The organism is Streptomyces sp. NPDC088706, assembly GCF_044752765.1.
In the GTDB taxonomy this organism is placed as follows: Bacteria; Actinomycetota; Actinomycetes; order Streptomycetales; family Streptomycetaceae; genus Streptomyces.
This window is the reverse complement of record NZ_JBIVLW010000005.1, coordinates 169,295-282,812: the sequence shown is the minus strand read 5'-3', so window position 1 is coordinate 282,812 and position 113,518 is coordinate 169,295. Positions and strand designations below refer to the sequence as shown.

Below are 113,518 nucleotides of genomic sequence, written 5' to 3'. Positions count from 1 at the left end.
GTCATCGACTCCGGCCTCGTCAAGGGGAGGGTCCTGTACGGGGACCCGTTCGCCGTGGTCGCCCGCTGGCGCGCGATCGCCGGGGCCAAGGGGCTCTCCCTCCGGCAGACGGTCATCGAGACGACCACCCGGCAGTCGTTCATCGGCTCCCCGCGGACCGTCGCGGCGGAGCTCACCGCGTTCGTCGACGAGCGGGCGGCCGACGGCTTCATCCTCGTGCCGCACCTCACCCCCGGTGGGCTGGACGACTTCGTCGACCGGGTCGTCCCGCTCCTCCAGGAGAGCGGAGCATTCCGCTCCGAGTACTCCGGCTCCACGCTGCGGTCGCACCTCGGCCTGGCGGAGCCGGTGTGGAAAGGTTGATCGCATGAGCACGGACGCACAGCAGCACCAGCAGGCCGGCGGGCCGGACGCCGCACAGGACTGGCAGCGGTGGCACGAGGAGCGCGTCCTCGCGGTCGCGGCCCCCTACGGCCCCCTCTCCCTGACCGGAACCCATTGGCTCTCCGACCACCCGGACGGGCGAATTCCGGCCGTCCCGGGGCAGTGGCGCGAGGACGGCGACGAGGTGGTGCTGACCGCCACCGCCGAGGACGGCATCGTTTTCGACGGCAAGCCGCTGACCGGCGAGGTCCGGCTCACCGCGGACCGCGGCCCCGTCGACGACTCCCGGGTGGCGCGGGGCGAGCGGCGGCTGGTGGTGCTCCGGCGCGAAGGGCTCTGGGCGGTACGGGACTTCGACCCGGCCTCACCCTCGCGGCACGCCTTCTCGACCATCGACGCGACCCCGTACGACCCGGACTGGGCGCTGCCGGGGACCTTCCGCCCGTACGCCGAGGAGCGGGCGGTGCGGGTCGCCAACGCGGACGGGGTCGAGCGGGGTCTCGGGCTCGGCGGGGAGATCGCCTTCACGGTGGCCGGGGACGAGCACACGCTCCAGGCGGCGGTCGAGCCGGACGGCTCGCTGTGGGCCGTCTTCGCCGACGCCACCAGCCAGAACGGCAGCTACCGCTTCCGCTTCCTGCGCCCCGGTCCGCCCGCCGCCGACGGCAGGGTGAACGTCGACTTCAACCGCGCGCTGCTGCCGCCGTGCGCCTTCGCCGATCATTTCATCTGCCCCTTCCCGCCCCCGGGCAACACCCTCACCGTGCCGGTCCCGGCGGGGGAGCGGAACCGCCTGGACGCCTGAACCGCCCGGTCCTCCCGGCCCCCGGCGGCGCGACGGCTGCCGGGGGCCGCGGGGTGTGTGGTGCGCCGGTGGCCGAAAGGCATGCTTGCGCCGGTTGTCAGGACCCCTCGATACTCCCGTCAGCGATTGTCAGGGGCACGGCAACTTCGGAATCCGGCCAGGCCCCCGACTGCGCCTCACGGGCCCGCCACCCCACAGGAGGGCCCCCGATTCCCCTCGGAGGAACCCGACGTGAGGATCAAGCGCACCAACCCCCGCCGCACCTACGCGAGACGTGTCCGTACCACGGCCGTCCTCGCCGGACTCGCCGCCGTCGCGGCGTTCACCGTTCCCACCGCCAGTGCCGAACCCACCGGTACGTTCAGCGCCACCCAGCTGACCTCCGCGAGCGACGCCGTGCTCGGCGCCGACATCGCGGGCACCGCCTGGAACATCGACGCGAAGACCAACCGCCTCCTGGTCACCGTGGACAGCACGGTGACCCAGGCGGAGATCGCCCGGATCAAGAAGGCGGCCGGCGGCAACGCCTCCGCCCTCAAGATCGAGCGCACCCCCGGGAAGTTCACCAAGCTGATCTCCGGCGGCGACGCCATCTACTCCAGCACCGGACGGTGCTCGCTGGGCTTCAACGTCCGCAGCGGCTCCACCTACTACTTCCTGACCGCCGGCCACTGCACCGACGGCGCGACCACCTGGTGGGCCAACTCCGCCCGCACCACGGTGCTCGGCACGACCTCCGGCTCCAGCTTCCCGAACAACGACTACGGCATCGTGCGCTACACGAACAACAGCATCCCCAAGGACGGCACGGTCGGCGGCCAGGACATCACCAGCGCCGCCAACGCCACCGTCGGGCTGGCCGTCACCCGCCGCGGCTCCACCACCGGCACCCGCAGCGGCTCGGTCACCGGCCTCAACGCCACCGTCAACTACGGCGGCGGCGACGTCGTGTACGGCATGATCCGCACCAACGTCTGCGCCGAGCCGGGCGACTCGGGCGGCCCGCTCTACTCCGGCACCCGGGCGATCGGTCTCACCTCCGGCGGCAGCGGCAACTGCTCCTCCGGCGGTACGACCTTCTTCCAGCCGGTCGTCGAGGCCCTGAACGCGTACGGCGTCAGCGTCTACTGACCGGCGCACCGAGGCGTCCGGCCGGTGTACCGGGTCCCGTGACCGGCGTACCGGCCCACGCCCGGAGCTGCCCGTACATACCAGCCCCCGTCCGGAATCCCGGACGGGGGCTCCCGCACGCCCCCCGGCTCTTGAGAGGATGTCGCCACGACCGGTCGCACGCGAAGCGCCGACACCAGGGGGTCCCAGGTCCGTGAATCGCATCGGAATCACCGGTCACCGCGCCATCCCCGCCGGGGCGAAGGCCCATGTGCTCGCCGGACTGCGCGCGGCCCTGTGCGGACTCGACGGCGCCACGGAGGCGCTCTCCAGCCTGGCGGTCGGCGCGGACCAGCTCTTCGCCGACCTCGCCCTCACCTGCGGTGCCAAGCTGACGGTGGTGATCCCCAGCGGCGACTACGAGGCCTGCTTCGAGAGCGCCGCCGACCTGGCCCGCTACCGGCTGCTCAGGTCCCGGGCCGCCCAGGAGATCCGGCTGGACTTCCCGCACTCCACCGACGAGGCGTACTACGCGGCGGGCGCCTACATCGCCGACCACTGCGACCGGCTGCTGGCCGTCTGGGACGGCCGCCCGGCCCGGGGCCTCGGCGGCACGGGCGACATCGTGACGTACGCCCGTGCGCGGGGCCGGCCCGTCACCGTCATCTGGCGGGACGGCGTGGAGCGGGGCTGACCCCGGGGCGCCGCCCCGAAGGCGAAGCCGGTTCAGGTGCGGTGCCGCACCAGCCAGTCGGTGTGCTCGGGCGAGACGATCCGCTCGGTCTCGAAGACCGCCACCGGCCACTGCCGCTCGGTGAGCGTGGTCTCCATGGCGGCCTGCATCGACTCCAGGTCGTCCTCCACCAGGGAGTGCGCGGAGATCAGCGGGTGGTGGCGGCGCCGCTCGTGCCAGGCCAGACAGGCCGCGCCGGCCGCGGAGAGCACCCCGGTCAGCCCGAGCGAGCGCCCCACCCCGAAGGCCTGCAGCACGCTCAGCGCCAGCGCCGGCAGGGTCAGCGCGACGATCGCCCCGGACCAGACGAGCGCGCCGCGCCGGGAGACCAGCCGCCGTCTGCGGTACCACCGCCGCTGCTCGATCAGCCGGTCCCGTACATAGGTCTCCTTGCGTACGGTGAAGGCCTTGTCCCGTAACGCGCGCATGGATTCCGTGATGACCGCGCCGTCCTTCTCCGCCATCACCTCCCGCGGATCGGCCCACCCTACCTTCCTCAGCTCCTGGAGCCCCTCCTCCAGCCGGCTGGCGAACAGCGCCTCGGGGTGCGCGGCCGCACTCTCGAAGGGTGAACCGTGCACCGCGTAGCGCCAGCAGAGGGACTTGATGAACTCCGCGGCTGAGCGGTTGAGCTGCCAGTGCGACTTCGCCTTGCGGCGGGAGCCGAGGTAGGTCGTGAACAGGACACCCAGGTACGACAACACGGCCGCACCGTAGAGGAGCTGGACGGCTGGGGTCTCCTCGGCGTGCCACGGGAGCGCCGCGGGCACCGTGCCCGCCACGAGCAGCGCCAGCTGGACGCGGGTGGTGTTCACGGCCTCGCGCTGGCGGGCCACCGCGATGGTGTCCGTGCGGTGGAAGAGTGCGGGCAGGTCCTCGTTCCTGAAGACCATGGATCTCAGCGGTTCAGGCAGCGCCGTCATGGTCACCCCCGTCTGCGGTTGTCGGTGAGACCCGGCCGTCACCCGGCCGCCCCGCCCCGTCCGGGGCCACGAGAGTAGGTCCGGGGCCGGGGCGCGGCAAGGGCGCGACCGGCTCGCGGGGGGCCTGCGGGGCGGACTTCGGCCACTTGGGGCGAAGGCCCTCGTGCGAAGCGGGACGTATGAGAGAGTTTCTCAACTGTATGCACCGGTAGGTGAGTTGCCGCACTTCTCGACGGGGCGGGGTCAGCTCTCGGCGGGGGGAGGGGCCATCGAACGGGACGGCACGGGCGAGGCGGACGGCGTGCCGCTCCAGGACAGCCAGCGCAGGGTGCGCCGCAGTCCGCTGCTCTTCACCGCCCCACTGGTGCTGCTGGCGGTGCTGATCCTCGTCCTGCTCTGGGAGGCCGTCCGGGCCAATGTGTCCCCCGGCGCCCGGGACGTCTGGCCGTGGCGCCTGCAGCTGCTGGACGTGGAGGCGCTCGGCAGCCTGCTGGCCGTCGCGGTCGGCGCCGTGCTGGCGAGGGCGCAGTACGCCCGTACGGTCCGCCCCTATCTGGGGTGGCGTGGCTCCTGGGCCCCGGGGTTCCTCGAAGGGGACACGCCCGCGTGGCGGGTGGGTGTGCTGAACGGCGGTCAGCACATCGCGGTGGTCGAGAGCTGGGACTTCCGGGTGGTGCACCGCGGTGACCCCGACGCCGGGGCCGCGCCCTGGACCGGCATGTCCGACGCCGTGGCCACGCTCACGGCGCACGGGCTGCGGGCCGGGCAGGACTTCCAGCTCATCGCCTTCGAGCGGGGGTTTCCGCTGGTGGGAACCGCGGGTTACGAGACCGTCCTGGCGGGGGCGTTCTCGCGCCGGTTCGTCAAGGAGGTCGACGCCCTGCACGTACGGGCGCGGGTCACCGACGTGGTGGGCGACAGCCACGAACGGGTCCTGGACCTCGTCCGCGGGGCGCGGGCGGGACTGCCCGCCCCGCCGGACGGTCCGCCCACGCCGCCGGACGGTCCGGGCGGGCGGGGCGCGGCCGGGATCCCGCTCACTCGGCCGGGTGAATGAAGGCGCGGTCCCGATCGGTGAAACGGAGTGTGACGGCTCGTTCGTCGGCGTGTGGAAGGGGCGGCCTGGGAGTAAAGTCTGCCTTTCCGGACTCTGCACATATGCAGAAACCGGCAGCATTTCAATGTCCGGAAATAGACCATCAAGGATCCCCGAGGACGGCCGTGAAGACCTACGGAACCACCCCCGCCTTCGCCCACGCGAAGCCCCGCACCACCCTCGCCGCGACCGAAGCCCGCAGCGCCGACGCGACCAGGAAGATCGACCGTGTATTCGGTGCGTCAACCGGCCGCTCCATCCGGACTTCCACCTTCAGTTCGGCCCTCTGATCCACGCCTTCAGGATGGCTAGAATGACGGAATGACAGGACCCCTGGTCCCCTTCCGCGAATTCGTCCTCAAGGTGCACAGCAGGTGCGACCTGGCCTGTGACCATTGTTATGTCTACGAACACGCGGATCAGAGCTGGCGGACCCGCCCCAGGACCATCTCCGACGAGGCCGTTTCCTGGACCGCCCGACGCGTGGCCGAGCATGCCACCACGCATGCGCTTCCCTCCGTCGCAGTGATCCTGCACGGCGGGGAACCGCTCCTGGCCGGCCCCGCGCGTCTGCGACGGGTCTGCGAGGAGCTCGGCTCGGCGCTGCACGGCATCGCTGAGCTGGACCTCAGGATCCACACCAACGGAGTCCAGCTCAGCCCCCGTTACCTGGACCTCTTCGCCGAGTTCGGCGTCAAGGTCGGTATCTCGCTGGACGGCGACCGCGAGGCCAACGACCGGCACCGCCGCTTCGCCGACGGGCGCACCAGCCATCCCCTCGTGCTGCGGGCCGTGGAGCTGCTGCGCCAGGAGCGCTACCGCCATCTCGACCTCGGTCTGCTCTGTACGGTCGACATCCGCAACGACCCGGTCGCGGTGTACGAGGCCCTCGCCGAACTCGCCCCGCCGATGGTCGACTTCCTGCTGCCGCACGCCACCTGGGACGAGCCGCCCCCGCGGCCGGACGGCTCCCCGACGGCGTACGCCGACTGGCTGCTCACGATCTTCGACCGCTGGACGGAACAGGGCCGGCCGGTTCCGGTGCGGCTCTTCTCCTCGGTGCTCTCCAGCCTCAGCGGCGGCCCCAGCCTCACCGAGTCGCTCGGCCTGGCCCCCACCGACCTCGTCGTGATCGAGACCGACGGGCAACTGGAACAGGTCGACTCGCTCAAGAGCGCCTACGAGGGTGCCGCGGCCACCGGATTCGACGTCTTCACCCACAGCTTCGACGAGGTCGCCGCCCACCCCGGGGTCCGCGCGCGCCAGCTGGGCCTGGCGGGCGTCAGCGAGACCTGCCGCCGGTGCCCCGTCGTTCGTTCGTGCGGTGGCGGGCTGTACACCCACCGCTACCGTTCCGCCGACGGCTTCGACAACCCTTCGGTCTACTGTGCGGATCTGGCCGCTCTGGTGCGGGGCATCGAGGACCGTACGGCCGCGGCCACCGAGTCCGGCACCGTCCGGGAGCCGGCCGAGCTCGTCGCGGCGCAGCAGGACCTGACGCGCACCCTGCTCGTCCACCTCCACGACGCACTCGACGGCCGCGGCGGCGATCTCTGGGACCAGGCCTGGCACCTGGCCGCGGAGGTGGAGCGGAGCGCCGAGGGCGCGGCGGCGCTCGACGCGGTGCTCTCCCACCCCTATACGCGTACCTGGCTGCTCGACGCGCTGCGCGCGGTGCGGACGGGGGGCCCGGCCCGGGCGGATCTCCCGGCTGAGCGGCTGGCCGTGTCGGTGGCCGCCGCGGTCGTACGGGGCGGACTCGACCTGGCCGTCCCGGTGGCCCACCGGGACGGCGCCCTGTTCCTGCCGGGGCTCGGTGCCGTACGGGCCGGTGGCCCGGGCGAGCGGGGCGCGGCCGTGGTGCGGGCCACCGGAGAGGGGTTCCTGGTCCACCTGGAGCAGGCCGGCCCCGCCGCGGAGCTGCGCGTCGAGCCCGGTGCGGAGGACGGCCCGCACTGGCGGCCGGTGCGTACGCTGCGCTCCGGCCCGGCGCCCGCGTTCGCCCTGGACGACCTCGATCCGTACCGCCACTGCTTCGACACCCCCCCGGCCGAGCGGCTCGACCGGGCGGAGGCCGACGCCTGGGGGGACCGGATCGGTGCGGCCTGGGCCCTGCTCGACGACACCGTGCCGGGCCAGTGCGCCGAGGCGGCGTCGACGCTGACCACGCTGACCCCGCTCCTGCGCGCTCCGTCCGCGCCGGGTCGCCACGGCTACGGCGGGCTCGGGCTCACGGTCACGGGGGACGCGAAGGAGCTGGCGCTCGGGCTGCTGAGCGGCTTCCGCCGGGCGAAGTTCCGGGCGCTGACCGAAGTGACGGATCTTTACGCCTCGGACGGTTCCTGGGAACATCGAACGCCCTGGCAGGACGAGCCCGTTCCGTTCTCCCGTTTGCTGGCCGAGACATTCGAACGGGTGGGACTCGGTCTTTTCGAGCCGCGCTTCCTCGAAGGCGTACCCGAAGTCCTCGACATGATCGAGACGGCGGCCGAGCCGACCATCGACGGGAAGCAACTGATCGCGGCCCTCCGCAAAGAGGCCGGTGGCACACAGGGGGACATCCGGGAGGAATGGTGGCAAGGTCATTCCGATCATGCGGGTCATGCGTCGAACATCCTGACGGTTGACCGGAAAGCGAGGTTCAATGACCGAACGGCAGGGGGGTAAGCGCAGCCCGCTCCGGAATGATGAATTCGCTCGCATTCCCTTCCTCATCCTCGGGTGCGAGTGCTCACACAGGACGGGGGTCGTGTGCACGCATCGACGCAGCAGCGAGCGGCGGACCATCGGCCGTACTTCTTTCTGAGTTACGCCCACACGCCGGGGCACGGCAGCGGAACGGACCCCGATATGTGGGTCGAACGCCTTTTCCGCGACCTGTGCGGCCATGTGCTGGCCATGACCGACCTTCCCGCCGGCGCGTCCCCCGGCTTCATGGACCGGGAGATACGCTCCGGCGAAGGCTGGTCGGAACGGCTCGGCGAGGTTCTCGCCACCTGCCGGGTCTTCGTCCCGCTGTTCTCCCCCCGCTACTTCGCCAGTGAGATGTGCGGCAAGGAGTGGCACGCCTTCGAACAGCGGGCCATCCACCACCGGGCCCGCTCCAACCAGCCCGCCGAAGCGATCGTCCCGGCCCTCTGGGTCCCGGTACCACTGAGCCAACTCCCGGGCTCTGCCGAGCGGTTACAGTTCAACCACCGCGACTTCGGGGAGCGGTACGTCACCGACGGCCTCTACGGCCTGATCAAGCTGAGACTCTTCGCCCAGGAATACGAACGGGCCGTCTACGAACTGGCCAAACGCATCGTCAGCGTCGCCGACACGGTCCGTATCGACACCGGCAGGCCCGTCGACTACCGCCTCGCACCCAGCGCCTTCGGCTCCCCGAGCAGCGGCGTCGGCGCCCCCCGGCCGATGCAGATCACCATCGCCGCGCCCACCCGTCACGACCTGCCCGAAGGGCGCAACAGCGACTACTACGGCGACCACCCGCAGGACTGGAACCCCTACCATCCGGCCGCCGCCCGCCCCCTGGCCTATGTCGCCGAGGAGCTGGTGCGCTCACTCAACTACCAGGCCCGCATCACCTCGTTCGACGAGGAATCGGGCAGGCCCGAGGGCAAGGCGCCGCCCAGCACCCCCGAGATCCTCCTCGTCGACCGCTGGGCCCTCCAGGACGAGGACCGCCGGCGCAGGCTCGCCGCCTTCGACGCGGAGGACCGGCCCTGGGTGACCATGGTCGTGCCGTGGAGCCGCGAGGACCACCAGAGCCGGGCGGCGGAGGCCGAACTGACCGAGAAACTCGAAGCGACCATGCCGGCCAAGATGCGCCACGGACGGACCTTCTGCCGCGCCGCGGCCCGAGGGGTGCCGACGATGGAGGCGTTCGGCCAGATCCTGCCCCAGGTCGTCGAAGTGGCCGCCCAGCAGTACCTGAAGCACGCGAAGGCCTACCCGCCGGTCACCGGCCGAGGACACGGCGAACGGACCCGGCTGACGGGCCCCATGGGCGACACCGGCTACACACCCGACCCGCACGACCCTGCGACGGAAGCGGAGGACCTATGAGTGCCGGTCGTGACGGGCGCATCGTCACTTTCTACTCGTACAAGGGCGGCACGGGACGCACCATGGCCCTGGCCAACACCGCCTGGATCCTCGCCGCCAACGGCAAACGGGTGCTGGCCGTCGACTGGGACCTGGAGGCCCCCGGACTCCACCGGTTCTTCCACCCCTTCCTCGAACCCGCCACCCTCGGCGCCACCACCGGTGTGATCGACCTGATCACCGAGTACGCCTGGGCCGCGACCAGCCCCGCCCAGCGCGCGGCGGACTGGCACCGCGACTACGCCCGCATCCAGCCGCACGCCGTCTCCCTGACCCCGGAGTCGCTCGGCTGGGAGTTCCCGCGGGGCGGCACCCTCGACTTCGTCTCCGCCGGACGGCAGAACCGCGAGTACTCCGCGACCGTCTCCACCTTCGACTGGGACAACTTCTACGACCGGCTCGGCGGCGGGCACTTCTTCGACGCGCTGCGCGAGGACATGAAGGCCAACTACGACTACGTCCTCATCGACAGCCGGACCGGCCTCAGCGACATCGCCGACATCTGCACCGTCCACCTCCCCGACGTCCTCGTCGACTGCTTCACCCTCAGCGACCAGTCCATCGACGGCGCCGCCGCCGTGGCCCGCCAGATCGCCGAGCGCTACACCGGCCGCCCCATCTCCATCTTCCCCGTACCCATGCGGATCGACGAGGGCGAGAAGGAGAAGGCGGACGCCGGACGCGCGGTGGCCCGGCTCAAGTTCGACCGGCTGCCCCGCGACCTGTCCGGCGACGAACTCACCGCCTACTGGGGCGCGGTGGAGATCCCCTACCGCCCCTACTACGCCTACGAGGAGACGCTCGCCACCTTCGGTGACGAGGCCGGGCTCACCAACTCCCTGCTCTCCGCCTTCGAGCGGCTCACCGCGGTCATCACCGGTCAGGAGATCACCTCGATGCCGCCGGTCGGCGAGGAGGTACGCCTGCGGATCCGCGACGCCTTCACCCGGCGCCGGCCGAGCCTGCCCGCCGACCTCTTCCTCAGCTATGTGGCGGAGAACCGGATGTGGGCCGACTGGATCGAATCGGTCCTCACCCGGGCCGGGTTCCGCGTCGTCCCGCGCGACGTCTCCGCCGAACGGCCCGAACAGGAGGCGTCGGCGATCACCCCGGAGACCGCCGCCCGCACCGTGGTGCTGCTCTCCAGCGCCTACCTCAAGTCGCAGCGCGCGGTGGAGGTGTGGGAACGGGCGGTCGCCGAGGACCCCGGCGGCGGCCGCCGCCAGCTGCTGGCGCTGCGGATCGGGGACGTACGCCTGACCGCCCCGTACATCGACCGCAACCCGGTCGACCTGTTCCGGCTCGACGAGGTGCACGCCACCTCCGCCCTGATGCGGGCCCTGGACCGGCCGGTACAGGTGACCGACGGGGTCTCTCCCGGGCCCCGCTTCCCCGGCGCGGTGCCCAAGATCTGGAACGCCCCGCCCCGCAACCCCGGCTTCACCGGCCGCTCCCTCGTGCTGGAGCGGATGCGCGACCAGCTCGGCGGCGGGATGGCCGTCGTCCTGCCGCAGCCCCAGACCCTGTACGGACTCGGCGGCGTCGGCAAGACCCAGGTCGCCCTGGAGTACGTACACCGCTTCATGGCCGACTACGACCTGGTCTGGTGGATATCCTCCGAGCAGACCGACGACGTGGTCGCCTCGCTCGCCGAGCTCGCCGTCCGGCTCGGCGCCCAGGGCGGCGACGACATGGCGGCCGCCTCCCAGGAGGCCGTCGACCTGCTCCGGCGCGGCGTCCCCTCGGACCGCTGGCTGCTGGTCTTCGACAACGCCGACGACCCCGAACAGCTGCGCCGCTACTTCCCGCAGGGCGGCTCCGGCCACATCCTGGTGACCTCCCGCAACCAGAGCTGGTCCCAGCACGGGGACGCGCTGCCCGTCGACGTCTTCCTGCGGGAGGAGTCCATCGAGCACCTCCAGCGCCGGGCCCCGGGACTCGGCATCGACGACGCGAACCAGGTGGCCACCGCCGTGGGTGACCTGCCGCTCGCCGTCGAACAGGCGGCGGCCTGGATCGCGGAGACCGCCACCCCCATCGACACCTATCTCGAACAGCTCTCCCGGCAGGCACCCCAGGTGCTCGCCCTCAACCAGCCCCCGGGATACCCGCAGCCGGTCGCCGCCACCTGGAACATCTCCATCGCCCGGCTCAAGGAGCGCTCGCCCGCGGCCGTGCGGCTGCTCCAGCTCTGCGCCTTCTTCGCCCCGGAGCCGATCTCCGCCGACCTCCTCTACAGCAAGGAGATGATCGAGGCGCTGAAGCCGTACGACTCCTCACTCCAGGAGAAGCTGGTGCTGGGCCGGGTCATCCGCGAGATCGGCCGGTTCGCCCTCGCCAAGGTCGACCAGGTCTCCAACTCCATCCAGGTGCACCGCCTCGTCCAGGCCGTGATCAAGGCACAGCTCAGCGAGCAGGAGCAGCGCGAGGCCCGGCACGTGGTCCACCGGGTGCTGGCCGGAGCCCGGCCCGACGGCGACGAGCCGATCGACAACCCGGAGACCTGGCCGCGCTTCGCCACGATCTGGCCGCACCTCGGCCCGTCCGAGGCGCGCCACTGCAAGGAGCCCGAGGTCCGCAGGCTCCTGATCGACCGGGTGCGCTACCTGTGGAAGCGCGGGGACGTCAGGACCGCGGCGAGCCTCGGGGAGGAGCTGCGGGAGGTCTGGCTGGAGAAGCTGGGCGAGCGGGACCTGCAGTACCTCTACCTCTGCTTCCACCTCTCCAACATCCTGCGCACCCGCGGGCGGTACGTGGAGGCCAAGGAGCTCGACGAGCTGACCCTCCAGCGGCAGCGGGAGGTGCTCGGCCCCGAGCACCCGCACACGTACATGACCACCAGCAGCCTGGCCATCGACCTCGGCCTGCTCGGCGACTACGGCACGGCGATCGAGATGGCGACCGAGGCCCACGAGGGCTTCAGCCAGATCTTCCACGACTCCCACCCCAGGACCCTGGCCGCCGCCAACAACCTGGCGCTGAACCTGCGCAGCGTCGGCCAGTACGCGCGGGCCCGCGAGATCGACCAGGACGTCTACGACCTGCGCTCCCAGGTGCTCGGCGCGGAACACCCCAGCAGCCTGTCCTCCGCCATGAACCTCGCCCGCGATCTGCGCGAGGTCGGGCGGTACGAGGACTCCGTGGGGCTGCTCAGCCGCGCCTACGAGAGCTTCAAGCGGACCATGGGCCGCTCCTTCCCCGCCACGCTCAGCGCGGCGAAGAGCCTCGCGGTGTCGCTGCGCCGGGCCGGGCGGCTGGAGGACGCCCGCAGGCTGACGGTGGCGACCCGCGCCCGGTACCGGGCGAAGTACACCACCGCCAACCCCGATTCGCTGGCCTGCGACCTCAACCTGGCCGCGGACCTGTACGCGGCGGGCGAGACCGTCGAGGCGAGGAACACGGCGCAGGAGGTCGTGGACCAGTACCGGAAGGTGCCGGGGGAGAAGCACCCGTACACCCTGGCGGCACAGAACAACCTCGCCATCTACCTCTCCGCGACCGGGGAGCCGGAAGAGGCGGAGAGGCTGCTCAAGATGGTGGTCGCCTCGATGCGCGAGGCCTTCGGCCGCGAGCACCCGAACACCCTCTTCTGCGTGATGAACCTGGCCAACGCCACGGCGGACCGGGGCGAGCTGGACATCGTGCTGGAGACCGAGCAGCGGCTCACCGCCCAACTGCGCGACGCGCTCGGCGCCCATCACCCGGAGACACTGGCCATGACCTCGAACATGGCGCTCACGCTGGAGGCGATGGGGCGCGAGGACGAGGCCGTGCAGCTGCGGGAGGAGGTCGTCGTGGAGCTGTCCCGGCAGCTCGGCGACGACCATCCGCTGACCCGGACAGCTCGGAGCGAGAAGCGGTTCCGGCGTGAGCTGGAGCCGATGTCGGTCTGACGGAGCCGGGCCCGCCGTGGCGGGCCCGGCGTGGTTCCTTCCCGGGGACCGGCTCGCTCAGCTGCCGGGCACGGTGGCCGCCGTGGCGGGCCGGTCCGGTTCCTCGCGGTCGTCCAGCAGCCAGCTGAGGATGTCGGGGAGCACGGACAGCGCGTCGAAGTGCGCCGCCGCCGGTTCCAGTACGACGGTGGCGCCCGGGATCTGACCGGCCAGCCAGCGGGAGTGGCCGACCGGGGTGAACACGTCCTTCACCCCGTGCCAGAGCATCACCTGGCCGGTGATCCGGGCCGGTTCGAAGCCCCAGGGGGTGCAGAACGCGATGGCGTCGTCGATCCAGCCGTAGGCCGACGTACGTAACCCCTCGCGGTAGTTGCGCAGCAGCATGCGCCGGATTCCCGCGTCGTTGACCACCACCCGGTCGGAGTCGGTCAGCTCCCGGCGCAGATCGTCCAGGAGCCGGGCCGGGTCCTGCCGGATCTGCGCCGAGCGGGTGATGAAGGACTCCGCCAGACCGTCCGGGTCGGCGGTCGCCGTCGAGTACGCGAGTACGTTGGACGCGGCCATCCCCTCGAACCAGTCGAGCCCGGCCGCGTCCCGGGGCGCGAGCCCGACCAGGGCGGCGGTCCGGGTGACCCGCTCGGGCATCAGCGCCGCACACGCCAGCGCGTGCGGGGCCCCGCCGGAGCGGCCCACGACGGCGAACCGCTCCAGGTCCAGCGAGTCGGCGATCGCCGAGACGTCCGCCACGACATCGGCGACCCGGCGGCCCTCGTGCCGGTCGCTACCGCCGTACCCCGGGCGGTCGTAGGCGATCAGCTGCGTATGACGCTGATAGAGGACCATGCCACGGGGAGCGGGCCCGAGCCGGCTGCCAGGCGTCCCGTGCAGCAGGAAGACCGGTCTGCCCCGTGGATCACCCAGCCGCTCCACCATCAGATGCCGCCCGTCCGCCGCGCGCACCCGACTGCGCACCCGCGCCTCCTCAGCTCGGTTCACCCCCGGCCCGGCCCGGGCACGGTGCGCCCGGCGTGTGCTGCCGTCTCGATGATGACCCATCAGGGGCGGTACGGGGACTCTTCGGCGGCAGCAACTGTGAAGGTCCCGGGGGCATCGACGGGGCGTGACCCAGGGTAAGTGAACACGGCGCGGGTGAACCGTCGGTGTCGTGTGCACGTCTGGAAGCCGACCTTGTGTGCGTTTCACGGCCTCGGAATAGTGAGCGCCCCATCCTCCGTGTACGGGCACCCCACTTGCTCCGTGCACGGCCCCACAGGAGGTCGAAGTTGCAGCATCGACGCATTTCCAGGAAGCGCGCGACGGTGGCCGGATCGGCCGTGGTCGCCCTGGTCGTAGCGGGATTCACGGTCCAGACCGCGAACGCCAGCGATGAGATACCGCAGCCCACGGTCAAGACGCTCAGCGCGGACGCGGCCGGAAAGCTGGCCACCACGCTCGACCGGGACCTGGGCGCGGACGCGGCCGGCTCGTACTACGACACGAGGACGAAGGCCCTCGTCGTCAACGTCGTCGACGAGAGCGCCGCCGAGCAGGTCCGCCGGACGGGCGGCAAGGCCAGAGTCGTGGAGCACTCCCTCGCCGAGCTGAAGTCGGCCCGGCAGACCCTCACCGACAAGGCGACGATCCCGGGCACCTCCTGGGCCGTCGACCCGGTGAGCAACAAGGTCCTCGTCACCGCCGACAGCACGGTCGACGGCGCGGCCTGGAAGAAGCTCTCGGCCGTGGTCGAGGGTCTCGGCGGCAAGGCCGAACTGAACAAGACGTCGGGCGAGTTCAAGCCGCTGATCGCGGGCGGCGACGCGATCTGGGGCTCCGGCTCCCGCTGCTCGCTCGGCTTCAACGTGGTCAAGGACGGTGAGCCGTACTTCCTGACCGCCGGCCACTGCACCGCGTCGGTCACCAGCTGGTCCGACACCCAGGGCGGCGCGGAGATCGGGGCCAACGAGGGCTCCAGCTTCCCCGAGAACGACTACGGCCTGGTCAAGTACACCTCGGACACCGCGCACCCGAGCGAGGTCAACCTGTACAACGGCTCCACCCAGGCGATCACCCAGGCGGGCGACGCGACGGTCGGCCAGGCGGTCACCCGCAGCGGCTCCACCACCCAGCTGCACGACGGTGAGGTCACCGCGCTGAACGCCACGGTCAACTACGGCAACGGCGACATCGTCAACGGCCTCATCCAGACGACGGTCTGCGCCGAACCGGGCGACAGCGGCGGCGCCCTCTTCGCGGGCGACACCGCACTCGGCCTGACCTCGGGCGGCAGCGGCGACTGCTCCTCGGGTGGCACGACCTTCTTCCAGCCGGTCACCGAGGCGCTCGCCGCCTACGGGGCCGAGATCGGCTGACCCTCGGGTCCGCGTCGCGGTAGTGCGGTGAGGAGAGGCCCCCGGTCCGCCGGGGGCCTCTTCCGTGGCCGGGTCAGGCGGCCCGGGCGAGACCGCCGGAGCCGGTCCTGCCCGGGAAGCCGAACGGGTTGTCGGGGGAGCCGCTGCAGTGGTCCGTCGTCCGGTCGAAGCCGTACGCGGACCAGGCACCCTGGTGAGAGGGAGGGCGGGGAAGCGGGCCCGGCCTCAGGCCGCCGTCGACCCGCCGGTGCCCGGTGCCGGGGTGGCGGGGGTGTCCGCCGGGCCGGTCTCCGGTCGGTGCCGCATCGACAGCAGCAGGGTCAGGGCCGTGCCCACGACCGCCCAGGCGGAGAGCACCAGCAGCGGGCCGGTGGTCGCGTTGCCCCGGAAGTAGGCGATCGAGCGGGCCGCCCAGGTGCCCGCGCCCGGGGGGAGGGCCGGGCCGATCGCCCGCCAGAAGTCCGGGAGCATCGGGAGCGGGAAGGCGCCGCCCGCGCTCGGGTTGCCCGCGATGACGACGATCAGGACCGCCAGGCCGATACCGACGATGCCGGTGAGGGCCTGCAGGGCGAGCGTGATCATGCCGACCGCGAAGACGACCAGGGCGCCCAGGCCGGACAGTGCCCAGAAACTGCCCGGCAGCGCGTCGAGGACCGGGCCGACGATGATCGCGCCGCCGATGCCGCCGACGATCGAGTAGAGGGCCATGCTGCCGGCCCGGATCGCCGCGCGCTGCCGGTTGGCGGGCTTGGCGCCGGCGCTGATCGCCAGGATCGAGGCGCAGAGGTAACCGCCCACGCACCAGCCGACGACCAGGTAGAAGGACGAGAGCCCGTTGAAGTCCTCGCCGGAGGCCGGGGCGACGTCCACGGTCCGCACGCTGCGCTGCTGGGAGGCGTCGGCCTCGGTGAGGGTCCGCTCCAGGGCGGTGACCAGGGCGGTTCCACCGCCGGAAGCGACCAGCAGGGTGTCGGTCCGGCCCTGGGGCGAGACGATCAGGGCGCCGTCGATGTCGCGGTTCATGATCTGCCGGCGCGCCTCGGCCTCGCTGCTCACCGCACGGGGGTCCAGCGGTCCGCCGGGAAGTCCGTCGAGCTGGGTGACGAGCTGCTGGGACGCCTGCTGCGGGGCCACCACCCCGAAGGCGACATCCGTCGGCTTCGGGTGGTGCAGTGCCCCGACGTAGGACGCGATGAACAGCAGTTGCAGTCCGAGTACGCCGATGACGAGCAGGGCGGCCCGTGGAGTGACGGCGTTCTTCACCTCGTCGACGAAGGTCATGCCCCTACCGTCCGGGCGGGACGGTGTTCGCGCAGGCGGGGCGGGGCCGAACGGCTTAGGGGGAGTCCGGCGGATCGGGGCCGGACACCCCCTGGGGCGCGCACGCGGCCTACGTGGCGCTCCGCACACTGGATATCGTACGAGTGTTCGAAGATTGGTCTATGGTGGAGAACGGGGGTGGTGAGTGACGGAACGGTCGGAACGGTTCAGGAGGTGCGGATGTCCGGTTTCACGCATCTCCATACCGTCTCGGGGTTCTCCCTGCGGTACGGGGCCTCGCACCCCGAGCGGCTCGCCGAGCGTGCCGCCGGGCGGGGGATGGGCGCCCTCGCGCTGACCGACCGCGACACCCTCGCGGGGGCGGTCCGCTTCGCCAAGGCGTGCCAGGAGGAGGCGGTCGAGGTCCGGCCCCTCTTCGGGGTGGACCTCGCGGTCGCCTCGTACGCGCAGGAGGCGAGCCGGGCCGCACGCCCGCGCACTCCCGCACGCGGTGGCGCCTTCGTCGATGAATCCGCACCCCGGGTCACCTTCCTCGCCCGGGACGGCGCACGTGGCTGGGCCGAGCTGTGCCGGCTCGTCACCGCCGCCCATGCGCGTGGCGCCGAGGGCGGTGTCGTGGCCGCCGGTGCTTCCGGATCGCCCGGTGGGTCCCGGCCGTTCGACGGGTCGGGGCCGCTCGACGTCACCGGGCCGTTCGACGGGTCGGGGCCGCTCGACGTCACCGGGCCGTTCGACGGGTCCGGGCCGCCCGGCGTCACCGGGCCGCCCCTGGTCGGCCGGGCCGCGCTGCCCGCCGACGGGCTGACCGTGCTGCTCGGGCCCGCCTCCGAGGTGGGCCGGGCGCTCGCCGCGGGCCGCCCCGACCGGGCTGCGGCCCTGCTCGCACCCTGGCGGGAGATGTACGGCGACGACCTGCGCCTCGAAGCCGTCCACCACGGCCGCGCGGGCACCGGGCCCGGATCGCTGCGGCTGGCCGCCCGTACCCTCGGCTTCGCCGCCGACCAGGGCGTACGGGCCGTGCTGACCAACGCCGTCCGGTACGCCGACCCGGGGCAGGGCCCCATCGCCGACGTCCTCGACTCCGCCCGCAGGCTCGTCCCCGTCGACCCGCGCCGCTCGCCCCTGGACAGCGGTGAGCGCTGGCTCAAGGACGAGGGCGCGATGCGGGAGACCGCCGAGCGGGTCGCCTCCGCCGCCGGTCTCGGGCAGGGCGCGGCGGCCCGGCTGCTGGCCGAGACCCGGCGGACCGCCGACGCCTGCCGGGTCGACCCCGCCACCGACCTCGGTCTCGGCGGCATCCACTTCCCCGAGCCGCACCTGGTCGGCGCCGGCCGGCGTACCGCCCAGCGGGTGCTCGCCTCCCGGGCCGCCGCCGGGATGGTGCTGCGCGGCCACGACCGCGACCGCGTTCACTGGGAGCGGATGCACGAGGAGCTGGACATCATCGCCCACCACGGCTTCGCCTCGTACTTCCTGACGGTCGCTCAGGTCGTCGACGACGTGAGGGAGATGGGTATCCGGGTCACCGCGCGCGGCTCCGGCGCGGGCTCCCTGGTCAACCATCTCCTCGGCATCGCGCACGCCGACCCGGTCGAGCACGGACTGCTCATGGAGCGCTTCCTGTCCAAGCGCCGCTTCGTCCTGCCCGACATCGACATCGACGTCGAATCGGCCCGCCGGCTCGACGTCTACCGCCGGATCATCGAACGCTTCGGACCCGAACGCGTCGCCACCGTCGCCATGCCCGAGACCTACCGGGTGCGCCACGCCATCCGGGACGTCGGGGCCGCGCTCTCCATGGACCCGGCCGAGACCGACCGGCTCGCCAAGGCGTTCCCGCACATCCGGGCCCGCGACGCCCGCGCCGCGATGGAGGAGTTGCCCGAGCTGAAGGAGGTCGCGCGCAACCAGGACAAGTACGGGCGGCTCTGGGAGCTGGTGGAAGGGCTGGACGCGCTGCCGCGCGGGGTCGCCATGCACCCGTGCGGGGTGCTGCTCTCGGACGTCGGGCTGCTGCACCGTACGCCGATGATGCCCACCAGCGGCGAGGGCTTCCCGATGGCGCAGTTCGACAAGGAGGACGTGGAGGACCTCGGGCTGCTCAAGCTCGATGTGCTGGGCGTACGGATGCAGTCGGCGATGGCGCACGCCGTCGCCGAGGTGAAACGCGCCTCGGGCGCGGACGTGGACCTGGACGCCGTACCGCCGGGCGACCCGGAGACGTACCGGATGATCCGCACCGCCGAGACGCTGGGCTGCTTCCAGATCGAGTCGCCCGGCCAGCGGGACCTGGTCGGCAGGCTCCAGCCCGCCACCTTCCACGACCTGGTCGTCGACATCTCGCTGTTCCGCCCCGGCCCGGTCGCCGCCGACATGGTGCGGCCGTTCATCGAGGCCAGGCACGGCCGCGCGCCGGTCCGCTACCCCCACCCCGACCTGGAAGGACCGCTGCGCGGCACCTACGGCGTGGTCGTCTTCCACGAGCAGATCATCGAGATCGTCGCCATCATGACCGGCTGCGGCCGGGGTGAGGCCGACCGGGTGCGGCGTGGGCTCTCCCACCCCGAGTCGAAGGGGCTGATCAAGGTCTGGTTCGCACGGCACGCGGCGGCCCGAGGGTACGACGGCGAGGTGATCGCCCGGACCTGGAAGATCATCGAGGCGTTCGGCAGCTACGGCTTCTGCAAGGCGCACGCCGTCGCGTTCGCCGTCCCGACGTACCAGTCGGCCTGGCTCAAGGCGCACCACCCGGCCGCCTTCTACGCCGGTCTGCTCACGCACGACCCCGGCATGTACCCGAAGCGGCTGCTGCTCGCGGACGCCCGACGGCGCGGGGTGCCGGTGCTGCCGCTCGATGTGAACCGGTCGGCGGTCGCCCATCGAATCGAACTGGTGTCTGATGAAGGGGAGCGGAAAGAGGTGTGGGGGCTGCGTCTCGCACTCTCGGACGTCCACGGCATCAGCGAGGCGGAGGCCGCCCGGATCGAGGAGGGTCAGCCCTACACCTCGCTGCTGGACTTCTGGCAGCGCGCCCGTCCGGGCCGCCCGGTCGCCGAACGCCTCGCGCAGGTCGGCGCGTTGGACGCCTTCGGCGCCAACCGCCGCGACCTGCTGCTGCACCTCTCCGAGCTCCACCGCGCCCACCGGAGCTCCGGCTCCGGCGCCCGGGGAGCCCAGCTCCCGCTGGGGGACGGGCACCGCACGGGCTCCGTCGGACTGCCCGACCTCAACGAGGCGGAGCGGCTGAGCGCCGAGCTCGGGGTGCTGAGCATGGACGTCTCCCGCCATCTGATGGGGGACCACCACGCTTTCCTGGAGGAGCTGGGCGTGGTCTCCGCCAAGCGGCTGCGCGAGGCCCGGCACGGCGAGACCGTGCTGGTCGCCGGGGCCAAGGTGGCCACCCAGACGCCCCCGATCCGCTCCGGCCGCCGGGTCATCTTCACCACCCTGGACGACGGCAGCGGCCTGGCCGACCTGGCGTTCTTCGAGGACAGTCAAGCCGCCTGCTCGCACACCGTCTTCCACTCCTGGCTGCTGCTGGTGCGCGGAGTGGTGCAGCGGCGCGGCGCGCGCAGCCTGAGCGTGGTGGGCGCGGCCGCCTGGAACCTCGCCGAACTGGCCGAACTGCGCCGCACCGGAGGGCTCGACGCGGTGGCGGCCCGGCTGGCGGAGGGGACACCGGAGAAGGGCGACGAGGAGAAGGAGCCGGGGCCCGGACGTCGTATACGGATGGAGACCGGTTTTGAGATGAACCCCTGGGCCGACCTTCAGCCACCCGGCGAAGGGGCACCCACCGGAAGGAAGTTGTGGCACCACTCACCGGGGAGCGCGGGATGACGGAAGACCCGGCAATCCTGTACCTGCGGTTCCGCAGGACCGGCGGCGGGCCCCCCGACAGCGCCGGCTACACCGGGCTGCTCGCCCTGCTCGACGCGTTCACCCCGGTCGTCGAGGCCGCACCGCCCGACGGGGCGCTCGCCGACGTGGGCGGCGCGCTGCGCTACTTCGGGCGCGACGCGCGGGGCCTGGCCTCGGTGATCCGGGTCCGGGCGCTCGCCCTGCACGGCGTGGACTGCGCGATCGGGGCGGGGAGCAACCCCATGCTGGCCCGGATGGCGGCCCGCCGGGCCGCGCCCGGGACCACCTTCGTGGTGGACCGGGGCGAGGAGGCCGCGTTCCTCGCGCCGCTCCCGGCCGCCGCCCTGGACGGGGTCGGGACCGCCACGGCCCGCACCCTGTGCGGATACGGGCTCGACTCCGTCGGCCGGATCGCCGCCGCCCCCCTGGCCACGCTCCAGCGCGTCACCGGCGTACGCACCGGGCGCGAGGTGTGGGAGCGGGCGCGGGGCATCGACCGTACGCGGGTGGTCCCGAACGCGGCCGCCCGCTCGATCGCCGCCGAACGCTCCTTCCCGCGCGACGAACTGGCCCCCGAGCAGCACCGCCGCGCCCTCCTCTCGCTCACCGAGGATTTGGGGGCGCGGCTGCGGGGCGAGGGGCAGGTGTGCCGGTCGCTGGCGGTCTCGGTGCGGTACGCGGACCGGACCGGCTACGCGACGCTGACCCGGAGCCGGACGCTGGGGGAGCCCACCGCGCACTCGGCGGCGCTCACCGCGCTCGCCTACCGGATCCACGAGTCCTTCGGGCTCCAGCGGGCCCGGGTGCGGGGGATCGCGCTGCGCGCGGAGGGTCTGGCCGACGCCGAGCGGGCCTCCCGCCAGCTCACCTTCGACCCGGCGGACGAGCGGTCGCGCCGGATCGAGGAGGTGGCGGACCGGCTGCGGGAGAGGTTCGGGCCGGGGGCAGTGAAGCCGGCGGGACTCGCGGCCTGATCATGTGGCCGATGCCGCCGCGCGATCACCTGGCCGAGCCGCTGAGCGATCACCTGGCCGATGCCGCTACGCGATCACGTGGTCGACGCCGCTAAGCGATCACCCAGCCGAGCCGCTGAGCGATCACGCGGTCGACGCCGCTGCGCGATCCACGGTGAGGCCGCGCCACTTTTTACCGACGCGTAACTTCCCTCCCGACCTTACCCGTGCGTAATTTGGCATGAGCACCGAAAGCTTGTGGTCCGGGCCACAGGGCGCACCGTCATCGCACCCCCCTTGAGCCGCAAGGAGACCACTCGATGCTGCCCTGGTTCCGTGCTGCGCGCGTTCCCCGCACGCGCAGCGTCTTCGCCGCCCTGCTCCTGGCCCTCACCCTCCTCGTCGCCCCCACGGCGACGGCGACGGCGGCTGCCCCCAGCGCCGCGGCGGCCACCTCCCGTGGCTGGAACGACTACTCCTGCAAGCCCTCCGCTGCCCACCCCCGCCCGGTCGTCCTGGTCCACGGAACCTTCGGGAACTCGATCGACAACTGGCTGGTCCTCGCCCCCTACCTGGTCAACCGGGGCTACTGCGTCTTCTCCCTCGACTACGGCCAGCTCCCCGGCGTGCCGTTCTTCCACGGCCTCGGCCCCATCGACAAGTCCGCCGAACAGCTCGACGTGTTCGTCGACAAGGTGCTCGTCTCCACCGGAGCGCCGAAGGCCGACCTCGTCGGCCACTCCCAGGGCGGCATGATGCCGAACTACTACCTCAAGTTCCTGGGCGGCGGCCCCAAGGTCAACGCCCTCGTCGGCCTCGCCCCGGACAACCACGGCACCACGCTGCTCGGTCTCACCAAGTTGCTGCCGTACTTCCCCGGCGTCGAGAAGTTCATCAGCGACAAGACCCCCGGCCTCGCCGACCAGGTCGCCGGCTCCCCCTTCATCAACGAGCTCACCGCGGGCGGCGACACCGTCCCCGGTGTCCGCTACACCGTGATCGCCACCAAGTACGACCAGGTGGTGACCCCGTACCGCACGCAGTACCTGGACGGACCGAACGTACGCAACGTCCTGCTCCAGGACCTGTGCCCGCTGGACCTGTCCGAGCACGTGGCGATCGGGACCGTCGACCGGATCGCGTTCCATGAGGTGGCGAACGCCCTGGACCCGGCGCGTGCCACCCCGACCACCTGCTCCTCGGTGATCGGCTGACGTACGACGCAGGTCGGGCCGAGGCCGCTGTCCGGTGGGGCGGACAGCGACCTCGGCCCGTGTTCATGGCCGGCGCGTGGGTCAGCGGCTGTGGCGACCGCTGGAGGCGACGGCCCGGCGCCGCTGCGAGGAGAACAGCACGGCCGCACCGACGGCGAGCACGGCGGCCCCGCCCACGGCGAGGTACGTGCTGCTGCTCGACCCCCCGGTCTTGGCGAGCACATCCTCCTGACCGGCCGCGTTGGCCTGCGGCGCGTTGCCGGCGTCGGCCTCGGCGGCTTCGGCGGCCGGGGCGGTGGGAACGGCGGTGTCGACCTTCGCGCCGGTGTTCGCGTCGTCGTCGCCGTGCCCGTTGTGCTCGACGGAGGACTTGTCGGCGCCCTCGGTGATCGCGTCCTCGGAGGGAGCGGAAGGGGCCGGCGCGGGAGCACCTTCGCCGGTCTCCGGCGCCTCACCCGAGGGCTTCTCCTCCTCCTGTGCGTCGCCGCCGCCCGCGCCGCCCGTACCGGCCGACCCGCCACCGAAGACCACGTCGGAGCAGGCGTAGAAGGCCTCGGGGGAGTCGGAGCGCTGCCACACCGTGTAGATCAGCTGCCGCCCCGCCCGGTCCGGGATGGTCCCGTCGAAGACATACGAACCGTCCACCAGCACCGGGTCGGTGGCCTCGGCGAAGGGCTTCGCCTCCAGGTCCGACCAGGCCAGCGGCTTCGTCGGATCGTAGCCGGGCTTGGTCAGGTACAGCTCGAAGGACCCCTTGTGCGGGGCCGTGCCCCGGAACTTGAAGGTGTGCTTGCCCGCCTTCACGGGGGAGGCCGGCCAGTCGGCGCGCGGCAGGTCGAGCCCCTGGAACTTGTCGTTGGCCGCGCTGCACAGCTTGCCGTCCGGGATCAACTCACGGTGCTTGCCCGCCGCGTTGGCGATGTTCACCCCGTTCCAGTCGTACAGCGCCTGCGTACCGCCCGCCGCGACCGCCGCCTTGCACGCCGCCGACACCGGGCTCTCCGGCCCCTCCGCGAAGCACGCGGACACCCGGCTCACCGGGTCGGTGAGCGAACCGTGGGCGAGCGCCGGAGTGGCGGCGAATCCGGCCAGCGCGAGGGGTGCGAAGCCGAGAGCGACGATCCCGGCGGCCTTGCGACGAGCGGTCATGGAGGGTTCTCCTTCACAGCGGCACAACAGTGGGGCGCCGGGACCGAATCCGCCCCGGCGATCAGCAAGCTATCCGCTCGGAAAGGTGAAAAGGCCTGCTGGGACTGGGTGGAGGCGATCCTTATGGCCGCTTTAAGGAGGGGCTAAGAGGGGGCTCAGGTGAGAGGCCGCAGCGGAGGCTCCCGTATCACCGGTCCGATGGGGCGGAAGTGGCCCCGCGCCGCGACTCCTTGTGGGAAGGTCGGCGCGTGATACGTCTGGCGGACCCGCTCCGCTTCCTCTGCATGCTCGTCGCCTGGGTTGCCGCCCCTGGGCGCTCGCCCCGCACTCCGTGCTCCTCGCCGTGGTGTCGGTGGTCCTGCTGCTCGCCCTGCTGACCGTCTTCGTCACCCCGGGCGACAACGGGATGGCGAGGGAGCACATCCTCGTGCCCGTCCCGGGCGTCGTGACCGTCGGAGTGATGCTGCTCCACCTGGCCGTGGCCGTTGTCTCCTCCTGGGTGGCCTGGCCGACGTGGGGGGCCGTTGCCGTGGCGGTGCTGGCCGCGGCCGGCCTCATCGCCGAGCAGCCCCGCTGGCGGCGCCTGCTCGCCGTACGGAGTTGACGCGGCGCGATCTTCGGCCGGTCGCCCGGTTGTCCTGGCGCCGTGGTCGCGGTGCCTCACCCGACCCACCGGTAGCGCCGCTCCGGCCGCCCCGTCCCCCCGTAGCGCAGCGTCACCTCGGCGCGGCCGGTGCCCACGAAGTACTCCAGGTAGCGGCGCGTGCTCACCCGGGACAGCGCGCCCGCCTCGGCGCACTCCGAGGCGGACAGGCCCTCGGGGCGGGCGCGCAGGGTGCGTTCCACCAGGTCCGCCGTGGGCGCGGCCAGACCCTTGGGGAGCTCGCGGGAGCCGGGCGGGCGGGTGCCGAAGATCTGGTCCACGTCCTCCTGGCGCGCCTCGCCCAGTTCGTCCAGGCGGATGCGGAGCGCGACGACATGGCGCAGCTGCTCCTGGAGGGCGGGCCGGCTGAACGGCTTGATGAGGTAGTGCAGGGCCCCTGCCCGCAGCGCTGCCCGGATCACTCCGGCGTCCCTCGCCGCCGTGATGAACAGGGCGTCCGTGCTGGGGCGTGAGGTGTCCTGTTCCTCCGCCGTGCGCAGGGCGCGCAGCACGTCGATCCCGTCCATGTCGGGCAGGTAGATGTCGAGCAGCACCAGGTCGGGGCGCAGCCGCTCGGCCGCCCGCAACGCGTCGGCGCCGTTGTGGGCCACCCCGACGACCGTGAAGCCGTCCATGGCGGACACATAGCGGCTGTGCAGCTTGGCGACCATGAAGTCGTCGTCCACCACCAGCACGGTTGTCACGCCGACACGCTAAGCCGCGACCACAACGACCACAACGTCCGTTGATTCCGGAAGGGAGACAGGTTGTTAACGCGCGGGCAACATGTGGGCCACTTCACAGCGAAAGGCGGAACCCGTGCGACTACGCACTCCCCTCGCCCTGCTCGGAGCCGCGCTGCTGGTGCTGGTGGGGCCACCCCTGCTCGCCACGGGCGACGGCTCCGACACCGGCACCCAGATTCCCGGGCTCCGCTTCATGGTCCCGAACACCCCCGGCGGCGGCTACGACATCACCGCCCGCACCTTGGCCAAGGACGCCGAGGACGCCGGACTCACCCACAACATCGAGGTGTTCAACCTGCCCGGCGCCGGCGGCACGGTCGGCCTCACCCGGCTCGTCGGCGAACACGGCAACGGAAAGCTCGCCCTCTCCATGGGGCTCGGTGTCGTCGGCGCCGTCCACACCAACAAGTCCCCGAGCACCCTCGCCGACACCACCCCGATCGCCCGGCTCACCGAGGAGCCGGACATCGTCGTCGTCGCCAAGAACTCCCCGTACCGCACCATCGGTGACCTGCTCACCGCCTGGAAGAAGAACCCGGCCGCCGTGCCGGTCGGTGGTGGATCGTCGCCCGGCGGGCCCGACCACCTCGCCCCCATGCTCATGGCGCAGGCCGCCGGGATCGCGCCGAAGGCGGTCAACTACGTCCCGTTCGACGGCGGCGGCGAGCTGCTGGCCTCCGTCCTCGGCAACAAGGTCGGCTTCGGCGTCTCCGGCCTCGGCGAGTACCGCGACCAGATCGAGGCCGGCGAACTGCGGCTGCTCGCCGTCACCGGCCCGAAGCGCGTGCCCGGCATGGACGCGCCCACCTTGCGCGAGGCCGGTCTCGACACCGAGTTCACCAACTGGCGCGGCGTCGTCGCGCCCCCCGGTCTCTCGGACGCCGAACGCACCAAGCTCACCGGCCTGATCCGGAAGCTGCACGGATCGAAGGAGTGGCAGGAGTCGATGAAGAAGAACGGCTGGGACGACGCCTTCCTCGCCGGTGAACCCTTCGGGGACTTCCTCGACGAGCAGGACCGCCGTGTCGCCACCGTCCTGAAGGAGCTGGGATTGTGACCACCGAATCCGAAGTTCCCACCGGTGAGTCCGCCGAGAAGCGGGACAACACCCCCCGCTCCTGGCTGCGCGACCACTCCGAACTCGGCGTCTGCGTACTGCTCCTGGCCATCGGCACCCTCGTTCTCACCGACGCCCTCACCATGAGCGTCGGCATCGCCCAGCGCGGCCCGGTCGGCCCCCGTACCGTCCCCCTCGTCGTCGGTTCGGCGCTCCTCCTGGTCGCCGTCCTCCTCGCCGTCGACGTCCTGCGCGGCGGCCGGGGCGAGGCCGAGGGCGGCGAGGACGTCGACCTCGACGAACCCGCCGACTGGCGCACCGTCCTCCTGCTGAGCGGCGTCTTCCTCGCCGCCGCCGTCCTGATCGGCCCGCTCGGTTTCCCGATCGCCGGGGCGCTGCTCTTCTGGGGCTCCGCGTACGCGCTCGGCAGCCGCCACCACGACCGCGATCCGCTGATCGCCGCCGTGCTCGCGCTCGCCACCTATGTCGTCTTCGACAACCTGCTCGGTGTCCCGCTTCCGGGCGGCCCGCTGATGGGGGTGATCTGACCGATGGACTCCCTCAACTCCCTCCTCGACGGCTTCGGTACAGCGCTCACGCCGGCCAACCTGCTCTGGGCCGCCCTCGGTGTGCTGCTCGGCACCGCGATCGGTGTGCTGCCCGGCATCGGACCCGCCATGGCCGTGGCCCTGCTGCTCCCGGTGACGTACGGACTCGACCCGACCGGCGCCTTCATCATGTTCGCCGGGATCTACTACGGTGCGATGTTCGGCGGCTCCACCACCTCGATCCTCCTCAACACCCCCGGTGAGAGCGCAGCCGTGGTCGCCGCGATCGAGGGCAACCCGATGGCGAAGGCCGGACGCGGGGCCCAGGCGCTGGCCGCCGCCGCGATCGGCCACTTCGCGGGCGGCATGATCGGCACGATCCTGCTCGTCGTCCTCGCCCCGACGGTCGCCGCCCTGGCCATCGGCATCGGCGCCCCCGACTACTTCGCCATCATGGTGCTGGCCTTCATCGCCGTCACCTCCGTCCTCGGCGCCTCCCGCATCCGCGGCCTCGCCTCCCTGCTCATCGGCCTCACCATCGGTCTGGTCGGCCTTGACCGGATGACGGGTCAGCAGCGCCTCACCTTCGGCTCGCTGCACCTGGCCGACGGAGTCGACGTGGTGATCGTCGCGGTCGGCCTCTTCGCCATCGGCGAGGCCCTCTGGGTCGCCGCGCACCTGCGCCGCACCACCGGCGAGGCGATCCCCGTCGGCCGCCCCTGGCTCGGCCGGGACGACCTGCGCCGCACCTGGAAGCCGTGGCTGCGCGGTCCGCTGATCGGTTTCCCGTTCGGGGCGATACCCGCGGGCGGCGCGGAGATCCCCACCTTCCTCAGCTACGTCACCGAGAAGCGGTTCTCCAAGCACCGCGCCCAGTTCGGCAAGGGAGCCATCGAAGGCGTCGCCGGACCGGAGTCGGCGGCCTCCGCCTCTGCCGCCGGAACCCTCGTCTCGATGCTCACCCTGGGCCTGCCCACCACCGCGGTCGCCGCCGTGATGCTGGCCGCCTTCCAGCAGTACGGGATCCAGCCCGGGCCCCTGCTGTTCGAACGCGAACCCGAGCTGGTCTGGGGCCTCATCGCCTCGCTCTTCGTCGGCATGGTGCTGCTGCTCACCCTCAACCTGCCGCTCGCGCCCGTCTGGGCGAAGCTCCTGCGGATCCCGCGCCCCTATCTGTACGCGGGCATCCTCTTCTTCGCCGCCGTCGGTGCGTACGCGGTCGGGGGCGAGTCCCTGGACCTGGTGATCCTTCTGATCATCGGCCTGATCGGGCTCGGGATGCGGCGTTACGGACTGCCGGTGCTCCCCGCGGTCATCGGCGTGATCCTCGGGCCGGCCGCCGAACAGCAGTTGCGGCGCGCGCTCCAGATCAGTGACGGCAGCGTGACCGGGCTGGTCAACACCCCGTTCTCCGTCACGGTCCACGCGATCGTGGCGCTGATCGTGGCGTGGCCGCTGGTGCGCCGGCTGGTCGTCGTACGACGGGGAGGAGGCCGGGCGGAGAGCGAAGAATCCGCCGGTGTCAGCGGCGGCTGAGAACATCGACGCATGACGACCATCGACTGGGACGCGGCGGCCGGATCCTTCGACGAGGAGCCCGACCACGGGCTCCTCGACCCCGTTGTGCGCGACGCGTGGGCCGGGCGGCTGGAGAGCTGGCTGCCCGGCATCCGCAGCGACGTGCTGGATCTGGGGTGCGGTACGGGGAGCCTCGCGCTCCTCACCGCCGGCCAGGGCCACCGGGTCACCGCCGTCGACCGGTCGCCCCGGATGGCCGAGCGGGCCCGCGCCAAGCTCGCCGGCACCGGCGCCGAGGTCCTGGTCGGGGACGCGGCCCGGCCGCCGGTGGGGGAGCGGGCGTTCGACGTGATCATGGCCCGGCACGTCGTCTGGCTGCTGCCCGACCCGGCGGCCGTCCTGGCCCACTGGTTCGGCCTGCTGAAGCCGGGCGGCCGGCTCGTGCTGATCGAGGGGGTGCGGGGCGGTGTCGGGCTCTCCGCCGCCCGGATCACCGCTCTGCTCGCCCCGCACACCGAGCGCGTGCACCACGAGGACCTGGCCGCCGACCCGCGGCTGTGGGGCAAGCAGGTCGACGACGAGCGGTATGCCCTGGTGGCCCGCGCCGAGCCGCCCCACCGGCACACCGAGGTCGTCGACGTCCACCTGATCCTGCGCCGCGGCCCGGACGTCCTGCTCGCCCGCCGCGCCGGCACGGGGTATGCGGACGGCCTGCTGAACATGCCCTCCGGCCACGCGGAGGACGGTGAGGACGTCCGCGAGGCGATGATCCGGGAGGCCGCCGAGGAGATCGGCGTCAGGCTGGATGCCGACGCGCTGCGGGTCGCCCTCGTCATGCAGCACCGAGGCCCCGGCGGCGGGGCGCGCATGGGCTGGTTCTTCGTCGCGGAGTACGACGCGGAGCACCCGCCGCACAACGCGGAGCCGCGGAAGTGCTCCGAGCTGGACTGGTTCCCGCTGGACGCCCTCCCGGACGACATGGTCGCGTACTGCCGTGCGGGCCTGGACGGTTATCGGGCGGGCGAGCACTTCATGCTCCACTGGCATGAGGACGGCGACCCGATCGCCCACCGGCCGGACGGCCCCCGCCGGGCCGTGGGACTGCCGTCCGCCGCCGAGCGGACCGGCCGGGTGCACCACATCGAGTTGTGGGTGCCGGATCTCGCGGGTGCGGAGCGGCGCTGGGGCTGGCTCCTGGAGCGGCTCGGCCACCGCCCGTACCAGCGCTGGGCGGACGGCCGCAGCTGGCGGCGCGGCGAGAGTTACGTGGTCATCGAGCAGTCGCCCGACCTCTCCGCCGACCACCACGACCGCCGCCGTCCGGGCCTCGACCACCTGGCCTTCCACGTCGCGGACCGGGCCACGCTGGACTCCCTCACGGCCGAGGCTCCCGCCCACGGGTGGCGCTTGCTCCACCCCGACCGCCATCCGCACGCGGGCGGTGAAGGGCACCGCGCCGCCCATCTGGAGGACGAGGCGGGATACGAGGTGGAGCTGGTGGCGGAGTCGCGTCCGTGCCCCTGAAGCGGCTTTCGCGCCCCGCCCCTGAGGCCCCCTCCCGCGTGGAGGCAGGCCGGCCCGTCAGTCCACCCGGCTCGTCAGTCCACCAGGCCCGTCAGCCCCTCCGCCCGGGCCAGCCGCTCCAGCTCGTCCAGGGCGCGGGCCGCCGACCTCGCCGCCGCGGGGTCACGTCCGGCCAGGCCGCTCACCTCGAACTCGTCCTCGTCGAGCCGCAGTACGCGGGAGCCGTCCGCCGACACCCACAGGTCCAGGTCCAGGTCCTCGACCGCCAGCACCCCGTCGGCCAGGACCGCGGGCCGGGTGATGTCGCAGTACCAGCCCTTCAGTTCGCCGCCACCGGTGCGGACCTCCTTCACCGCGTACCACCGGTTCCGCCAGTAGTGCTCGGTGAAGACATCGCCCGGCTCGAACCGGACGAACCCGAAGTCCCGCACCCCGGGCGCGGCCCAGGGGGCCCGGACGGTGACCCGGGTGCCGTCGTCGCGGACCAGCTCCGCCGGGTACCTGATCTTGGTGCGGCCCGCCTTGGTCAGGGCGACGACCAGACCCCTGTAGCGGGGCGCGCGCGGCTCAGCCGAGGGTGCGGGCATGGCGGACCTCCGTGGCGCAGATCGTGTAGCCGAACCCCTTGTTGACGGCCAGCATCGGGCCGTTGCCGGTGTCGTTGGAGGTGTAGGCGTCCGTGTACCCGGCCGCCCGCGCCCGGTGCAGCGAGTCGTTCTTCGCCAGCTTCGCCAGACCCCGCCCCCGGAACGCCCGCAGGGTGCCGGTCATATTGCTGGAGTACGTCCGGACCCCGTCGGTGCCCGCCGCGCTGAACGCCGCCACCTGACCGTCCACCAGCACCACCGTGGTCAGCCCGGCGTCGAAGGACGGGTGGCGCCAGATGTTCGTCAGCCAGTCCTCGTAGTCGTCCAGCTCGGTGGGGATGTCGCTCGGCTCGTCCAGGGTCACCGCGGCGTCCGCGTCGAAGAGCGGCCGGGGGTCGTCGGCGAAGTCGGCCCCCGACCGCAGCTCGACGCCCGCCGGGACCTCCTGGCGCGGCGGCAGGGACGTGCCCGCCAGGTCCAGACGCTGGAAGTGGGCGGAGCGGCCCGGACGGTAGCCCCGGCCGTGGGCGAACTCCAGGCTCTCCGGCGTGTCCAGCACCCAGGCGTGGACGACCGTGGCCCCCGCCTGCGCCAGATGCTCCTCCGCCGTGCTCAGCAGCAACGAGCCCGCCCCGAGACCGGTGTGGCCGGGGAGGACGTGCGGGGTGCAGTAGCCCTGCCCCGGCTCCGTGCTGTCGTGGGCGACGCCGGCCTGCGCGGTCCCGATGATCTCGCCGTCCCGCTCGGCCACCAGCAGCCGGTAGTGCCGGTCCGGGTGGGCGTGGGCCAGGTCGTGGGTGACCTGCTCGGGGGTGGCCACCATGTAGGGGACCACCGTCCGCCGGACGCGGTTCCACGCCTGGGCGTCGGACGGCCGGAAATCGCGCACAATCACTGTCATGCCGCGGAGGTTACGCGCGGCCCTGCCGCGATCGCCTCCTCTTTTTCCGCCCGTGGGGGACAATCGGCCCGTGACTGAGAAGATCGTCCTGGACCCGGACTCCGGCATCGCCCCGTACGAGCAACTGCGCACCCAGCTCTCCGAACTGGCCCGCTCCGGCGCGCTCCCGGTCGGCCACCGGCTTCCGACCGTACGCGGCTTCGCCGAGGAGCTGGGCCTCGCGGCCAACACCGTGGCCAAGGCGTACCGCGCGCTGGAGGCCGACGGCGTGATCGAGACCCGGGGGCGCAACGGGACCTTCGTCGCGGCCGCCGGGGGAGCGGCCGAGCAGAAGGCGGCCGCCGCCGCGCAGAGCTATGCGGAGGCCGCCCAGCGGCTCGGGCTGCCCCGCGACCGGGCGCTGTCGCTCGCCCAGGACGCGGTCCGGGCCGCGTATGCGCGCTGACGGGACGGGACGGGTCTAAACCGGCCACCCACCACCCGCCCCCGCCGATACCCAAGCCCTCGGCTCCACGCGCACACCGGCTACAAATACAGCCCCGCGTCCGCCCCCGCGTCCTGCTTCGGCACCGACGCGGGGCCGATGCCCCGGCGCAGCGCGTACAGCTCCGCGAGCGAGCTGCCCTCCCGGCTCACGCCCTCCTCCGTGCCCAGCCAGGCCACCGACTCCCGCCGGGTCAGCGGGCCCACCTCGATCCGGGCCAGGCAGCGTCCCGGCCGGACGACCGCCGGATGCAGCCGCTCCAGGTCCTCGTTGGTGGTGACCCCCACCAGCACGTTCCGGCCCTGGCCGAGCAGACCGTCCGTCAGGTTCAGCAGCCGGGACAGGGCCTGGCCCGCGGTGTGCTTGGCCTCGCCCCGGATCAGCTCGTCGCAGTCCTCCAGCAGCAGCAGCCGCCACCGGCCCTTCGCCGTGCCGTCGTCCTCGCCGATCGCGATGTCCATCAGATAGCCGACGTCGTTGAAGAGCCGCTCCGGGTCCAGCACGCAGTCGACCTGGCACCAGTCGCGCCAGGAGCGGGCCAGGGTGCGCAGCGCGGACGTCTTGCCGGTGCCGGGCGGCCCGTGCAGCAGGAGCAGCCGGCCGGCGATGTCGTCCGGGGTCACCTTCATCAGCCGGTCCATGGCACCGGCCACCGGGGCGGTGTAGTTGGGGCGGACCTCGTCCCAGCTGCCGGCGGCGATCCGCCGCGTGGTGCGGTACGGGCCGCGGCGCGGGGAGACGTACCAGAAGCCCATGGTCACGTTGTCGGGCTGCGGCTCCGGTTCGTCCCTCGCGCCGTCGGTCGCCTGCCCGAGGACCTTCTCCGCCAGTTCGGCGCTGGTCGCGGTGACCGTGACGTCCGCGCCCCGGTTCCACCGGGAGATCAGCAGCGTCCAGCCGTCGCCCTCGGCCAGTGTGGCACTGCGGTCGTCGTCACGAGTGGCCCGCAGCACGGAGGAGTGCGGGGGCAGCAGGGTCGCCCCGGCTCTGACCCGGTCGAGGGAGGAGCTGTGGGAGTACGGCTGCTCGCCCGTCGCGAAACGGCCGAGGAAGAGCGCGTCGACGACGTCCGAGGGGGAATCGCTGTCGTCGACGGTGAGCCGGATCGGCAGAGCGGACTCGGGGTTGGCAGACATGGCGCCCATGATCCGGCACGGGACCACCCCGCGCACCAGGTTTCGTCGGCCCGGCCGACGTACGGCGGTCCGGCCGCGCCGACACCGTACGTGCTCCAGGTGACGCGACGACACCGGCTGGTCAAGGCACGCGCGTTGAACTCCAGGGGGCGGGCGGAAGCACTCGCCACTTATTTTTGGCATGAACACTTCCAGGCGGCCGAGTGCGCTGCTACTACGGAGTAGGCAGATACCCCCTGCTCCTGGAGGTCCCATGAACATGTCCAGACTCGTGGCGTTCTCGTCCTCGCTCCTGCTCGGTGCCGCCCTCGCCCTGACCGGTGCGGGGATCGCGAACGCCGACGCCTCCGTCGAGGCCGTCGACTACGTCGCCCTCGGCGACTCGTACTCCTCCGGCGTCGGAGCCGGCAGCTACGACGGCTCCAGCTGCAAGCGCAGCAGCCGCGCCTACCCCGCCCTCTGGGCCGCCGCCAACTCCCCCGCCTCGTTCCACTTCGCCGCCTGCTCCGGCGCCCGGACCAACGACGTCACGGCCGGTCAGCTCGGACAGGTGAACGCCTCCACCGACCTCGTCTCGATCTCCATCGGCGGCAACGACGCGGGCTTCGCCGATGTCATGACGACCTGTGTCCTGCAGTCCGAGTCGACCTGCCTCAGCCGCATCGCCACCGCCCGCGCCTACGTCGACTCGACCCTGCCCGGCCGGCTCGACTCCGTGTACTCCGCCATCAAGGCCAAGGCCCCCGCCGCCCGGGTCGTCGTCCTCGGCTACCCCCGCTTCTACCAGCTCGGCGGCGGCTGTGTGGCCGGACTCAGCGAGAAGGAGCGCTCCGCCATCAACGGCGCCTCCGACCACCTGAACGCCGCCACCGCCAAGCGCGCCGCCGACCACGGTTACACCTTCGGTGACGTCAGGACGACCTTCACCGGACACGAGATCTGCTCAAGCAACTCCTGGTTGCACAGCGTGAACTGGCTCAGTATCGGTGAGTCCTACCACCCCACCGCCGCCGGACAGTCGGGCGGCTATCTGCCCGTCTTCAAGTCCGCCGCCTGACAGGCGAGTTACGCCGCAGCCCGTCCCCCTGTACGGGAGGTCCCGGCCGCCGGGACCTCCCGCACAGCCGGAAGACCCATCCGAACTGTCCGAACCCGACCCGGAATCGGGTGGATTCGGTAACTGGTCGTCAACCTCCGTATAGGTGTGCTGGTCCTGCGGGCGGGATACCCGTGTGTCACCGTGGGGCGATAGGGTTAACCTGCCCGGACCGGGTGCCCTCGTACGGGTGGGGAGTGACATGGAACAGATAACGGTGCGGAGCAGGCCGCGGGTGCCTGCCATCACATGCGGAAGCGGTGCGACCAGTACGCGCCTCGACCGCCATCTCGCGGTGCTCGGCGGCCCTGTGGTCCCGCGGCGCGAGTCGGCGGAAGCGACGCTGCTGATGCGCGAGCTGACCTCACGTGATGCCGCGCACACCCGCCGGAGCAGGAGCGCCCGCGTGTCGCTCTTCGCCCCGCTGCGGCGACTGCGGCGCTCGCTCTTCGGCAGCCGCCACTGAGGCACCACTGAGGCAGCCGCCACCGACCGAGTCACATCGACCAGCACGGGCCGGCCCACCGCTCGGGGCGGCTCAGGCGATCACCCCGTCCCGGCGCAGCACCGCTGTCTGCTCGTCCGTCATCCCCAGGGCTCGCAGCAGCACATCGGTGTGCTCACCCAGCGCCGGTACGGCACCCATCCGGGGCTCCGGGCCGCCCGGCAGCGTGATCGGCGGCAGCAGCGCCCGCAACGGCCCGGCCGGTGACTCCACTTCCCGCCACCGGTCCCGCGCCGCGAGCTGCGGGTGCGCCGCCACGTCGGCCACCGTGTTCAGCCGGGCGCACGCGATTCCTGCCGCGTCGAGCGCGTCCAGCGCCTCCTGGCCCGTCAGCCGCGCCAGCGCTCGTCCCACCACCTCGTCGGTCCGCCGCCGGTTGGCGGTGCGCGCGGTGTTCGTCACGAAGTCCGGGTCACCGGCCAACTCGGGTCGCCCGAGCACCTGTTCGGCGAGCCGCCGCCACTCCCGGTCGTTCTGCACGGAGAGCAGCACCTGTTCGCCGTCGGCCGTGCCGTAGGCGTCGTACGGCGCGATCACCGAGTGCGCGAGCCCTGTGCGCGGCGAGGGAGGGGCCCCGTGCATCCCCTGGTGCAGCGGGTGCCCCATCCACTCGGCCAGCGCGTCCAGCATGGAGACCTCCACCGGCCCGCCCCGCCCGGTCGTCCCCCGCCGCAGCAGCGCTGCCAGCACCCCGGAGAAGGCGTACATGGCCGCCGCTACGTCCGCCGCCGGAATGCCCGCCTTCACCGGCTGCTCAGCCGTCCCGGTGACGGAGACCAGGCCCGCCTCGCACTGCACGAGCATGTCGTAGGCTCGCTTGTGCGCGTACGGTCCGCTCTCCCCGTAACCGGAGATGTCCACGGCCACCAGCCGCGGGTGCGCCGCGCAGAGCGTGGCGGCGTCCAGCCCGAGCCGGGCCGCCGCACCCTGGGCCAGGTTCTGCACGAACACATCGGCCCCGGCGACGAGTTCACGCACCACGGCCAGCCCGCGTGGGTCCTTCAGGTCGACCGCCAGGGACTCCTTGCCCCGGTTGCACCAGACGAAGTGCGAGGCGAGACCGCGGGCCGCCGTGTCGTACCCGCGCGCGAAGTCGCCGCCGTCCGGGCGCTCCACCTTGATGACCCGGGCCCCGAGGTCGGCGAGCTGACGGGTGGCGAAGGGGGCGGCGACCGCCTGCTCGACGGCCACCACGGTGATGCCGTCGAGGGGGAGTGGCTGAGTACTCATGGCCCGTGCTTACCCTGCCGACCGGCCTCTTCGCCACCTCCGCCCCGCACGCCAGGACCCGCCGCCCCTCACAGCAGCGCGAACTGCCCCTCCGGCCCCTCCTCCTGGTGGCCGAGGACCGAGGCGGGCCGCCGTACGGAGGCCGGGACCGGCAGCACCCCCGCCGCCCGCAGTTCCTCGCGGGTGATCAGGGACGCCCGCTCCAGCCGGGCCCCCAGTGCCTCCTGCCGGGGCCGCAGCCCGTCCAGGAGGGCCAGTACGGAGATGAGCTCCAGCAGCTCCGAGGTCCACTCCCGGGTCCACCCGCGCGCGCCGACCGCTTCGAGCCCGTCCGCGTCCGCGCCCTCGGGCACCGCGCCCACCGCTGCCGCCGCCCGGCGCCCGCACCAGAGCTCCAGCACCCGTACCCCGCTCACCGTGAACGCCCAGGCCCCCGCCGGCACCGGCGAGATCCGGCCGCCGCCGATGACCAAGGCCTCGGCCTCCGCGTCGTACCCGATCCCGCTCGGCCGGGCCGGGAGCGCCGCCCGCACATAGGGCCTGCGCCCGCCTGGCAGCCGGGGGCGTTCCCCGCCCCGGGCCCCGCGCAGCTGGACCCGCAGCAGCTCCCGGCCCAGCTCCACCCCGGCCGCCCACACCTCGGCGTCGGCGGGCAGCGGGACCCGGCAGCCGGACGGGGCGGGCCGGGCGGCGGCCAGGATCCAGGCCAGTACGGACTCGGGGTCGGCCGCCTCCGGTCCCAGCCGCGCACGCACCACGTCCAGCAGCCCCGGTGCCAGGTTGGGGTCGGTGGCGCCGGGCCGCCGGTACAGCGGCCTGATCCGGCCGGGCCGCCCGGCGGGGGAGTGCCCGTCGGGGAGCAGGTGGGTCACCGACAGGGCGGGCCCGGGAGCGGCCTGGGGCACGTAACCGTGTTCGACCGCGAACAGCTGCCGCTCGTCGCCGACCCGCCACAGCTCCGGGCGGGCCGCGTCGATCAGCCGGTGGTCCGGCAGCAGCCACTGCTCGTCGAACGGGCCGTGCAGGATCCGTACGGGGTCGGGGCAGCCGCCCGGTTCGCGGGCGAAGCGGCCGGTGCTGGTGGACCGACCGGGCAGCGCGGCGACCGGGGTCCGTGGCGTACGGGAGCGGCTCGGGCGGAACAGCCGGTCCTGCTCGGCACCCCCGGCGGCGGCCAGCTGCTCCCAGCGGGCCCGGAGCGCGGCGGGGTCGGGGCCGCTCACCCAGGAGCGGCCGGTTCTCAGCGGCCGCACCGACCACGGCATCAGCTCGTCCAGCGGTACGCACCCCGCGTCCTCGCCCGATCCGGCCGCCGCCGCCGTCCTGCGCGCTGCCACCGAGCCGTCCTCCCCAGTCCGCCGATCCCGTCCGGCCCTGCCCGCCGTGACCCGTTCGCATCGTAACGGCGGGGGCGTGCGCCCGGGGTGGGGGTCAGTGGGCCTCCACCGTCACGGAGAACGAGAACCGGTCGCCCCGGTAGCGGATGCGGGCCACATCCACGACGTGTCCCTCCTCGTCGTACGTCACGCCCGTGTAGTGCAGGATCGGGCTGAGCAGCGGGACCTGGAGGAGCTCGGCGGTGACCGGGTCGGCGAGCCGGGCCTCCACCGTGTCGGTGATCCGGGAGATCCTGACCCCGACGACATCGCGCAGCACCTTGGTCATCGGCCAGCGTTCGAGGTCGGACACGTCGATCCGGGCGGCGACGTCGGGGCGTACCGCGTTCTCCGCCCAGTTGGTCGGCTCGTCGCTCTCGCCGTCGCGGCGCAGCCGCCGGTAGCTGACCACCTCGCCGCAGTGCGGGAAGAACTCCGCGAGATCGCCCGGTACCGGCACCGTCCCGTGGCCGAGAACCGTCGTCGCCTCGCCGGACTGCTGGGCGACGATCGCGTCGACCGAGCCCAGCAGCCGGACCGGGGAGACCCGCCGGGCGCGCGGCTCGATGAACGTGCCGCGCCGCCGGTGCCTGCTGATCAGCCCCTCCGTCTCCAGCTCCTTGAGCGCCTGGCGCATCGTGAGCACGCTGACCCCGTAGTGCGCGGCGAGCTGCTCCTCGGTGGGCAGCCGGGGGGAGGCGTCCTGCGGGCGGCCGAGTATGGAGGCCCGCAGCGACTGGGAGACCTGGTACCAGAGGGGCAGCTTCCGGTTGAGGACGAGCGAGTCGGGGGCGAAGGCCTGCGGGTGCGGCCGGCCCACCGGGTTCACCCCGGCCCCCGTGTCCTCGCGCGTCCCCGCCCCGGTCGTCGTCTCATGGCTCTCTGTCACGTCGTCCCCGTCCCGTCCTCCGGGCTCCTCCGGCCGCCTGGCCCGTCTCTACGGCCGGAAGTTGCGGCTCAGACCCTGCCACACGTCGTCGTAGCCGCGCTGCAGGTGGTCGGCGCCGGCCGCCTGCGGGGTCGAGACGATGGGCCAGCGGGTCTCGAACATGAACGCCAGGCCGTCGTCGATCTTCTGCGGCTTCAGCTCCGCCGCGCTCGCCCGGTCGAAGGTCTCGCGGTCCGGTCCGTGGGCCGACATCATGTTGTGCAGCGAGCCGCCGCCGGGGACGAAGCCGCCGGCCTTCGCGTCGTAGGCGCCCTCGATCAGCCCCATGTACTCGCTCATCACGTTCCGGTGGAAGTACGGCGGCCGGAAGGTGTCCTCGCCGACCAGCCAGCGCGGGGCGAAGACGACGAAGTCGACCCCGGCCAGGCCGGGGGTGTCGGACGGTGAGGTCAGCACCGTGAAGATCGAGGGGTCGGGGTGGTCGTAGCTGATCGAGCCGATGACGTTGAACCGGCGCAGGTCGTAGACGTACGGGGTGTGGGTGCCGTACCAGGCGACGACGTCGAGCGGGGAGTGGTCGTACGTGGCGCTCCAGAGGTTCCCGCAGAACTTGTTGACCACCTCCACCGGCCGGTCGTCATCCTCGTACGCCGCGACGGGGGCCAGGAAGTCCCGGGCGTGCGCGAGCCCGTTGGCGCCGATCGGTCCGAGGTCCGGGAGCACGAACGGGCGGCCGTAGTTCTCGCAGACGTACCCGCGTGCGGTCTCCTCCAGCAGCTCCACCCTGAAGCGGACGCCGCGCGGGATCAGCGCGACCTGGCCCGGTTCGGCGCGCAGCAGTCCCAGTTCGGTGCGGAGCAGCAGGCCGCCGCGCTCCGGGACGATGAGCAGTTCACCGTCGGAGTCGCTGAACACCCGGTCGGTCATGGAGGAGTTGGCGTGATAGAGGTGCACCGCCATGCCGGTGCGCCGGGTGGCGTCACCGTTGCCGCCCAGGGTCCACAGCCCGCCGAGGAAGTCCGTGCCGGGCGCGGGGGCGGGGAGCGGGTTCCAGCGGAGCCGGTTGGGGTCCGGCACGCTCTCGGTGAAGGGCGCCGTGCGCAGGCCGCCGTTGTCGGTCCGGGTGAAGGCCGGGTGCGCGGCGGAGGGGCGGATGCGGTAGAGCCAGGAGCGGCGGTTGTCCGCGCGGGGCTCGGTGAAGGCGGAGCCGCTCAGCTGCTCCGCGTAGAGCCCGAGGGGGGCGCGCTGGGGTGAATTGCGACCGTGCGGCAGCGCCCCCGCAACCGCCTCCGAGCTGTGCTCGTTGCCGAAACCGGAGGAGTACGTCAGCGCCTCCGCCGTCTTCCTCGCCTGCTCGATGCCGCTCATCCCGCACTCCCGGTGCCCATGAAGCCCTTGGATCCGCCGGACAACGAATCCTATGGGACACCGTAGGAATAGGAGGCGGGCGCGTCAACGGCATGGATCGCGCCATTCGGGGGGTGTGCGGGCGCCCGGCCCGGGGTCCGGCGGGCGCCCGAGCACCCCGGGGGCCTGCCGGAGCGGCTCCAGGGAGCGCCCCGGGGGCCTGCCGGAGCGGCTCCAGGGAGCGCCCCGGGGGCCTGCCGGAGCGGCTTCAGGGAGCGCCCCGGGGGCCTGCCGGAGCGGCTTCAGGGAGCGCCCCGGGGGCCTGCCGGAGCGGCTCCAGGGAGGGTCACGGCATCATGGAGCCCGTGCCCCACCCGAACCCGAACCTCCGCCGCGCGCCCGTGCAGCAGCGCAGCGCCGACCGGCTCGCCCGGATACTCGACGCCTGCGCCGGACTGCTCGACGAGACCGGTTACGAGCAGCTCTCCACCCGTGACGTCGCCCTGCGCGCCGAGGTGCCCATCGGCTCCGTCTACCGCTTCTTCTCCAACAAGCGGGCCCTCGTCGACGCCCTCGCGCTGCGCAACCTCGACCTCTACGCCGAGCGCATCACCGCACGGCTCGACTCCCTGCCCGCCGACGACTGGCGCGGAGCCATCGACGTGGTGCTGGACGAGTACCTGGCGATGAAGCGGACCGTGCCCGGGTTCGCCCTGGTCGACTTCGGGCCGCCGCCGCCCGTCGAGGGCGCGGCGGACGACGCCAACCGGCGCCTCGCGGGCCGGCTCACCGAACTCCTCGCCGGACACCTCGGCCGCAGCCCCGGCCCGGAGCTGCCGCGGGCCATCCTGGTGAGCGTCGAGGCGGCGGACGCGCTCCTCCAGCTCGCCTTCCGTACGGACCCCGCGGGGGACCCGGCGATCGTCGCCGAGACCCGGACGCTGGTACGGGCGTACCTCGCGCAGATCCTGGACTGAGCGCGGCCGGCTGAAGGCGGCGGGGGCGGGCGGGTGCGGTGGTGATCGGCCTGCCCGCCGCCGAAGTGCCCGCCGCGGGCACCTCCCCACCGTGCGTACCGGTCGGTATGCTCGCCGTGCCGATCAGCGTCGCCACCGCCGCCCCGGGGAGGGCCCATGTCCCACGACTCCCGTACCGCACCGCGCATCTGCCCCCTCTGCGAAGCCACCTGCGGCCTCACCCTCACCATCGAGGGGACCACCGTCACCGGTGCGCGCGGCGACCGCGACGACATCTTCAGCCGGGGCTTCATCTGCCCCAAGGGGGCCTCCTTCGGGGGCCTGGACGCCGACCCGGACCGGTTGCGCGTCCCGCTCGTCCGGGGCGCGGACGGAGAGCTGCGGGAGGCGAGCTGGGACGAGGCGTACGACCGGATCGCCGCCCGGGTACCCGCCCTCGTCGAAGCCCACGGCCCGCAGGCCGTCGGTGTGGTGCTCGGCAACCCCAACGTCCACACCATGGCCGGTGCGCTCTACCCGCCGCTGCTGCTCGCCGCCCTGCGCACCCGGAACATCTTCACCGCGAGCACCCTGGACCAGATGCCCAAGCACGTCTCCAGCGGCCTGCTCTTCGGCGACGCGAACGCCATCCCCGTACCGGACCTCGACCGCACCGACCACCTTCTCCTGATCGGCGCCAACCCGCTGGAGTCCAACGGCAGCCTCTGCACCGCCCCCGACTTCCCCGGCCGGCTCAGGGCGCTGCGCCGGCGCGGTGGCACCCTCACCGTCATCGATCCGCGCCGCACCCGTACCGCCCGCCTCGCCGACCGGCACGTGGCGATCCGGCCGGGAGCCGACGCCCTGCTGCTCGCCGCGATGGCCCACGTCCTGCTCCAGGAGAAGCTCGCCGACCCCGGACCGCTCACCGGGCACCTGGAGGGCACGGACGAACTCGCCGCCGCCCTGGCCGACTTCACCCCGGGCGCGGTGGCCGCCGCCTGCGATGTGGACGCGGCCACCATCACCGCCCTCGCCCGGGAGCTGGCCGCCGCCCCCACCGCCGCCGTCTACGGGCGGATCGGCAGCTGCACCGTCGAGCACGGGACCCTCGCCAGCTGGCTCGTGGACGTCCTCAACATCCTCACCGGCAATCTCGACCGCCCCGGCGGCGCCCTCTTCCCGCTCTCCGCCACCGCGCGCGCCCCGCGCGAAGCCATCCCGGGTGAGGGCTTCGCGCCCGGCAAGGGATTCACCCTCGGCCGCTGGGCGAGCCGGGTCTCCGGCCACCCCGAGGCCAAGGGCGAGCTCCCCACCGCCGCCCTGGCCGAGGAGATCGAGACCCCGGGCGAGGGCCGCATCCGCGCCCTGGTCGTCCTCGCCGCCAACCCCGTCCTCTCGGCGCCCGACGGCGACCGGCTCGACGCGGCGCTGGCCGGCCGGCTCGACTTCATGGTCAGCGTCGACCCGTACCTGAACGAGACCTCCCGCCACGCCGACATCGTGCTGCCCCCGCCGCCGCCCTCGCAGAGCGCCCACTTCGACTTCGCGTTCAACTCCTTCGCCGTGCACAACCAGGTCCGCTACACCCCGGCCCCCGTACCGCTGGAGGAGGGGCGGATGGACGAGAGCGAGATCCACGCCCGGCTGATCCTCGCGGTCGGTGGGATGCACGGCGCCCCGCCCTCCGCCGTCGACGACCTGGCCATCTCCACCGCGATCACCAAGGCGGGAGCCCCGAAGGAGCTGGCCGACGAGCTCACCGGCCGCAGCGGACCCGAACGGCGCCTGGACCTGATGCTTCGGCTCGGCCCGTACGGTCTGACCCTCGAGCGGCTCCTCGCCCACCCGCACGGCATCGACCTCGGCCCGCTGAAGCCCCGCGTCCCGGAGATCCTGCGCACCCGCTCCGGCCGCATCGAACTGCTCCCCGCCCCGATCGCCGCCGATCTGCCCCGCCTGCGCCGGGCGCTGGGGGACCGGCCCGCGCCGCTCGTCCTCGTCGGCCGCCGCCATCTGCGCTCCAACAACAGCTGGATGCACAACGTCGGCCCGCTCACCGGCGGGTCCAACGTCTGCACCCTCCAGATCCACCCCGACGACGCGGCCCGGCTCGGACTCGCGGACGGGGTCACCGTCCGGATCGAGTCGGCGGGCGGCGGGATCGAGGCCCCCGCCGAGATCACCGACACCGTGCGCAGCGGGGTGGTGAGCCTCCCGCACGGCTGGGGCCACAGCCGTCCCGGCACCCGGATGGCGGTCGCCGCCGCCCACCCCGGGGCGAACGTGAACCAGCTGCTCGACGGCACCCTCCTGGACCCGCTGTCCGGCACCGCCGTGCTGAACGCGATTCCGGTGACGGTGACCCCGACCCCGTAACACCACCGCCCTGAGCTGGGGTTTTGCTCGTATTGCTCACGCGTCGACATCTTGTTAACGCTGCGAGGAGACCCCTAACGTCGTCCGGACCGCCGAGACCGGTGGGAGTTCAAGGATGAACGTTAGGTATCCCCCATGCTGACAATCCTCGGCTTCGCCATGATCGCGACCTTCCTGGTCCTGATCATGACGAAGAAGATGTCGCCGATCGCGGCGCTCGTACTGATCCCCGCACTCTTCTGCGTCGCCGTCGGGCAGGGGGCGAACCTCGGCGACTACGTCATCGACGGCGTCGGCAACCTGGCGCCGACCGCCGCCATGCTGATGTTCGCCATCGTCTACTTCGGCGTGATGATCGACGTCGGCCTCTTCGACCCGATCGTCCGGGGCATCCTGCGGTTCTGCAAGGCGGACCCGATGCGGATCGTCGTCGGTACGGCGGTGCTCGCCGCGATCGTCTCGCTGGACGGCGACGGCTCCACCACGTTCATGATCACCGTCTCGGCGATGTATCCGCTCTACAAACGGCTCAAGATGAGCCTGGTCGTGATGACCGGGGTGGCGGCGACGGCGAACGGTGTCATGAACACCCTACCCTGGGGCGGCCCCACCGCCCGCGCCGCGACCGCGCTCAAGCTGGACGCCTCCGAGATCTTCGTCCCCATGATCCCGGCGCTGGCCGTCGGACTGCTCGCCGTCTTCCTGCTGGCGTACGTGCTGGGCCGCCGCGAGCGCAGGCGCCTGGGCGTCCTCACGCTGGACGAGGCGCTGGTACGGGAGCCGGAGCGGGAGACCGTGCCGGCCGGCGCGGGAGGGGCGGGCGGGGACCGTCTCCGTAAGGGTTCCGGCGGCTCCGGAGCGGGTGCGGGAGGCTCCGACGCGGAACTCACGGCGGAGGAGGACGACGCGGAGGAGTTCAAGGGCCTCGATCCGAACCGGTCCACCCTGCGGCCCAAGCTGTACTGGTTCAACGCCGGTCTGACCCTCGCCCTGCTCACGGCGATGATCATGGAGCTGATGCCGATCCCGGTGCTCTTCCTCCTCGGCGCCGCCCTCGCGCTCACCGTCAACTTCCCCCACATGCCCGACCAGCGGGCCCGGATCGCCGCCCACGCCGACAACGTGCTCAACGTCTCCGGCATGGTCTTCGCCGCCGCCGTCTTCACCGGTGTCCTCACCGGCACCGGGATGGTCGAGCACATGGCCGACTGGGTCGTCGGCGCCGTCCCCGACGCGATGGGCCCGCACATGGCCATCGTCACCGGCCTGCTCAGCCTGCCCCTCACGTACTTCATGTCCAACGACGGCTTCTACTTCGGCGTCGTCCCCGTCCTCGCCGAAGCCGGCGCGGCCCACGGCGTCTCCCCGCTGGAGATCGCCCGCGCGTCCCTGGCCGGCCAGGCCCTGCACATGTCGTCGCCGCTGGTCCCCGCCGTCTACGTCCTGGTCGGCATGGCCAAGGTCGAGTTCGGGGACCACACCCGGTTCACCGTCAAGTGGGCCGTGCTCACCTCCCTCGTGGTGCTCGGGGCGGGCATCCTCTTCGGGACCATCTGATGGGCGCCCGCTGATGTCACCCGCACCGATGGGCATCCTCTGATGTCACCCGCACCGATGGGCATCCTCTGATGTCACCCGCACCGCGACCCGGGCCCGGCAGGGGCTGGCTGCCGCGCCTCGTCATCGCCTTCGCCTTCGCGCAGGGGGCGGTGTCGATGGCGCGGCCCGCCGTCTCCTACCGGGCTCTCGCGCTGGGCGCGGACGAGAGCGCCGTCGGTGTCATCGCCGGGGTCTACGCCCTGCTGCCGCTGTTCGCCGCCGTCCCGCTCGGCCGCCGCACCGACCACGGCCGGTGCGCGCCGCTGCTGCCGCTCGGCGTGGTGCTGATCTCCGGCGGCTGTGCGCTCAGCGGCGTCGTCGCTTCCCTGCCCGCGATGGCCGCCTGGAGCGGGGTGATGGGCCTCGGCCACCTGTGCTTCGTGATCGGCGCCCAGTCGATCGTGGCGCGGCAGTCCGCCCCGGCCGAACAGGACCGCGACTTCGGCCACTTCACCATCGGCGCCTCGCTCGGCCAGCTGATCGGCCCCATCGCGGCGGGTGCGCTGATCTCCGGGGAGAGCGGCGCCCCGGGCCGTACGAGCACCCTCGCGCTCCTCGTCTCGGCGGGGGGCTGCGCCCTCGCGCTCACCTGGTTGTGGCGCATCGAGCACCGGCGTACGCCCGGCTCCGGCCGTGCCATCGAGAAGCCTGCCGCCAAGGTCCCGGTCACCACGATCCTCGGCGCGCGGGGCGTCCCGGCCGGGATCTTCATCAGCATGGCGGTCCTGTCCGCCACGGACATCCTCACCGCCTACCTGCCGGTCGTCGGCGAGCACCGGGGGATCGCCCCCGCCACCGTCGGACTGCTGCTCAGCCTGCGGGCCGCCGCGACCATCGCCCGTCGGCTGGCGATGACCCCGATGCTGCGGCTCCTCGGCCGGACGGCCCTGCTCGCCACCAGCTGCCTGCTGGCCGGCCTGCTCTGTGCGGGCCTGGCCCTCCCGGTCCCCGTCCCGGTGCTCGGCGTCATGCTGGCCGCCCTCGGATTCTGCCTCGGCGTCGGCCAGCCGCTGTCGATGACCACGGTGGTCCAGGCCGCCCCCGCCCGGGCCCGGTCCACCACGCTGGCCCTGCGCCTCACCGGCAACCGGCTGGGCCGGGCGGCCGCCCCCGCGGCGGCGGGCCTGATCGCGGGTACGGCGGCGGGGGCGGCGGCCCCGTTCGCGCTGCTCGGCGTCCTGCTGCTGGCCGCGGCGGGCCTGGGCCTGCGCGGCGGCGGGGCGGCCCGGGCCGCCGTACGTCCGGAGCCGGCCCCTGCCCCCACCCGACTCCGCCGCTGAGACCCCCTCCTGGGATCGGGGGCGCACGCCTCCCGGCGTGACCGGCGTCTCCGGGAGCTCCCTGGCGCCGGAAAACTAACGGCGCTAGTTTGGGCGGGTGCGAGCGGTGCCCCGCGCCCGCCGCACGGCTTCGGCGCTCCGCGTCTCGTACGGCGGCTGTCGGCGGAGCACGTCAGCACTGCCCGTCCGGGAGGAAACAGCCATGAAGGCCCATGACCAGATGTACATCGGTGGCGCGTGGCGGCCCGCCGTCGGCCAGGACACGATCGCGGTCGTGAACCCGGCCGACGAGCAGCTCATCGCGCACGTACCGGCAGGCACGGCCGAGGACGTCGACGCCGCGGTCCGGGCCGCGCGCGCCGCGTTCCCCGGCTGGGCCGCCACCCCGCCCGCCGAGCGCGCCGCCCGGCTCTCCGCCCTGAGCGACGCGCTGGCGGCGCGCAAGGACGAGCTGGCCGAGACGATCACGGCCGAGCTCGGCTCGCCGCTGCCGCTCTCGCAGATGGTCCACGCCGCCGTGCCGGTCCTGGTCGCCGCCTCGTACGCCGAACTGGCCGCCTCGTACGCCTTCGAGCAGAAGATCGGCAACTCCACCGTCCTGCTGGAACCGGTCGGGGTCGTCGGCGCGATCACCCCCTGGAACTACCCGCTCCACCAGATCGTCGCCAAGGTCGCCCCCGCGCTCGCCGCCGGCTGCACGGTCGTCCTCAAGCCGGCCGAGGACACCCCGCTCACCGCCCAGCTCTTCGCCGAGGCCACCGAGGCCGCCGGGCTGCCCGCCGGGGTCTTCAACCTCGTCACCGGCCTCGGCCCGGTCGCCGGTCAGGCGCTCGCCGAGCACGAGGACGTCGACCTGGTCTCGTTCACCGGGTCGACCGCCGTGGGCAAGCAGATCGGCGCCACCGCCGGAGCCGCGGTCAAGCGCGTCGCGCTCGAACTCGGCGGCAAGTCCGCCAACGTGATCCTGCCCGGCGCCGATCTCGCCAAGGCGGTCAACGTGGGCATCGCCAACGTGATGACCAACTCCGGCCAGACGTGCAGCGCCTGGACCCGGATGCTGGTCGACGCCGAGCGGTACGACGAGGCCGTGGAGCTCGCGGCCCACGCCGTGCTGAAGTACGCGCCCGGGGAGCGGGTAGGCCCGCTCGTCAACGCCAAGCAGCAGGCCCGGGTGAGCGGTTACATCCGCACGGGTATGGCGGAGGGCGCCCGGCTGATCGCGGGCGGCCCCGACGCGCCCCTGGAGACCGGCTACTACGTCAGCCCCACCGTCTTCGCCGACGTCACCCCGGACATGACCATCGCCCAGGAGGAGATCTTCGGCCCGGTGGTCTCGATCCTCCGGTACGAGGACGTGGACGACGCCCTCCGGATCGCCAACGACACCGTGTACGGGCTCGCGGGCGCCGTATGGGCCGCCGACGACGAGGAGGCCGTGGCCTTCGCCCGCCGGATGGACACCGGACAGGTCGACATCAACGGCGGGAGGTTCAACCCGCTGGCCCCCTTCGGCGGCTACAAGCAGTCGGGTGTGGGGCGCGAGCTGGGGCCGCACGGCCTGGCGGAGTACCTCCAGACCAAGTCGCTCCAGTTCTGACCCTCTTATGCCTCTCCTCAGTCAGCCCTCCGAAGAACCCTGGGAGCCCGTTCGTGGTCCGCGCCGCCGTACTGCCCGCCGTCGGAGCTCCGCTGGAGATCACCGACATCGTCCTGCCGGAGCCCGGCCCCGGCCAGGTCCGCGTCTCGCTCGCCGCCGCCGGGGTCTGCCACTCCGACCTGTCCCTCACGAACGGCACCATGCGTGTCCCGGTCCCCGCCGTCCTCGGCCACGAGGGCGCAGGAACGGTCCTGGCGGTCGGCGAGGGCGTGAGCCATGTCGCCCCCGGCGACGGCGTGGTCCTCAACTGGGCGCCCTCCTGCGGCGCCTGCTTCCACTGCGGAATCGGCGAGGTCTGGCTCTGCGCCGACGCCCTCAAGGGGACCGCCGGTATCCACGCCCGTACGGCGGACGGAACCGACCTCCACCCCGGCCTCAACGTGGCGGCCTTCGCGGAGGAGACCGTCGTCGCCGCCAACTGCGTGCTTCCGGCCCCCGACGGCATCCCGCTCACCGACGCCGCCCTCCTCGGCTGCGCGGTCCTGACCGGCTACGGGGCGATCCATCACAGCGCCCGGGTCCGCGACGGCGAGAGCGTCGTGGTGTTCGGGATCGGCGGCGTCGGCCTCGCCGTGCTCCAGGCGGCCCGGATCGCGGGCGCCTCCCGGATCATCGCGGTCGACGTCTCCCCGGCCAAGGAGGGGCTGGCCCGGCAGGCCGGGGCGACCGACTACGTCATCGCCTCCGCCACCACCCCGCGCGAGATCCGCAAGCTCACCGGCGGCCAGGGCACGGACGTCGCCGTGGAGTGCGTCGGCCGGCCCGCGACCATCCGGGCCGCCTGGGAGTCCACCCGGCGCGGCGGCCGTACGACGGTCGTCGGGATCGGCGGCAAGGACCAGGAAGTCACCTTCAACGCCCTGGAGATCTTCCACTGGGGCCGGTCCCTGACGGGCTGCGTCTACGGCAACAGCGACCCGGCCCGCGACCTGCCCGCCCTTGCCGACCTCATCCGCGCGGGCCGCTTCGACCTGTCGATGATGGTCACCGAACGCATCTCCCTGGACTCCATTCCCGCCGCCTTCGACAACATGATCGCGGGCAAGGGGGGCCGCTCCCTGGTGGTCTTCTAGACGCTCGTCCCGGTGGCCCGGCGACGTGGACGTCATCGGGCCACCGGGCCACCGCGACGACGTCACGCTCGCCGCGCCCCCCGCTGCTCCGCGTCCGCGTCCGGGCGGTCTCCCACCACCGGCGGGGCCGGAGTCGCCGGAGCGGGCCGCCGGCGGCTCCGGGAGACCGCCACCCCGGCCAGGCAGAGCAGCCCGCCGAGAACCCCGAGCAGGGTCGGCACCTCGTCCAGCAGCACCCACGCCATCAGCACCACGATCGCCGGGACCGCGTACGTGGTGGCGCCCATCCGGCCCGCCGTGGTCCGGGCCAGCGCGTAGCCCCAGGTGGTGAAGGCCAGCGCGGTCGGGAAGACGCCCAGGTAGACCATGTTCAGTGTGGCGGACATCGGCGCGTCGCCCACCTCCGAGATCAGCACCCCGGTGAACGGCAGGCAGGCGACGGCGCCGATCAGGCAGCCGAAGGTGTTGATCTGGAGCGAGGAGCCGTACGCGAGCGCCGGCTTCTGGCTCACCACGCCCAGCGCGTACACCACCGCGGCCAGCAGGCAGAGCGCCACACCCAGTACGGACGAGCTGCCGTGCCCGGACATCGCCAGGCCGACCACGACCGCGCCCGAGAAGGAGATGCCCATCCCCAGCAGCAGCCGGCGCGGCAGCCCCTCGCCGAGCATCCGGGTGCCCATCAGCGCCATCAGGATCGGCCCGATGTTGACCAGCATCGCCGCGGTCCCGGCGTCGACCTCCTGCTCGCCCCAGTTCAGCGCCACCATGTAGAGCCCGAACCACAGCACCCCCGACGTGATGATCCCGCGCCAGGCCCCGCGCCCGGGCAGCCCCTCCCGGCGTACGAGGAGGATCGTCCCGAGCACCAGCACGCCCGACAGCAGCCGCCCGAGGGCCAGCGCGCCGGGGGAGTAGGCCTCGCCCGCACTGCGGATGGAGACGAAGGCGGAGGCCCACAGGACCACGGTGGTGCAGGCGGCGGCGGTGGCGCGCCAGGATCGGGCCGGTGCGGAGGTGGTTGGGGGTGTCGAGGTCGTCGTCATGGCCACGACCGTAAGGCCGAAACGTTTCGGCCCCCACCGAATTGCGGGAGACCGTCAATCGGCGCGGCACCCCCCGCTTCAGGTTTGCGCCCTGTGGCCGCGCGTCAGCCGGCGGAACTATCGGAACATGTCTCGCCAGCGGCCATATCCGAGTGACCTGTCCGATGCCCGACGGGGACTGCTCGAGCCCCCGTGCTGGACGCCCGGAGCGTCCAGACGTCCGCCAGCGTTCCGGCCGCCGGCCAGGGCATCTACAGCCACACGTGCGACTGCCTTCTCGGTCCGCACGCGACAGGATCCTCACACGCAGGATCAGTCGAATCGAGCGTCCCGAGTTACCCCACACCCCTGCTGGGACGAAACGCTCTTTCAGCTTGTTCTTCATCCTTCGGCCGTGCCGCAGGGCGAGGTTGGAAGGTTCCAGACGGCGTCTGACCGGTTGACGATCTTTCGAAGTTCGCGGGCGCTTCGTGGTGACAGAGCCTGCATCACGGTGTCGAGGAGGGCTCGGGCCTCAAGAGGGTTACCGCAGCAGTACCAGTGCACGTTGCCCCACTCGTAGTCGTGCCACAGATCCCGCTCGGGCTGGTGGACGTAGTCCCTCCACAAACCCACAGCCGTGCTGACTTCGCCTGGCCGCAGGTAGTTGCGGGTGTGCTCAAGACGGATGATCTCGGAGAGGGCACGTGAGGACAGGCCGTCGATGACGGGCCTTGCACCTGTGGTCCGGTGGCTGCCGGGGACGCCGGCACGGATGTGTCCTGGCCGTCTACGCGGCATGGACCTTTCGGTTCGTCGTCATGCGGTACATGCTGCCACGGTCTCGAACGGCTTCTCGAACCGATTCGCTCACCTGGGGGTTCGTACGGAGGCCTGAACTACGGCCGGATCGACGTCGGCCGCCTGCGGACGGTGTCGGCCGGCCTGGCGCTGCCGCGTTTCGACGGCGGGTGCCTGGTCCGGGCATTCGACGTGTCGCCAATGGCTGCGCTCGGACGCGCCGTACTGGGCAGAGCGCCTGTTCTGCCAGCGCCGCGGGCCGGTGGCAGGCCGGGGACCCGCATGTCGTGATCGTCAGCGACGGGGGCTACGTGCGGACGGGCACGGTGAACGGCTCATGGGTCCAGAGCGCGTCAAGGATGGTTCGGCGGGCGCCGAACCGCTTCAGCCGGCCGCGCGTACTCCTCGTACTGGAGCGCGAGACCGTCCAGCAGCGCCCGCAGTCCGGTCTCGAAGGCCCCCTCGTCGACCTGGCGGCGGTGGTCGGCCAGCAGGTGGGCCTGGCCGAGGTGCGGGTAGTCGGCGGGGTCGTACGCGCTCTCGTCGTCGACGAACCCCCCGGCGAAGGATCCCAGTGCCGAGCCGGTGATGAAGTAGCGCATCAGCGCCCCGATCCGGGTGGCCTGCGAGGGCGGCCACCCCGCGCCCACCATCGCCCCGAACACCGCGTCGGCGACCCGCAGTCCCGCCGGGCGGCGCCCCGGACCCCGGGCCAGGACCGGGACGACGCGCGGGTGGGCGGCGAGGGCGGCCCGGTAGGAGAGCGCCCAGTCGTGCAGCGCCTCGCGCCAGTCCCGGGGGTCGGACTCCTCGAACATCGACAGATCGACCTGTACGGAGACGGCGTCGGCGACCGCGTCGAGGATCTCGTCCTTGTTGCGGAAGTGGTTGTAGAGCGAGGGCCCGCTGACGCCCAGGACGGCCGCCAGCCGGCGTGTGGAGACGGCGTCGAGCCCTTCGGCGTCCACGAGCGCGCTCGCCGCCTCGACGATGCGGTCTCTGCTCAGGAGGGGCTTGCGCGGTCGGGCCATGCGGCTCATAGTAGGCGCTGCGAACCAGAAACTAGCAGTGCTAATTAATGTGGTGTGCGAGAGGTGGGGTGGGGCGCGATGAACCTGGAGCTCAGTCAGGAGCAGGAGGCCGTCCGGCGGCTGGCCGAGGAGTTCGTGTCCCGTGAGGTCACGCCGCACGTCGTCGCATGGGACCGGGCCGAGAATGTCGACAGGTCGATCGTGAAGAAGCTCGGCGCGCTCGGCTTCCTCGGTCTCACCGTCCCCGAGGAGTACGGCGGCTCCGGCGGCGACCACCTCGCCTACTGCCTGGTCACCGAGGAGCTCGGCCGAGGCGACTCCTCCGTGCGCGGGATCGTCTCCGTCTCGCTCGGCCTGGTCGCCAAGACCGTCGCGTCCTGGGGGAGCGAGGAGCAGAAGGGGCAGTGGCTGCCGCGACTCACCTCGGGCGAGGCGATCGGCTGCTTCGGCCTCACCGAGCCCGGCACCGGCTCGGACGCCGGGAACCTCGCCACCAGGGCCGTACGCGACGGCGGTGACTACGTCATCAACGGCACCAAGATGTTCATCACCAACGGCACCTGGGCCGATGTGGTGCTGCTCTTCGCCCGCACGACCGACGCCCCCGGCCACCGGGGTGTCTCCGCCTTCCTCGTCCCCGCCGACACCCCCGGCCTGACCCGCCGCACCGTCCACGGCAAGCTCGGCCTGCGCGGCCAGGCCACCGCCGAACTCGTCCTCCAGGACGTCCGGGTGCCCGCCGCCACCCTGCTGGGACCCGAGGGCAAGGGTTTCTCCATAGCCATGTCCGCCCTCGCCAAGGGCAGGATGTCGGTCGCGGCGGGCTGCGTGGGCATCGCACAGGCCGCCCTGGACGCGGCCGTACGGTACGCCGGTGAGCGCGAGCAGTTCGGCAAGGTCATCGCCCGCCACCAGCTCGTCCAGGAGCTGCTGAGCGACATCTCCGTGGACGTCGAGGCGGCCCGGCTGCTCACCTGGCGGGTCGCCGACCTCGTCGACCGGGGCCAGGAGTTCGCCACCGCCGCCTCCCAGGCCAAGCTGTACGCCTCCGAGGCCGCCGTCCGCTGCGCCAACAACGCCATCCAGGTCTTCGGCGGCTACGGCTACATCGACGAGTACCCGGTCGGCAAGCTGCTCCGGGACGCCCGCGTGATGACGCTCTACGAGGGCACCAGCCAGATCCAGAAGCTGATCATCGGCCGCGCGCTGACGGGCGTCTCGGCGTTCTGACCGGGGGCCGGGCTCGTACGCGTGTCTGAGTACGCGCCTGAGTACGGGCACGGATGTGGCGCACGCCACGTCGGCGGATGCTCGCCCCATGAGTGACACGACATCGGTCAAGCAGCAGAGCACCGCCGCCTTCTACGGCCAGGCCGTCGCCTCCTTCCTGGTGGCGATGGGCGCGGTGGCCCTCGGCATCTTCTTCCTCGACGCCGACGCCTGGGTGCGCGGCTTCCTCGCCATCGGCGTGCTCTACCTCGTCACGTCCTGCTTCACGCTGGCCAAGGTGATCAGGGACCGGCAGGAGGCCGGGCAGATCGTCAGCCGGGTCGACCAGGCCCGGCTGGAGAAGATCCTGGCCGAGCACGACCCCTTCCAGAAGCTCTGACCCGGCACCGTCGACGGACATCCCCTAAGCGCTTGCTCAGGTTCGGGGTATGGTGTTCGTCCTGTTGACGGAGAGGGGCTCTGGGTGATGAGTACGGCGGAGGAGACGAGCGGCGACGACGCTCCCTGGGGCGAGGTCACCCCCGAGGCGGCCAGGCGGCTCCTCGTCGCCGCGGTCGACGCCTTCGCCGAGCGCGGGTACCACGCGACCACCACCCGTGACATCGCCGGCCGGGCCGGGATGAGTCCGGCCGCGCTCTACATCCACTACAAGACGAAGGAAGAGCTGCTCCACCGGATCAGCAAGATCGGTCACGACCGGGCGCTGTACGTCCTGCGGACCGAGGCCGACCGGGACGGCACGGCCGCCGAGCGGCTCGCCGGAGCCGTACGGTCCTTCGTCCGCTGGCACGCGGAGCGCCACACCACCGCGCGGGTCGTCCAGTACGAGCTCGACGCCCTCGCCCCCGAGCACCGCACCGAGATCGTCGAGCTGCGCCGCGAGAGCGACGCGGTGGTGCGCCGGATCATCAGCGAGGGCGTGCGGGCCGGGGATTTCGACGTCCCCGACGTCCCCGGCACCACCCTGGCCGTGCTGTCCCTCTGCATCGACGTGGCCCGCTGGTTCAACGCCCAGGGCAGCCGCACGCCCGACGAGGTCGGTGCGCTCTACGCCGACCTCGTCCTGCGGATGGTGGGGGTCGCGGCCCGGCCGTAGCCGTGGCGCGGCAGGGGGGACGCGGGTCAGAAGTAGTAGCGCGACACCGACTCGGCGACGCAGGCCGGCTTCTCGCCGCCCTCGCGCTCGACCGTGACGACCGCGGTGACCTGCACGCCGCCCCCGGCCTCCACCACGTTCGTGAGCACCGCGGTGGCCCGCAGCCGTGAGCCGACCGGGACGGTGGAGGGGAAGCGGACCTTGTCGGTCCCGTAGTTGATGCCCATCTTCATGCCCTCGACCCGCATCACCTGCGGCACCAGCGCGGGCAGCAGCGAGAGTGTCAGATAGCCGTGGGCGATGGTCGTCCCGAAGGGCCCGGCCGCCGCGCGCTCCGGGTCCACATGGATCCACTGGTGATCGCCGGTCGCCTCGGCGAACAGGTCGATCCGCTTCTGGTCGACCTCCAGCCAGTCGCTGTGCCCCAGCTGCTCGCCCACTCCCTCGCGCAGCTCCTGTGCGGACGTGAAGGTCTTCGGCTCTGCCATGTTCCGGGTCCCTGCCTTCCGGCTCTCCGCGCCGATCCCGGCGCGATGTCCAAGCGCTTGCTCAGCATCGTTGGGCGGTGCGTTCCTGTCAACGAGGCGGCGGGGCCGTGGAGGGGAGCAGTAGGGTCTGCGGAGTGCCACAGATCCCACAGACACTCCACGAACTTTCGGTCGGCCAGCTCTCGGCGCGCAGCGGCGCCGCGGTCTCCGCTCTGCACTTCTACGAGTCCAAGGGCCTGATCGCCAGTCGGCGTACCAGCGGCAACCAGCGCCGCTACTCGCGCGACGCCCTACGCCGTGTCGCTTTCGTGCGGGCGGCCCAGCGCGTCGGCATCCCACTGGCCACGATCCGGGACGCACTCGCCGCACTGCCCGAGGAGCGTACGCCGAACCGGGACGACTGGGCCCGCCTCTCCGAGACCTGGCGCCAGGAACTGGACGAGCGCATCAGGCAGTTGCACCGGCTGCGGGACCATCTCACCGACTGCATCGGCTGTGGCTGTCTGTCGCTGGAGAACTGTGTGCTGTCCAACCCCGACGACATCTCCGGCGAACGCTTCACCGGTTCACGACTGATGCCCGAGCGCAGGCAGGACCCCGCAGCGGTGGAGGAGAGCGCCTGACACACGGAACCGGCTGACAGCGGCGTCCTGCGCGGCAGGGGCCGCACGGGCTCCTGCGGCACGGGGCCTGACGGCCTACGGTGAGTGCCGCCGCGGGCCTGACGGCTCACGGCGAGCGCCACCCGGACGGGGAGGCCACCTGGCCGTCCCCGGTCGCCGTCCGACGCAACCGCACCGCCGCGGCGACCAGCTCCGCGTTCGAGCGCGCGGGGCGCCCGTCCGGCAGCGACGTCGCGTCCTCCGCGCCGATCCGGGTAGCCAGGCCGAGCCGGAAGGCCAGCGCAACCACCGGCCACGCTCCGCCGTCCTCACCGTGCAGCAGCACCGGGCGGCCGTGCGCGGTGCCCACCTCGGCGAGGAGCAGCCGGGCCGAACCGGTCGCCGTCGCCGGGTCCGTGTCGGTGACCTCGGCCAACACCCGCAGGACGCGGGAGGCCACGGGGGAGCGGCGGAAGCGGCGGTGCCCCTCGGTGCCGGACCAGAGCCCGGCCTCCACGCCCACACCCCGCTCCAGCAGGGCGGCGGCCAGCTCCTCGGCGCCCGGCTCGTGCCAGTTGACCGAGGCGTGGTCGGGCAGCACCGTCCACTCCCGGATGCGCTCCACCCGGCGTGCCGGATCGGGCTCCGCCCAGGCGCCCGTCGTCACCCCGACCGGGACGCGCACCACCGCCCGTATCGCCGTCAGCGTCGCGGCCACCACCCGGGGCGAGAGCGTGTCCTGCCCGCAGGGGGTCCGCGGATGCACATGGATGTCGGTGGCACCGGCGGCGACGGCCTCGGCCGCCGACCGGGCCAGCGCTTCGGGGGACAGGGGCACGGCCGCCGAAGCGTCCGCACCACGCCGGCCGTTCAGGCAGACCTGGATCATGTCCCCGATGGTGACATCCGCCACTGACAACGGGCTCGGAGACGTCCCTACGCCGCTGCCGCCGCGGCGAGCCTCCGGTGCCGGACCAGCCGGGCCCTGGCCAGTGTGCGGTCCGTCAGCACCGGTCGCGGCACCACGATGCCGCATCCCGTGCACACCGGACCCGACCACGGCTCGTGCCCGCGCTCCCGCTCCTGCCGCCACTCGATCCCGGTGTCCGCGCAGACCGGGCAGGTGGAACCGGGGCCGGAGCCGAGCGCCGCGATGAGCCGACGCAGCACCTCGGCGAGCGGCTCGCTGGGATGGACCTCCGGGTCGGCGCAGCGCGCCACCCCGTGGCCGCCCCACGTCCGGCGGTGCCAGTCGTCGAACGCGCCGGGCCGCCGCAGGCCCTCGTGCTTCTCGCGGCGCCGCCGCTCGGCGAACCCCGCCTCGTAGGCGAGCCAGATCGCCCGGGCCTCCTCCAGCTCCTCCAGGGCGCCCAGCAGGCGCGCCGGATCAGGGGCCCGGTCCTCGGGATCGATCCCGTGCCGGGCGCACAGATGGTCCCAGGTCGCCCGGTGCCCGTAGGGGGCGAACCTCTCCAGGCACTTGCGCAGCGAGTACCGCCGCAGGGCCAGATCGCCCAGCGGATCACGGACCTGTCTGGCAAGACTCCGGAAACCGGCCATGTCACTGCCACCTCCGTCGTTCGTCCTTCGGCGTCAAGGAGTGGACGTACGCCTGCCCGTTTCGGCTCCATCGAAAGATGGAAATCGCCCATTGGCCGAGACTCCCCATGTCGGGCGGGCGCCCCGAGCGGAATCGGAACGGCGCGCGGGTGGGTGGTGCGGGGGCGCGGACAGGTGGTGCGAGGGGGCGCGGCGGTGCGCGGACCCTGGTACGCCGACACCCGGGGCCGCCCGCGCCGACCCGCCGACCAGGAAAAACGTGTGGTGTAGGCGAGAGCGGTGCGGTTGGCTGCCCGTATGGCAATCATTTCCCCGCGACTGGAGAAGGTCACCCCCGACACGGTGCTCGACGCCTGTCGGCTGGAAGTCGCTCCCGAGCAGCGGAAGTTCGTCTCGCCGGTCGCGCAGTCGTTGGCCGAGGCCTATGTGCACCCCGACGTCGCCTGGCCCCGGCTGATCTGTGACGGCGACCGCATCGTGGGCTTCGTGATGGCCTTCTTCGACGTCGCGTTCGACTATGACGCCGATGTGCCGGACGCCCCGCGGCGCTCCGGCCTGTGGCGGCTGGCCGTCGCCGCGGGGGAGCAGGGCCGGGGGGGTACGGGCGGTTCGCCGTGGGGGCGGTGAACGAGGAGATCCGCCGGCGCGGCTGGACGGTCTCGACGGTGACCTGGCACCCCGGCGAGGGCGGCCCGGAGGAGTTCTACCTCCGCCTCGGCTACCGCAAGGGGCGGCTCACCGACGACGGCGAGTACCTCGGCGACCTGGACCTGGCGCGCTGAGACGGGCGGTCCGGGGCCGGCGCCCACCGGCGGGCACGGGCAGACCTCGCCCACCGGCCCCCGCCTCGCCGCGTCGTCCCGCCGACCTCGCCCCCGCGCCGCCCCCGCCTCGCCCCCCGCACTACCCCCCGTACCGCAGATACCTCCGCCGCTTCGCCCGGAACGCCGTCAGGTCCGCCCGCCACGCGTCCACCACCGCGTCCGTGTCCGCCCCCGCGTCGATCATGGTGCGGACCCTGGCGTTCCCGGTGAGCTTGTCGATCCAGTTGTCCGGGCGCCAGGCGAAGCCGCTCCATGTCCGCTTCGCCGTCACCAGCAGGGCGATGCCGGTGCGGACCGGGTCGAAGACCTCCCGGTCCTGGACGTGCACCTGCACCCCGCCCACCGTCTTCCCCTGGAACTTGGAGAACGTCGGCGCGAAGTACGCCTCCCGGAAGGCGACCCCCGGCAGCCCCAGCGCGTTCACGGCGGCCGCCCAGCGATGGTCCACGCCCTCCGCGCCCAGCAGCTCGAACGGACGCGTGGTGCCCCGGCCCTCGGAGAGGTTCGTGCCCTCGAAGAGACAGGTGCCGGAGTAGACGAGGGCGGTCTGAGGCGTCGGCATGTTCGGACTCGGCGGCACCCACGGCAGCCCGGTGTCGTCGAAGAAGTCCGAGCGCCGCCACCCTGACATCGGCACCACGTCCAGCCGCACCGGATTCCCGTGCAGGAACTCCGCGTTGAAGAACAGCGCCAGCTCCGCCACCGTCATCCCGTGCGCCTGGGCGATCTCCCGGCGGCCCACGAACGTGGCGAACGCCGGGTCCAGCACCGGCCCCAGCGCCGCCCGCCCGGTCACCGGGTTCGGCCGGTCCAGCACCACCAGGCGCTTGCCCGCGAGCGCGGCCGCCTCCATGCAGTCGTACAGCGTCCAGATGTACGTGTAGAAGCGCGCGCCGACGTCCTGGATGTCGAAGAGGACCGTGTCCACGCCCGACGCGGTGAAGATGTCCGCGAGCGGCTGCCCGCTCTTGAGGTACGTGTCGTAGACCGGCAGCCCGGTCGCCGGGTCGTCGTAGCGCCCCTCCGAACCGCCGGCCTGCGCGGTGCCCCGGAAGCCGTGCTCGGGGCCGAAGACGGCGGTCAGGTTCACCCGGGAGTCGCGGTGCATCACGTCGACGATGTGCCGGACATCGGCGGTGACGCCGGTCGGGTTGGTGACGATGCCGACCTTCTGGCCCCGCAGCAGCCGGTAGCCGTCGGCCGCCAGCCGGTCGAAGCCGGTCCGCACCCGGGCGCGCCCGCGTCCGGGGCCCCGTACGGAAGCGGCGGCTCCACCGGTGCCGGCCGCCGTCGCCGCGAGCGCTCCCACGGCGCCTCCCGCGGCCAGCACACCACGTCGGGACAGGCTCATTCGGCTACCTCCATGATCGCGCCGACTCTTCATGGCCACGCATGACGGCTTCGCACGCTAGCGCGGGTGAGATCGGCGGTCGGGCGCGCCGACGCCGAAAACACCTCATGACCGCACGCTAGCGCGGGTGAGGGCGGCGGGGAACGACCCGGGCCGCGCCGATTCCCCGAGCCGGGCCGCTGCCCCCGCCGACCTGCCGCGGGTCCCTTCCCCGGCTGTTCCCCGCCCCTTCCCCGATCACATACCGACCGGTTAGTCTGCCGGTGCAGACGGGCCGGAGAGCAGGCGTACGGAAGGCGGGACGGCGATGGAGACGGCGGATACGACAGGCGCGGCGGATACGGTGCGGGGCGCCGGCGTGGTGGTCACCGGGGCCGGAGGCGGCATCGGCGCCGCTCTGGCCCGCAGGTTCGCCGAGCAGGGCGCGCGGGTCGTCGTCAACGACCTCGACCCCGCGCGCATCGAGTCGCTGGCGAAGGAGATCGGCGGTATCGCCGTCGCCGGGGACGCCTCGGGCATCGTGGCGGCCGCCCGCGACGCGCTGGGCGGCACGGTGGACGTCTACTGCGCCAACGCCGGACTCGCCTCGCCCGGTGACGCGTTCGCCGACGAGGAGGTCTGGGCCGCGGCCTGGGACGTCAACGTGATGGCCCACGTCCGCGCGGCCAGGGCCCTGCTCCCGCAGTGGCTGGAACGCGGCAGCGGACGCTTCGTCACCACCGCGTCCGCCGCCGGGCTGCTGACGATGATCGGCGCGGCCCCCTACAGCGTCACCAAGCACGGGGCGGTCGCCTTCGCCGAGTGGCTCTCCCTCACCTACCGCCACCGCGGCGTCAAGGTCCACGCGATCTGCCCGCAGGGCGTGCGTACGGACATGCTCACCGCCGCGGGTTCGGCCGGCGAGCTGGTCCTCGCCCCCGGAGCCATCGAGCCGGACGCCGTCGCCGACGCGCTGTTCGACGCGATGGCGGCCGACCGGTTCCTGGTCCTGCCGCACCCCGAGGTCGCCGGGTACTACCGGGCCCGCGCCGAGGACCCCGACCGATGGATGGGCAACATGAACCGCCTCCAGCAGAAGTGGGAGGCGAACGGCGCATGACCGACCAGGCCCCCGAAGACCCGGCCCGCCCCGCCGCGCCCGGCCACGACCCGGCCCGCCCCGCCGCGCCCGACCACGACCAGGCCCCCGAAGACCCGGCCCGCCCCGCCGCGCCCGACCACGACCAGGCCCGCCCCGCCCCGCCCGGCCACGACCTGGCCCCCGAAGACCCGGCCCGCCCCGGCGCGTCGACCGGCGACACGCCGCGCGGTGACTCCCGCTACGCGGCCAGGCCCTGGCTCGCCCTCCTCAGCGAAGCCCAGCGCGCCGAGCTGCACCCGGCCGAGACCGTGCTGCACGCCTTCCGGGACGCGGTCGGACGGGCCCCCGAGGGACTCCCCGCCCTTGCCTACTTCGACGGGCGCCTTACCTACCGCGAGACCGACGCGCTCTCCGACTCGGTGGCCGGACACCTCGCCGCCCGGGGCCTGCGGCGCGGCGACCGGGTCGCGGTCATGCTCCAGAACAGCCCGCACTTCGTCCTCGCGCTCCTCGGCGCGTGGAAGGCGGGCGCCACCGTCGTACCGCTGAACCCGATGTACAAGTCCGGCGAGGTCGGCCACGTACTCAAGGACGCCGGGGTCTCCGCGCTGATCTGCTCGGACCGTGCCTGGGCGGCGTATCTGCGGGAGACCGTGGCGGCCGCCCCGGACCTCGGAATCGCGCTCACCGCCTGCGAGCTGGACCTCCAGAGCGTGGACGACCCCCGCGTCCTCGGCTTCGAACGGCTCCCCGCCCCCGGCCCCGACGACCTCGCCGAGGACCTGCTGACCGTGGCCCGGGCCGGCCACGCGCCCCCGGAAGGCCGGGAGCTCACCGCCGCCGACGTGGCGTTGATCAGCTACACCTCCGGGACCAGCGGCACCCCCAAGGGCGCCATGAACTCCCACGCCAACATCATGGTCAACGCGGAGCGGCAGCGCGCCGGGCACCCCGTCGCCGAGGGCTCCGCCTACTTCGCGCTGGCCCCGCTCTTCCACATCACCGGCATGGTCTGCCAGCTCGCCGCCTGTATCGCCAACGCGGGCACCCTGGTCCTGGCCTACCGCTTCGAGGCAGGCGTCGTCCTCGAAGCCTTCGCCACCCACCGCCCCGCGTACACGGTCGGCCCGTCCACCGCCTTCATGGCCCTGGCCGCCCACCCGGACGTCACCCCGGACCACTTCGCCTCCTTCCAGGTGATCTCCTCCGGCGGCGCCCCGTTGCCGCCCGCGCTGGTGGAGAAGTTCCGCGCCGGCTTCGGCCCGTACATCCGCAACGGCTACGGCCTCACCGAGTGCACCGCCCCCTGCGCCTCGGTCCCGCCCGAGCGCGAGGCCCCGGTGGACCCGGTCTCCGGCACCCTCTCCGTCGGCGTGCCCGGTCCCGACACCCTCGTACGGATCCTCGACGAGACCGGGCAGGAGGTGCCCTTCGGTACGCAGGGCGAGATCGCGGTGCGCGGCCCCCAGGTCGTCTCCGGCTACTGGAACCTCCCCGAGGCCACCGAGGCCGCCTTCCCGGACGGCGAGCTGCGCACCGGCGACATCGGGTTCATGGACGCGGCGGGCTGGCTCTACGTCGTCGACCGCAAGAAGGACATGATCAACGCCTCCGGCTTCAAGGTCTGGCCCCGCGAGGTGGAGGACGTCCTGTACACCCACCCGGCGGTGTGCGAGGCGGCCGTCGTGGGCGTGCCCGACGCCTACCGGGGGGAGAGCGTCCGGGCCTATGTCAGCCTGCGTCCGGGCACATCCGTCGAACCGGGCGAGCTGGGGACGTACTGCAAGGAAAGGCTCGCCGCCTACAAGTATCCGCGCGAGGTGGAGATCCTGACCGAGCTGCCGAAGACGGCGAGTGGGAAGATCCTCAGGCGGGAACTGCGTTCCCCCCGCTAGAACCTCCTCACAACAGTGATCGCACGGTAGGAAAGGCAGGTGGCGGCTCATGGCCAAGGCGACGGAGCAGAACGGCACTCCCGTCCCCCAGAGGCTGCTGGCCGCCGCCACCCGACTCTTCGCCGAGCGCGGCTACGACCGCACCTCGGTCCAGGAGATCGTCGAGGCGGCGGGCGTCACCAAGGGGGCGCTCTACCACTACTTCGGCTCCAAGGAGGACCTGCTCCAGGAGGTCTACGCCCGGGTGCTGAGGCTCCAGCAGGAGCGCCTGGACGCCTTCGCGGACGCCGAGGCGCCCGTCGAGCAGCGGCTGCGCGACGCGGCGGCCGACGTGGTCGTCACGACCATCGACAACCTGGACGACGCCGCGATCTTCTTCCGCTCCATGCACCACCTGAGCCCGGAGAAGAACAAGCAGGTACGGGTGGAGCGCCGCCGCTACCACGAACGGTTCCGGGCGCTGATCGAGGAGGGGCAGCGCAGCGGGGTGTTCTCCACCGCCACCCCCGCCGACCTGGTGGTCGACTACCACTTCGGATCGGTTCACCACCTCTCCACCTGGTACCGCCCGGACGGCCCGCTCAGCCGCCAGCAGGTCGCCGACCAGCTCGCGGACCTGCTGCTGCGGGCCCTGCGCCCGTAACGCCCCTCCACCGAAAGCCATCTCACGGCGCTTCAAACGCGAGACCGTGTTCGTTAATGGAACTGACATGTCCGCTTTCCGCTCTTGACGGAACACTGTCACCTCATTGACCATCGGTCACGCACCGCACAGGTCATCCCCCGTGCGGTGCGCACCACCAGCTCCAGGACCCGGCCGGGGCACCGTGCGGCCGGGTGCCCCCCGCACGTTCCGTCAGTCCCCGAACGGAATCCGGAGCCTCACCCATGAGACCGAACCGCCTCACCCTGCGCAGATCCCCGGCCGCCGTCGCCGCCGTCGCCCTCGCAGCCCTCCTCGGTACCGCCGCGCCCACCGCGCAGGCGGCCCCGGCGGCAGCCGCCGTCGCGGCGCCCGACATCCCGCTGGCCGGCGTCAAGGGCCACCTCGCCCAGTTCTCGACGATCGCCGCGAACAACGGCGGCAACCGCGCCCACGGCCGCCCCGGCTACAAGGCGTCCGTCGACTACGTGAAGGCCAAGCTCGACGCGGCCGGATACACCACGACCATCCAGCAGTTCACCTCCAGCGGCGCCACCGGCTACAACCTCATAGCCGACTGGCCCGGCGGCGACCCGAACAAGGTCGTGTTCGCCGGAGCCCACCTGGACTCCGTCTCATCCGGCGCCGGGATCAACGACAACGCCTCCGGTTCGGCCGCCGTGCTGGAGACCGCCCTCGCCGTCTCACGCGCCGGGTACCAGCCCGACAAGCACCTGCGGTTCGCCTGGTGGGGAGCGGAGGAGCTGGGCCTGATCGGCTCCAAGTACTACGTCAACAACCTTCCGGCCGCCGAGCGTTCGAAGATCTCCGGCTACCTCAACTTCGACATGATCGGCTCGGCCAACGCCGGCTACTTCGTCTACGACGACGACCCGGTCATCGAGAAGACCTTCAAGGACTACTTCGCCGGCCTCGGCGTACCCACCGAGATCGAGACCGAGGGCGACGGCCGCTCCGACCACGCCCCGTTCAAGTCGGCGGGCGTCCCCGTCGGCGGCCTCTTCACCGGCGCCAGCCGGACCAAGACCGCGGCCCAGGTGCAGAAGTGGGGCGGAACGCAGGGCCAGGCCTTCGACCGCTGCTACCACTCCTCCTGCGACACCACGGCGAACATCAACGACACCGCCCTGGACCGCAACAGCGACGCCGCCGCCCACGCGATCTGGACCCTCTCCGCGGGCTCCACGGGCGAGCCGCCCACGGGCACCGTCTTCACCAACGACGCCGATGTCGCCGTCCCGGACGCCGGGGCGGCCGTGACCTCCTCGATCACGGTCTCCGGCCGGACCGGCAACGCCCCCGCCGCACTCCAGGTGGGGGTGGACATCAAGCACACCTACCGCGGTGACCTCGTGGTCGACCTGCTGGCACCGGACGGCACCGCCTACCGGCTGAAGAACTCCAGCAGCGGCGACTCCGCGGACAACGTCATCACCACGTACACCGTCAACGCCTCCGCCGAGGTGGCCAACGGCGTCTGGAAGCTCCGGGTGCAGGACGTCGCCCAGCAGGACACCGGCTACATCAACAGCTGGAAGCTCACCTTCTGACCCAGGTGAAACCCGGGTGCGGCCCCCTCCCCCGGAGAGGGCCGCACCCCCCTGTCCGTCACAGGTACCGCTTGATCTCCCGCCGGGCCAGCGAGCGCTGGTGCACCTCGTCCGGGCCGTCCGCCAGCCGCAGCGTCCGCGCCGACGCCCACAGCTCCGCCAGCGGGAAGTCCTGGCTCACCCCGCCCGCCCCGTGCAACTGCACCGCGGAGTCCAGGATGTCCACCACCGCGCGCGGGGTGGCGATCTTGATGGCCTGGATCTCGGTGTGCGCCCCCTTGTTGCCCACCGTGTCCATCAGCCAGGCCGTCTTCAGCACCAGCAGCCGCAACTGCTCCACCGTCACCCGGGCGTCCGCGATCCAGTTCTGCACGACGCCCTGCCGGGCGAGCGGCTTGCCGAACGCCGTACGTGCCACCGCCCGGCGGCACATCAGCTCGATGGCCCGCTCCGCCATCCCGATCAGCCGCAAGCAGTGGTGGATGCGCCCCGGCCCCAGCCGCGCCTGCGCGATGGCGAAGCCGCCGCCCTCCTCACCGATCAGGTTCGCCGCGGGTACCCGTACGTCGTGGAAGACCACCTCGGCGTGGCCGCCGTGGGAGTGGTCCTCGTACCCGTACACCTGCATGGCGCGCCGTACCTCAAGGCCCGGGGTGTCGCGCGGGACCAGGATCATCGACTGCTGGCGGCGGATGTCGGCGCCGTCCGGGTCGGTCTTGCCCATCACGACGAAGACCGCGCAGTCCGGGTTCATCGCCCCGGAGATGTACCACTTGCGGCCGTTGACGACATAGTCATCGCCGTCCCGGGTGATCCGCGTCTCGATGTTCGTCGCGTCCGAGGACGCCACCTCCGGCTCCGTCATGGCGAACGCGGAGCGGATCTCCCCGGCCAGCAGCGGTTCCAGCCACTGCTTCTTCTGCTCGTCGGTGGCGAACTGGAAGAGGACCTCCATGTTCCCGGTGTCCGGAGCCGCGCAGTTCAGCGCGGTCGGCGCGAGGTGCGGGGAGCGGCCGGTGATCTCCGCGAGCGGCGCGTACTGGAGGTTCGTCAGCCCGGCCCCGTACTCCGCGTCGGGGAGGAACAGGTTCCACAGCCCCTGCCGCCGCGCCTCGGCCTTCAGCACACCCACCACCGCCGGGGTGTCCCACGGCGAGGCGAGTTGGGCCCGCTGCTCCTCGGCGACCGGCTCGGCCGGGTAGACGTGCTCGTCCATGAAGGCGAGCAGCCTGCTCCGCAGCTCCTCGGTACGCGCGTCGAATGCGAAGTCCATGACGGGTCAGCCTTCCTGGAGGGTGGTGAGACCGTGCTCGATGAAGACCGGGACCAGATCCCCGATCCGGTCGAAACCGGCGCCGACGGTCTGGCCGAGGGTGTAGCGGTAGTGGATGCCCTCCAGGATCACGGCGAGCTTGAACCAGGCGAACGCGGTGTACCAGGAGATGGCGGAGGTGTCCCGGCCCGACCCGGCGGCGTACCGCTCGATCAGCTCGGCGGGGGAGGGGTGCCCGGCGGCCCCGCTGGTGGTGGAGACGGGGGAGTGCGGCAGATCGAGGTCGGAGCTGTACATCACGAGGAGCCCGAGGTCGGTCAGCGGATCGCCCAGCGTGGACATCTCCCAGTCCAGGACGGCGTTGATGCGGTCGTTCGGCCCGAGCAGCACGTTGTCCAGGCGGTAGTCGCCGTGTACGACGGTGGGCGCGGGGGACACGGGCAGCTCACGGCCCAGGGAGGCGTGCAGCTCGTCGATGCCGGCCAGGTCGCGGTTGCGGGACGCGTCCAGCTGCTTGCCCCAGCGCCGCAGCTGCCGGTCCAGGAACCCTTCCGGGCGCCCGAAGTCCCCGAGCCCCACGGCCACCGGGTCCACCGCGTGCAGGTCGACCAGCGTGTCGACGAGGGCGAGGACGGCGGCCCGGGAGCGCTCGGGACCCAGCGGGGCGAGCTGCTCGGCGGTGCGGTACGGGGTGCCCTCGACGTGCTCCATGACGTAGAAGGGCGCCCCGAGCACCGTGTCGTCCTCGCAGAGCAGCACCGGCTCCGGCACGGGGACGGCGGTGGGGTGCAGGGCGCTGATCACCCGGTGCTCGCGCCTCATGTCGTGCGCGGTGGCCAGCACATGGCCCAGCGGCGGTCTGCGCACCACCCAGCGGCCGGTCCCGTCGGTGACCGTGTACGTGAGGTTCGAGCGGCCACCCTCGATGAGCCGCGCCTCCAGCGGCCCGCGCACCAGCCCGGGACGCTCGCGGTCGAGGTGTCCGCGCAGCGGCTCGGGGTCGAGACCTGGTGGGGGGACGGGACTCATGGGGCGTACCTCCGGGGCGGTGGAGCGAGGCGGTGGAGTGATCGCTGACCATGATGCCGACCAGTCGGTATGTCGTCCAGTGAACTCCCGTAATCGGGTCCCGGAAGTACCGGCTCGCCGGGCGAGAGTTCACTTGGCTGAACGGAGTTCAGGTATCCGACCGTCCTGAGTTGCGGCCACCGCGACCGGCGCGGAAGGTCGAGGGATGAAGGCGATCAGCTACAGCGCGTACGGCCCGGCCGGCGTCTTGGAGTACGGCGAGCGGCCCGACCCCAAGGTCGGCCCCGACTCGGTCCTGGTGAGGGTGCGGGCCGCGGCCGTCAACCCGGTCGACTGGAAGGCCCGCGAGGGCTACCTCAAGGACGGCCTCGAAGCCGTCTTCCCGGTGATCCCCGGCTGGGACGTCTCCGGTGTGGTCGTGCAACCGGGCATCGCGGTCGAAGAGTTCGCGGCCGGGGACGAGGTGATCGGCTATGTCCGCGAGGACTTCCTCTCCCGCGGTACGTTCGCCGAGTACGTCGCCGCCCCCGTGCGCACCCTCGCCCGCAAGCCGCTGAGCCTGAGCTTCGAGGAGGCCGCGGGCCTGCCCCTGGCCGGGCTCACCGCGTACCAGGTGCTGCACCGCGCCCTGAAGATCCGCAGCGGCGACACCGTCCTCGTCCACGCGGCGGCGGGCGGCGTCGGCTCGCTCGCCGTACAGCTCGCCCGCCACACCGGCTGCCGGGTCATCGGCACGGCGAGCGCCCGCAACCACGAGCACGTCAGGAGCCTCGGCGCCGAACCCGTGGAGTACGGGGACGGGCTCGCCGACCGGTTGCGGGAACTGGCCCCCGAGGGCATCGACGCGGCCTTCGACACGGTGGGCGGCGAAGCGCTGCGGGTCTCGGCCGAGACGCTCGCCGAGGGCGGCAGGCTCGCCTCGATCGCGGACGGCGAGGTCTTCTCCTACGGCGGCCACTACGCCTTCGTCCGGCCCGACGCGGCCGACCTGGCGCACCTCGCGGAACTGGCCGAACAGGGCATCGTCACCGTCCATGTGGACCGGGTCTTCCCGCTGGAGCGGGCGGCCGAGGCGTACCGCCTCAACCAGGAGGGACGCACCCGCGGCAAGATCGTGGTCACGGTGGACCGGGACGGCTGAGCCGCCCAGGGGCGTACGGACAACAGGCGGACCGGGACGCCGGAACCACCCCGGGTGCACTCGGGACAAGCAACCGGGGCGGCCGGACAACCCCATGGGGCACTCAGAACAGCATGACCGCCGCGAACACCGCGAACGCCACCGTGCACAGCGCCGCCACGAGCGCCCCGCGCGGCGCGAGTGGCTCCGGCCGCGCCACGCCCATGTGCACCACCCTGCGGTGGGCCACCGCCAGGAGACCCAGCCAGGCCGGCACGCTCAGCGCCACCGCGACCAGCGCGGCCGGGGTGGCGCCGCTGTGCAGCGCCTGCCGCCCGGCGAGCAGCGCCACCACCGTGGCGGACAGCGTGGTGCGCCGCCAGGCGAGCCGGGTCCGCTCGGGCTGGAGCCCGGGGTCCCGGTCCGCCGCCGCGGTCATCGGCCCTCCCAGCCGAAGAGGACCACCACCACCATCGCCACGGCCACGACCGCGACCACGAGGCCCAGCACCGTCGGGAACCGGGAGACCGGCAGATCCTCCCCGCGCCGCATCGCCCGCTCGCACCGCACCCAGTGGTCGACCGCCCGCAGCGCGCACAGCGCCCCCGCGGCCAGCAGCCCGAGGGCGAGCCCCGCCCGGACGCCCCAGGCCAGCTCCGGCAGGAACTGGTCCACGGCGAAACCCCCGCCGATCAGGGCCAGCGCCGTCCGGATCCAGGCGAGGAAGGTGCGCTCGTTGGCGAGGGAGAACCGGTAATCGGGTGTCTCGCCCTCGTCCCTGATCCGCTGCGGGGCGAACCACAGCCGGACGCTCTGCACGATCTTGTTCACACGGGCACCTTAGGGTTCACGCGGGCACTTCAGGGTTCACGCGGGCACCTGAGGGTTCACGCGGGCGCCTTAGGGTCACGTGGGCACCTAAGGGTTCACGCGGGCACCTTAGGGTCACGCGGGCACCTTGTTCATACGGGCACCGCAGGGGGGTGTCGTCGCCGATCAGGCGGACCGGAACTCCCGCAGCCGCCGGTACGCCTCCACCCCGTCGGGCACCCAGGACCACTCCCCGAGACGCTCCGCCAGCTCCGCGTCGTCCAGGAAGGTGTGCCAGGCGACCTCCTCGGTCTGCGGGGCCACCGGAAGCTCGCACCGCACCTGGTAGACGGCGGACCACCAGGTGTGCTCGGCGCTTGTGTACAGGAACCGGAACAGCGGCTCGGGCTGCGGCAGCCCCGAGACCCCCAGCTCCTCCTCCGCCTCGCGCAACGCCGCCTCGTCGTAGGACTCGCCCGCGCCCACCACTCCGCCGACGAACATGTCGTAGTGCGAGGGGAAGACCAGCTTGGTGGCCGTCCGGCGGTGGACGAACAGACGCCCCGTCGCGTCGCGCGCCTCGATGAAGACGCAGCGGTGGCGCAGGCCCCGGGCGGTCACCTCGCCGCGCGGGGCCCGCCCGACGACCTCGTCGTTCTCGTCGACGATGTCCAGGATCTCCTCGGAAGGCGTCATGCGTTTCATCCAACAGCACCCGGACGGTTGACGTGGCAGCGGCCCGTACCCAAGATCTGACGCACGGGTAACTTGCCGCCCCTCCGACCTCCTCCGAGCTCCTCCGAGCTTCCCCGAGTCCTCCCGTGCCTCGTCCCGAGCCTCCCCGACAGGATGGAACCCATGGCGTACGACGCTGATGTCATCGTGATCGGGGCGGGGCTCGCCGGACTCGTGGCCACCGCCGAGCTGGTCGACGCCGGCCGCTCCGTGATCGTCCTCGACCAGGAGCCCGAGCAGTCCATCGGCGGGCAGGCACACTGGTCCTTCGGCGGCCTCTTCCTCGTCGACTCGCCCGAGCAGCGCCGGCTGCGGATCAAGGACAGCCGGGAACTGGCCCTCCAGGACTGGTACGGCACCGCCGGGTTCGACCGCAAGGAGGACCACTGGCCGAAGAAGTGGGCCGAGGCGTACGTCGACTTCGCGGCCGGGGAGAAGCGTTCCTGGCTGCACCAGCAGGGGCTGCGGATCTTCCCGGTCGTCGGCTGGGCGGAGCGCGGCGGCTACGACGCGACCGGCCACGGCAACTCCGTACCCCGCTTCCACATCACCTGGGGCACCGGACCCGGCGTCGTCGCACCCTTCGAGCGCCGGGTGCGCGCCGGCGTCGCCAAGGGGCTCGTCCAGCTGAGGTTCCGCCACCGCGCCACCGGTCTCGCCCGCACGGCCGGGGCGCTGGACACGGTCACCGGCGAGATCCTGGAGCCGAGCGGGGCCGAGCGCGGCACCGCCAGCGGCCGGGAGGCGACCAGCGCCTTCGAGCTCAAGGCCCAGGCGGTGATCGTCACTTCCGGAGGCATCGGCGGCAACCACGACCTGGTCCGTTCCCAGTGGCCCGAGCGGCTGGGCACCCCGCCCGAGAAACTGCTCTCCGGCGTGCCCGCCCACGTCGACGGCCTGATGCTGGGCATCGCCGAGGAGGCGGGTGCCCACCACATCAACCGCGACCGGATGTGGCACTACACCGAGGGCATCGAGAACTGGAACCCGGTCTGGGCCAAGCACGCCATCCGCATCCTGCCCGGCCCCTCCTCCCTCTGGCTCGACGCCCGGGGCAAACGGCTGCCGGTCCCGCTCTTCCCCGGTTTCGACACGCTCGGCACCCTCGAACACATCATGAAGTCCGGCCACGCCTACACCTGGTTCGTGCTCAACCAGCGCATCATCGGCAAGGAGTTCGCCCTCTCCGGCTCCGAGCAGAACCCGGACCTGACCGGCAAGTCGGTCCGCGACGTGATCGGGCGGGCCCGCGCGGACGTGCCCGCGCCGGTCAAGGCGTTCATGGACCACGGCGCCGACTTCGTCGTGGAGAAGGACCTGGACGCGCTGGTGCGGGGCATGAACGCGGTCAGCGGCGACGGCCTGATCGACGCGCAGGAGCTGCGCCGCGAGATCACCGCCCGCGACCGTGAGATCGCCAACCCCTTCACCAAGGACCTCCAGGTCACCGCGATCCACGGCGCCCGTGCCTACCTCGGCGACCGCCTCATCCGCACGGCGAAGCCGCACCGCATCCTGGACCCGGCGGCCGGCCCGCTCATCGCCGTACGCCTCAACATCCTCACCCGCAAGTCCCTGGGCGGCCTGGAGACGGACCTGTCCTCCCAGGTCCTCACCTCGGACGGCACCCCGCTCCCCGGCCTGTACGCGGCGGGCGAGGCCGCCGGCTTCGGCGGCGGCGGAGTCCACGGCTACCGCTCCCTGGAGGGCACGTTCCTCGGCGGCTGCATCTTCTCGGGCCGGGCGGCGGGCCGAGCGGCGGCGCGAGCCCTGTAGTCCCCGTCCGCAGACCGCGGACACACCCGCAAGTCAAGCCCCTCCGGCGATCGAGGAGCGGGGCCCGGGGCGGCGCCTCGGAGCCTCACCCGGAGGACCCGCCCCCGTCCAACCTGCGCACCACCCGAAACCGCTCAGCCACGATCATCGTCCCGTCGTCCACGGTGAACGACGGATCGCCCAATGCCTCCCGCATCTCCTCGCCGTGCCAGAACCGCTCGTGTCCCGCACGCCATTCGGCCACAGACCGGTACCCCTCGCCCTCGTCGAGCGCATGCTGCAGGTCCACCTCCCCGAGCGGTATCACCCGTACGCCGGTCAGCTCCAGCACCGCCACCTCCCGCCCCTGCGAGTCGATCAACGCGGACCGTTCGCCCACCGGCGGCAGCTCCTCCTGCTCCAGCTCGTACTCGGCCAACAGCCCGGAGGTGGAGACCTTTTCGCCGGAGAGGACCGCCGCCACCAGCTGGTCACGCAACGGGCCGGGAAAGGCGAGGAGAAAGGGTTTCAGAGGTTCACGAGGCTCCATGCCACCAGTGTGTCAGGCGTCACTCCACCTTCGCCCACCCCGCCCGCACGCTGCGCGAATACCTCGCCCGATGCGACAACTTCCAGCCAACTATCCGGAAACGGGCACGAGTTGACGACGGCCTCCCCTTGACTCGGAGCATTTCCTACCGCTTTGCTGTGCGCGATCATCTGCTCGCACACCGCGTCGAAAGAAGTCTGCGGCATGTCCCCGCCTCCGCCGCCCCTGGGCCGCTCCCGACGCCGGGGCGGTCGCTCGGACCATGCCTTCGACCTGGCTCTGGACGACCACGAACTCATCGACGCCCGAACGCAGTTCATCCAGGGGCGATGGGGCGGGGCCCGCGCGCTGCTGGTGACCACCGGGAAGGACTGGGACCGCCGGGGACACCGCGTCCTGGGTCTTGCCGAGATCCCGTCCGCCGTCGACTGGGCCGGCGACTGGCTGCTCGCGGAACCCGAGAGCGCGGACGCCACCACCCTCCTCGGCTGCGCGCGTGTCGTCCGCGCCCTGCGCCCCAAGGCCAAGGCCGACGAGATCGCCCGCGCCCGGCAGGCCTGTCTGGCCGCCGCCCGGATCACCCCCGACGACCCCACTCCGTGGCTCGCCCTTCTCCTTCTGGACCGGGGCCGTGACGACGGCGGCGACGAGTCCGGCAGGCTCTTCGAGGAGGTCCGCTCCCGCCACCCCGAGCATCACCACGCCCACCATGTGATGACCGCGCAACTCGCCGAGAGCCGCCCCGGGAGCGGACAGGACCCGCTCCACGAGGTGTACGACTTCGCCGCCTGGGCCGCCGAACAGGCCCCCGCCGACTCGCCGCTCGCCGTGCTTCCCGTCATCGCCCACGCCGAGCGCTACCGCGTGCTGGTGGCGGCGGGCAGCGAGCCGGACGACCCGGTGGCGTCGGGGCACTGGTCGGGACGGCGGGCCCGGCAGGTGATGAAGGCCGCCTTCGACTGGTGGCTGGAGTGGGAGCGCGAGGATCACCCCCGCCACCGCGTCGACCTCAACTTCCTGGCCCACGCCAAGGTCTGCGAGGGCCGGACCGCCGAGGCCGCCGCCCTCTTCCACCGCATCGGCCGGCATGCCACGGCCGCCCCCTGGTCGTACACGGGCCACGACCCGTACACCGCGTTCACCACCGCCCGCGACCACGCCCTCGGCACCCCCTGACCGGCGCCACCTGAGAAGACCGAAGACCAAGGACCGAAGACCAAGGACCGAAGAAGGGACCACCCCCGCCATGTCGACGGGCAGTTCATCTCCAGGCAGGACCCGGCAGACCGGCACCACCCGGCTGACCGGCGGTACCGGCGGGATCAACACGTACAAGGGTGAGGATCGCGCCCTGCGGGCGAACCGGCTCGGCACCCCCGGTCTGCTGCTCTCCGTACTCGCCGCCAGCGCCCCCCTGATGGTGGTCGCCGGGGTGATGCCCACGGTCTTCGGCGTGATGAGCATCGTCGGCCAGCCCCTGCTCTACGTCATCCTGGGCGCCGTCCTGATGCTGTTCAGCGTCGGCTACGCGGAGATGAGCCGCCACGTCCACAACGCCGGCGCCTTCTACGCGTACATCGCCCGGGGCCTGGGCCCGACGGCAGGCGCGGGCGCCTCACTCGTGGCGCTGGTCGCGTACAGCGCGATGCAGGTCGGCATCTACGGCATCCTCGGCTTCGAGGTCTCCGGCATCCTCTCGACCTACGCCGGCATCGACGTGCGGTGGTGGATACCCGCGCTGATCTCGGTGGTCGTGGTCGGCGTCCTCGGCTGGCTGAAGATCGACCTGAACGCCAAGGTCCTCGGCGTCCTGCTGGTCGTCGAGTGCCTCCTCGTCGTGGTCTTCGACATCGCCGCCGTGTCCCAGCCGGGCCCCGAGGAGCTCTCGCTGCAGGCGTTCAACCCCCAGACCCTCACCGGCGCCGGGCTCTCCACCGCGCTCTGCTTCTGCATCGCCGCGTTCGTCGGCTTCGAGCAGGCACCGGTCTACGCCGAGGAGACCAGCCGCCCGCAGATCGTGGTCTCCCGGGTGATGTTCCTCGCCGTCGGCTACGCGGCGCTGTTCCTCGCCATCAGCTCCTGGGCCCTGACCGTCGCCGCCGGCCCCGGCTTCATCGCCGACACCTCCCTCAAGGAGGGCCCCGGCATGCTGTTCGGCCTCACCGAGGAGCGGCTCGGCGCCACCTTCACCGACGTTCTGCACATCCTCTTCGTCACCGGCATGTTCGCGGCGCTCCTCAGCTTCCACAACGTGGTCGCCCGCTACGCGTTCGCCATGGGCCGCGAAGGGCTGCTGCCCGCCCGTTTCGGCCGTACCAACCGGGCGAGCGGCGCACCGGGCACCGGCTCGCTGCTCCAGTCCCTGGTCTCCGTCGTCATCGTGCTGGCCTTCGCCTTCACCGACGGCAACCACATCGGCGACCCCACCGTCCCGGTCCTGCGCCTGTTCACCTGGATGGGCAACGTCGGGGCGCTGGGCGTCATCCTGCTGATGGCCGCCGCCTCCTTCGCCGTCATCGCCTTCTTCGTCAAGCGCGGTGCGGGCCGCGCCCAGGCCCCGCGCCTGGTCGCCTCCGGCCTCGCCGGGATCGCGCTCCTGGCGATCGCCGTCTTCACCGTCCGCGACTTCGACGTCCTGGTGGGCTCGGGCCCCGGCTCGGCGCTCAACTGGCTGCTGCCCGGCGTGATCGTCCTGGCCCTCGTCGGCGGTCTGATCTACGGAGCCGTCCTGCGCTCGGTCAAGCCCGAGGTGCACGCCCGCATCGGCCTCGGCAACGAGGCGTTCCAGCTGGAGAAGGCGGCCGAGAGCGAGGCCGTCCGCCGCTGAGCCGAACACCCCGTGCGCACGGACGCGCCCGCCCCGGTCGACGGGGGCGGGCGCGTCCGTGGTCGCGTACGGAGGTGGTCCGGCCGCTACAGCAACAGCGACAGCAGCATGATGAAGGCCATCGCCACCACCGAGATGAGCGTCTCCATCACCGACCAGGTCTTCACGGTCTGGCCGACGTCCATCCCGAAGTACTCCTTCACCAGCCAGAACCCGGCGTCGTTCACATGGCTGAAGAAGAGTGAACCGGCGCCGACCGCGAGGACCAGCAGGGCCGCGTGCGAGGTCGACATGTCGGCCGCGAGCGGGGCGACCAGACCGGCGGCGGAGATCGTGGCGACCGTGGCCGAACCGGTGGCGAGGCGTATCGCGACGGCGATCAGCCAGCCGAGCAGCAGGGCGGGGATCGACCAGTTCTCGGAGAAGTCCAGGATCATCTGGCCCACCCCGGCGTCGATCAGCGTCTGCTTGAAGCCGCCGCCGGCGCCGACGATCAGCAGGATCCCGGCGATCGGCGCGAGCGACTTCTCCACGGTCCCGGAGAGCCGGCCCTTGGTGAACCCGGCGGCCCGGCCGAGGGTGAACATGCCGAGCAGGACGGCGGCGAGCAGGGCGATCAGCGGGGAGCCGATGACGTCCGTGACCCGTTGGACGTGGTTCTCGGGGTCGTCCACCACGATCTCGACGAGGGCCTTGAGCAGCATGAGCACGACCGGCAGCAGGATCGTCACCAGGGTGGCACCGAAGCTCGGGCGACGGTCCAGCTCCTCGGACGGGCGCTGCGGGATCATCTTCTCCGGTGGCTCGATGTCCACCCAGCGCGCTGCGTAGCGGGCGAAGACCGGACCGGCGATGATCACCGTCGGGATGGCGACCAGCACACCGAGCGCCAGAGTCACACCGAGGTTGGCGTCCAGCGCGTCGATGGCGACCAGCGGGCCGGGGTGCGGCGGGATGAGCCCGTGCATCACGGAGAGTCCGGCCAGCGCCGGGATACCGATCCGCATCAGCGAGAAGTTGCCGCGCTTGGCGACGAGCAGCACCACCGGGATCATCAGCACGATCCCGACCTCGAAGAAGAGCGGCAGGCCGATGATCGAGGCGATCAGGACCATCGCCCACGGCATGGCCCGCCGGCTCGCCTTCGCCAGGATGGTGTCGACGATCTGGTCGGCGCCGCCGGAGTCGGCGAGCAGCTTGCCCAGAATGGCGCCGAGCGCGATGAGCACGCCCACGCTGGCGACCGTGGAGCCGAGGCCGGCGGTGAAGCTGGCGATCGTGTCGGCCGGGGCCGCTCCCGCGAAGGAGCCGAGTGCCAGCGAACCGATGGTCAGCGCCAGGAAGGCGTGCATCTTGAGCTTGGTGATCAGGAGAACGATGACGGCGATGCCCGCCAGAACGGCGATGCCCAACTGCGCGTTGCCTGCCGACGTGATCGGTTCGGCGGCGTCCGCTGCCAGCATCTCGACGCTGAGACTGGTCACGGTGATGATCCTCAGGTGTCGAGCCGGCGCAGTGCGGCGACGGCTCGCTGGGTGATTTCCTCGGGGGTGCCGGACACGTCGACGCTCACCCCGGCCTCGTCGGCCTGGAGCGGCTGCAACGTCGCGAACTGGGAGTCGAGCAGCGCGGTGGGCATGAAGTGGCCCTTGCGCTCGGCCATCCGCTCCTCGATCAGTGCCCGGTCGCCGGTCAGATGCACGAAGACGGCGCCCGGCGCCCCGTCCCGCAGCCGGTCGCGGTAGGCCCGCTTGAGGGCCGAGCTGGAGACGACTCCGCCGAGCCCCGCCCGCCCGTGCGCCCACTCACCGATGGCATCGAGCCAGGGCCCCCGGTCGTCGTCGTCCAGCGGGGTGCCGGCCGACATCTTCTCGATGTTCGCCGGGGGATGGAAGTCGTCGCCCTCGGCGTACGGGACGCCGAGTTCGTCGGCGAGCAGGGGACCGATCGTGGTCTTGCCGGTTCCTGCTACGCCCATCACCACGACGACATGGGGGGTGCTCATAGGGTGCCTCGCTGTCTTCGTCGACATCGGTCCGTCGCGCTACTGAAACCTATTAGGTACGACTTATTCAAGAGTCTGTGATGCAAAAGTCGTACTTTTTGTTCCCCAGGGTCGCCCCGTAGGCTTGACCCATGACCACACAGAGCCAGGGGCTGCATACCCATGTGCTGGACGCCCTGGGTCTGGAGATCTCCTCCGGTCAGTGCCCGCCCGGCAGCGTCCTACGCACCGACGAGCTCGCCCAGCGCTTCGACGTCTCCCGCACGGTCGTCCGCGAGGTGGTCCGCGTCCTGGAGTCCATGCACCTGGTCGAGTCCCGCCGCCGGGTCGGGGTGACCGTCCGCCCCACCGAGACCTGGAACGTCTACGACCCCCGGGTCATCCGCTGGCGCCTGGCCGGCGCCGACCGCCCGCGCCAGCTGCGCTCCCTCACGGTGCTGCGCTCCGCGATCGAACCGGTCGCCGCCTCCCTCGCCGCCCGCCACGCCACCGCCGAGCAGTGCGCCGAACTCACCGAACGCGCCCTCGGCATGGTCGCCACCTCCCGCGGCCAGCAGCTGGAGGGCTACCTCGAACACGACATCGCCTTCCACCGGATCGTCCTGAACGCCTCCGGCAACGAGATGTTCGCCCGCCTCGGGGACGTCGTCGCCGAGGTGCTCGCGGGCCGCACCCACCACCAGGTGATGTTCGAGGACCCCGACCCGGCCGCCGTCACCCTGCACGTCCGGCTCGCCGAGGCGGTCCGCGAAGGCGACCCGGAGGCGGCCGAGCGGATCACCAAGGAGATCGCGGTCGGCGCCCTGCACGAGCTGGACGTGCTGGCTCCCTAAGGGGTGTCCCGAGGCGTACGGTGGTCCGCGTTCGATCTTCGTGAAATCTCAGGAGCAGGGAGAGCACGGTATGGCGCAGCAGGTGCAAGGGGTCATCGCACCGGGGAAGAACGAGCCCGTGCGGGTCGAGACGATCGTGATCCCGGACCCCGGTCCCGGGGAGGCCGTCGTGAAGATCCAGGCGTGCGGCGTCTGCCACACCGACCTGCACTACAAACAGGGCGGGATCAACGACGAGTTCCCCTTCCTCCTCGGCCACGAGGCGGCGGGCGTCGTGGAGTCGGTCGGCGAGGGCGTCACGGACGTCGCCCCCGGCGACTTCGTCATCCTCAACTGGCGTGCGGTGTGCGGGCAGTGTCGTGCCTGTCTGCGCGGTCGCCCCTGGTACTGCTTCGACACCCACAACGCCAAGCGGAAGATGACGCTCCTCGACGGTACGGATCTGTCGCCCGCCCTCGGCATCGGCGCCTTCGCCGAGAAGACCCTGGTCGCCTCCGGCCAGTGCACCAAGGTCGACCCCGCAGTCGCCCCCGAGGTCGCGGGACTGCTGGGCTGCGGTGTGATGGCGGGCATCGGCGCAGCCATCAACACCGGTCAGGTCGGGCGCGGCGACTCGGTCGCCGTCATCGGCTGCGGCGGCGTCGGCGACGCGGCCATCGCCGGGGCCCGCCTCGCGGGTGCGGCGAAGGTCATCGCGGTCGACATCGACGACCGGAAGCTGGCGACGGCGAAGACGATGGGCGCCACCCACACCGTCAACTCCCGCTCCACCGACGCCGTCGAGGCGATCCGCGCCCTCACCGACGGCAACGGCGCCGACGTCGTCATCGAGGCCGTCGGCCGCCCGGAGACGTACGAGCAGGCCTTCTACGCCCGCGACCTCGCCGGAACGGTCGTCCTGGTCGGCGTCCCCACCCCGGACATGAAGCTCGAACTACCGCTCCTGGACGTCTTCGGCCGCGGCGGCTCGCTCAAGTCCTCCTGGTACGGCGACTGCCTGCCCTCCCGCGACTTCCCGATGCTCGTCGACCTCCACCAGCAGGGCCGCATCGACCTCGCCGCCTTCGTCACCGAGACGATCGGCCTGGGCGACATCGAGCAGGCCTTCGCCCGGATGCACGACGGCGACGTCCTCCGCTCGGTGGTGGTCTTCTGATGAGCGCCCGCATCGACCACCTGGTCACCTCCGGCACCTTCGCCCTCGACGGCGGCGAGTGGGACGTCGACAACAACGTCTGGATCGTCGGCGACGACACCGAGGCGATCGTCATCGACGCCGCGCACGACGCCGCAGCCATCGAGGCCGCGCTCGGCGGCCGTACGCTGCGCGCCATCGTCTGCACCCACGCGCACAACGACCACATCGACGCGGCCCCCGCCCTCGCCCGGGCCACCGGCGCCCCGATCCTGCTGCACCCGCACGACCTCCCGCTGTGGCTGCGCACGCACCCGGAACGGACCCCCGACGGCCCCCTCGCCGACGGGCAGGAGCTGGAAGTCGCCGGCACCACCCTGACGGTCCTGCACACCCCGGGCCATGCCCCCGGCAGCGTCTGCCTGTACGCCCCCGACCTGGCCACGGTCTTCACCGGCGACACGCTCTTCCGGGGCGGCCCCGGCGCCACCGGCCGGTCCTTCTCGGACTTCCCGACGATCATCGGTTCGATCCGGGACCGACTGCTCACCCTGCCGGGCGACACCACGGTCCGCACGGGCCACGGCGACCCCACCACCATCGGCGCCGAGGCCCCGCAACTCGACGACTGGATCAAGCGCGGCCACTGACGACCGCCTACGTCACTCCTCGGGCCAGGCGGAGAGCCGCAGCCCGCTCTCGAAGCGGCGCGGCTCCCCGCTGACCGGATCGGTGAACTCCAGCCGTCGCGCCAGCAACTGCAACGGCCGCGCCCAGTCCTCCACGACCCCCTCCGGCTCCACCACCGGATACAGCGGATCGTGGACGATCGGCACCCCCAGCGCGTTCATATGGACCCGCAGCTGATGCGTCCGCCCGGTAGCGGGCAGCAGCCGGTAGCGCCCGACCCCGCCCCGGTGCTCCACCAGCTCCACCCGGCTCTCACTGTTCGCCTCACCCGGCTCCTCCCGGGCTGCGAGCACCCCGCGCTCCTTCACGATCCGGCTCCGTACGGTCCGGGGGAGGACCAGCTCCGGGTCGTACGGGGCCACCGCCTCGTACTCCTTGTCCACCAGCCGGTCCCGGAACAGCGTCTGGTACGCCCCCCGCTCCTTCGGCCGCACCACGAAGAGCACGAGCCCCGCGGTCAGCCGGTCCAGCCGGTGCGCGGGCTGGAGCGCGGGCAGCCCCAGCTCCCGCCGCAGCCTCGCCACCGCGGTCTCGGTGATGTGCCGCCCCCGGGGCGTGGTGGCGAGGAAGTGCGGCTTGTCGGCGACCACCAGGTGCGCGTCCCGGTACACGATCCCGATGGGGAAGGGCACCGGCTCCTCGGCCGCGAAGTCCCGGTGGAACCAGAGACTCCGCCCGGCGGTGTACGGCTCATCGCCCCGCACCGCGACCCCGCCGGCCCCGACGAACCGCCCCTCGTCGAGCATCGCCGCCACCCGCGCGGCCCCGATCGCCCCGCCGAACCGCGCGACCAGATGCTCCCCGACCGTCCCCCAGCCCCCGTCCGGATCCTCCGGCAGCCGCACCCGTACGGCATCGATGCCGCCTCGCTGGGGAAGGGGCGCTGCGGGCGCCTTCCTGCGGCCCCTCATCGTCGCCCCTCTCCGCCGTGGCCCGGTGACGCAAAAGAGCCCCACCGAAGTGGGGCTCCTGCTGGTGTCCGAGGGGGGACTTGAACCCCCACGCCCGATAAAGGGCACTAGCACCTCAAGCTAGCGCGTCTGCCATTCCGCCACCCGGACAAGGTGTCTGTCTCGCGGGCCGTGCCCGTTCCGACGTGGAAAACCATAGCAAACATTCGAGGGTGCTCGATCACGCCCCGATGGCTGTGAACGGTGCGTGACGGGGGGTGTACGGCCTTGGGTGTGGGCCGTGGGCGCGGGAGGATGAGGGGGAGCAGCACAGCGACAGCGGAAGGAAGCAGCGTGAGCGAGAGCAGCACGGGCAGCACCGTCAGCGGCGGCAACGCCGAGAGGGAGGTCGTGGACCTCTGTCGCGACCTGATCCGGATCGACACCAGCAACTACGGTGACCACTCGGGCCCCGGCGAGCGGCTCGCCGCCGAGTACGTGGCGGAGAAGCTCGCCGAGGTGGGTCTGGAGCCGCGGATCTTCGAGTCGCACAAGGGCCGCGCCTCCACCGTCGCCCGGATCGAGGGCGAGGACCCCTCCCGGCCCGCCCTGCTCATCCACGGGCACACCGACGTCGTGCCGGCCAACGCCGCTGACTGGACGCACGACCCGTTCTCCGGAGAAATCGCGGACGGCTGCGTCTGGGGCCGGGGTGCCGTCGACATGAAGGACATGGACGCGATGACCCTCGCGGTCGTCCGCGAGCGGATGCGCACCGGCCGCAAGCCCCCGCGCGACATCGTGCTGGCCTTCGTCGCCGACGAGGAGGCGGGCGGTACGTACGGGGCCCGCTACCTCGTCGACCACCACCCCGGGCTCTTCGAGGGCGTCAACGAGGCGATCAGCGAGGTCGGCGGGTTCTCGTTCACCGTCAACGAGAAGCTGCGCCTCTATCTGGTGGAGACGGCCCAGAAGGGCATGCACTGGATGAAGCTCACCGTGGACGGCACCGCCGGGCACGGGTCGATGATCCACAAGGACAACGCGATCACGGAGCTGTCCGAGGCGGTCGGGCGGCTGGGGCGGCACAAGTTCCCGGTGCGCGTCACCAAGACGCTGCGGCACTTCCTGGACGAGCTCTCGGACGCGCTCGGCACCGAGCTGGACCCGGAGAACATGGACGAGACGCTGGCCAAGCTCGGCGGCATCTCCAAGCTGATCGGGGCCTCGCTGCAGAACACCGCCAACCCCACCCAGCTCGGTGCCGGCTACAAGGTCAACGTGATCCCGGGCCAGGCGACCGCCCACGTCGACGGCCGGTACCTGCCGGGGTACGAGGAGGAGTTCCTCGCCGATCTGGACCGGATCCTGGGCCCCAACGTCAAGCGCGAGGACGTGCACGCGGACAAGGCGCTGGAGACCACGTTCGACGGCGCCCTGGTCGACGCCATGCAGACCGCCCTGGTGGCCGAGGACCCGATCGCCCGCGCTGTGCCGTACATGCTCTCGGCCGGCACCGACGCCAAGTCCTTCGACGACCTGGGCATCCGGGGCTTCGGCTTCGCCCCGCTGAAGCTGCCGCCGGAGCTGGACTTCGCGGGGATGTTCCACGGTGTCGACGAGCGGGTCCCGGTGGACGGCCTGCAGTTCGGCGTGCGGGTGCTCGACCGGTTCATCGACCACTGCTGACCGGCCCCGCACGCGATTCGACCGCCTGTGCGTATCTGACCGAAAGAGTGAAACGCGTCGTTCACACGTAGCTCTGCCCCATCCTCCTCGTTACAAGGTGTGCGGTCCGCGGCTGGGACCGCGTTTTCCAACTAGGAGGAATCATGATCAAGAAGGTCGTCGCAGTTGCGGCTGCCACCGGTGGCCTCGTTCTCGCGGGTGCGGGCATGGCTTCCGCCGACGCGGGCGCCCAGGGTGCGGCCATCGGCAGCCCCGGCGTGCTCTCCGGCAACGTCGTCCAGGTCCCGGTCCACGTGCCGATCAACCTGTGCGGCAACACGGTCTCCGTGATCGGGCTGCTGAACCCCGCCTTCGGCAACACCTGCGTCAACGCGTGACGTTGTGCGTCAACCCATAAGGGTTTGAGCTCGGTCGGTCCCGGAGTGCGTGCCATGCACTCCGGGACCGTTCGGCATTCGGCTCCCGCACGGTCATGTCCGGGGGTTTTTCGGAAGGCAGAAGGCAGGAAACGAACCTATGCGACAGGTCACTCGTAAAGGCCTGATCACCATGGCGGCGGCGGGCGGGGTCCTCGCTCTCAGTGGCGGCTACGCCCACGCCGACGCCGGTGCGGCCGCTACGGCCACGGGCTCGCCGGGCGTGCTGTCCGGCAACTCGGTCTCGGTCCCGATCGACATCCCGGTCAACGTCTGCGGCAACTCGGTCACCGTCGGCGGCCTCATCAACCCGACGTTCGGCAACGACTGCGAGAACGACTCGGCGGAATCGAGCCGGGACTCCGGGCCGCAGAACCGTATCGCCGACGGCTCCGCCGACGGGGCGCGGAGCGGCAACGGGGCGCAGGCCGGAAGCACCAGCGCGACGGACCAGCACGGCGAGCCCGGCACGGGCCGTCACCGGGCCGGTGGCGCGGGTGCGGAAGGGGTCGCGCAGGGCTCGCCCGGCATCCTCTCCGGCAACTCCGTCCAGGTGCCGATCGACATCCCCGTGAACGTCTGCGGCAACAGCGTCTCCGTGATCGGGCTGCTGAACCCGACCTTCGGCAACAGCTGCTCCAACGACGCCGAGCCGCCGCCTCCGCCGCCGGAGGAGCCGGAGAAGCCCCCGGTCACGCCGGAGGAGCCGGTCGACCCACCGGTCGACCAGCCGCCCGAGCCGAACGTGCCCGAGCCCCACCTCGAGCCGGAGGAGCAGCTCGCCCAGACCGGCGCGGGCTCCCTGGAGACGCTCATCCCGGCGAGCGCCGGACTGCTGCTGGCCGGAATGGGATCGGTGCTCTACCGCCGCTCCCGCAGCGCCGCCTGATCCGGGCGCTCCCACCGGGCACAGCAGGACGAACACGGACGGGCCCCGCATCCGCGGGGCCCGTTCCCTGTCACCAGGTGGCTCGTAGCTGACGGATGATCCGTCTGCGCAGCCGCACTCTGCGGCTGCCGTCGCGGCGCAGCGTCAGGCGGTCCAGTTCCCAGTGTCCGTACTCGGCGTGGTCGGTCAGGAGTCGGGCCGCTTCCTTGCGGGAGACCCCGCGCGGCACGTACACGTCGACAAATTCGTATTCCGGCATCGCATCTATTGTGCGGGCAGAGCCCCGGTACGGATAGCGTCTGCACTATGTCTGATGCTGCGCAGCCCACCGCTGCCGAGGTACGTGCCGCCGCCGAGGCGGTCAAAGCCGCGATCGACCGTCACCTCGACGCGGTCGAACGCCGTACCGGGGACGACGATCCCGCCGTCTACGAAGCGTTCAACGCACTGGCCGCCGCTGCCGAGGTCTACGACGAGCTCCTCTACGACCGCTACGACGAGGTCACCCCCTTCGAGATCCCCGGCGCGGACGACTCCCTGCCGCCCTACGCCGGCCCCGCCGAGCCCAGCGCGCTCAGCGTGCTGATCCGGCGCGACTACGCGGTCGCGGAGCCCCCGCGCCTGCTCGCCCAGGCCCAGCGCCTCGCCGACATCGACGCGGGCCCCGGCCAGGACGGTGCCACCACCCCGGTGGTCGGCACCAGCGTCCACGCGGCGCTCGGCATGCTCTTCGGCGAGTACGAACCGGACGAGATCGCCTCCCGCCACAAGGAGTTCGGCCTGGAGGAGGGCGACTCCACCCTCTGGGTCTCCGCCGCGGAGGCGCTCCCCGAGCCGGGGGAGTGGCTCGGCGCCCCGTTCGAGGACGCCGACCCCGAGCTGGTGGTGTGCCGCTTCGACGTCAGCGCCGTCTTCGACGAGGAGGAGCAGGACGAGGAGCTCGACGAGCCGGCGGCCGACCGCGCGTGACATGACAGGGCCCCCGGCGCACTGCGCCGGGGGCCCTGTCATGTGTCCTACCGCGTCACTCAGGAAGCCGCGTCGGGCGTCGGGATGGCCTCCAGCAGCGGGCGCAGCCGGGTCGTCCGCTCCCGGGCCGGGACCTGCGCCACCGCGTGCGGGAGCGCCTGGTCCACCCCGTGCACCACGGACAGGTGCCGCTCACCCCGGCCGAACGCCGTGTAGACCCACGGCCGGCTCAGCCCCGCCGCCGCGTCGCCCGGCAGCACCACCACGGCGGCGGGCCAGCGCATCCCGGCCGCCTGGTGGGCACTGAGCGCCCAGCCGTGCCGCACCGCCGACTCCACCCGCTCCTGCGGTACGACGACGGGGACGCCCCCGCAGTCCAGGTGCAGCCCCGCCGCGTCGGCCGAGCGCACCACTCCGGGCACCGCCCGGCCGGGCGCGGGGACATGGATCACACGGTCCCCGGGGTCGAACCCGCCGAACCGGCCGGGCCCCGGGTTGAGCCGCTGCTTCAGGGCCTCGTTGAGCATCCGGGTCCCGACCGCTCCGCCGTGGCCCACGGTGATGACCTGGGTGTCGGCGGCGGGGATGGAGAAGGCCCGGGGCACCGAGTCCGCGACCAGCTGCACCGTGCGGTGGACCGCCTCGCCCGCGTCGCGGACCGGGACGATCACGACCTCCTTGCCGGGGGCCTCGACCTGGCTCAGCTCGCCGATGCCGATCCCGGAGACCAGCTCGCCGATCGGCCCGGGGTCCGGCGTACGGGAGACGACCTGCGGGCACGCCCGCGCGGCCAGCACATCGCCGAAGACCCGCCCGGCGCCCGCCGAGCCCAGCACACCCGGGTCACCGCTCAGCACCAGCCGGACGCCGTCCGCCAACGCCTCGACCAGGACGGCCGCGCCCTCCACGTCCAGCTGGGGGGCGTCCAGCACCACCAGCAGGTCGAGCGCGAGCGCCCCGTCCTCGTCCCGGCCGGGACCTTCGGTGCCGGAGAGCAGCCCGGCCAGGGTGACCGCCGCCTCCGGGGCTCCGACCGCGTCGGCCAGCCGGCGGCGGCCGTTCTCGCTGTGGGTGGCGCCCAGGGCCCGCAGGCCCAGGTCACGCGCCGCCGCGATCAGGGCGGCGGGCTCGGCCCGGGCGGCTTCGCCACCGCTGTGGGCGACCAACCCGGCGGTGGCCGCCGTACGGATCAGCTCGGCGGCCGACGGGGAGGGCGCGGCGGCTGCCGCCTCCGCCCAGTCGGCGCCCTTCTCGCACGCGTTCATGAGACGGGCCAGGCCGTCGGCGAGGCTCTCCTCGGCCAGCGCGTAGCGGTCCAGGCCCAGCAGCACCTGGACCGGCTCCGGGGCCTCGCCGGTGCTGCCCCCGTCCTCGGCGTCGTCAGCCTCCGCCGGCGCCTCGTCCTCCTCGTAGGCGTCCGACTCCATGGGGTCCGTGCCCTCCTGGAAGACCAGGGCGACACCCTCCTCCACGGCGTTGCGCACGGCCTCCTCCGGGTCGCTCACCGCCCGCTCGGCGAGCGCCGCCCGGACGGCCTCGGCGTCCAGCGCCGTGTGGCCCTGGAGGGCTGCGCGCTCCAGCAGCCAGCTGACCAGCGCCGATGTGCGGCGCCCGTCGTCCGGGCCGCACGCGGCTCCCAGCAGGGCCCGGGCGAAGCCGTCCGTCTGCTCCGGCCGGACGCCCGGGACCGCCAGCAGCTGCCAGGGGTCGGCGCGCAGCAGCTCGGCGGCCTGTTCGCCCAGTGTCACGGTGGCCGGGCGGGCCAGGGTCTCGGGGGCCCCGCCCTCGACGAGGACTCCCCGCACCGCGTCCACGGCCTCGGGCGAGGCGGCCCGGTCGATGGGAGCGGCGGCGGCGGGAGCGGGGCGCGGCGGTCCGGCGGGGGCCGGGGCGGCGCGCCGGGGCGCGGGGGCGCCGGAGGGCGAGTCGAAGAACTCCGTACCCGCCTTCTCGCCGCTCTCCACGGCCCGTACGGCCGCGAGCAGGTCGGCTGCGGTGCCGCTCAGCTTCGCACCGGCGGTGACGGGGCCGTCCTTCTCCGCCTTGCGCTTGGCGATGCGCTCGCGCAGTTCACGCTGGGCGGCCAGCTCGGCCTGCGCCTCCGAGAGCGCGGCGGTGGCGGCCGCGTCACCCTCTTCGCCGGCGGTCGAGCCATCCGCGGCGGTGTCCGCGCCGGAACCGGCCGCCGCGGGTCCGGCGGCCTCCGAGGCCTGCGCGGGCTCGGCGGCCTGCGCGGGCTCGGCGGGCTCCTCGGCCTGCGCGAACTCGGCGGGCTCCTCGGCCTCCTCGGGCGCTTCGGCGTGCGTGGCGCCTTCGGCGTCGGTGGCCGCCGGGGGCTCGGCGCCCTCCGGTGTGTCCGTGCCGGCGGTGCCGGGGGTCTCCCCGGGAAGCGCAGTCACAGCGTGCTCCAGTCCTGGTCGGGATAGCGGTGCACGGGCGCCGACACATCGTCGAGCGCCTGGCAGATCTCGTAGGGAAGACTAAGCGCCTCCACTGACAATGCCTCCGCGAGCTGTCCGGCGTTGCGTGCACCGACGATCGGGGCGGCCACTCCCGGCCGGTCCCGCACCCACGCCAGCGCCACCTGGAGAGGGCTCGTCGCCAGTCCGTCCGCGGCCGTCGCCACCGCGTCGGTGATCCGGGCGGCCGCGTCGTCCAGATACGGCTCGACGAACGGGGCGAGCCGTTCGGAGGCACCCCGGGAGTCGGCCGGGGTGCCCTGGCGGTACTTGCCCGTCAGCACCCCACGGCCCAGCGGCGAGGACGGCAGCAGCCCGATCCCGAGGTCCAGCGCGGCCGGCAGCACCTCCCGCTCGATGCCCCGCTGGAGCAGCGAGTACTCCATCTGCGTACTGGCCAGACGGGTGCGCACCCCGGGCGCGGCGAGCTGCCAGGTGGCGGCCTTGGCCAGCTGCCAGCCGCAGAAGTTCGACACGCCCGCGTAGCGGACCCGGCCGGAGGAGACGGCCAGGTCCACCGCCTGGAGTGTCTCCTCCAGCGGGGTCGCCGGGTCGAAGGCGTGCACCTGCCAGAGGTCCACGTAGTCCGTACCCAGCCGCTCCAAGGAGGCGTCCAGGGCGGCCAGCAGGTGCCCGCGCGAGCCGTTGAAGCGGCGATAGGGGTCCGGGACGTTTCCGGCCTTCGTGGCGATGACCAGATCCTGGCGCGGCACCAGGCTGTCCACGAGCCGCCCCAGCAGGTGTTCGGCCTCCCCGCCCCCGTACACATCGGCGGTGTCCACCAGAGTGCCGCCCGCGTCCCAGAAGGCCTTCAGCTGGTCGGCGGCGTCGTGCTCGTCCGTGTCCCGGCCCCAGGTGAGGGTGCCGAGCCCGATCCGGGACACGCGTAGGCCGGTGCGGCCGAGATGCCTCTGCTCCATGGGCGCTGAGATTACTGGCCACGGCCCCACGGGGTGCAGGCCTGTGGACAACGTGAGGTCGCGCGGGCCTGCCGGATCGCCGCCACCCGCGCTAGAGTCCCCGGGAAGGGACGTTACTGATCAGTAAAGGGAGCGGCTATGCGGCTCGGCATCAATCTCGGTTACTGGGGCGCGGGCATGGACGGCGACAACCTCGCCGTCGCCCAGGAGGCCGACCGGCTCGGCTACGACGTCTGCTGGGCGGCCGAGGCCTACGGCTCGGACGCACCGACCGTGCTGACCTGGGTCGCGGCCCAGACCGAATCCATCGACGTCGGCTCCGCGATCATGCAGATCCCGGCCCGTCAGCCCGCCATGACCGCGATGACCGCCGCCACCCTCGACTCGCTCTCCGGCGGCCGCTTCCGGCTCGGCCTCGGCGTCTCGGGCCCGCAGGTCTCCGAGGGCTGGTACGGCGTCAAGTTCGACAAGCCGCTGGCCCGCACCCGCGAGTACGTCGAGATCGTCCGCAAGGCGATGACCCGCGAGCGCCTCTCCTACGAGGGACAGCACTGGACGCTCCCGCTGCCCGGCGGCCCCGGCAAGCCGATCAAGCTCACCGTCCACCCGGAGCGCGAGCACATCCCGCTCTACATCGCCGCGATCGGCCCGAAGAACCTGGAGCAGACCGGTGAGATCGCCGACGGCGCCCTGCTGATCTTCCCCTCCGCCGAGCACCTGGAGGAGACCGCGATCACCTATCTGCGCGCGGGCCGGGAGAAGGCGGGGAAGACCATGGAGGGCTTCGACGTCTCCCCGACGCTGCCGCTCGCCGTCGGCGACGACGTCAAGGGCCTCGCCGACATGTTCCGCCCCTACACCGCGCTGTACGTCGGCGGGATGGGCAGCCGGAAGCAGAACTTCTACAACCAGCTCGCCCAGCGCATGGGGTACGAGAAGGAGGCCGCCGAGATCCAGGACAAGTACCTGGACGGCGACAAGGCCGGGGCCGCCGCCGCCGTACCGCACCAGCTGATCGACCAGACCACCCTGCTCGGCCCGATCGAGCGGATCGCCGAGCGGATGCAGGCGTACGCCGCCGCCGGGGTCACCACGCTCAACCTCGCCCCCGCCGGCTTCACCCTGGAGGAGCGGCTCACCGCCCTGCGCGCCGGCACGGACGCCCTGGAGCGCTCCGGCCTCGCCTGAGCTTCCGGGAGCTTCGGGGCAGCACTACGGCCGTGGTGGGGGCTCGGGGGTCTTCCCCGCCACGGCCGTCACCGGGAACAACGCGCCGCACGCCCCGGGGTTACGCCGGACCGCCCCCGGTGCCGCCTCCACTGCTCCGGTTGCCGACTGCCCCCCGGCGCACTTGACTGCTGCTCTGCGCACTACTGCTCCGCGGGGCCCACTCCGCGGGGACCGGTACGGAGGTGGCCGTCATGCTTTCAGCCCGCAGTCTGTTCCAGGAGATCCTGGACGACGACGAGGCCTACCGGCTCTTCTGCTCCATCGCCGCCAGCGGAGAGTCCCAGGGCGGCTGGGAGAACGCCCGCATCGCCGCGCTGGTCCCCGAGAGCCGCCGTTCCCTCGCCCCGCGGATCGTCCGGCACGGCGCCGACGAGGACAAGCACGGCCGGATCTTCAACGCCCTCCTGAAGAGGCGCGGGCTGCGCCCGGTGGACGTACCGCCGGAGACCGACTACACGATGCTCCTGGAGCAGCAGGGCATCGGCCTCGCCCATTCCCGGCTGCGCGGCGAGGAACGGCTCACCGAGCGCGACGTCATCACCTATCTGGCGCACAGCAGGATCACCGAGCAGCGCGCCTCCGAGCAGATGCGGCTGCTGCGGCGGTATTTCACCGATCACCGCGACATCGGCCGTGCGGTGCGGATGATCTCCGACGACGAGGACAACCACCTCGCGTACTGCCACGAGGAGCTGCTGGGCCTCGCCCGCGAGGGGCACGGCCGGGACATCCAGCGGATCATGCGGGAGTGCGCCCTGGCGGAGATCCGGGTCTACCGCGACGTCAGCCTCGCGGTGATGGACCACATGGGGCGGCTGCTGGGCTGGTCGCGCCCCAAGGCCGTGGCGCTGGCCGCCGGGATCCACGCGGTGTACGCCTACGAGCGCCTCGGCGGCTGGCGGCGCATGGTGCGCCTGGAGATGCCCGAGCGGCGCGACGCGCTGGGCGGCCGGGCCGTGCCGGAACCCGAGTACGCGTGACCCGCCACGCGTGCGCGTACCTCTTCATGCGCACGCGTGATCCTCAGAGCCACCCGCGCCGCTTGAACTGGCGGTGCAGGCCGAACACCGCCAAAGCCATGAACAGGACGACGGCCGGGTACGTCCACGGCCAGTGCAGCTCCGGCATGTGGTCGAAGTTCATGCCGTAGATGCCCGCCACCATCGTGGGGACGGCGGCCATGGCCGCCCATGCGGAGATCTTGCGCATGTCGTCGTTCTGCCGCACGCCCATCTGCGCGAGGTGGGCCGAGAGGATGTCCGACAGCAGCCGGTCCAGCCCTTCCACCTGTTCGTTGACCCGCGTCAGGTGATCGGCGACATCGCGGAAGAACGGCTGCGCCTCCTGGTGGACGAACGGCACCCCGGCCCCCGCCAGCCGGGTCATCGGCGCGGTGAGCGGACCGGTGGCCCGGCGGAACTCCAGCACCTGGCGCTTGAACGTGTAGATGCTCGCGGCCGTGTTCGAGGAGTCGCCGCTCGCGCTCGGGGCGAAGACCTCGGTCTCCAGCTCCTCCAGGTCCACCTGGAGCTCCGCGGCCACGTCGATGTAGTGGTCCACCACCGCGTCGCTGATCGCGTACAGCACCGAGGTGGGCCCGTGCGCCAGTATCTGCGGGTCCGCCTCCAGACGGCCGCGCACATCCGCCAGCGGGGCGCTGTCGCCGTGCCGGACCGTCACCACGAACGAGTCCCCGATGAAGATCATCAGCTCGTCGGTGCTCACGGTGTCGCTGTTCGACTCGTAGACGACCGGCTTCACCACCGCGAACAACGAGTCGTCGTACACCTCCAGCTTGGGGCGCTGGTGGGCGCGCAGCGCGTCCTCGACGGCGAGCGGGTGCAGCCCGAACTCGTGGCGCACCAGGTCGAACTCCTCCTCGGTCGGCTCGTGCAGACCGATCCAGAGGAAGGCGTCGTCGGACTTCCGCGCCTCGTCGAGGGCGTCGGAGAAGTCGTCGGGCCCATCGGTCCGGCGTCCGTCCTGGTAGATGGCACAGTCCACGATCATTTCGGCATCCTTGGGAGGTTAAGGACCACAACGTACAAGGTGGGTGGGGGTCAGGTCACCGCCCCCTACTGCCCCGGGAGGCCCGTCCTCGCACCTGGCGCGGGGTGACATCTAGGCTGCCGGTATGCCCACGCTGATCCTCGTACGCCACGGACGCTCCACCGCCAACACCGCCGGAGTGCTCGCGGGCCGCACCCCCGGGGTCCTCCTCGACGAGCGCGGCACCGCACAGGCCGCCGCCCTGCCCGCACGGCTGGCCGCCCTCACCCTCGCCGCCGCCGTCAGCAGCCCCCTGGAGCGCTGCCGCCAGACGCTCCAGCCGCTGCTCGACGCCCGCCCCGGGCTGCCCGTGCACACCGAGGAACGCATCAGCGAGTGCGACTACGGCGACTGGTCGGGCCGCAAGCTCGCCGAGCTCTCCGAGGAACCGCTGATGTCCGTCGTCCAGCAGCACCCCTCCGCCGCGGCCTTCCCCGGCGGCGAGTCGATGCGCGCCATGCAGGCCCGCGCGGTCGACGCCGTACGCGAGTGGAACGACCGCGTCGATGCGGAGCACGGCGAGGACGCGACGTACGTGATGTGCTCGCACGGAGACATCATCAAGTCCCTGGTCGCCGACGCGCTCGGTATGCACCTGGACCTCTTCCAGCGCATCCACGTGGACCCCTGCTCGGTCACCGCGATCCGCTACACGCGGCTGCGCCCCTTCCTCCTGCGGGTCGGCGACACCGGCGATCTCACCCCGCTGGCACCGCGGGAACAGCCCGTCGGAGCGGACGCCGTGCCGGCCGGTACGGGTGACGGCACGTCCGATGCGGCGGTCGGGGGCGGCGGGGGCGCGCCGTGATCTCCGTGGGCAGTAGGGTGGACGCGCCGTAGCGCCGCTATCCACCCCATCGATTCTCAAGGGAGACAGGACGTGTCCCGTCAGGTGTTCCTCTACGACCCACCGGACCGATTCGTGGCCGGTACGGTCGGGTTGCCTGGCCGCCGTACGTTTTTCCTCCAGGCCTCCTCCAAGGGCCGGGTCACCAGCGTCGCCCTGGAGAAGTCCCAGGTGGCCGCCCTGGCCGAGCGGATCGACGAACTGCTCGACGAGGTGGTCCGGCGCACCGGGGGCAACTCGCCGGTGCCCGCCGTGGCTCCCACCGACGTCACCGACACCGCCCCCCTCGACGTCCCCGTCGAGGAGGAGTTCCGGGTCGGCACCATGGCGCTGGCCTGGGACGGCGACGAACAGCGCATGATCGTCGAGGCGCAGGCCCTCGTCGAGCTCGACGCGGACTCCGAGGACGACCTCGCGGAGGCCGAGGAGAAGCTCCTCCAGGACGAGGAGAACGGCCCGCCGATGCTCCGCGTCCGGCTCAGCGGCGCCCAGGCCCGCGCGTTCGCCAAGCGTGCCCTGGACGTCGTCAACGCCGGTCGTCCGCCGTGCCCGTTGTGCAGCCTGCCGCTCGATCCGGAAGGACACGTATGCCCGCGCCAGAACGGATACCGTCGCGGAGCCTGACGGACACCGAGCTGCTCACCCTGCTCACCGAGGGCACGCTCACCGTGCTCGGGCAGGTCGGCGGGGCCTCCAACGCGGTGCTGCACTGCACCGTCGCGTACGAGGGCGAGGAGCGCACCTGCGCCTACAAGCCGGTCGCGGGGGAGCAGCCGCTGTGGGACTTCCCCGACGGGACGCTCGCGCAGCGGGAGGTGGCCGCGTACGAGATCTCCCGGGCGACCGGGTGGGACCTCGTGCCGCCGACCGTGCTGCGGGAGGGACCCTACGGGGAGGGCATGTGCCAGCTCTGGATCGACGGGCCCGGCCCCACCGGCTCCGCCGACGGCGAACCGGAGCTGCTGGCACTCGTCGAGGGCGACGAGCCGGGCGAGGGCTGGAAGGCCGTGGGCTTCGCGGACGTCGGTGAGGGGCGGACCGCACTGCTGGTGCACGCCGACGACCCCCGGCTGCGGCGGCTCGCGGTGCTGGACGCGGTGATCAACAACGGTGACCGCAAGGGCGGCCATCTGCTGCCGGCCCCCGGCGGCCTGCTGTACGGCATCGACCACGGGGTCACCTTCAACGCGGACGACAAGCTGCGCACCCTCCTGTGGGGCTGGGCCGGCGAGCCGCTCACCGAGGAGGCGCTGCGGGTACTCGGACTGCTCGCCGCGGAGCTGGCGGCGGGGGAGCCCCTGGCCACCCGGATGGCGCAACTCATCACCGCGGCCGAACTGGCCGCGCTGCGGGAGCGGGTGGCGGGGCTGCTCGACAGTCGCGTGCATCCGAAGCCGAGCGGACAGTGGCCGCCGATCCCCTGGCCGCCCGTCTAGGGTCTCCCGGCGGGCGCGGCGACCCCCGGGCCGTACAGCCTTTCGAAGGTTTACCGCAAGAGTGCCTCTTCGGACAGGATTCCGGATCCGGTTCGTATCCGGAAGCATCGTCCGGTTACGCTCATGACATGCATGCCTGGCCCGCTTCTGAGGTCCCCGCCCTGCCTGGCAAGGGCCGCGACCTTCGGATCCACGACACCGCGACCGGCGGACGGATCACCCTTGACCCCGGTCCCGTCGCCCGCATCTACGTCTGCGGCATCACGCCGTACGACGCGACCCACATCGGTCATGCGGCGACCTACAACGCGTTCGACCTCGTTCAGCGCGTGTGGCTCGACACCAAGCGGCAGGTCCACTACGTCCAGAACGTGACCGACGTGGACGATCCGCTCCTGGAGCGGGCCGTGCGCGACGGTCAGGACTGGACCGAGCTCGCGGAGCGCGAGACGGCCCTCTTCCGCGAGGACATGACGGCCCTGCGGATGCTGCCCCCGCAGCACTACATCGGAGCGGTCGAGGCCATACCGGGCATCGTGCCCCTCGTCGAGCGGCTGCGGGAGGCGGGAGCCGCCTACGACCTCGAAGGCGACGTGTACTTCTCCGTCGACGCCGACCCGCACTTCGGTGAGGTCTCCGGACTCGACGCGGCCGCGATGCGCCTGCTCTCCGCCGAGCGCGGCGGCGACCCGGAGCGCCCCGGCAAGAAGAACCCCCTCGACCCGATGCTCTGGATGGCCGCCCGTCCGGGCGAGCCGAGCTGGGACGGGGCCTCCCTGGGCGAGGGCCGCCCGGGCTGGCACATCGAGTGCGTCGCCATCGCGCTCGACCACCTCGGAATGGGCTTCGACGTCCAGGGCGGCGGCTCCGACCTGGTCTTCCCGCACCACGAGATGGGCGCCTCGCACGCCCAGGCGCTGACCGGCGAGCACCCGTTCGCCAGGGCGTACGTCCACGCCGGCATGGTCGGTCTGGACGGCGAGAAGATGTCCAAGTCCAAGGGCAACCTCGTCTTCGTCTCCGCGCTGCGCCGCGAAGGCGTGGACCCGGCGGCCATCCGCCTCGCGCTGCTCTCCCGCCACTACCGCGCCGACTGGGAGTGGACCGACCAGGTCCTCGCCGACGCCGTCGAGCGCCTCGCCCGCTGGCGGGCCGCCGTCTCGCGCCCCGACGGGCGGCCGGCCGACGCCCTGGTCGAGGAGGTCCGCGAGGCCCTCTCCGACGACCTGGACACGCCTGCGGCGCTCGCCGCCGTGGACCGCTGGGCCGAGCTCCAGAGCGCCGACGGCGGTACGGACGGGGGCGCGCCCGGCCTCGTCTCCCGTACCGTCGACGCCCTGCTGGGGGTCGCGCTCTAAGGGTCCCACCGCCCATCTCCGACGTACCCGGACCGGTCCCGGACTTCTCTACGAAGTTCGGGGCCGTTCCTTTTGTCCGTAGTCACTTGCTCGAAGTTGCGCTAAAAGCTTCCTATGCAATCAACAACGCGCATCAGAGCGGCAGCCGTTGCTGTGGCACTCGGGCTGTTCGCCGCCCTGGCCGGGCCCGGCGACGCCCGCGCCGACGCGGCCCCGCCGGAGCCCACCACGGTCGGCGACGTGACCGGGTTCCGGGCCGAGGGGCCCGTGTACCGGCTGAGCGCCGGTCCGGCGGAGGCCCGGGTCAGCTTCGTCTCCGAGGAGACCTTCCGCATCGAAGTCGCCCCCGACGGCACATTCACCGACCCCACGGGTGATGACATCGTCCTGCCGCAGGGCAAGGCGCCCCGCACCCGCTGGAAGGACCGCGGCGACCGCTACGAGCTGTCGACCGACGAGGTCACCCTGCGGGCCTACAAGAAGCCGCTGCGCTTCGCGCTGCACCGGGCCGACGGCAGCCGCGTCTGGTCGGAGGCGAAGGGGCTGAGCTGGACCGGCGACACCACCGTCCAGACGCTGGCCCGGGGGGCCGGTGAGCAGTTCTACGGGGCCGGGATGCAGAACGGCCGCGGCAACACCTCCCACCGCGACAGGACCGTCCAGGTCGCCGTCGACTACAACTGGAACGACGGCGGCCACCCCAACTCCGTCCCCTTCTACCTCTCGTCGGCCGGCTACGGCGTCTTCCGCAACACCTACGCACCGGGCACCTACGCGTTCACCGACCCGGTGACGACCAGTGCGAAGGAAAGGCGTTTCGACGCCTACTACTTCACCGGGGGCGGGACAAAGGACGTCATCGGGCAGTACACCGACCTCACCGGCAAACCCTTCCTGCCGCCCGTCTACGGCATGGAGGTGGGTGACGCCGACTGCTACCTCCACAACGCCAACCGGGGCGAGCGGCGCACCCTGGACGCGCTGAAGGTCGCCGACGGGTACGTCGAGCACGACATGCCGAACGGATGGATGCTCGTCAACGACGGCTACGGCTGCGGCTACGAGGACCTGGAGGAGACCGCCCAGGGCCTGAAGGACCGCAAGATGGAGCTCGGCCTGTGGACCGAGGACGGCATCGAGAACCTCGCCGCCCAGGTGAAGGCCGGTCAGCGGGTCGCCAAGCTGGACGTCGCCTGGGTCGGTGAGGGCTACAAGTTCGCCCTGGACGGCTGCAAGGACGCCTACAAGGGCATCGAGGACAACAGCGACGCCCGCGGCTTCACCTGGGCCCCCGAGAGCTGGGCGGGCGCGCAGCGCTGCGGAGTGCAGTGGTCCGGCGACCAGTCCGGGACCTGGGAGTACATCCGCTGGCAGATCCCCACCTACGCGGGCGCCACCATGTCCGGACTCGCCTACACCACCGGTGACATCGACGGGATCTTCGGCGGCAGCGCCAAGACGTACACGCGTGACCTCCAGTGGAAGATGTTCCTCGGTACGACGATGACCATGGACGGCTGGGCCCCCATGGACAAGCAGCCCTTCCGCCACGGGGAGCCGTACACCTCCGTCAACCGTGACTACCTGAAGCTCAAGGAGTCGCTGCTGCCCTACCAGTACTCCTACGCGCACGAGGCCACCAAGAGCGGTGTCGGCATGGTCCGCCCGCTGGTCCTCGAATACCCGGACGACCCGAAGGCGTCGACGGAGGCCGCGAAGTACGAGTTCCTCTCCGGCGAGCACTTCCTCGTGGCGCCCGTCCACCAGGACACCACCGAGCGCCGGGACATCTACCTCCCCAAGGGGACCTGGATCGACTACTGGAGCGGCCGCACCTACCAGGGCCCCGCCACCATCGACTCCTACAGCGCCCCGCTCGACACCCTGCCGCTCCTCGTGAAGGCGGGCGCGGCCATCCCGATGTGGCCCGGCATCCGCTCGTACCGCGACCGCACCGCCTCCTCCCCGCTGGCCTGGGACATCTACCCGCAGGGCACCACCTCCTTCACCCTGTACGAGGACGACGGCGTCACCCGGCGGCACCGGGACGGCAAGTACGCCACCCAGCGCGCCGACGTCCGCGCCCCGGTACGCGGCGCGGGCGACGTCTCCGTCACCATCGGGGAGAGCCGGGGGACCTTCACCGGCAAACAGAGCAAGCGCCCTTACGAGTTCACCGTGCACACCGGCTCCGAGCCCCGTTCGGTGCGCCTGGACCGCACCCTGCCCGAGCTGACCTCCGAGGCCGCGTACCAGACCGCGCGGCAGGGCTGGTGGTACGACCGGGACGACCGCGGCGGTGTGGTCCACGTGAAGACCGCACCCCTGCGCACGGACAAGAAGTTCACCGTGAAGCTGAGCGGCACCAGCGCGGTCGGCGGCAAGAAGGCCTCCGCGGCAGCCGTGCTCACCGCCCCCGCGGGGCAGGAGGCCGGCGCGGGAACGCCCGGCCGGGTCCAGGTCGACCTCACCGCGGGCAGCGCCGACCTCACCGACGCCACGGTCACCCTCCAGGTCCCCGCGGGGTGGAAGGCCGCCCCGGCGAAGGTCCCGGGCCGCATACCGGCCGGCTCCACCCGTCGGGTCGCCGTGGAGGTCACCCCCGCCAAGGACGCGGAGGTACGGGAGACGCGGCTCACCGCCCTCGCCCACTACCGGGCCGCCGGGGAGACCCGCGGCAGCGAACAGCGCCTCGCCGTCTCCGTACTGCCACCACCGCCCACCGGCCAGGCCTGGGCGAGCGACCTGGTCTGGCTCTCCGAGTCCAACGGCTACGGGCCCGCCGAACGCGACCGCTCCAACGGGGAGTCGGGAGCGGGCGACGGGCGGACGCTGACGCTCGCGGGCACCCCGTACGAGAAGGGCATCGGCACCCACGCCGAGTCCGGCATCGCGATCCACCTCGGCGGCCGCTGCACCGCGTTCACCGCCGACGTGGGGATCGACGACGAGATCAACGGCTATGGAGAGGCCGCGTTCTCAGTAGAGGGCGACGGCAAGGTGCTGTGGACCTCGCCGAAGCTGACCGGGGCCTCGGCGACCGTACCGGTGGACGTGAAGCTCGACGGCGTACGGCAGGTGCGCCTGAAGGTCACCGACACCAACGGGTCCAGGACCGGGGACCACGGGGACTGGGCGGCGGCGAAGTTCCACTGCGCCTGAGCCCCCGCACATGAAGGAGGGGGTGCTGTACGGGACGACCGCCCGTACAGCACCCCCTCCCGCGCGCTGCTTCTCACTCCTCGTCGGGGCTCTCCCCGGACGCCTCGTCAGGCCCCTTGTCCCCTGGCTTCTTCCCGGGACCCGGACCTTGGCCCTGACCCGGCCCGGCCTCAGGCCGTGGCGGCTTCGGCGGGCGGGTCCGACCGCTCGACGGGTCCCGCAGGTACGTCGCGTCCCCGCTCTCCGTCGCATGGCCGCCGGGTCCCTGCCCGGGGCCGCCGTCCCGGCGCCGCAGATACCGCTCGAACTCCCGGGCGATGGCCTCGCCGGACGCCTCCGGCAGCTCCGCGGTGTCCCGCGCCTCCTCCAGCGTCTGGACGTACTCCGCGACCTCGCTGTCCTCCGCCGCCAGCTGGTCCACCCCGAGCTGCCAGGCCCGCGCGTCCTCGGGCAGCTCGCCCAGCGGGATGCGCAGCCCGATCAGGTCCTCCAGCCGGTTGAGCAGGGCCAGCGTCGCCTTCGGGTTCGGCGGCTGCGACACGTAGTGCGGCACCGCCGCCCACAGGCTCACCGCCGGCACCCCGGCATGCGTGCACGCTTCCTGGAGGATGCCGACGATCCCCGTCGGACCCTCGTACCGGGTCTCCTCCAGGTCCATCGTCCGCGCCAGATCCGCGTCGGAGGTGACCCCGCTCACCGGCACCGGCCGGGTGTGCGGGGTGTCGCCGAGCAACGCGCCCAGGATGACGACCATTTCGACGCCCAGCTCATGGGCGAAGCCGAGGATCTCGTTGCAGAACGAGCGCCAGCGCATCGACGGTTCGATCCCGCGCACCAGGACCAGGTCCCGGGGCTTCTCCCCGCCGACGCGCACCACCGAGAGGCGGGTCGTCGGCCAGGTGACCTTGCGCACCCCGTTCTCCAGCCACACCGTGGGCCGGTTGACCTGGAAGTCGTAGTAGTCCTCGGCGTCCAGCGCCGCGAACACCTCACCCTTCCACTCCCGGTCCAGATGGCCGACCGCTGTCGAGGCGGCGTCACCGGCGTCGTTCCAGCCTTCGAACGCGGCCACCATGACCGGGTCGATCAGCTCGGGCACCGACTCGAGCTCGATCACCCGGGCCTCCTTCCGATGTCTCCATACGTACGGAGCAACCTTACGGCGTCGGGACCCTTGGACCGCAGCCCGTTTGCCCGGCCGGGTGAACCTTGCCGGCAGGTGTGGATCATCGGCCGGAACAGTGGATCGGCCCCTTCCCGCGACTACTCCCACAGCGACGAGGGCGCCTGGCGGCGCACCACCGGGGCGATCTCCTCCGCGAACCGCTGGAGCGTCTCCAGCTGCTCCGGCCGGCCCAGCCCGAAGCCGTCCACGGTGATCGACTGGAGGTCGTGGCGGTAGACCGTGTGCCACCCGAGGATCTTGTCGATGATCTGCTGCGGGGAGCCGATCAGCTGGGGCCCGCCCTCGATCGCGTCCTCGATGGTCCGGAACGGGGTGTTGTACCCGGCCTTGCCCGCCAGGTGCGGCTTGAACGTCTGCCGCACCCGCGCCTCGTACAGCTCCTTGTACCGCGCGACGGCCGCCTGCGAGCTGTCCGCGATGAGCAGTCCACCGGAGCCCGCCGCCACCCGTGCGTCCGCCGGATCGTGCCCGTACGCCTCGAACCGCTCCCGGTAGTGCGCGATGAGCTTCGCGTACGCCTCCCGCGGCTGGATGGCGTTGGCGGTGAAGAGCGGGTCACCGTGTTTCGCCGCCAGCTCGGGGGAGTTGAGGCTGGTCGCCGAACCGTGCCAGATGCGCGGGAGCCCGTCGTACGGACGTGGCACCGTCGTCACGTTCTTCAGCGGCGGACGGAACTCGCCCTCCCAGTCGACGCCCTCCTCGGTCCACAGCCGGCGCAGCAGCTCGTACTTCTCCTTCTGGAGGTCCCACTGCCGCTCCTCGTCGAGCCCGAAGAGGTCGAAGTGGCCGGCCTCGGCGCCCTTCCCGACGACCAGCTCGATCCGGCCCCGGGATATCTGGTCGAGCGTTGCGAAGTCCTCCGCCACCCGGACCGGATCGAGGATGGCGACGACGGTCACCCCGGTGAGCAGCCGGATCGTGGTGGTACGGGCCGCGATCGCGCCGAGCACCACGCTCGGGCTGGAGGAGAGGAACGCCCCGGCGTGCCGCTCGCCCACCGAGCAGGAGTCGAAGCCGAGCTCCTCCGCCACGGACGCGGTGGCGATCACTTCCTCGAACCGGTCGGCGGGGGAGGGGAGTTCACCGGTCAGAGGGTGCGGGTCATGGCCGATCAGGGAAAGCACCGAGAATCTCATGACCTCCACCTTCCTCGCGGCACGTTGCGCGCGTATGGCGGGAGTGTGGCGCGTGCCGGGGACGCGCGGGTACGCGGACGGGGGCGGCTCCCGTGTCGGAAGCCGCCCCCGTCCGGCTGCCCGTGGGGGGATCGGTGTGGATCAGTCCCGGTCGGCCAGCAGCTTCTCGACGCCGTCGCGGACGTCGTCCGTCGCCAGGCCCCGGATCGTCAGCGTGGTCCGGCGGCGCAGCACGTCATCGGCCGTCTCGGCCCACTCGTGGTCCCGGGCGTAGGCGACCTGCGCCCAGATCTCCGGAGCGTCCGGGTGGACGCGCTCGGCCAGCTCCGGGCTCTCGTTGGCCAGCCGCGCGATGTCGAAGGCGAGCGAGCCGTAGTGCGTGGCCAGGTGCCGGGCGGTGTCCGGCGCCATCCGGGGGCCAGGGGTGCCGCCGTCGATCAGCAGCCGGTGCGCGACCGCGTTCGGGTTGGCGATCCCGGGCAGCGGCAGCTTCTTCGGCAGCCGGTTCATCGGCTCCATGTCCTCGGCCAGCGGGTGCCCGGGCAGGGCGGCCAGCTTGTTCATCACGGTGCGGCCGATGTGGCGGAACGTCGTCCACTTGCCGCCCGCCACCGACAGCATCCCGCCGCGGCCCTCGGTGACGACCGTCTCGCGCTTGGCCTTGGAGGTGTCGCCCGGACCGCCGGGCAGTACCCGCAGACCCGCGAAGGAGTAGGTGATCAGGTCACGCGAGAGCTGCTGGTCCTTGATCGAGAACGCCGCCTCGTCGAGGATCTGCGCGGTGTCCGCCTCGGTCACCGAGACGTCCGCCGGGTCGCCCTCGTACTCCTCGTCCGTCGTGCCGAGGAGCAGCATGTCCTCCCACGGCAGCGCGAAGGTGATCCGGTACTTGTCGATCGGGGTGGCCAGCGCCGCCCGCCACGGCCGGGTCCGCTTGAGGACCAGGTGGGCGCCCTTGGACAGGCGGATGGAGGGGGCCGCGTTCGGGTCCTCCATCGTGCGCAGGTGGTCGACCCAGGGGCCGGTCGCGTTCAGCACGAGCCGGGCGGAGACGCCGAACTCCGTACCGTCGACGCTGTCCTTCAGCTCGGCGCCCGTGACCCGGCCCCGGGTGAAGCGGAGCCCGGTGACGGCCGCGTGGTTGAGGACGACCGCGCCCGCGTCCACGGCCGCGCGGACCGTCATCAGCGCCATGCGGGCGTCGTTCATCTGGTCGTCGCCGTAGACCGCGACGGCCTTCAGGTTGTCGGTGCGCAGTTCGGGGACGTCCCGCTGCGCCTTGGCGGGGGATATGACATGGCCGACACCGTCGCCGAACGCGGAGAGCGCGGAGTAGGCGAAGACACCCGCGCCGAGCTTCGCCGCGCCGTGCGGGCCGCCCTTGTAGACGGGCAGGTAGAAGGTGAGCGGGTTGGCCAGGTGCGGGGCCACCTCGCGGGAGACCGCGCGGCGCTCGAAGTGGTTCTCCGCGACCAGCTTGACCGCGCCGGTCTGCAGGTAGCGCAGACCGCCGTGGAGCAGCTTGGAGGAGGCGGAGGAGGTGGCGCCGGCGAAGTCACCGGCGTCCACCAGAGCCACCCGCAGCCCGGACTGCGCGGCATGCCAGGCGGTGGAGATGCCCAGGATGCCGCCGCCGATGACCAGGAGGTCGTAGGTCGCCCGGGACAGCTGCTCCCGGGTCTCGGCGCGGCTCGGCAGGGAGCCGGAGGCCGGGTGCGTTCCGAGGGCGGGAACGCTCTGCAGGGTGGTCATTTCGAATGCTCCTTGTCAGCTTTCTTCGTCCTCGACCCAGCCCATGGTCCGTTCGACGGCCTTGAGCCAGCTCTTGTACTCGCGGGCACGGGTGTCCGCGTCCATGCGGGGGGTCCACTCGGCGGCCCGGCGCCAGTTGGCGCGCAGCGCGTCGGTGTCCGGCCAGAAGCCGACGGCGAGGCCGGCGGCGTAGGCCGCGCCGAGGCAGGTGGTCTCGGCGACCATGGGGCGCACCACCGGCGCGTCCAGGAAGTCGGCGAGCGTCTGCATCAGCAGGTTGTTGGACGTCATGCCGCCGTCGACCTTGAGCGCGGTCAGCTCGACGCCGGAGTCCTTCGTCATGGCGTCGCTGATCTCGCGGGTCTGCCAGGCGGTGGCCTCCAGGACGGCACGGGCGATGTGCGCCTTGGTGACGTAACGGGTGAGGCCGGTGATCACCCCACGGGCGTCGGGACGCCAGTAGGGGGCGAAGAGGCCGGAGAAGGCGGGCACGAAGTAGGCGCCGCCGTTGTCCTCGACCGAGGAGGCCAGCGTCTCGATCTCGGCCGCGGACTTGATCAGGCCCATCTGGTCGCGCATCCACTGCACCAGCGAACCGGTGACCGCGATGGAGCCCTCCAGGGCGTACACCGCGGGCTCGTCGCCGATCCGGTAGCCGACGGTGGTGAGCAGCCCGTTGTACGAGTTCACCGGGGTCTCACCGGTGTTCATCAGCATGAAGGTGCCGGTGCCGTACGTGGACTTGGCCTCGCCCTCGGCGAAACAGGTCTGGCCGAACAGGGCCGCCTGCTGGTCACCGAGCGCGGAGGCCACGGGCACACCGTCGAGGATGCCGCCCTTGGCGTGGCCGTACACCTCGGCGGAGGAGCGGATCTCGGGCAGGACCGCGGCCGGGATGCCGATGGAGGACAGGATCTTCTCGTCCCACTCCATCCGGTGCAGGTTCATCAGAAGGGTGCGCGAGGCGTTGGTGACGTCGGTGACGTGCACACCGCCGTCGGTGCCGCCGGTCAGGTTCCAGATGACCCAGGAGTCCATGGTGCCGAAGAGGATGTCGCCGGCCTCGGCGCGCTCCCGCAGCCCCTCGACGTTGTCGAGCAGCCAGCGGACCTTGGGTCCGGCGAAGTACGAGGCGAGCGGCAGCCCGGTCTCGCGGCGGAAGCGGTCCTGGCCCACGTTGCGGCCGAGCTCCTTGCAGAGCGCGTCGGTACGGGTGTCCTGCCAGACCAGCGCGTTGTGCACCGGCTCACCGGTGTTCTTGTCCCACAGCAGGGTGGTCTCGCGCTGGTTGGTGATGCCGATCGCCTTGACGTCGGCGGAGGTGATGCCGGCCTTGACGATGGCCCCGGCGACGACCTCCTGCACGTTCTCCCAGATCTCGGTCGCGTCGTGCTCGACCCAACCCGGCTTGGGGAAGATCTGCTCGTGCTCCTTCTGGTCGACCGAGACGATCCGGCCGTCCTTGTCGAAGACGATGCAGCGGCTGGAGGTGGTGCCCTGGTCGATGGCCGCGATGAACGGGCCGGTGCCGTGGGTACCGGTGGTGTGTGCGTCGGTCACGGTGTGCTCCCGGAAGTCTGTGAAGTGTCAGGGGTTACGGCGCTGATACCCGCGTGGGCTAGGCGAAGGCGAGGTTGTAGAGCCCACCGGCGAGGGCGCCGCCGATGAGCGGACCCACGATGGGTACCCACGCGTAGCCCCAGTCCGAACCACCCTTGTTCGGCAGCGGCAGCGCCGCGTGCACGATGCGCGGACCGAGGTCACGGGCCGGGTTGATCGCGTAACCGGTGGGCCCGCCGAGTGAGAGGCCGATGCCGACGACGACCAGTGCGGTGACCAGGGCGCCGAGCGTGCCGAGACCGTTGCCCTCGTTGTTGAGCCCCTGGGTCAGGATCGCCAGGACCAGCACGACGGTGGCGATGACCTCCGTGACGACGTTCTGCACGGCGTTACGGATCTCGGGGCCGGTGGAGAAGATCCCGAGGACCGGGCCCGCCTTGGGGGCGGAGGTCTGGTCGACCATCGCCTCGTCGGCCGGCTGCGCCTCGATGATCTCCGGGTCGGTGAGGTGGGCGTGGAACTGCCCGTAGTACACCGCGTAGACCAGTACGGCGCCGATCATCGCGCCGAGCAGCTGGGACCCGAGGTAGAGGGGTACGTCGCCCCACGCGGTGCCGCCCTGAATGGCGAGGCCGAGGGTGACCGCGGGGTTGAGGTGGGCACCCGAGACGCCACCGGCCAGATAGGCACCGGTCAGCACGGCGAAGCCCCACCCGAAGGTGATGGCCGGCCAGCCCGCGTTCTGGGCCTTCGAGCGCTTCAGCGTGACGGCGGCACAGACACCGCCGCCGAGCAGGATGAGTACGGCGGTACCTATGGTCTCGCCGATGAAAATGTCGGAGCTGGACACCCGCGACTCCTTTGTCCTTCGTCCAGGGGAGAGCGGAACACCGGGTCCCTCCGGTGGTCCGCGCCCCAGATGGGTAGCCACGAAGCGTGGGAAGCCCATCTGTAACGGCTTGGCCGGCCCTTGGCACTGTCATACCTTAACGCGTATTGCCGTTAGGTGTTCGACAATGCCGACCGTTGAACGGCAGTGTTTCCCCGAGTGAAAGAAGCGTCAAGGGTTCTGTGGCGCAGAACTCGGTGCGCGACGCGATCGTTACCCCACGATGCGCCCGTACGCGCGCGGGCGCACCCGGGCGCTCAGATGTGTACGCGAGCGGGACCCGCGCCAGGCGCCGGCGGGGGCGGTCGCCCTGCCCTCCGGGGTGTCCGGCCCTCCGGGGTGCCCGGCCCTCCCAGTGCCCGGCCCTCCGGGTGCCCGGTCCTCAGAAGCGCCCGGCGCCCAGGTCCCGGGAGACCGCCCGGGCGCAGTCCCGTACGGCGGCGATCAGCTCGGGGCGCAGCACGCCGCCCGGCGCCACCCGCTCCACCGCACCCGTCACGGCCACCGCGCCCACCGGCATCCTGCGCCGGTCGTGCACCGGGGCGGAGACGGCGGCCACCCCTTCCCAGGTCTCCTCGGCGTCGGCGGCCCACCCCTGGGCGCGGATCAGGTCGAGCATCGCCTCGAATTCGTCGGCGGCCGTGACCGTGCGCGCGGTGAAGGAGCGCCGCTCCGCCTCCATGACCTCGCTGTGTGCCACCGGGTCGTACGCGGACAGCACCTTGCCGAGAGCCGTGGAGTGCAGTGGCTGCATCGCCCCGACCTCCAGCACCTGGCGGCTGTCGTCGGGCCGGAAGACGTGGTGGACGATGAGGACGCCGTGCTGGTGCAGCACGCCGAGGTGGACGCTCTCGCCGCTGGAGCGGGCCAGGTCGTCCGTCCATACCAGGGCGCGGGCCCGCAGCTCGTGAACGTCCAGATAGCTGTTACCCAGCCGCAGCAGCTCGGCGCCGAGCTGATAGCGCCCCGAAGCGGCGTCCTGCTCGACGAACCCCTCCAGCTGGAGGGTGCGGAGGATTCCGTGGGCGGTGCCCTTGGCCAGCCCCAGGGAGGAGGCGATGTCGGACAGCCCGAGCCGCCGCTCGCCGCCCGCCAGCAGACGCAGCATCGCGGCCGCCCGCTCCAGCGACTGGATGTTCTTGGCCATCGCGCCGTACTCCTCCACCTCGGTTCGACAATGCTGAACACTATCGGTCGATGCCGACCTGCGCCGGACTCCGGGGGAAAGTCTCCTCCTGACGGCCCGCCGCGCCCGCACCCGCACAGCATGCAGTCCGCCTCATGGACGGACCGACCACGCGTCGAGGTGTCCGGCTACGCTGACGGGGTGCGCCTTCCCCGAGAAGGACGCAAAGCCGACAGCCGTCGCATCCCTGGGAGATCATCCATGGCCTCGTTGCCGACACCCGCCCCCGACAGCCGGACTCGCGCGCAGGCCCTGCGCGAGGCGCTCGCCACCCGGGTGGTGGTGGCCGACGGTGCGATGGGCACCATGCTCCAGGCCCAGGACCCGACACTTGAGGACTTCGAGAACCTCGAAGGCTGCAACGAGATCCTCAACATCACCCGCCCCGACATCGTGCGCACGGTCCACGAGGAGTACTTCGCGGTCGGCGTCGACTGCGTCGAGACCAACACCTTCGGCGCGAACCACTCCGCCGCCAACGAGTACGAGATCGCCGACCGGATCTTCGAGCTCTCCGAGTCCGGCGCCCGGATCGCCCGGGAGGCCGCGGACGAGTTCGCGGAGAAGGACGGCCGCCAGCGCTGGGTCCTCGGCTCCATCGGCCCCGGCACCAAGCTGCCCTCGCTCGGTCACATCACCTACGACGTGCTGCGTGACGGCTACCAGAAGAACGCCGAGGGGCTTTTGGCGGGCGGCTCCGACGCCCTGATCGTGGAAACGACCCAGGACCTGCTGCAGACCAAGTCGAGCATCATCGGCGCCCGCCGGGCCATGGAGGCCCTGGGTATCGACGTGCCGCTGATCTGCTCCCTCGCGTTCGAGACGACCGGCGTCATGCTGCTGGGTTCCGAGATCGGCGCCGCCCTCACCGCCCTGGAGCCGCTGGGCATCGACCTCATCGGTCTGAACTGCTCCACCGGCCCGGACGAGATGAGCGAGCACCTGCGCTACCTCGCCCGCCACTCCCGTACGCCCCTGATGTGCATGCCCAACGCCGGTCTGCCCGTGCTCACCAAGGACGGGGCGCACTTCCCGCTCGGCCCCGACGGCCTCGCCGACTCCCAGGAGCTGTTCGTCCGGGACTACGGCCTGTCCCTGATCGGCGGGTGCTGCGGTACGACCCCGGCCCACATGAAGGCCGTCGTGGAGCGGACCCAGGGGCTCACGCCGCCCGTACGCGACCCGCGCCCCGAGCCCGGCGCGGCCTCGCTCTACCAGCACATCCCCTTCCGCCAGGACACCGCCTATCTGGCGATCGGGGAGCGCACCAACGCCAACGGTTCCAAGAAGTTCCGTGAGGCCATGCTGGAGGCCCGCTGGGACGACTGCGTGGAGATGGCCCGGGACCAGATCCGTGAGGGCGCGCACATGCTCGACCTGTGCGTCGACTACGTGGGCCGTGACGGCGTCGCCGACATGGCGGAGCTGGCCGGCCGCTTCGCGACCGCCTCCACCCTGCCGATCGTGCTGGACTCCACCGAGCTGCCCGTGCTGCGCGCCGGCCTGGAGAAGCTCGGTGGCCGCGCGGTGCTGAACTCGGTGAACTACGAGGACGGTGACGGCCCCGAGTCCCGGTTCGCCCAGGTCAGCGCCCTGGCCGCCGAGCACGGCGCCGCCCTGATCGCCCTGACCATCGACGAGGAGGGCCAGGCGCGGACCATCGAGCACAAGGTGGCCATCGCCGAGCGGCTCATCGAGGACCTCACCACCAACTGGGGCATCCATGAGTCCGACATCCTCATCGACACCCTGACCTTCACCATCTGCACCGGCCAGGAGGAGTCCCGCGGCGACGGCATCGCCACCATCGGCGCGATCCGCGAGCTGAAGAAGCGCCACCCGGACGTCCAGACCACCCTGGGCCTGTCCAACATCTCCTTCGGCCTCAACCCGGCCGCCCGCGTCGTGCTGAACTCCGTCTTCCTCGACGAGTGCGTCAAGGCGGGTCTGGACTCCGCGATCGTGCACGCCTCCAAGATCCTGCCCATCGCCCGGCTGGAGGAGGAGCAGGTCAAGGTCGCCCTCGACCTGATCTACGACCGCCGCGCCGAGGGCTACGATCCCCTCCAGAAGCTCATGGAGCTCTTCGAGGGCGTCAACATGAAGTCGATGAAGGCGGGCAAGGCCGAGGAGCTGATGGCCCTCCCGCTGGACGAGCGGCTCCAGCGCCGCATCATCGACGGCGAGAAGAACGGCCTGGAGGCCGACCTCGACGAGGCGCTCCAGGACACCCCGGCCCTGGACATCGTCAACAACACGCTGCTCGAAGGCATGAAGGTGGTCGGCGAGCTGTTCGGCTCCGGGCAGATGCAGCTGCCGTTCGTCCTCCAGTCCGCCGAGGTGATGAAGAGCGCGGTGGCCCATCTGGAGCCGCACATGGAGAAGACCGACGACGACGGCAAGGGCACCATCGTGCTCGCCACCGTCCGCGGCGATGTCCACGACATCGGCAAGAACCTCGTCGACATCATCCTGTCCAACAACGGCTACAACGTCGTCAACCTGGGCATCAAGCAGCCCGTCTCCGCGATCCTGGAAGCCGCCGAGGAGCACCGCGCCGACGTCATCGGCATGTCCGGCCTCCTGGTGAAGTCCACCGTGATCATGAAGGAGAACCTCCAGGAGCTCAACCAGCGCAAGATGGCCGCCGACTTCCCGGTCATCCTCGGTGGCGCCGCGCTGACCAGGGCCTACGTCGAGCAGGACCTGCACGAGATCTACGAGGGCGAGGTCCGCTACGCCCGCGACGCCTTCGAGGGCCTGCGCCTGATGGACGCGCTCATCGGCGTCAAGCGCGGGGTGCCGGGCGCGGTCCTGCCCGAGCTCAAGCAGCGGCGCGTCCCCAAGAAGACCACCGACACCGCCGTGCTGGAGGTCGAGGAGCCCGAGGGTTCGGTGCGCTCGGACGTCTCCACCACCAACCCCGTCCCCGAGCCGCCGTTCTGGGGCACCCGGGTCATCAAGGGCATCCCGCTCAAGGAGTACGCCTCCTGGCTCGACGAGGGCGCCCTGTTCAAGGGCCAGTGGGGCCTCAAGCAGGCCAGGACCGGCGACGGGCCGACGTACGAGGAGCTGGTGGAGACCGAGGGACGCCCGCACCTGCGCGGCTGGCTCGACCACCTGCAGTCCAACAACCTCCTGGAAGCCGCCGTCGTCTACGGCTACTTCCCCTGCGTCGCCAAGGGCGAGGACCTGATCCTCCTGCACGAGGACGGCTCCGAGCGCACCCGCTTCACCTTCCCCCGCCAGCGCCGCGGCCGACGCCTGTGCCTCGCGGACTTCTTCCGCCCCGAAGAATCCGGCGAAACCGATGTGATCGGCCTCCAGGTCGTCACCGTCGGCTCCCGCATCGGCGAGGCCACCGCCGAACTCTTCGCCGCCAACTCCTACCGCGACTACCTCGAACTCCACGGCCTCTCCGTCCAGCTCGCCGAAGCCCTCGCGGAGTACTGGCACGCCCGGGTCCGCAGCGAGCTGGGCTTCGCCGGGGAGGACCCCACCGACGTCGAGGACATGTTCGCCCTGAAATACCGGGGCGCACGCTTCTCCCTCGGCTACGGCGCCTGCCCCGACCTCGAGGACCGCGCGAAGATCGCCGACCTCCTCCAGCCCGAACGGATCGGCGTCCAGCTCTCCGAGGAATTCCAGCTCCACCCCGAACAGTCCACCGACGCCATCGTCATCCACCACCCCGAAGCCAAGTACTTCAACGCACGGTAGCCGCCGCTTCACCCCGTGGCTCCGCGTCGTTCGCGCACCGTCGCCGGACACGTCGTACACTGGTCGGTCCAGTGCGGGCCGGTCGCCCTCCCCTCCGGGAGTGGCGGCCGGCCTTCTCGTCCCTTACGGAAGGTGTGCCGGATGACCAGTACGGTCCCCGCGTCCTTGACCCGCACGGCCGAAGGCGCCGCCCTGCAGGCGGTCCTTCTCGACATGGACGGAACCCTGGTCGACACCGAGGGCTTCTGGTGGGACGTCGAGAAAGAGGTCTTCGCCGCCCTCGGACACCAGCTGGAGGAGTCCTGGCGGGATGTCGTCGTCGGCGGACCGATGACCCGCAGCGCCGGCTACCTCATCGACGTCACCGGCGCCGACATCGGGCTGGACGAGCTGACCGTGCTGCTCAACGACGGCTTCGAGAAGCGCATCCTGCGCGGGGTGCCGCTGATGCCGGGCGCCGAGCGGCTGCTCGCCGAGCTGGCCGCGTCACAGATCCCCACCGCGCTCGTCTCGGCCTCGCACCGCCGGATCATCGACCGGGTGCTGGACTCGGTCGGCCACCACCACTTCGCGCTCACGGTCGCCGGTGACGAGGTCGTACGCACCAAGCCGGACCCCGAGCCCTATCTCACCGCCGCCGCGGGCTTCGGCGCCGACCCGTGGCGCTGCGCGGTCATCGAGGACACCGCGACCGGGGTCGCCGCAGCCGAGGCCGCCGGCTGCCGGGTGGTCGCCGTGCCCTCCGTGGCACCCATCGCACCCGCATCCGGCCGGGTCGTCGTCCGCTCCCTCGAAGAGGTCGACCTCCCCTTCCTCAGGAAGCTCATCACCGGAACGGGCTGAGGCCCGTCACCGGGCATGTGCCGGATGGTCACCGAGCGCGTCCCGGTGGACGGACGGCGGAGTTCTCCCGCTGCCCGTGCCCATTCCGGCAACTTTCCGTGGACGTGAATCAGCCACCGTCCACATATGTGAAGAGGCCGGGCGGGTGAGCTTCCTCACCCGGAGGCCTGTCGTGGCCTGCCCTGATGGGGGGTGCTGTCCCAAATGGTGGACAAATGTCGCCCCGCTCGGCTGTCCGGGGAGGGCCGACCCCGCTCCGGGCGGTCGGAGCGGCCACCGGGTGGCCACTAACTTTGGTTCCTCACCTGCCGGGATGAGGGAGAACGTCCGTATGAACCGCAAGACCCTGGTGCTGCCGGCCGTCGTCGGCCTGCTCGCCCCCGTGCTCGCCGCCTGCGGCAGCACGGACAGCGGCGCCGGTGGCGGCAACGCCATCGTCGTCGGCACCACGGACCAGCTCGTGGCCTCCGAGGAGAACCCCGCTCCTCTCGACCCGGCCTTCGGGTACGAGGCAGGCGTCTGGAACGTCCTGCGGCAGACCGTGCAGACCCTGACCGCCGTGCCGGGCGCCGGCGGCGAGCCGGTGCCGGAAGCCGCCCAGAGCTGCACCTTCACGGACAACGCGAACGAGAGCTACCGCTGCACCCTGCGCGAGGGCCTGCAGTTCGCCGACGGCACCCCCGTCACCGCCGAGGATGTGAAGTACTCCGTCCAGCGGGTCATCGACATCAACTCCGACAGCGGTCCGGTCGGGCTCCTCGCCAACATCGACACGATCGAGACCAAGGGCGACAACCAGGTGATCTTCCACCTGAACACGCCCGACGCCACCTTCCCGTACAAGCTGGCCACCCCCGCGGCCGGCATCGTCCCCAAGGGGCAGTACCCGGCGAAGAGCGGGCGCGACGGCTTCCAGGTCAACGGCTCGGGGCCGTACACCATGAAGCCGGAGGTCCAGGACGGCCGGGTCGTGAGCATCGCCTTCACCAAGAACCCCTCGTACAAGGGTGAGCTGAAGGTCCTCAACGACAAGGTCGAGATGGACCTCTTCCCCGACGCCGAGGCCATGGGCAAGGCGCTGGAGGAGAAGAAGATCCACATGATGACCCGGGCCATGTCGCCGGAGCAGGCACACGACATGCTCGTCAAGCCGAAGGAAGGCATCGAGCTCACCGAGATGCCCGGCCTCGCCATCAGCTACCTCGGGTTCAACACCAAGGACCCCGTGGTCAACAAGGCCGTACGGCAGGCCATGGCGCAGATCATCGACCGGGGCGAGATCGCGGGCAAGGTGTACGGCACCACCGCCGAGCCGCTCTACTCGGTGATCCCCTCCAGCATCACCGGGCACACCAACGCCTTCTTCCACAAGTACGGCGAGCCCAGCACCGCCAAAGCCGCGGAAACCCTCAAGAACGCCGGGGTCAAGACACCGGTGAAGTTCACCCTGCACTACACCAACGACCACTACGGCTCCGCCACCGCCAAGGAGTTCAAGGCGCTCCAGCAGCAGTTGAACGGCTCGGGCCTCTTCGACGTCGCCGTGCAGGGCAAGGAGTGGTCGAAGTACCGGCCTGAGCAGAAGCGCGGCGACTACGCGGCCTACGGCATGGGCTGGTTCCCCGACTTCCCGGACCCGGACAACTACACCGCCCCGTTCCTGGACAAGAACAACTTCCTCAACTCCCCGTACCGGTCGCCGGAAGCGCAGAACGTCCTCATCCCGAAGTCGCGCCGCGCGGCCGACCGCAGCGCCGCCGCCCCGACCTACGAGAAGCTCCAGGACATCGTCGCCACCGACGTGCCCGTCCTGCCGATCTGGCAGGGCAAGCAGTACGTGGCCTCCCGCAGCGGGGTCGCCGGGGTCGAACGGTCCGTCAGCGCCACCTCCGAGCTCCAGCTCTGGGAGCTGAACAAGACCGGCGCCTGAGCCACCGGTCCGAAAACCGTGAAAGCCGTCCGGCCCGCCCCGATCCTGTGCGCAGGAGAGGCGGGCCGGACGGTTTTCGTGCTGTGGCTCCTACTGCGCGCCCGGGCGCACCAGCCCGCTCTCGTACGCGTACACCGCGGCCTGCACCCGGTCGCGCAGCCCCAGCTTCGTCAGCACATGACCCACATGCGTCTTGACCGTCGTCTCGCTGACGAACAGGTCCGCCGCGATCTCCGCGTTGGACAGGCCGCGCGCCACCAGCTTCAGGACCTCCACCTCACGGTCCGTCAGCGTGTGCAGCGCGTCCGGGACCGGGTCCTCGCCGGACGGCAGATGGTCCGCGTACTTGTCGAGCAGCCGGCGCGTGATGCTCGGGGCGAGCATCGCCTCGCCCGCCGCCACCACCCGGATCGCCTGCACCAGCTCGACCGCCGGGGCGTCCTTCAGCAGGAAGCCGCTCGCGCCCGCCCGCAGCGCCTCCACCACGTACTCGTCGAGGTCGAACGTGGTCAGCACCAGCACCTTCGCCGGGCCGTCCTTGCCGGGGCCGGTGATCTGGCGGGTCGCCTCGACCCCGTCCATCCGCGGCATCCGGATGTCCATCAGCACCACATCGGGCTGGAGCGCCCGGACCTGGTCGATGGCCTGCAGACCGTCACCGGCCTCACCGACCACCGCCAGATCGCCCTCGGCCTCCAGGATCATCCGGAAACCGGTGCGCAGCAGCGGCTGGTCATCGACCAGCAGGACGCGGATCGCCACGGGAACTCCTTAACGGCCCTCAAGAGCCACGGGTCGGCCGGCCTCGGCCCGGACGGGGCTCATTCTGCCCTGGTCATCCTCGCCCGACTCCGCCGGGCGGACCGCCAGCGGGTATACCGGGGGAGTCCCGCCGAATTCCGGACACACCGCCTGGTGGTCGCACCAGCCGCAGAGCTTCGTGGGGCGCGGTCGCCAGTCACCGGTCTCCGTCGCCAGCGCGATCGCCTCCCACAGCGCGAGCAGTTTGCGCTCCACCCGCTCCAGGTCCGCCATCACCGGGTCGTACGTCAGCACATCACCGCTGCCCAGATAGACCAGCTGGAGCCGGCGCGGCACGATCCCCTTCAGCCGCCAGATCACCAGCGCGTAGAACTTCATCTGGAACAGCGGCCCCTCGGCGTACTCCGGCCGAGGCGCCTTCCCCGTCTTGTAGTCGACGATCCGCACATCGCCGGTGGGGGCCACATCGATCCGGTCGATCACGCCGCGCAGCCGCAGCCCCGACTCCAGCTCGGCCTCGACGAACAGCTCCCGCTCCGCCGGCTCGAGCCGCGTCGGGTCCTCCAGCGAGAACCACCGCTCCACCAGCCGCTCCGCCTCACCCAGCCAGCGCGTCAGCCGCTCGCCCTCGGCGTCCCCGGCGAATAGCTCGGTCAGCTCCGGCTTCGCCTTCAGCAGCCGGTCCCACTGGCCGGGGATCAAGGCCCGCGCCCGCGGTGCCGTACGGTCCGCCGCCGGGGCGTCGAAGAGCCGCTCCAGCACCGCATGGACGAGTGTGCCGCGGGTAGCCGCCTCGCTGGGCTTCTGAGGCAGTTTGTCGATGACCCGGAAGCGGTAGAGCAGCGGGCACTGCATGAAATCGCTCGCGCGCGAAGGCGACAGGGACGAAGGTGGCTGCGGCGGCCGGGGCACGGAGGTCATGTCTGAAGACCCTACGGCCCGCCACTGACAGGCGGCGGCATACCATCGACGGCAGACCCTCGCAGACTGCATCATCGTGGCGCACGCCACGTACCGAACCGAAGGGACCTCGTGGACGAGAGCGGCGACAGCGGGCGGCCGCAGCCCGGCGCAGGGGGAACGGACCCCGGCGCCGCCCCCGCCGGCGGCAAGCCGAAACGCCCCGCCGATCCGGGCGGCGGCCTGCTCATGGGCCGGCCCTTCGGCGTGCCGGTGTACGTCGCCCCCAGCTGGTTCGTCGTCGCCGCCCTGATCACCTGGGTCTTCGGCGGCCAGCTCGACCGGGTCCTGCCCGAGCTCGGCGGCGCCCGCTATCTCGTCGCCCTGTTCTTCGCGATCGCCTTCTACGCCTCCGTACTCGTCCACGAACTGGCCCACACGGTCGCCGCCCTGCGCTACAAGCTGCCCGTCCGCCGCATCCAGCTCCAGTTCTTCGGCGGCGTCTCCGAGATCGAGAAGGAGACCGAGACCCCCGGCCGCGAGTTCATCCTCGCCTTCGTCGGCCCCCTCCTCTCGCTCGTCCTCGGCGGCCTCTTCTACGGCGCGCTGCAGTTCGTCGAGGCCGGGACCGTCCCCGGCGTCCTGCTCGCCGGGCTGATGATCTCCAACCTCATCGTGGCCGCCTTCAACCTGCTGCCCGGCCTGCCCCTGGACGGCGGCCGGATGCTCCGCGCCATCGTCTGGAAGATCACCGGCAAACCCATGAACGGCACCATCGCCGCCGCCTGGGTCGGCCGGGGCCTCGCCGTCACCGTGCTGATCGGGCTGCCGCTGCTCACCCACACCGGGACGCTCGGCAGCGCCAACGAGGACATCGGCGGGGTGGAGACCGTCATGGACGCCCTGCTCGCCGCGATCCTCGCCGGCATCATCTGGACCGGCGCCGGGAACAGCCTGCGCATGGCCCGGCTCCG

The 113,518-nt window shown here is 72.0% G+C and carries 97 protein-coding genes, 1 tRNA gene and 1 pseudogene (2 of these 99 cut by a window edge); 58 read left to right on the top strand and 41 right to left on the bottom strand.

Going from position 1 to position 113,518, the window contains the following annotated elements; translation table 11 throughout:
* From ACIQAK_RS16390 to ACIQAK_RS16375, 4 genes are all read left to right on the top strand, one after another.
* Positions 1 to 363, top strand: the 3' portion of a protein-coding gene (locus tag ACIQAK_RS16390) for an NtaA/DmoA family FMN-dependent monooxygenase (RefSeq protein WP_366389889.1). The gene continues 918 nt to the left of window position 1, outside the view; 363 of the gene's 1,281 nt are visible here — the last part of the coding sequence; the start codon falls outside the window, past its left edge; its stop codon occupies positions 361 to 363.
* 4 nt (positions 364 to 367) lie between these two features.
* Positions 368 to 1,189 carry a DUF1684 domain-containing protein gene (locus ACIQAK_RS16385; RefSeq protein ID WP_366389670.1) on the top strand — a complete coding sequence of 274 codons (822 nt, stop codon included), beginning with the start codon at positions 368 to 370 and terminating at the stop codon, positions 1,187 to 1,189.
* A 231-nt stretch (positions 1,190 to 1,420) separates the two neighbouring features.
* Positions 1,421 to 2,320 carry a S1 family peptidase gene (locus ACIQAK_RS16380; RefSeq protein WP_366389671.1) on the top strand — a complete coding sequence of 300 codons (900 nt, stop codon included), beginning with the start codon at positions 1,421 to 1,423 and terminating at the stop codon, positions 2,318 to 2,320.
* A 193-nt stretch (positions 2,321 to 2,513) separates the two neighbouring features.
* Positions 2,514 to 2,993, top strand: coding sequence for a hypothetical protein (locus ACIQAK_RS16375; RefSeq protein WP_366389672.1), 480 nt, complete (start codon positions 2,514 to 2,516; stop codon positions 2,991 to 2,993).
* Positions 2,994 to 3,025: 32 nt separating this feature from the next.
* On the opposite strand, the gene ACIQAK_RS16370 is transcribed toward ACIQAK_RS16375, so the two are convergent.
* Entirely contained in the window at positions 3,026 to 3,955 is a 930-nt protein-coding gene (locus tag ACIQAK_RS16370; RefSeq protein WP_366389673.1) for a DUF4231 domain-containing protein, read from the bottom strand.
* A 217-nt stretch (positions 3,956 to 4,172) separates the two neighbouring features.
* Here ACIQAK_RS16370 and ACIQAK_RS16365 point away from each other — a divergent pair, with 217 nt between their 5' ends.
* The 5 genes from ACIQAK_RS16365 to fxsT all read left to right on the top strand — a co-directional run bounded on the left by ACIQAK_RS16365 (position 4,173) and on the right by fxsT (position 13,051).
* A complete protein-coding gene (locus ACIQAK_RS16365) occupies positions 4,173 to 5,012 on the top strand; it encodes a hypothetical protein (RefSeq protein WP_366389674.1) in 840 nt (279 codons plus the stop codon).
* Positions 5,013 to 5,176: 164 nt separating this feature from the next.
* Entirely contained in the window at positions 5,177 to 5,341 is a 165-nt protein-coding gene (locus tag ACIQAK_RS16360; protein ID WP_366389675.1) for an FXSXX-COOH protein, read from the top strand.
* A 31-nt stretch (positions 5,342 to 5,372) separates the two neighbouring features.
* Positions 5,373 to 7,718: a radical SAM/SPASM protein FxsBH, inactivated beta-hydroxylase extension form gene (gene fxsBH / locus ACIQAK_RS16355; protein ID WP_366389676.1), complete on the top strand. Its 2,346-nt coding sequence runs from the start codon at positions 5,373 to 5,375 to the stop codon at positions 7,716 to 7,718.
* 60 nt (positions 7,719 to 7,778) lie between these two features.
* A complete protein-coding gene (gene fsxC / locus ACIQAK_RS16350; protein WP_366389677.1) occupies positions 7,779 to 9,119 on the top strand; it encodes an FxsC protein in 1,341 nt (446 codons plus the stop codon).
* Positions 9,116 to 13,051: an FxSxx-COOH system tetratricopeptide repeat protein gene (gene fxsT / locus ACIQAK_RS16345; RefSeq protein WP_366389678.1), complete on the top strand. Its 3,936-nt coding sequence runs from the start codon at positions 9,116 to 9,118 to the stop codon at positions 13,049 to 13,051. Before fsxC ends, fxsT begins: the two co-directional genes overlap by 4 nt.
* Positions 13,052 to 13,108: 57 nt before the next feature.
* Here fxsT and ACIQAK_RS16340 read toward each other — a convergent pair whose 3' ends face one another.
* On the bottom strand, positions 13,109 to 14,023 hold the full coding sequence (locus ACIQAK_RS16340; protein WP_366389679.1) for an alpha/beta hydrolase: 915 nt from the start codon (positions 14,021 to 14,023) through the stop codon (positions 13,109 to 13,111).
* A gap of 218 nt (positions 14,024 to 14,241) precedes the next feature.
* Between ACIQAK_RS16340 and ACIQAK_RS16335 the strand changes: the two genes are divergently transcribed.
* Entirely contained in the window at positions 14,242 to 15,420 is a 1,179-nt protein-coding gene (locus ACIQAK_RS16335) for a S1 family peptidase (protein ID WP_366389680.1), read from the top strand.
* Between the two features lie 225 nt (positions 15,421 to 15,645).
* Here the strand turns inward: ACIQAK_RS16335 and ACIQAK_RS16330 are convergent, their stop codons facing one another.
* Positions 15,646 to 16,701, bottom strand: coding sequence for a DUF3533 domain-containing protein (locus ACIQAK_RS16330; protein WP_366389681.1), 1,056 nt, complete (start codon positions 16,699 to 16,701; stop codon positions 15,646 to 15,648).
* A gap of 219 nt (positions 16,702 to 16,920) precedes the next feature.
* Here ACIQAK_RS16330 and ACIQAK_RS16325 point away from each other — a divergent pair, with 219 nt between their 5' ends.
* The 3 genes from ACIQAK_RS16325 (at position 16,921) to ACIQAK_RS16315 (ending at position 22,726) form a co-directional block, all read left to right on the top strand.
* Positions 16,921 to 20,538 carry a DNA polymerase III subunit alpha gene (locus ACIQAK_RS16325; protein WP_366389682.1) on the top strand — a complete coding sequence of 1,206 codons (3,618 nt, stop codon included), beginning with the start codon at positions 16,921 to 16,923 and terminating at the stop codon, positions 20,536 to 20,538.
* Positions 20,535 to 21,533 (top strand): DNA polymerase thumb domain-containing protein, encoded by a 999-nt coding sequence (locus ACIQAK_RS16320; protein WP_366389683.1) that lies wholly within the window; start codon positions 20,535 to 20,537, stop codon positions 21,531 to 21,533. The genes ACIQAK_RS16325 and ACIQAK_RS16320 overlap by 4 nt, the downstream gene beginning before the upstream one ends.
* 299 nt (positions 21,534 to 21,832) lie before the next feature.
* A complete protein-coding gene (locus ACIQAK_RS16315; RefSeq protein ID WP_366389684.1) occupies positions 21,833 to 22,726 on the top strand; it encodes an alpha/beta fold hydrolase in 894 nt (297 codons plus the stop codon).
* A gap of 81 nt (positions 22,727 to 22,807) precedes the next feature.
* Here ACIQAK_RS16315 and ACIQAK_RS16310 read toward each other — a convergent pair whose 3' ends face one another.
* Positions 22,808 to 23,875: a lytic polysaccharide monooxygenase gene (locus ACIQAK_RS16310; protein WP_366389685.1), complete on the bottom strand. Its 1,068-nt coding sequence runs from the start codon at positions 23,873 to 23,875 to the stop codon at positions 22,808 to 22,810.
* A gap of 331 nt (positions 23,876 to 24,206) precedes the next feature.
* On the opposite strand from ACIQAK_RS16310, the gene ACIQAK_RS16305 reads away from it, so the two are divergent.
* Entirely contained in the window at positions 24,207 to 24,479 is a 273-nt protein-coding gene (locus tag ACIQAK_RS16305; RefSeq protein WP_366389686.1) for a hypothetical protein, read from the top strand.
* A gap of 56 nt (positions 24,480 to 24,535) precedes the next feature.
* Here the strand turns inward: ACIQAK_RS16305 and ACIQAK_RS16300 are convergent, their stop codons facing one another.
* Positions 24,536 to 25,189, bottom strand: coding sequence for a response regulator (locus ACIQAK_RS16300; protein WP_401848223.1), 654 nt, complete (start codon positions 25,187 to 25,189; stop codon positions 24,536 to 24,538).
* Positions 25,190 to 25,337: 148 nt separating this feature from the next.
* Between ACIQAK_RS16300 and ACIQAK_RS16295 the strand changes: the two genes are divergently transcribed.
* From ACIQAK_RS16295 to ACIQAK_RS16280, 4 genes are read left to right on the top strand one after another with little or no spacing between them, the layout of a single operon-like run.
* Positions 25,338 to 26,321, top strand: coding sequence for a tripartite tricarboxylate transporter substrate-binding protein (locus ACIQAK_RS16295; RefSeq protein ID WP_366389687.1), 984 nt, complete (start codon positions 25,338 to 25,340; stop codon positions 26,319 to 26,321).
* Positions 26,318 to 26,869, top strand: coding sequence for a tripartite tricarboxylate transporter TctB family protein (locus tag ACIQAK_RS16290; RefSeq protein ID WP_366389688.1), 552 nt, complete (start codon positions 26,318 to 26,320; stop codon positions 26,867 to 26,869). The genes ACIQAK_RS16295 and ACIQAK_RS16290 overlap by 4 nt, the downstream gene beginning before the upstream one ends.
* A 3-nt stretch (positions 26,870 to 26,872) precedes the next feature.
* The gene (locus tag ACIQAK_RS16285) at positions 26,873 to 28,405 is read left to right on the top strand and encodes a tripartite tricarboxylate transporter permease (RefSeq protein ID WP_366389689.1); all 1,533 of its coding nucleotides are present in this window, start codon (positions 26,873 to 26,875) and stop codon (positions 28,403 to 28,405) included.
* 12 nt (positions 28,406 to 28,417) lie between these two features.
* The gene (locus ACIQAK_RS16280; RefSeq protein ID WP_366389690.1) at positions 28,418 to 29,911 is read left to right on the top strand and encodes a trifunctional class I SAM-dependent methyltransferase/NUDIX hydrolase/VOC family protein; all 1,494 of its coding nucleotides are present in this window, start codon (positions 28,418 to 28,420) and stop codon (positions 29,909 to 29,911) included.
* A 74-nt stretch (positions 29,912 to 29,985) separates the two neighbouring features.
* On the opposite strand, the gene ACIQAK_RS16275 is transcribed toward ACIQAK_RS16280, so the two are convergent.
* Both ACIQAK_RS16275 and ACIQAK_RS16270 read right to left on the bottom strand, forming a co-directional pair.
* Positions 29,986 to 30,498, bottom strand: a complete 513-nt coding sequence (locus ACIQAK_RS16275) for a DUF402 domain-containing protein (RefSeq protein ID WP_366389691.1) — start codon at positions 30,496 to 30,498, stop codon at positions 29,986 to 29,988.
* The gene (locus ACIQAK_RS16270) at positions 30,479 to 31,399 is read right to left on the bottom strand and encodes a GNAT family N-acetyltransferase (RefSeq protein WP_366389692.1); all 921 of its coding nucleotides are present in this window, start codon (positions 31,397 to 31,399) and stop codon (positions 30,479 to 30,481) included. The genes ACIQAK_RS16275 and ACIQAK_RS16270 overlap by 20 nt, the downstream gene beginning before the upstream one ends.
* 70 nt (positions 31,400 to 31,469) lie before the next feature.
* On the opposite strand from ACIQAK_RS16270, the gene ACIQAK_RS16265 reads away from it, so the two are divergent.
* Positions 31,470 to 31,844, top strand: coding sequence for a GntR family transcriptional regulator (locus tag ACIQAK_RS16265; RefSeq protein WP_366389693.1), 375 nt, complete (start codon positions 31,470 to 31,472; stop codon positions 31,842 to 31,844).
* A gap of 80 nt (positions 31,845 to 31,924) precedes the next feature.
* Here ACIQAK_RS16265 and ACIQAK_RS16260 read toward each other — a convergent pair whose 3' ends face one another.
* Positions 31,925 to 33,019, bottom strand: coding sequence for a DUF5925 domain-containing protein (locus ACIQAK_RS16260; RefSeq protein ID WP_366389694.1), 1,095 nt, complete (start codon positions 33,017 to 33,019; stop codon positions 31,925 to 31,927).
* A 253-nt stretch (positions 33,020 to 33,272) separates the two neighbouring features.
* Here ACIQAK_RS16260 and ACIQAK_RS16255 point away from each other — a divergent pair, with 253 nt between their 5' ends.
* The gene (locus ACIQAK_RS16255) at positions 33,273 to 34,076 is read left to right on the top strand and encodes an SGNH/GDSL hydrolase family protein (RefSeq protein WP_366389695.1); all 804 of its coding nucleotides are present in this window, start codon (positions 33,273 to 33,275) and stop codon (positions 34,074 to 34,076) included.
* Between the two features lie 241 nt (positions 34,077 to 34,317).
* Entirely contained in the window at positions 34,318 to 34,581 is a 264-nt protein-coding gene (locus ACIQAK_RS16250; protein ID WP_366389696.1) for a hypothetical protein, read from the top strand.
* Between the two features lie 72 nt (positions 34,582 to 34,653).
* Here the strand turns inward: ACIQAK_RS16250 and ACIQAK_RS16245 are convergent, their stop codons facing one another.
* The 4 genes from ACIQAK_RS16245 to hmgA form a co-directional block, all read right to left on the bottom strand.
* Positions 34,654 to 35,850, bottom strand: coding sequence for a CaiB/BaiF CoA-transferase family protein (locus ACIQAK_RS16245; RefSeq protein ID WP_366389697.1), 1,197 nt, complete (start codon positions 35,848 to 35,850; stop codon positions 34,654 to 34,656).
* 68 nt (positions 35,851 to 35,918) lie between these two features.
* Complete coding sequence (locus ACIQAK_RS16240; protein WP_366389698.1) at positions 35,919 to 37,187, bottom strand: type ISP restriction/modification enzyme; 1,269 nt, start codon at positions 37,185 to 37,187, stop codon at positions 35,919 to 35,921.
* A 94-nt stretch (positions 37,188 to 37,281) separates the two neighbouring features.
* On the bottom strand, positions 37,282 to 38,115 hold the full coding sequence (locus ACIQAK_RS16235) for a GntR family transcriptional regulator (protein WP_401848173.1): 834 nt from the start codon (positions 38,113 to 38,115) through the stop codon (positions 37,282 to 37,284).
* Between the two features lie 48 nt (positions 38,116 to 38,163).
* Positions 38,164 to 39,483 (bottom strand): homogentisate 1,2-dioxygenase, encoded by a 1,320-nt coding sequence (gene hmgA / locus ACIQAK_RS16230; protein ID WP_366389699.1) that lies wholly within the window; start codon positions 39,481 to 39,483, stop codon positions 38,164 to 38,166.
* A 335-nt stretch (positions 39,484 to 39,818) separates the two neighbouring features.
* On the opposite strand from hmgA, the gene ACIQAK_RS16225 reads away from it, so the two are divergent.
* From ACIQAK_RS16225 to ACIQAK_RS16200, 6 genes are all read left to right on the top strand, one after another.
* A complete protein-coding gene (locus ACIQAK_RS16225) occupies positions 39,819 to 40,439 on the top strand; it encodes a TetR/AcrR family transcriptional regulator (RefSeq protein ID WP_366389700.1) in 621 nt (206 codons plus the stop codon).
* Positions 40,440 to 40,595: 156 nt separating this feature from the next.
* Positions 40,596 to 42,797, top strand: a complete 2,202-nt coding sequence (locus tag ACIQAK_RS16220; protein WP_366389701.1) for a molybdopterin-dependent oxidoreductase — start codon at positions 40,596 to 40,598, stop codon at positions 42,795 to 42,797.
* Positions 42,798 to 42,932: 135 nt separating this feature from the next.
* Complete coding sequence (locus ACIQAK_RS16215; RefSeq protein ID WP_366389702.1) at positions 42,933 to 44,354, top strand: citrate:proton symporter; 1,422 nt, start codon at positions 42,933 to 42,935, stop codon at positions 44,352 to 44,354.
* A 71-nt stretch (positions 44,355 to 44,425) separates the two neighbouring features.
* Complete coding sequence (locus ACIQAK_RS16210) at positions 44,426 to 45,676, top strand: MFS transporter (RefSeq protein ID WP_366389703.1); 1,251 nt, start codon at positions 44,426 to 44,428, stop codon at positions 45,674 to 45,676.
* 202 nt (positions 45,677 to 45,878) lie between these two features.
* The gene (locus tag ACIQAK_RS16205; protein WP_366389704.1) at positions 45,879 to 47,273 is read left to right on the top strand and encodes an aldehyde dehydrogenase family protein; all 1,395 of its coding nucleotides are present in this window, start codon (positions 45,879 to 45,881) and stop codon (positions 47,271 to 47,273) included.
* A gap of 53 nt (positions 47,274 to 47,326) precedes the next feature.
* Complete coding sequence (locus ACIQAK_RS16200; RefSeq protein WP_366389705.1) at positions 47,327 to 48,406, top strand: Zn-dependent alcohol dehydrogenase; 1,080 nt, start codon at positions 47,327 to 47,329, stop codon at positions 48,404 to 48,406.
* Positions 48,407 to 48,468: 62 nt separating this feature from the next.
* Here ACIQAK_RS16200 and ACIQAK_RS16195 read toward each other — a convergent pair whose 3' ends face one another.
* Positions 48,469 to 49,452 (bottom strand): DMT family transporter, encoded by a 984-nt coding sequence (locus ACIQAK_RS16195; RefSeq protein ID WP_366389706.1) that lies wholly within the window; start codon positions 49,450 to 49,452, stop codon positions 48,469 to 48,471.
* Between the two features lie 1,133 nt (positions 49,453 to 50,585).
* Positions 50,586 to 51,263, bottom strand: coding sequence for a TetR/AcrR family transcriptional regulator C-terminal domain-containing protein (locus ACIQAK_RS16190; RefSeq protein ID WP_366389707.1), 678 nt, complete (start codon positions 51,261 to 51,263; stop codon positions 50,586 to 50,588).
* A gap of 78 nt (positions 51,264 to 51,341) precedes the next feature.
* Between ACIQAK_RS16190 and ACIQAK_RS16185 the strand changes: the two genes are divergently transcribed.
* From ACIQAK_RS16185 to ACIQAK_RS16175, 3 genes are all read left to right on the top strand, one after another.
* Positions 51,342 to 52,493 carry an acyl-CoA dehydrogenase family protein gene (locus ACIQAK_RS16185; protein WP_366389708.1) on the top strand — a complete coding sequence of 384 codons (1,152 nt, stop codon included), beginning with the start codon at positions 51,342 to 51,344 and terminating at the stop codon, positions 52,491 to 52,493.
* Positions 52,494 to 52,581: 88 nt separating this feature from the next.
* Positions 52,582 to 52,872 carry a YiaA/YiaB family inner membrane protein gene (locus ACIQAK_RS16180; protein ID WP_015607581.1) on the top strand — a complete coding sequence of 97 codons (291 nt, stop codon included), beginning with the start codon at positions 52,582 to 52,584 and terminating at the stop codon, positions 52,870 to 52,872.
* Positions 52,873 to 52,959: 87 nt separating this feature from the next.
* Entirely contained in the window at positions 52,960 to 53,589 is a 630-nt protein-coding gene (locus ACIQAK_RS16175; RefSeq protein WP_366389709.1) for a TetR/AcrR family transcriptional regulator, read from the top strand.
* A 26-nt stretch (positions 53,590 to 53,615) separates the two neighbouring features.
* Here the strand turns inward: ACIQAK_RS16175 and ACIQAK_RS16170 are convergent, their stop codons facing one another.
* Positions 53,616 to 54,077 (bottom strand): MaoC family dehydratase, encoded by a 462-nt coding sequence (locus ACIQAK_RS16170; protein WP_366389710.1) that lies wholly within the window; start codon positions 54,075 to 54,077, stop codon positions 53,616 to 53,618.
* A gap of 134 nt (positions 54,078 to 54,211) precedes the next feature.
* Between ACIQAK_RS16170 and soxR the strand changes: the two genes are divergently transcribed.
* A complete protein-coding gene (gene soxR / locus ACIQAK_RS16165) occupies positions 54,212 to 54,700 on the top strand; it encodes a redox-sensitive transcriptional activator SoxR (RefSeq protein ID WP_366389711.1) in 489 nt (162 codons plus the stop codon).
* A 106-nt stretch (positions 54,701 to 54,806) separates the two neighbouring features.
* On the opposite strand, the gene ACIQAK_RS16160 is transcribed toward soxR, so the two are convergent.
* Complete coding sequence (locus tag ACIQAK_RS16160) at positions 54,807 to 55,568, bottom strand: 3-keto-5-aminohexanoate cleavage protein (RefSeq protein ID WP_366389712.1); 762 nt, start codon at positions 55,566 to 55,568, stop codon at positions 54,807 to 54,809.
* A gap of 47 nt (positions 55,569 to 55,615) precedes the next feature.
* Entirely contained in the window at positions 55,616 to 56,239 is a 624-nt protein-coding gene (locus ACIQAK_RS16155) for a hypothetical protein (protein ID WP_366389713.1), read from the bottom strand.
* 297 nt (positions 56,240 to 56,536) lie between these two features.
* Here ACIQAK_RS16155 and ACIQAK_RS16150 point away from each other — a divergent pair.
* Positions 56,537 to 57,021 (top strand): annotated as a pseudogene (locus ACIQAK_RS16150) (GNAT family N-acetyltransferase).
* A gap of 121 nt (positions 57,022 to 57,142) precedes the next feature.
* On the opposite strand, the gene ACIQAK_RS16145 reads toward ACIQAK_RS16150, so the two are convergent.
* Positions 57,143 to 58,414, bottom strand: a complete 1,272-nt coding sequence (locus ACIQAK_RS16145; RefSeq protein ID WP_366389714.1) for a DUF1343 domain-containing protein — start codon at positions 58,412 to 58,414, stop codon at positions 57,143 to 57,145.
* A 307-nt stretch (positions 58,415 to 58,721) separates the two neighbouring features.
* Here ACIQAK_RS16145 and ACIQAK_RS16140 point away from each other — a divergent pair, with 307 nt between their 5' ends.
* The 4 genes from ACIQAK_RS16140 (at position 58,722) to ACIQAK_RS16125 (ending at position 63,604) form a co-directional block, all read left to right on the top strand.
* Positions 58,722 to 59,513 carry an SDR family oxidoreductase gene (locus ACIQAK_RS16140; RefSeq protein ID WP_366389715.1) on the top strand — a complete coding sequence of 264 codons (792 nt, stop codon included), beginning with the start codon at positions 58,722 to 58,724 and terminating at the stop codon, positions 59,511 to 59,513.
* A complete protein-coding gene (locus tag ACIQAK_RS16135) occupies positions 59,510 to 61,390 on the top strand; it encodes an AMP-binding protein (protein WP_366389716.1) in 1,881 nt (626 codons plus the stop codon). The genes ACIQAK_RS16140 and ACIQAK_RS16135 overlap by 4 nt, the downstream gene beginning before the upstream one ends.
* A gap of 49 nt (positions 61,391 to 61,439) precedes the next feature.
* Positions 61,440 to 62,033 (top strand): TetR/AcrR family transcriptional regulator, encoded by a 594-nt coding sequence (locus ACIQAK_RS16130; RefSeq protein WP_366389717.1) that lies wholly within the window; start codon positions 61,440 to 61,442, stop codon positions 62,031 to 62,033.
* A 245-nt stretch (positions 62,034 to 62,278) separates the two neighbouring features.
* On the top strand, positions 62,279 to 63,604 hold the full coding sequence (locus ACIQAK_RS16125; protein WP_366389718.1) for a M28 family metallopeptidase: 1,326 nt from the start codon (positions 62,279 to 62,281) through the stop codon (positions 63,602 to 63,604).
* A 58-nt stretch (positions 63,605 to 63,662) separates the two neighbouring features.
* Here ACIQAK_RS16125 and ACIQAK_RS16120 read toward each other — a convergent pair whose 3' ends face one another.
* On the bottom strand, positions 63,663 to 64,877 hold the full coding sequence (locus tag ACIQAK_RS16120) for an acyl-CoA dehydrogenase family protein (protein WP_366389719.1): 1,215 nt from the start codon (positions 64,875 to 64,877) through the stop codon (positions 63,663 to 63,665).
* 6 nt (positions 64,878 to 64,883) lie between these two features.
* Complete coding sequence (locus tag ACIQAK_RS16115; protein ID WP_366389720.1) at positions 64,884 to 65,906, bottom strand: phosphotransferase family protein; 1,023 nt, start codon at positions 65,904 to 65,906, stop codon at positions 64,884 to 64,886.
* A 205-nt stretch (positions 65,907 to 66,111) separates the two neighbouring features.
* Here ACIQAK_RS16115 and ACIQAK_RS16110 point away from each other — a divergent pair, with 205 nt between their 5' ends.
* A complete protein-coding gene (locus ACIQAK_RS16110) occupies positions 66,112 to 67,047 on the top strand; it encodes an NADP-dependent oxidoreductase (protein WP_366389721.1) in 936 nt (311 codons plus the stop codon).
* A gap of 103 nt (positions 67,048 to 67,150) precedes the next feature.
* On the opposite strand, the gene ACIQAK_RS16105 is transcribed toward ACIQAK_RS16110, so the two are convergent.
* The 3 genes from ACIQAK_RS16105 to ACIQAK_RS16095 all read right to left on the bottom strand — a co-directional run bounded on the left by ACIQAK_RS16105 (position 67,151) and on the right by ACIQAK_RS16095 (position 68,532).
* Complete coding sequence (locus ACIQAK_RS16105) at positions 67,151 to 67,465, bottom strand: DUF202 domain-containing protein (protein ID WP_366389722.1); 315 nt, start codon at positions 67,463 to 67,465, stop codon at positions 67,151 to 67,153.
* Positions 67,462 to 67,857: a DUF202 domain-containing protein gene (locus ACIQAK_RS16100; RefSeq protein WP_366389723.1), complete on the bottom strand. Its 396-nt coding sequence runs from the start codon at positions 67,855 to 67,857 to the stop codon at positions 67,462 to 67,464. Before ACIQAK_RS16100 ends, ACIQAK_RS16105 begins: the two co-directional genes overlap by 4 nt.
* A 165-nt stretch (positions 67,858 to 68,022) precedes the next feature.
* Complete coding sequence (locus ACIQAK_RS16095; protein WP_366389724.1) at positions 68,023 to 68,532, bottom strand: NUDIX domain-containing protein; 510 nt, start codon at positions 68,530 to 68,532, stop codon at positions 68,023 to 68,025.
* Positions 68,533 to 68,694: 162 nt separating this feature from the next.
* Between ACIQAK_RS16095 and ACIQAK_RS16090 the strand changes: the two genes are divergently transcribed.
* The gene (locus ACIQAK_RS16090; RefSeq protein WP_366389725.1) at positions 68,695 to 70,347 is read left to right on the top strand and encodes an FAD-binding dehydrogenase; all 1,653 of its coding nucleotides are present in this window, start codon (positions 68,695 to 68,697) and stop codon (positions 70,345 to 70,347) included.
* Positions 70,348 to 70,432: 85 nt separating this feature from the next.
* On the opposite strand, the gene ACIQAK_RS16085 is transcribed toward ACIQAK_RS16090, so the two are convergent.
* On the bottom strand, positions 70,433 to 70,876 hold the full coding sequence (locus ACIQAK_RS16085; RefSeq protein WP_366389726.1) for an ASCH domain-containing protein: 444 nt from the start codon (positions 70,874 to 70,876) through the stop codon (positions 70,433 to 70,435).
* Positions 70,855 to 71,082: a hypothetical protein gene (locus ACIQAK_RS16080; RefSeq protein ID WP_366389727.1), complete on the bottom strand. Its 228-nt coding sequence runs from the start codon at positions 71,080 to 71,082 to the stop codon at positions 70,855 to 70,857. Before ACIQAK_RS16080 ends, ACIQAK_RS16085 begins: the two co-directional genes overlap by 22 nt.
* On the opposite strand from ACIQAK_RS16080, the gene ACIQAK_RS16075 reads away from it, so the two are divergent.
* Both ACIQAK_RS16075 and ACIQAK_RS16070 read left to right on the top strand, forming a co-directional pair.
* Positions 71,081 to 72,052: a hypothetical protein gene (locus ACIQAK_RS16075; RefSeq protein WP_366389728.1), complete on the top strand. Its 972-nt coding sequence runs from the start codon at positions 71,081 to 71,083 to the stop codon at positions 72,050 to 72,052. The two genes, ACIQAK_RS16080 and ACIQAK_RS16075, sit on opposite strands and share 2 nt — an antisense overlap.
* Positions 72,053 to 72,122: 70 nt before the next feature.
* Entirely contained in the window at positions 72,123 to 73,703 is a 1,581-nt protein-coding gene (locus ACIQAK_RS16070; RefSeq protein ID WP_366389729.1) for an APC family permease, read from the top strand.
* Between the two features lie 86 nt (positions 73,704 to 73,789).
* Here the strand turns inward: ACIQAK_RS16070 and ACIQAK_RS16065 are convergent, their stop codons facing one another.
* Both ACIQAK_RS16065 and ACIQAK_RS16060 read right to left on the bottom strand, forming a co-directional pair.
* Positions 73,790 to 75,187: a gluconate:H+ symporter gene (locus tag ACIQAK_RS16065; protein WP_366389730.1), complete on the bottom strand. Its 1,398-nt coding sequence runs from the start codon at positions 75,185 to 75,187 to the stop codon at positions 73,790 to 73,792.
* Between the two features lie 11 nt (positions 75,188 to 75,198).
* Positions 75,199 to 75,708 carry a gluconokinase gene (locus ACIQAK_RS16060; protein ID WP_366389731.1) on the bottom strand — a complete coding sequence of 170 codons (510 nt, stop codon included), beginning with the start codon at positions 75,706 to 75,708 and terminating at the stop codon, positions 75,199 to 75,201.
* A 131-nt stretch (positions 75,709 to 75,839) separates the two neighbouring features.
* Here ACIQAK_RS16060 and ACIQAK_RS16055 point away from each other — a divergent pair, with 131 nt between their 5' ends.
* From ACIQAK_RS16055 to ACIQAK_RS16045, 3 genes are all read left to right on the top strand, one after another.
* Positions 75,840 to 76,541, top strand: coding sequence for an FCD domain-containing protein (locus ACIQAK_RS16055; protein WP_366389732.1), 702 nt, complete (start codon positions 75,840 to 75,842; stop codon positions 76,539 to 76,541).
* A gap of 70 nt (positions 76,542 to 76,611) precedes the next feature.
* Positions 76,612 to 77,697, top strand: a complete 1,086-nt coding sequence (locus tag ACIQAK_RS16050; RefSeq protein ID WP_366389733.1) for an S-(hydroxymethyl)mycothiol dehydrogenase — start codon at positions 76,612 to 76,614, stop codon at positions 77,695 to 77,697.
* Positions 77,697 to 78,326, top strand: coding sequence for an MBL fold metallo-hydrolase (locus ACIQAK_RS16045; RefSeq protein ID WP_366389734.1), 630 nt, complete (start codon positions 77,697 to 77,699; stop codon positions 78,324 to 78,326). Before ACIQAK_RS16050 ends, ACIQAK_RS16045 begins: the two co-directional genes overlap by 1 nt.
* 12 nt (positions 78,327 to 78,338) lie before the next feature.
* Here ACIQAK_RS16045 and ACIQAK_RS16040 read toward each other — a convergent pair whose 3' ends face one another.
* Both ACIQAK_RS16040 and ACIQAK_RS16035 read right to left on the bottom strand, forming a co-directional pair.
* The gene (locus ACIQAK_RS16040; protein ID WP_366389735.1) at positions 78,339 to 79,277 is read right to left on the bottom strand and encodes an RluA family pseudouridine synthase; all 939 of its coding nucleotides are present in this window, start codon (positions 79,275 to 79,277) and stop codon (positions 78,339 to 78,341) included.
* A 62-nt stretch (positions 79,278 to 79,339) separates the two neighbouring features.
* A tRNA-Leu gene (locus ACIQAK_RS16035) sits at positions 79,340 to 79,427 on the bottom strand.
* 183 nt (positions 79,428 to 79,610) lie between these two features.
* On the opposite strand from ACIQAK_RS16035, the gene ACIQAK_RS16030 reads away from it, so the two are divergent.
* The 3 genes from ACIQAK_RS16030 to ACIQAK_RS16020 all read left to right on the top strand — a co-directional run bounded on the left by ACIQAK_RS16030 (position 79,611) and on the right by ACIQAK_RS16020 (position 82,250).
* On the top strand, positions 79,611 to 80,945 hold the full coding sequence (locus tag ACIQAK_RS16030; protein ID WP_366389736.1) for a M20/M25/M40 family metallo-hydrolase: 1,335 nt from the start codon (positions 79,611 to 79,613) through the stop codon (positions 80,943 to 80,945).
* Between the two features lie 143 nt (positions 80,946 to 81,088).
* Entirely contained in the window at positions 81,089 to 81,322 is a 234-nt protein-coding gene (chpH, locus tag ACIQAK_RS16025) for a chaplin ChpH (protein ID WP_015607544.1), read from the top strand.
* Positions 81,323 to 81,461: 139 nt separating this feature from the next.
* Positions 81,462 to 82,250, top strand: a complete 789-nt coding sequence (locus ACIQAK_RS16020; protein WP_366389737.1) for a chaplin — start codon at positions 81,462 to 81,464, stop codon at positions 82,248 to 82,250.
* 70 nt (positions 82,251 to 82,320) lie between these two features.
* On the opposite strand, the gene ACIQAK_RS16015 is transcribed toward ACIQAK_RS16020, so the two are convergent.
* The gene (locus tag ACIQAK_RS16015; protein ID WP_003970138.1) at positions 82,321 to 82,509 is read right to left on the bottom strand and encodes a DUF5703 family protein; all 189 of its coding nucleotides are present in this window, start codon (positions 82,507 to 82,509) and stop codon (positions 82,321 to 82,323) included.
* A gap of 47 nt (positions 82,510 to 82,556) precedes the next feature.
* Here ACIQAK_RS16015 and ACIQAK_RS16010 point away from each other — a divergent pair, with 47 nt between their 5' ends.
* Positions 82,557 to 83,219 (top strand): hypothetical protein, encoded by a 663-nt coding sequence (locus ACIQAK_RS16010; RefSeq protein ID WP_366389738.1) that lies wholly within the window; start codon positions 82,557 to 82,559, stop codon positions 83,217 to 83,219.
* Positions 83,220 to 83,278: 59 nt separating this feature from the next.
* On the opposite strand, the gene ACIQAK_RS16005 is transcribed toward ACIQAK_RS16010, so the two are convergent.
* Together ACIQAK_RS16005 and ACIQAK_RS16000 are read right to left on the bottom strand one after the other, a co-directional pair.
* Positions 83,279 to 85,618: a helix-hairpin-helix domain-containing protein gene (locus ACIQAK_RS16005; RefSeq protein ID WP_366389739.1), complete on the bottom strand. Its 2,340-nt coding sequence runs from the start codon at positions 85,616 to 85,618 to the stop codon at positions 83,279 to 83,281.
* Complete coding sequence (locus tag ACIQAK_RS16000; protein WP_366389740.1) at positions 85,615 to 86,598, bottom strand: aldo/keto reductase; 984 nt, start codon at positions 86,596 to 86,598, stop codon at positions 85,615 to 85,617. Before ACIQAK_RS16000 ends, ACIQAK_RS16005 begins: the two co-directional genes overlap by 4 nt.
* A 138-nt stretch (positions 86,599 to 86,736) precedes the next feature.
* Between ACIQAK_RS16000 and ACIQAK_RS15995 the strand changes: the two genes are divergently transcribed.
* Entirely contained in the window at positions 86,737 to 87,786 is a 1,050-nt protein-coding gene (locus ACIQAK_RS15995; RefSeq protein ID WP_366389741.1) for an LLM class F420-dependent oxidoreductase, read from the top strand.
* 233 nt (positions 87,787 to 88,019) lie between these two features.
* Positions 88,020 to 88,808 carry a ferritin-like domain-containing protein gene (locus ACIQAK_RS15990; protein WP_366389742.1) on the top strand — a complete coding sequence of 263 codons (789 nt, stop codon included), beginning with the start codon at positions 88,020 to 88,022 and terminating at the stop codon, positions 88,806 to 88,808.
* A gap of 43 nt (positions 88,809 to 88,851) precedes the next feature.
* Here the strand turns inward: ACIQAK_RS15990 and corA are convergent, their stop codons facing one another.
* Complete coding sequence (corA, locus tag ACIQAK_RS15985) at positions 88,852 to 89,838, bottom strand: magnesium/cobalt transporter CorA (RefSeq protein ID WP_366389743.1); 987 nt, start codon at positions 89,836 to 89,838, stop codon at positions 88,852 to 88,854.
* A gap of 124 nt (positions 89,839 to 89,962) precedes the next feature.
* Here corA and ACIQAK_RS15980 point away from each other — a divergent pair, with 124 nt between their 5' ends.
* The 5 genes from ACIQAK_RS15980 (at position 89,963) to ACIQAK_RS15960 (ending at position 96,680) form a co-directional block, all read left to right on the top strand.
* Entirely contained in the window at positions 89,963 to 90,685 is a 723-nt protein-coding gene (locus ACIQAK_RS15980; protein WP_366389744.1) for a histidine phosphatase family protein, read from the top strand.
* Positions 90,686 to 90,757: 72 nt separating this feature from the next.
* Entirely contained in the window at positions 90,758 to 91,348 is a 591-nt protein-coding gene (locus ACIQAK_RS15975; protein WP_366389745.1) for a DUF3090 domain-containing protein, read from the top strand.
* Positions 91,312 to 92,160 (top strand): SCO1664 family protein, encoded by an 849-nt coding sequence (locus ACIQAK_RS15970; RefSeq protein WP_366389746.1) that lies wholly within the window; start codon positions 91,312 to 91,314, stop codon positions 92,158 to 92,160. Before ACIQAK_RS15975 ends, ACIQAK_RS15970 begins: the two co-directional genes overlap by 37 nt.
* 128 nt (positions 92,161 to 92,288) lie before the next feature.
* Complete coding sequence (mshC, locus tag ACIQAK_RS15965; RefSeq protein ID WP_366389747.1) at positions 92,289 to 93,518, top strand: cysteine--1-D-myo-inosityl 2-amino-2-deoxy-alpha-D-glucopyranoside ligase; 1,230 nt, start codon at positions 92,289 to 92,291, stop codon at positions 93,516 to 93,518.
* 114 nt (positions 93,519 to 93,632) lie between these two features.
* Positions 93,633 to 96,680, top strand: a complete 3,048-nt coding sequence (locus ACIQAK_RS15960; protein ID WP_366389748.1) for an NPCBM/NEW2 domain-containing protein — start codon at positions 93,633 to 93,635, stop codon at positions 96,678 to 96,680.
* A 73-nt stretch (positions 96,681 to 96,753) separates the two neighbouring features.
* Here the strand turns inward: ACIQAK_RS15960 and ACIQAK_RS15955 are convergent, their stop codons facing one another.
* The 6 genes from ACIQAK_RS15955 to ACIQAK_RS15930 all read right to left on the bottom strand — a co-directional run bounded on the left by ACIQAK_RS15955 (position 96,754) and on the right by ACIQAK_RS15930 (position 104,350).
* Positions 96,754 to 97,797 (bottom strand): PAC2 family protein, encoded by a 1,044-nt coding sequence (locus ACIQAK_RS15955; RefSeq protein WP_366389749.1) that lies wholly within the window; start codon positions 97,795 to 97,797, stop codon positions 96,754 to 96,756.
* 146 nt (positions 97,798 to 97,943) lie between these two features.
* Complete coding sequence (locus ACIQAK_RS15950; RefSeq protein WP_366389750.1) at positions 97,944 to 99,002, bottom strand: LLM class flavin-dependent oxidoreductase; 1,059 nt, start codon at positions 99,000 to 99,002, stop codon at positions 97,944 to 97,946.
* Positions 99,003 to 99,143: 141 nt separating this feature from the next.
* Positions 99,144 to 100,754, bottom strand: coding sequence for a glycerol-3-phosphate dehydrogenase/oxidase (locus ACIQAK_RS15945; RefSeq protein ID WP_366389751.1), 1,611 nt, complete (start codon positions 100,752 to 100,754; stop codon positions 99,144 to 99,146).
* A gap of 15 nt (positions 100,755 to 100,769) precedes the next feature.
* Positions 100,770 to 102,314: a glycerol kinase GlpK gene (gene glpK / locus ACIQAK_RS15940; protein WP_366389752.1), complete on the bottom strand. Its 1,545-nt coding sequence runs from the start codon at positions 102,312 to 102,314 to the stop codon at positions 100,770 to 100,772.
* A gap of 58 nt (positions 102,315 to 102,372) precedes the next feature.
* Positions 102,373 to 103,164, bottom strand: coding sequence for an MIP/aquaporin family protein (locus ACIQAK_RS15935; RefSeq protein WP_366389753.1), 792 nt, complete (start codon positions 103,162 to 103,164; stop codon positions 102,373 to 102,375).
* Positions 103,165 to 103,585: 421 nt separating this feature from the next.
* Entirely contained in the window at positions 103,586 to 104,350 is a 765-nt protein-coding gene (locus ACIQAK_RS15930; protein ID WP_043186377.1) for an IclR family transcriptional regulator, read from the bottom strand.
* 240 nt (positions 104,351 to 104,590) lie between these two features.
* Here ACIQAK_RS15930 and metH point away from each other — a divergent pair, with 240 nt between their 5' ends.
* From metH to ACIQAK_RS15915, 3 genes are all read left to right on the top strand, one after another.
* Positions 104,591 to 108,109 carry a methionine synthase gene (gene metH / locus ACIQAK_RS15925; protein WP_366389754.1) on the top strand — a complete coding sequence of 1,173 codons (3,519 nt, stop codon included), beginning with the start codon at positions 104,591 to 104,593 and terminating at the stop codon, positions 108,107 to 108,109.
* Between the two features lie 141 nt (positions 108,110 to 108,250).
* Positions 108,251 to 108,952 carry an HAD family phosphatase gene (locus ACIQAK_RS15920; protein WP_366389755.1) on the top strand — a complete coding sequence of 234 codons (702 nt, stop codon included), beginning with the start codon at positions 108,251 to 108,253 and terminating at the stop codon, positions 108,950 to 108,952.
* 331 nt (positions 108,953 to 109,283) lie between these two features.
* Complete coding sequence (locus ACIQAK_RS15915; protein WP_366389756.1) at positions 109,284 to 110,882, top strand: ABC transporter substrate-binding protein; 1,599 nt, start codon at positions 109,284 to 109,286, stop codon at positions 110,880 to 110,882.
* 90 nt (positions 110,883 to 110,972) lie between these two features.
* Here the strand turns inward: ACIQAK_RS15915 and ACIQAK_RS15910 are convergent, their stop codons facing one another.
* On the bottom strand, positions 110,973 to 111,644 hold the full coding sequence (locus ACIQAK_RS15910) for a response regulator transcription factor (protein WP_366389757.1): 672 nt from the start codon (positions 111,642 to 111,644) through the stop codon (positions 110,973 to 110,975).
* A 9-nt stretch (positions 111,645 to 111,653) separates the two neighbouring features.
* Positions 111,654 to 112,499, bottom strand: a complete 846-nt coding sequence (locus ACIQAK_RS15905; RefSeq protein WP_366389892.1) for a PD-(D/E)XK nuclease family protein — start codon at positions 112,497 to 112,499, stop codon at positions 111,654 to 111,656.
* A 177-nt stretch (positions 112,500 to 112,676) separates the two neighbouring features.
* Here ACIQAK_RS15905 and ACIQAK_RS15900 point away from each other — a divergent pair, with 177 nt between their 5' ends.
* Positions 112,677 to 113,518, top strand: the 5' portion of a protein-coding gene (locus ACIQAK_RS15900) for a site-2 protease family protein (RefSeq protein WP_366389758.1). 409 nt of this gene lie beyond the right edge of the window; the window shows 842 of its 1,251 coding nt (coding positions 1–842); it begins with the start codon at positions 112,677 to 112,679; the stop codon falls past the right edge of the window.

Bases quoted from the DNA above. Each gene is read 5' to 3' on its own strand.
- ACIQAK_RS16160 (WP_366389712.1), bottom strand. From the start codon at position 55,568: ATGATCCAGGTCTGCCTGAACGGCCGGCGTGGTGCGGACGCTTCGGCG.
- ACIQAK_RS16145 (WP_366389714.1), bottom strand. From the start codon at position 58,414: ATGAGCCTGTCCCGACGTGGTGTGCTGGCCGCGGGAGGCGCCGTGGGA.
- ACIQAK_RS16320 (WP_366389683.1), top strand. From the start codon at position 20,535: ATGACGGAAGACCCGGCAATCCTGTACCTGCGGTTCCGCAGGACCGGC.
- ACIQAK_RS16135 (WP_366389716.1), top strand. From the start codon at position 59,510: ATGACCGACCAGGCCCCCGAAGACCCGGCCCGCCCCGCCGCGCCCGGC.
- ACIQAK_RS15990 (WP_366389742.1), top strand. From the start codon at position 88,020: ATGCTTTCAGCCCGCAGTCTGTTCCAGGAGATCCTGGACGACGACGAG.
- ACIQAK_RS16085 (WP_366389726.1), bottom strand. From the start codon at position 70,876: ATGGAGCCTCGTGAACCTCTGAAACCCTTTCTCCTCGCCTTTCCCGGC.
- ACIQAK_RS16155 (WP_366389713.1), bottom strand. From the start codon at position 56,239: ATGGCCGGTTTCCGGAGTCTTGCCAGACAGGTCCGTGATCCGCTGGGC.
- ACIQAK_RS16000 (WP_366389740.1), bottom strand. From the start codon at position 86,598: ATGGAGCAGAGGCATCTCGGCCGCACCGGCCTACGCGTGTCCCGGATC.
- ACIQAK_RS16315 (WP_366389684.1), top strand. From the start codon at position 21,833: ATGCTGCCCTGGTTCCGTGCTGCGCGCGTTCCCCGCACGCGCAGCGTC.
- ACIQAK_RS16110 (WP_366389721.1), top strand. From the start codon at position 66,112: ATGAAGGCGATCAGCTACAGCGCGTACGGCCCGGCCGGCGTCTTGGAG.
- ACIQAK_RS16040 (WP_366389735.1), bottom strand. From the start codon at position 79,277: ATGAGGGGCCGCAGGAAGGCGCCCGCAGCGCCCCTTCCCCAGCGAGGC.
- ACIQAK_RS16115 (WP_366389720.1), bottom strand. From the start codon at position 65,906: ATGAGTCCCGTCCCCCCACCAGGTCTCGACCCCGAGCCGCTGCGCGGA.
- ACIQAK_RS16055 (WP_366389732.1), top strand. From the start codon at position 75,840: ATGACCACACAGAGCCAGGGGCTGCATACCCATGTGCTGGACGCCCTG.
- ACIQAK_RS16070 (WP_366389729.1), top strand. From the start codon at position 72,123: ATGTCGACGGGCAGTTCATCTCCAGGCAGGACCCGGCAGACCGGCACC.
- ACIQAK_RS16285 (WP_366389689.1), top strand. From the start codon at position 26,873: ATGGACTCCCTCAACTCCCTCCTCGACGGCTTCGGTACAGCGCTCACG.
- hmgA (WP_366389699.1), bottom strand. From the start codon at position 39,483: ATGAGCGGCATCGAGCAGGCGAGGAAGACGGCGGAGGCGCTGACGTAC.
- ACIQAK_RS16090 (WP_366389725.1), top strand. From the start codon at position 68,695: ATGGCGTACGACGCTGATGTCATCGTGATCGGGGCGGGGCTCGCCGGA.
- ACIQAK_RS15915 (WP_366389756.1), top strand. From the start codon at position 109,284: ATGAACCGCAAGACCCTGGTGCTGCCGGCCGTCGTCGGCCTGCTCGCC.
- ACIQAK_RS16275 (WP_366389691.1), bottom strand. From the start codon at position 30,498: ATGCCCGCACCCTCGGCTGAGCCGCGCGCGCCCCGCTACAGGGGTCTG.
- ACIQAK_RS15950 (WP_366389750.1), bottom strand. From the start codon at position 99,002: ATGAGATTCTCGGTGCTTTCCCTGATCGGCCATGACCCGCACCCTCTG.
- mshC (WP_366389747.1), top strand. From the start codon at position 92,289: ATGCATGCCTGGCCCGCTTCTGAGGTCCCCGCCCTGCCTGGCAAGGGC.
- ACIQAK_RS16210 (WP_366389703.1), top strand. From the start codon at position 44,426: ATGTCACCCGCACCGCGACCCGGGCCCGGCAGGGGCTGGCTGCCGCGC.
- ACIQAK_RS16280 (WP_366389690.1), top strand. From the start codon at position 28,418: ATGACGACCATCGACTGGGACGCGGCGGCCGGATCCTTCGACGAGGAG.
- ACIQAK_RS16185 (WP_366389708.1), top strand. From the start codon at position 51,342: ATGAACCTGGAGCTCAGTCAGGAGCAGGAGGCCGTCCGGCGGCTGGCC.
- ACIQAK_RS15945 (WP_366389751.1), bottom strand. From the start codon at position 100,754: ATGACCACCCTGCAGAGCGTTCCCGCCCTCGGAACGCACCCGGCCTCC.
- ACIQAK_RS16175 (WP_366389709.1), top strand. From the start codon at position 52,960: ATGAGTACGGCGGAGGAGACGAGCGGCGACGACGCTCCCTGGGGCGAG.
- ACIQAK_RS16325 (WP_366389682.1), top strand. From the start codon at position 16,921: ATGTCCGGTTTCACGCATCTCCATACCGTCTCGGGGTTCTCCCTGCGG.
- ACIQAK_RS16170 (WP_366389710.1), bottom strand. From the start codon at position 54,077: ATGGCAGAGCCGAAGACCTTCACGTCCGCACAGGAGCTGCGCGAGGGA.
- ACIQAK_RS16075 (WP_366389728.1), top strand. From the start codon at position 71,081: ATGTCCCCGCCTCCGCCGCCCCTGGGCCGCTCCCGACGCCGGGGCGGT.
- ACIQAK_RS16120 (WP_366389719.1), bottom strand. From the start codon at position 64,877: ATGGACTTCGCATTCGACGCGCGTACCGAGGAGCTGCGGAGCAGGCTG.
- ACIQAK_RS16045 (WP_366389734.1), top strand. From the start codon at position 77,697: ATGAGCGCCCGCATCGACCACCTGGTCACCTCCGGCACCTTCGCCCTC.
- ACIQAK_RS16330 (WP_366389681.1), bottom strand. From the start codon at position 16,701: ATGACCTTCGTCGACGAGGTGAAGAACGCCGTCACTCCACGGGCCGCC.
- ACIQAK_RS16205 (WP_366389704.1), top strand. From the start codon at position 45,879: ATGAAGGCCCATGACCAGATGTACATCGGTGGCGCGTGGCGGCCCGCC.
- ACIQAK_RS15920 (WP_366389755.1), top strand. From the start codon at position 108,251: ATGACCAGTACGGTCCCCGCGTCCTTGACCCGCACGGCCGAAGGCGCC.
- ACIQAK_RS16255 (WP_366389695.1), top strand. From the start codon at position 33,273: ATGAACATGTCCAGACTCGTGGCGTTCTCGTCCTCGCTCCTGCTCGGT.
- ACIQAK_RS15905 (WP_366389892.1), bottom strand. From the start codon at position 112,499: ATGCAGTGCCCGCTGCTCTACCGCTTCCGGGTCATCGACAAACTGCCT.
- chpH (WP_015607544.1), top strand. From the start codon at position 81,089: ATGATCAAGAAGGTCGTCGCAGTTGCGGCTGCCACCGGTGGCCTCGTT.
- ACIQAK_RS16140 (WP_366389715.1), top strand. From the start codon at position 58,722: ATGGAGACGGCGGATACGACAGGCGCGGCGGATACGGTGCGGGGCGCC.
- ACIQAK_RS16095 (WP_366389724.1), bottom strand. From the start codon at position 68,532: ATGACGCCTTCCGAGGAGATCCTGGACATCGTCGACGAGAACGACGAG.
- ACIQAK_RS16015 (WP_003970138.1), bottom strand. From the start codon at position 82,509: ATGCCGGAATACGAATTTGTCGACGTGTACGTGCCGCGCGGGGTCTCC.
- fxsT (WP_366389678.1), top strand. From the start codon at position 9,116: ATGAGTGCCGGTCGTGACGGGCGCATCGTCACTTTCTACTCGTACAAG.
- ACIQAK_RS16105 (WP_366389722.1), bottom strand. From the start codon at position 67,465: ATGACCGCGGCGGCGGACCGGGACCCCGGGCTCCAGCCCGAGCGGACC.
- ACIQAK_RS16215 (WP_366389702.1), top strand. From the start codon at position 42,933: ATGCTGACAATCCTCGGCTTCGCCATGATCGCGACCTTCCTGGTCCTG.
- ACIQAK_RS16050 (WP_366389733.1), top strand. From the start codon at position 76,612: ATGGCGCAGCAGGTGCAAGGGGTCATCGCACCGGGGAAGAACGAGCCC.
- ACIQAK_RS16125 (WP_366389718.1), top strand. From the start codon at position 62,279: ATGAGACCGAACCGCCTCACCCTGCGCAGATCCCCGGCCGCCGTCGCC.
- fxsBH (WP_366389676.1), top strand. From the start codon at position 5,373: ATGACAGGACCCCTGGTCCCCTTCCGCGAATTCGTCCTCAAGGTGCAC.
- ACIQAK_RS16190 (WP_366389707.1), bottom strand. From the start codon at position 51,263: ATGGCCCGACCGCGCAAGCCCCTCCTGAGCAGAGACCGCATCGTCGAG.
- ACIQAK_RS15970 (WP_366389746.1), top strand. From the start codon at position 91,312: ATGCCCGCGCCAGAACGGATACCGTCGCGGAGCCTGACGGACACCGAG.
- ACIQAK_RS15980 (WP_366389744.1), top strand. From the start codon at position 89,963: ATGCCCACGCTGATCCTCGTACGCCACGGACGCTCCACCGCCAACACC.
- ACIQAK_RS16010 (WP_366389738.1), top strand. From the start codon at position 82,557: ATGTCTGATGCTGCGCAGCCCACCGCTGCCGAGGTACGTGCCGCCGCC.
- ACIQAK_RS16220 (WP_366389701.1), top strand. From the start codon at position 40,596: ATGTCCCACGACTCCCGTACCGCACCGCGCATCTGCCCCCTCTGCGAA.
- ACIQAK_RS16180 (WP_015607581.1), top strand. From the start codon at position 52,582: ATGAGTGACACGACATCGGTCAAGCAGCAGAGCACCGCCGCCTTCTAC.
- ACIQAK_RS16130 (WP_366389717.1), top strand. From the start codon at position 61,440: ATGGCCAAGGCGACGGAGCAGAACGGCACTCCCGTCCCCCAGAGGCTG.
- ACIQAK_RS16260 (WP_366389694.1), bottom strand. From the start codon at position 33,019: ATGTCTGCCAACCCCGAGTCCGCTCTGCCGATCCGGCTCACCGTCGAC.
- metH (WP_366389754.1), top strand. From the start codon at position 104,591: ATGGCCTCGTTGCCGACACCCGCCCCCGACAGCCGGACTCGCGCGCAG.
- ACIQAK_RS16370 (WP_366389673.1), bottom strand. From the start codon at position 3,955: ATGACGGCGCTGCCTGAACCGCTGAGATCCATGGTCTTCAGGAACGAG.
- ACIQAK_RS16300 (WP_401848223.1), bottom strand. From the start codon at position 25,189: ATGGTCGCCAAGCTGCACAGCCGCTATGTGTCCGCCATGGACGGCTTC.
- ACIQAK_RS16245 (WP_366389697.1), bottom strand. From the start codon at position 35,850: ATGAGTACTCAGCCACTCCCCCTCGACGGCATCACCGTGGTGGCCGTC.
- ACIQAK_RS16385 (WP_366389670.1), top strand. From the start codon at position 368: ATGAGCACGGACGCACAGCAGCACCAGCAGGCCGGCGGGCCGGACGCC.
- ACIQAK_RS16270 (WP_366389692.1), bottom strand. From the start codon at position 31,399: ATGACAGTGATTGTGCGCGATTTCCGGCCGTCCGACGCCCAGGCGTGG.
- ACIQAK_RS16225 (WP_366389700.1), top strand. From the start codon at position 39,819: ATGGAGCCCGTGCCCCACCCGAACCCGAACCTCCGCCGCGCGCCCGTG.
- ACIQAK_RS16310 (WP_366389685.1), bottom strand. From the start codon at position 23,875: ATGACCGCTCGTCGCAAGGCCGCCGGGATCGTCGCTCTCGGCTTCGCA.
- corA (WP_366389743.1), bottom strand. From the start codon at position 89,838: ATGATCGTGGACTGTGCCATCTACCAGGACGGACGCCGGACCGATGGG.
- ACIQAK_RS16020 (WP_366389737.1), top strand. From the start codon at position 81,462: ATGCGACAGGTCACTCGTAAAGGCCTGATCACCATGGCGGCGGCGGGC.
- ACIQAK_RS16250 (WP_366389696.1), top strand. From the start codon at position 34,318: ATGGAACAGATAACGGTGCGGAGCAGGCCGCGGGTGCCTGCCATCACA.
- ACIQAK_RS15960 (WP_366389748.1), top strand. From the start codon at position 93,633: ATGCAATCAACAACGCGCATCAGAGCGGCAGCCGTTGCTGTGGCACTC.
- ACIQAK_RS16080 (WP_366389727.1), bottom strand. From the start codon at position 71,082: ATGCCGCAGACTTCTTTCGACGCGGTGTGCGAGCAGATGATCGCGCAC.
- ACIQAK_RS16060 (WP_366389731.1), bottom strand. From the start codon at position 75,708: ATGAGCACCCCCCATGTCGTCGTGGTGATGGGCGTAGCAGGAACCGGC.
- ACIQAK_RS16195 (WP_366389706.1), bottom strand. From the start codon at position 49,452: ATGACGACGACCTCGACACCCCCAACCACCTCCGCACCGGCCCGATCC.
- ACIQAK_RS15995 (WP_366389741.1), top strand. From the start codon at position 86,737: ATGCGGCTCGGCATCAATCTCGGTTACTGGGGCGCGGGCATGGACGGC.
- ACIQAK_RS15930 (WP_043186377.1), bottom strand. From the start codon at position 104,350: ATGGCCAAGAACATCCAGTCGCTGGAGCGGGCGGCCGCGATGCTGCGT.